This is a genomic window from Rhodobacter sp. 4.3.4 (assembly GCF_058724655.1).
Map to the genome: position 1 here is coordinate 3,345,001 of NZ_CM178967.1, position 109,184 is coordinate 3,454,184.

Here is a 109,184-nt window from a genome sequence, read left to right on the forward strand (position 1 = left end):
CCTGACAAGATCTTGGCGCTGATGGGCCAGTTCCGCGCCGATCCGCGGACGGACAAGATCGACCTTGGCGTCGGGGTCTACAAGGACGCCGAAGGCCGGACCCCGGTGATGCGGGCGATCAAATCGGCCGAAAAGCAGCTTTGGGAAACGGAAACCAGCAAGACCTATACCGCGCTGGCGGGCGAGCCTGCCTTCCATGCCGCGATGGCGGAAATGGTGCTGGGCGCGGGCTATCCGGCAGAGCGTCTGTCCTGTCTGGCGACCGTGGGCGGCACCGGCGCTTGCCGTCAGGCGTTTGAGCTGGCGCGTCTGGCCAATCCGGGCTGCACTGTCTGGGTGTCGGACCCGACCTGGCCGAACCACCTGTCGATCCTCGCCTTCATGAAGCAGGACTATAAGCTTTATCGCTATTTCGACAGCGCCGCCCGTGCGGTGGCTTTCGACGCGATGATGGAAGACCTGGCACAGATCAAGGCGGGCGATGTCGTGCTGCTGCACGGCTGCTGCCACAACCCGACCGGGGCGAACCTGACGCTGGATCAATGGGCCGCCGTCGCGGACCTTCTGGAAGCCAAGGGCGCCGTGCCGATGATCGACCTCGCCTATCAGGGCTTTGGCGATGGTCTTGAGGAAGACGCCGCAGGCACCCGGCTGATCGCCTCGCGCCTGCCCGAGGTGATGATTGCCGCCTCCTGCTCGAAGAACTTCGGCATCTACCGCGAGCGCACCGGCTGCCTGCTGGTGCTGTCCGATGCGGCGTCCAAGGACGTGACGCAGGGCACGCTCGCCTATCTGAACCGGCAGAACTATTCCTTCTCGCCCGATCACGGCGCGCGGCTGGTGACGATGGTGCTGACCGACCCGACCCTGCGGGCGGAATGGATGACCGAGCTTGAAGAAGTCCGCAAAGGCATGCTGGGCCTGCGCGAGCAGCTGGCGGCGGAACTGCGGCAGCTGTCGAATTCGGACCGCTTCGATTTCGTCGCCCTCCATCGCGGCATGTTCTCGCGGCTGGGCGCCTCGCCCGAGCAGGTCGAAAAGATGCGCGTCGACAATGCGATCTACATGGTCGGCGATTCGCGGCTGAACATCGCCGGGCTGAATGCGAAGACCGTGCCGATCCTCGCCCGCGCGATCATCTCTGCCGGCGTGTGATTTCGCACAAAGACTGTGCAAGGGCGGCCCCCCGGGGTCGCCCTTTTGCTTGTCCTGTCACTTGATATCATAAGCACGCTTATAATATACCGGCTCATCTTCGAGGGATGGATGATGAGCGCGTGTGAAATTCCCCGCGAAAGCCTTGGCTTTCTGATGCAGGACGCGGCGCGGCTTTTGCGCCGGCGCTTCGAGATTCGGGCCTCCGAGCTAGGCCTGACCTCGGCGCAGTGGCGTCTGCTGGTCAATCTGATGCGGCACGGCCCGCTGCCGCAGGCGCGGCTGGCGGAGCTTTTGGAAATCGAGCCGATCTCGCTGTCGCGTCTGGTCGACCGGATGGCCGAGGCGGGCTGGGTGGAACGCCGCCCCGATCCGAATGACCGCCGCATCCGCATCGTTCATGCCACCGACCAGACCCGCGCCCAGATCGGCGCTGCCCGCCACATCGCCGACGGCATCTATGCCGAGGCCTTGGCGGGCCTGCCGCCCGACGCCTCCGACACGATGATGGCGATGCTGCGCCAGATCATCTGCAACCTTTCGCAACCGACCGAGACCGATCATGACCGCTGAGACGCAAGCCCAAAAGAAATCGCCGAAGAAACTGCTGATGGCCACGCTGCCGCTCGCGCTGGTGCTGGCGGGCGGCTGGGTCTGGCTGGATTCGGGTCGCTACGAATCGACCGAGAATGCCGCGGTGCAACAGGCGCGGATTTCCGTCGCCTCGGATATCTCGGGCCGGGTGACCGAGGTCTTCGTGCGCGACAACGACCGGGTGACGGCGGGCCAGCCACTCTTTCGCGTCGATCCCGAGCCTTACCGGATCGCGCTGGCCCAGGCCGACGCGGCGCTGGCCCAGGCGCGGCTGCAGGTCGCGCAGCTGCGCGCCGCCTATAATCTGGCGCGGGCGCAGGAACAGGTGGCGCAGGACACCGCCGATTATCTGGCGTCCGAGCTGAAGCGGCAGGAGGCGATCACCGGCCGCGGCGCTGGCACGGAATCGGCGCTGGATGCGGCCCGGCATGATGCGAGTTCGGCGCAGGAAAGTCTGGCCGCGGCCCGGCAGAGTGTCGCGGCGGCGCTCGCCGCGCTGGGGGGCGATCCGCAGGTGGCGACCGACGCCCATCCGATGGTGCTGGCGGCACTGACCGCGCGCGACAAGGCCGCCTACAATCTGGGCCTGACCGAGGTGAAAGCCCCCGCCGATGGCGTGATCTACAAGGCCGACAGCTTCAAGCCCGGTCAGTTCGTCGCCGCGGGCGCGGCGCTGTTTTCGCTGGTGGAAACCGGCGACACCTGGATCGAGGCGAATTTCAAGGAAACCCAGATCGGCAAGATGGCCCCGGGCCAAAGGGCCGAAGTCGAATTCGACACCTTCCCGGGCCAGGAGTTCGAGGCGGTGGTCGAAGCCGTCGGCGCGGGAACCGGGGCGGAATTTTCGTTGCTGCCGGCGCAGAACGCCACCGGCAACTGGGTCAAGGTCACCCAGCGCGTGCCGGTCACCCTGCGCCTGACCGCAACGGACGGGCTTCCCGCGCTGCGCACCGGGCTTTCGGTCGCGGTCACCGTCGACACCAAGGCGAAGACCAACCTTGACGCGCTGGTACTGCGGGCCGAGGGCCAGCCCGCGACGGTCGGGAACTGATCCATGCAGGGCCCCGTTCCGGTCAGGCATCACGGGCTGATCACGGCGTCCTTGATGCTGGCCACGATCATGCAGGTGCTGGACACAACCATCGCCAATGTCGCCCTGCCCTCGATGCGGGCCGACCTTGGCGCCTCGGCCGATACGATCAACTGGGTGCTGACCTCCTATATCGTCGCCTCGGCGATCGTCACGCCGTTGTCAGGCTGGATGTCCGAACGCTTCGGCCGCAAAGAGGTCTTCATCGCCTCGGTGGCCGGGTTCGTCGTGACCTCGATGCTTTGCGGTATCGCCTGGAGCCTTGAATCCATGGTGTTCTTCCGCATGGCGCAGGGCGTCTTCGGCGCCGCCATCGTGCCCTTGTCGCAAACCTTCCTGCTCGACATCAACCCGCGCGAAAAGCACGGTCAGGCGATGGCGATCTGGGGCGCGGGGATCATGGTCGGGCCGATCATCGGGCCGACCTTGGGCGGCTATCTGACCGAGACGCTGAACTGGCGCTGGGTGTTTTTCATCAACCTGCCCTTGGGCATCATCGCGCTGGCGGGGCTTGCCGCCTATCTGCCGCAGATGCCGCGGCGGGTCCGGCTGTTCGACTTCGTCGGCTTTGCCGCGCTGGGGCTGGGGGTCGGCGCGCTGCAGCTGATGCTCGACCGCGGCGGCGAGGTGGACTGGTTCAACTCGGTCGAGATCTGGATCGAGCTGGCGATCTCGCTTTGCGGCTTCTGGGTCTTCGTGATCTGGATCATGGGGGTGGAGCACCCGTTCCTGGACCCGAAGATGTTCGCCGACCGCAATTTCACCACCGGGCTGGTGCTGATCTTCATCGTCGGCATCGTGCTTCTGGCCTCGCTGGCGCTGTTGCCGCCGATGCTCTCGGCGCTCTTTGGCTATCCGGTGATCACCACGGGGATGGTGATGGCGCCGCGCGGCGTCGGCACGATGATCATGATGATCGCGGCGGGGAAACTTCTGCGCGTCATCGATGCCCGCAAGCTGGTGATCACCGGGCTTCTGTTCACCTCCTGGTCGCTTTACATCATGACGGGCTTCGGGCCGCAGATGAACGCGGTGCCGATCATCGTCTCGGGCTTCATTCAGGGGCTGGGGCTGGGGCTGGTCTTCGTGCCGCTCTCGACCGTGGCCTTTGCCACCATCGCGCCGCAGTTCCGCGGCGATGCGACGGCGCTGTTCAGTCTGGTGCGCAACATCGGCTCGTCGATCGGGATTTCCGTCGTCACCCTGCTTTTGACCCGCAACACCCAGATCAGCCACACAGAACTGGTCGCCAATATCTCGCTTTACGATCCGAATTTCAGCGGGATGATGAGCGGCGCCGGGGGGGCGATGGCTCAGTCGATGACCGCGCAATATGGCGAGGGCGCGTTCTGGGCGGTGGTGAACCAGATCGTCACCGCGCAGGCAGCGATGGTGGCCTATGTCGATGATTTCGAGGCGCTGATGTGGATCACGCTGGCGGCCCTGCCGCTGGCCCTGCTTTTGCGCCGCCCGGTCGCCGCGTCGCCCGGGGTCAGCGCGCCCCCCGCGGCCCATGCGGATTGAGATGGGAAAAGGCCCGGGGAAAACCCCGGGCCTTTCGATCTTGCGGACCTTTCTCTTACGAGTGGTAGGCGCTTTCGCCATGGGTGGTCAGGTCAAGGCCCTGACGCTCGTCATCGGTGGCCACACGCAGGCCGGTGACGGCCTTGACGATGTAGAGCAGCACAAGCGATCCGATGCCCGCCCAGGCGATGGTCACGACGACCGCCTTGATCTGGGTGATCACCTGCGACACGATCGAGAAATCGTCGCCGCCGGTGCCACCGAAGCCGGGCGCCATCAGCACGCCGGTCATCACCGCGCCGACGATCCCGCCGATGCCATGCACGCCGAAAACGTCAAGGCTGTCGTCGTATTTGAACATCGCCTTCACCTTGGTGACGAAGAAGTAGCACACCGGCGAGACGATCAGGCCAAGCAGGATCGCACCGACCGGACCCGAGGTGCCGCAGGCCGGGGTGATCGCCACCAGACCGGCGACCATGCCCGAGGCCGCGCCGAGCCCCGAGGCCTTGCCCCGCAGCAGCGCCTCGGTGGCCGACCAGCTGACGACGGCAGCGGCGGTGGCAACAAAGGTGTTGAGCATCGCCAGCGTCGCGCCCGAGGTGGCCTCAAGGTTGGACCCGGCGTTGAAGCCGAACCAGCCGACCCAAAGCATCATCGCGCCCACCATGGTCAGCGTCATCGAATGCGGGGCCATGTTCTCGCGGCCGAAGCCGACGCGCGGACCCAGAACGATCGCCGCCATCAGACCGGTGATCCCGGCGTTGATATGCACCACGGTACCGCCCGCAAAGTCGATGGCGCCCCAGTTGAAGATCAGACCCGAGGCATCCCAGACCATGTGGGCGATCGGGAAATAGACCACGGTGACCCAAAGCACGGTGAACAGGATCACCGCCGAGAATTTCATCCGCTCGGCGAAGGCACCGACATAAAGCGCGGGCGTGATCGCGGCGAAGGTCATCTGGAAGGCGATGAACACATATTCGGGGATCATCACGCCATCGGTGAAGGTGGCCGCCAGGCTGTCGCCGGTCACACCGGCCAGGAAGACCTTGCCCAGACCGCCCCAGAACGGGTTGGTGCCGCCGCCGAAGGTGAAGGAATAGCCCCAGAGCACCCAGATGATCATCACCACCGAGGTGATCATCGTGGTCTGCATCAGCACGGAAAGCATGTTCTTGCTGCGCACCAGACCGCCGTAGAACAGCGCAAGGCCCGGAATGATCATGAACAGCACGAGCAGCGTCGAGGTCATCATCCAGGCGACATCGCCCTTGTCGACGACCGGCGCCGCGGCTTCGGTGACGGCGGCAGCGGCTTGCGCCACCGGAGCGGCCGCGTCCTGCGCAAAGGCAGGCAGGGCCGCCACGGCCAGCGCCGTCGCAAGACCCGCATATTTGGTAAGCTTGTTCATTGTCCCTGTTTCCCCTGTGGTTCTTACAGCGCGTCGTCGCCAGCTTCGCCGGTGCGCACCCGCACGGCCTGATTGACGTCGAGCACGAAGATCTTGCCGTCGCCGATCTTGTCGGTCTTCGCCGCTTTCAGGATCGTCTCGACCACCTCGTCGGCCAGCGTGTCGGCCACGACGATTTCAAGCTTCACCTTCGGCACGAAATTCACCGCATATTCGGCGCCGCGATAAATTTCAGTATGCCCCGACTGCGCGCCGAAGCCCTTGATTTCCGTCACCATCATTCCGCGCACGCCGATCGCGGTCAGCGCTTCGCGGACCTCCTCGAGCTTGAACGGTTTGATCGCTGCAATGATGAGTTTCACGTTATGTCCCTTCCTATTGTCAGCCGCTCCGATGCCCGGTGCACCCTTATGAGCGTATCAAGCCGCGGGCGACGCGCTTCACACAAGGAAAGCTGCTTGCCCCCGCGACGGGCAAAACCGATTGCGGGCCGATAACGCACAAATTGTGCGCAGAGCCTTATATTTAAGCTTTCGAAAAACCGAATCGTGACGCGAGGCGTCTCCACATCCGGTTTCCGGCGGTGTAAGTTGCACGCCACAACAGGCACCGGGGCGGAAATGGCAGGAACAGGCGGGCGGCAAAGGCCGCTGGTGGCAGACAGGCGCTACACAGCACGGCAGGTGACGCAGTCCGGGGCGAAGACGCCGCCGTCCGGCCAGACGAAGACGCCGCGCAAGCCCCGCAGCCCGCGTCCGCCGCGGCGGGGCGGCGGGGGCGGCCTGTCCGGGCTGGTGCGGGGACTGTTCAGCTTCCTGTTCGCGGTGATCTGGGGCGCGGTCTGGCGCACGACCGCCGTGGTCGGCATCATCCTTGGCCTTGCGACATTCTATTTCTACAGCCAGCTGCCCGATTACACCGCGCTGCTGGACGGCCGCAACCGCGGCTCGGTCACGCTGATCGACAATGCCGGTCAGGTCTTCGCCTGGCGCGGCGAGACCTTCGGCGGCCAGACCACCGCGGAAAATGTCTCGCCCTTCCTGAAGAATGCGATCATCGCCACCGAGGACAAACGTTTCTATCGCCATTTCGGCGTCAGCCCGCGCGGCATCGCCTCGGCGATCGCGATCAACCTCTCCGAGGGCCGCGGCCCGCTGGAGGGCAACGGCGGCTCGACGATCACCCAGCAGGTGGCGAAGCTTCTGTGCCTGGGCGTTCCCTATGATCCGAAGCGCTGGAAGACCGAGGCCGACTACGAGACCGACTGCCGCTCGGGCGGGATCAAGCGCAAGATCAAGGAAATTCCCTATGCGCTGGCGATGGAGGCCAAGTATTCCAAGAACGAGATCCTGACGATCTATTTCAACCGCGCCTATCTGGGCGCGGGGGCGCGCGGTTTTGAGGCCGCGGCGCAGCGCTATTTCGGGATTTCGGCGACGAATGTGAACCCGCAGCAGGCGGCGATGCTGGCAGGGCTGCTCAAGGCGCCCTCGACCTATGCGCCGACGACCAACCTGAAACGCTCGCAGGAGCGCGCGGGGATGGTTCTGGCGCTGATGCATGAGCAGGGCTATCTGACCGATGCGCAGTGGCAGGACGCCCGCGCCCATCCGGCCACGCTGTCCGAGGCGGCGCAGGCCCGGGCGGGGGGGTATTTTGCCGATTGGGTGATGGACAGCATCCCCGATTATTTCGGCAAGAACGCCACCGCCGATGTGGTGATCCGCACGACGCTGGATCAGCGCATCCAGACCGCGGCGGAAGAGGCGCTGAAATCGATCTTCGACACCCGGGTGAAGGACGGGTCCACCGCCGAGGCGGCGATCGTGGTGATGTCCTCCGATGGCGCCGTGCGGGCGATGGTGGGCGGGCGCAAGACCAAGGTCTCGGGGGCGTTCAACCGCGCGACCCAGGCGAAGCGGCAGACCGGCTCGACCTTCAAGCCCTTCGTCTATGCGGCGGCGCTGGATCTGGGCTGGACGCCGGATTCGATCGTCGAGGATGCGCCGCTGACGATCAACGTGCGCGGCTCGGGGCCGTGGTCGCCGAAGAACTACGGCAAGGACTTTCTCGGGCCGATCCCGATCTGGCAGGCGCTGGCGAAATCGATCAACACCGCGACGGTGCGGGTCAGCCAGTCGGTCGGGCTGGATGCGGTGCGCAAGGTCGCATCGGATTTCGGCTTCGCCTCGGATCTGGCCGAGGGGCCGGCGGTGGCGCTTGGCGTGTCGGAATCGACGCTGATCGAGATGACCGGTGCCTATGCGGGGATCCTGAACGGCGGCTCCTCGGTGCGGCCCTACGGTCTGACCGACCTGCGGCTGAAGGGCGAGGACGAGCCGCTGTTCGGTGCCGAGACCGGCATCGGCGAGCGGGTGATTTCCGAAAAGGCCGCGCGCGAGCTGATCTGGATGATGCATCAGGGCGTCGAGCAGGGCACCGGGATGCGGGCGCGGCTGGACGGGCGGCAGGTGGCGGGCAAGACCGGCACCACCCAGGCCGCCCGCGATGCCTGGTTCATCGGCTTCACCGCCGATTATGTGGCGGGCGTCTGGATGGGCTATGACGACAACCGGCCGCTGACGGGCGTCACGGGCGGCGGTCTGCCCGCACAGATCTGGCGCGAGGTGATGGTCCGGGTCGAGGAAGGCCAGCCGGTGACGCCCCTGCCGATGGCCCTGCCCGAGGAATGGCGCGGCCAGCCCGATCCGAACAATGTCTATCCCGGTCAGGCCTGGTCCTCGGGCGATCCGATCCCCGAAGGCGGCGTGCCGGTGGTCGATGGCCAGCTTGTGACCTCGGGCCGGCCGGTGCCGCAGGCGCCCCAGCAGCCGCCCGCGCCCGCGCCCGCGCAGCAGGGGCCCGGCCAGCAGGGGCCGCAATCCTTCGGCGAGGCGATCGATTCGATGCTGCGTCAGCTTTACTGATCAAAAAACGCGGCCCCGGGGGAGCCGCGTTTTTCTTTTCCCGCTGCCGCCCGGCGGTTTACTGGGCGGTTTTCAGATCGGCGATCAGTTGGTCGAGATTGCCGCGCCGGGCGTCGAGCATCGCGCCGATCTCGGTGCGCTCGGCCGCCAGCATGTTGACGCCTTCGACGATCATGTTGAAGAACAGGTTCTTGCCCGACTTGTCCGAGACATGCCAGAGCACCTCGAAGGGGGCCTCGCCCGGCATGTAGGCGATCGACTTCACCTCGATGAAAGTCTTCACCTTGCGGGCGCCGACGACTTCGAAGCGGGTGGCGCTGAATTCGCGGAAGCGCTTGCCGTATTTGCGCGCGACATAGCCGCGGAAGGCGAGGGTAAAGGCCTGCATCTGCGCCGGGCTTGCCGTGCGCGACGCCGTGCCCAGAACCGAACGCGCGATCGTCGGCACGTCGGCATAGCGCATGTAGAGGTCTTCGAACATCGCGTAAAGCGCGGGACCGGTCCGGCCCGAGGCGATGGCTGTGTTCACATCGGTCACGGCCTTGTCGATCAGCGCCTTGGCCTGATCCTCGGTCAGCGCCAGAGCGGCCCCCGGGCGCAGCGCGACGGCCGCGAAAAGGGCCGCAGCCCCGCCCAGCAGCAGATGGCGGCGATCACTGCGCATAGGGGTCGTCATAGGGGTCCCAGGCCTGTGCATCGTCATTCTCCTTGCCTGCAAGCTGGTGGCGGCGCATCTGCAGATAGAGCAGCCGCGATTGCGCATAGCTGTCGGCACTGTCGTAAAGCACCGATTCGATCACGCCCCCGAAGCGTTTGCGGTCGGCGACCTTGCCCGCGACCCGGGTGGCAGCGGCGGCCGTGGCATCGGCGCCTTCCAGCACCTGCCCGACCGGATTCATCGCGATGTCAACGACCCGACCCACCGCATCCCGCGCGGTCGAGGGACCATAGACCGGCAGCTCCACATAGGCGCCCTCGCCCACGCCCCAGACCGCCAGCGTCTCGCCGAAATCGGTGTCCTGTTCGGGCAGGGCAAAGCTGGTGCCCGCCGGATCGAACAGCCCGGCCAGACCGATGGTCGAGTTGATCGCAAAGCGGAACGTGTTCTTCACCGCGGGCTCGGGACGGCCCTGCAGCAGCGCATTGACCACCTTGCCGGGCAGCGACAGGTTCGCGCCTGCACGCGACACCGCCCGGGTGAAGCCGTTGTCGATGCTGCGCGGCTGACCGGGCCGGGCCTTGAACAGCAGCGTATCAACGCCCTTGTTGAAGCCATGCACCTTGCGGTTGACCCCTTCCATCGGGTCGTTCACCCTGCCCGGCTCGGCCGTCTGCGGCCCTCCGGCGCAACCGGCAAGCGCAAGACCTGCGATCAGGACGAGGCCAAATCTCTGTTCCATCAACCCCTCTCGTCTTCTCGGTTGCGGCCGGGGCTCGTCTTCGGCGCGCTGCGTCAAGACAGGTGACATCCGTCTCGATTTCGGTAAAACCCCAAAAAGCAATAAGGAGACAGAGGCGCAGAAACAAGGCGCCCTGAACGATTTTATCACCTCGATGCGTTAACGTTTATGCGTTCAGACAGGATTTGGGCCGCAAACCCTTTCCCGCGACAAAGAGGGCGGAATGAAACGAGATGAACTGGCAGCCGGCAAGGCGGAATTGCGCGCCGCAAGATCGGCCAGCACACGTCTGTTCCTGAGCGTGGGCCTGTTTTCGGCTTTCGTGAACCTGCTGATGCTGACCGGGCCGATCTTCATGTTGCAGGTCTATGACCGCGTGCTGGGCGCGCGTTCGGTCGAGACGCTGACAGCGCTGTTCCTGCTGGTCGTCTTCCTGTTCACCGCGATGGGCCTGCTGGATCTGGCGCGCGCGCGGCTGATGGCGCGGGTGGGGGCACGGTTTCAGGCCGATCTCGAATCGCGCGTCTTCGAGGCGGCGCTGCGCCGCAACGGCATGGTGCCGAACGATCCGGTGGCGATGACCGGGCTGCGCGATCTTGATGCGGTCAACAAGCTGATGGCCTCGCCGGTGTTTCTGGCGCTGTTCGACATTCCCTGGGTGCCGGTCTTCCTGTCCGCGATCTTCCTCTTCCACCCCTATCTCGGGTTCCTGTCGATCGCGGGCGGGGCGCTTCTGATCGGGGTGACGCTGCTCAACCAGTCGATGACGGCGAAGCCGCTGCAGACCGCGACCGGGGCGCAGATCGCCTCGGACCGGCTGGCCGACCAGCTGCGCGACGAGGCGGAGCTGGTGCAGGCGCTCGGCATGCGCGGGGCCTCGTTCCTGCGCTGGCGCAAATCGCGCGAGCGGGCGGTCGAGGCGATGCTGAGCGCCACCGATCTGGGCGGCAGCTTTTCCACCTTCACCAAGACCTTCCGCGCCTTCCTGCAATCGGCGATCCTGGCCATGGGCGCCTATGTCGTGCTGCGGGGCGAGATGACCGCGGGCGCGATGGTGGCGGGCTCGATCCTGATGGGGCGGGCGCTCGCGCCGGTCGAACAGGCGGTGGGCGGCTGGGCGCTGGTCGCCCGCGCCAGCGAGGGCTGGGGGCGGCTGTCGCTGCTGCTCTCCGCGATCCCGCGCGAGACGCCGCGCACCCCGCTGCCGCGCCCGCGCGCGCTGATCGAGGCGCAGGCGCTGACCGTGGTGCCGCCGGGCGCGCAAAGCGCCACCCTGCGCGCGGTGTCCTTTCGCGTCGAGCCCGGACAGGCGCTCGGCATCATCGGCCCCTCGGGGGCGGGAAAATCGACGCTGGCGCGGGCGATCTGCGGCGTCTGGCGCCCGGCGAACGGGGCGATCCGGCTGGATGGGGCGGCGCTGGATCACTACGACCCCGACGTGCTGGGCGGGCTGATCGGCTATCTGCCGCAGCGGGTGACGCTGTTCGACGGCACGATCGCGGAAAATATCGCCCGGCTGTCGCCGACGCCCGACCCCGAGATGATCGTCGATGCCGCGCGGCGGGCGGCGGCGCATCAGCTCATCCTCGATCTGCCCGAGGGCTATGACACAAGGGTGTCGCAGGCGGGCGGGCGGCTGTCGGGCGGGCAGATCCAGCGCGTCGGCCTTGCCCGGGCGCTTTACGGCAACCCGGTGCTGCTGGTGCTGGATGAACCGAATGCCAATCTCGACAACGAGGGGTCGATGGCGCTCAACACGGCGGTGCGGGGGATGAAGGCGGCGGGCGGCGCGGTGCTGATCATGGCGCACCGGCCCGCGGCGATTGCCGAATGCGACACGCTTCTGGTGCTTGACGCGGGGATGCGGCGGGCTTTCGGCCCGCGCGAGGAGGTGTTGAAAGCGATGGTGCAGAATGCGGCCGATCTGAGCCGCGGCGCCGGACCGGGAGGCGTGGCATGACCCGCAAGCCAAATTCCGAGGCCGAGACTTCCGAGGCGGCGGCGGCGCTGCGCCGGGCGATCCCGAGCCGCAAGCCCCCCGCCCCCGCCGGGGCGACCGCACCGCAGCTGGCGCAGACCGGCCTTCCCGCCCCGCCCCGACGGAGCGAACCGGCAGCCACCCCCCCGGCCGAGGCGCGGATCTCGCCCCGGGGCGCGCTGCTGATCGGCTATGTGACGCTGGCGGTTCTGGTCGGCGGCTTCGGGCTCTGGTCGGTGGTGTCCTCGATCGCCGGGGCGGTCATCGCCTCGGGGCAGATCGAGGTCGATCAGCACCGGCAGGTGGTGCAGCATCCCGATGGCGGCGTGGTCGCCGAAATCCATGTGCACGAGGGCGATAGCGTCAGCGCCGGGCAGCTGTTGATCCGGCTTGACGGCGATCTGGTGCGGTCGGAACGCGCCATCGTCGAGGGGCAGTTCTTCGAGCTGCTGGCCCGGCGCGGGCGGCTGGAGGCGGAACGGGCGGATGCGCCCGAGATCCGGTTCCATCCCGAACTGCTCGAGGCGGCCCGGACCCGTCCCGATGTGGCCGAGCTGGTCGAGGGGCAGCGGCGGCTGTTCGAGGCGCGGGCGCAAACCCTGCGCAAGGCGCTTGATCAGGTGACCAAGCGCGCCGAGCAGACCCAGGCGCAGATCGGCGGCATCGAGGCGCAGCGCAGTGCCACCGAGGAGCAGGAGGCACTGATCGCGCGGGAACTGGCCGATCAGCAGCAATTGCTGGACAAGGGGCTGGCGCAGGCCAGCCGGGTGCTGGCGCTGCAGCGCGAGGCGGCCAGTCTGGCCGGCGAAGTCGGCGCGCTGGTGGCGCAAAAGGCCCAGGCCGAGGGCAAGGTGACCGAACTGGATCTGGAGGCGCTGCGTCTGACCTCGCAGCGGCGCGAGGATGCCGAAACCGAGCTGCGCGACATCGGCTATCGCGAACTTGAACTGGCGGAACGGCGCCGGTCGCTGACCGAACAGATCGAGCGGCTGGACATGCGCGCGCCGGTGGGCGGGATCGTCTATGCGATGACGGTGACGACGCCGCGCGCGGTGATCCGGGCCGCGGAGCCCGTGCTTTACATCGTGCCGCAGGACCGGCCGCTGCTGGTGGCGGCGCAGATCTCGCCGATCAACATCGACGAGGTGCGAATCGGTCAGCCGGTGGCGCTGCGCTTCCCCGCCTTTGCCAGCCGCACGACGCCCGAGCTGTTCGGCCAGGTGACGCAGATTTCGGCCGATGCGCTGGTCGACGAAGCCTCGCGCATGTCCTATTTCCGCGCCGAGGTGATGCTGGACCCGGGCGAGGCGGAAAAGCTGGGCGCGTTGCAGCTGCTGCCCGGCATGCCCGCCGAGGTCTATATCCGCACCGGGGACCGCAGCCCGCTGGCCTATCTGACCAAGCCCTTCACCGATTACTTCACCCGCGCCTTCCGCGAGGACTGATCAGAGCCGGTCCAGCAGCGCAGGCGTCGGCCAGGCATCGGCGGGCAGGCCCAGTCGGCCCTGTTCGATCTGCACGGCTTCGCGGGTCTTTTCGCCCAGAATGCCGTCGATCGGCCCGACATCATGGCCGCGCACCTGCAGCTGCTGTTGCAGCGCCTTCATCTGCGCGGGGGCCAGACCGGGTTCGGCCGCGCGCGGATCGACCCGGGGGGCGCCCTCCAGCCGCGTCGCGAAATAGGCGGCGGTGGTGACATAGACGAAGCTCTTGTTCCACTCAAACAGCACGCGGAAATTCGGATAGGCGATGAAGGCCGGGCCCTTGCGCCCCATCGGCAAGAGCACCGACCCCTGCGGCCCCGCAAACCGACCCGAGCGCGGCACCACCCCCATCCGCGCCCAATCGGCGGTGGACAGGCTGCGGTCAAGCCCGGTCTGTGCCCAGTCCATGTCCGCAGGCACGATGATTTCCTGCAACCACGGCTCGCCCGGACGCCAGCCCATCGAGGCGATCATCTTCGCCCCCGACATCAGCGCATCGGCGCTGGAGCCCTTGAGGTTCACATGCCCGTCGCCATCGCCGTCGACGCCGTTGCGCAGGATGTCGGCGGGCAGCATCTGCACCTGCCCGATCTCGCCCGCCCAGGCGCCACGGCTGCGCTCCGGGTCGAAATCGCCGCGCGCGTAAAGCTCGGCCGCGGCCAGAACCTGCGGCCGGAACAGATCCGGGCGGCGGCAATCATGCGCCAGTGTCACCAGCGCGTCGCGGGTGTTGAAATCGCCCTGCACTTTGCCGAAATCGGTCTCCAGCGCCCAGAACGCCAAAAGCACCCCGCGCGAGACGCCGTATTGCCGTTCCGCCGCATCGAAGATGCCCGCATATTTCTGCGCCATCGCCGCGCCTATCTGCAGCCGGTTCTTCGAAATCACCGAGGCCTGAAAATCAAGGAAGCTTTTCCGGAACACGCCCTGCGCCCGGTCGGCTTTCAGCACCCGTTCCTCCTGCCGCACACCCGCGAAAAACGAATCAGCCGTCGCGGCGGACAGGCCATTGCGCTGCATCTCGGCCTTCAGCCCCGCGACGAAGCCGGAAAAATTTCCGCCGCATTCGGCATGGGCGGCAAGAGGCAGGCAGAGGCTGAACAGCAACGGCGCAAGGGGGGATCGCATCGGTTTCTCCGGAAAGGATCTTTCCGCAGGGTAATCGGCGCCGGGCCGCGGGGCAACCGGGCGTTGCGTTTACGGAACGTCAGCGCGGCGTCATCAGGTATTCACTTGATTTTTACGTCTCACATCACACACTTGGCACATGGGTTGCCCGGGGAGGGGTGACCCGCTGGAGGGTAAGATGGAGTTCTTGTCGAAGGAAATTCTGGCCGGCCTGCGCGAGGCGACCCGGCGCGACAGCAAACGCCCGGCGCGGCTGAGCGTGCATGCCGGGGGTCGTGTCTGGCCGATCCTGAAACGCTGGTCGGGCGGCTTTTCGCTGGATGCGGCGCAGGTCACCAATCTGCGCGGCCATGTCCAGATCTTCGACGGCGAACGCCCCATTGCCACCGCCCTGATCGTCGCCGCCGAGGTCGATGGCTTCGAGCTGATCTGTTCGACCAAGCGCGAAACCCCGGTGCGCCATGGCCCCGCGCTCGATTTCGAACGTGAAGACCGCACGCCGCCGCTGGGCTTCATGCCCCCGGCGTAAAGTTACAGCCGCGCGGGCAGCGCCAGACCTTTGAGAATTTCCGCGGAGGGCATCGGTTTCTTGCCCTCCCTTTGCGCTTCCAGCACCCGAAGCGCCCCCGTGCCGCAGGCAATGTCGAAGCCCTGCAGCACCGTTCCCGGTTCCCCGGCCCCGGCGACCAGATCGGCGCGCAGCAGTTTCACCCGCTCGCCCGCCACCTCGCACCAGGCCCCCGGAAAGGGCGACAACCCGTTCACCAGCCGCACCAGCTCCGCCGCCGGACGGGTCCAGTCGATCTTCGCCTCGGCCTTGTCGATCTTGGCGGCATAGGTCACGCCCGCTTCGGGCTGCGCCTCGGGGGTCAGGCTGTCGAGCCGGTCGAGCGTTTCGCAGATCATCCGCGCGCCCATCCCGCTCAGCCGGTCATGCAATTCGCCGGTCGTCTCGGTCGCGCCGATCGCCAGCTTTTCGCGCAACAGCACCGGGCCGGTATCCAGCCCCGCCTCCATCTGCATGATGCAGATCCCGGTTTCCGCATCGCCCGACAGGATCGCCCGGTGAATCGGCGCCGCCCCCCGCCAGCGCGGCAACAGCGAGGCGTGAATGTTCAGGCACCCGCGTTTCGGCGCATCCAGAATCGCCTGCGGCAGGATCAGCCCATAGGCGACGACAACGGCGATATCGGCGTTCAGATCGGCAAAGGCTTCGCGATCCTCGGGGGCCTTGAAATTCAGCGGATGGCGGACCGGCAGACCCAGGGCCTCGGCGCGGGCCTGCACGGGCGAGGGCCGCAGCGCCTTTCCACGCCCGGCGGGCCGGGGCGGCTGGCTGTAGACAGCGACAACCTCGTGCCGGGCGGCCAGCGCCTCCAGCACCGGCACCGAAAATTCGGGCGTTCCCATGAAGATGACGCGCATCAGGCTTTCTTCGCGAATTTGGCCGATTTCGCCACCAGCATCTTGCGCTTCAACATGCTGAGGTGATCGACATAGGTCTTGCCGTTCAGATGGTCGATCTGGTGCTGCACCGAGGTCGCCCAAAGGTGCACGAAATCGCGCTCTTCGACCGCGCCCGCCGCATTCAGGAACCGCACCGTCACCGCACGCGGCCGCGAGATCGTCGCCCAGACGCCGGGCAGGTTCGGGCTGGCCTCGTCATGGTCCCGCATCTGGCCCGAGGCATGCAGCACCTCGGGATTGGCCATCAGGATCGCCTGCCCCCGCGCTTCGGAAGCATCGACGACGGCAAGCCGCAGCATCACGCCGATCTGCGGCGCCGCCAGCCCAACGCCCTGCCCGGGCATCGCCTCCATCGTGTCGACCATATCGGCCCAGATCGTGCGGATCTCGTCGGTGATTTCGGTCACCGGCTCCGCGGCGGTATGCAACCGCTTGTCGTCAAAGCGGATGAAGGGACGGACGGCCACTTAGCCCCGCCCCTCGCGCGCCCATTCCCGCTTCAGCTTTTCCAGCTTGCGGGTGACCATCTGCCGCTTCAGCGGACCCAGATGATCAATGAAAAGCTTGCCGTTCAGGTGGTCGAGTTCATGCTGCGCGCAGGTCGCCCAAAGGCCGTCGAACTGTTCCTCGTGCATCTGGCCGTCAAGGCCAAGCCAGCGCATCCGCACCTCTTTCGGGCGGGTCACATCGGCATATTGCTCGGGCAGCGAGAGGCAGCCTTCCTCGTGCACGTTCTTTTCTTCGGAGACCCAGGTGATTTCCGGGTTGATCAGCACCATGGCCTCGGGGAAGCCGGTCTTTTCCTTCGCGCAATCCATCACGAAGATGCGCGACATGACGCCGATCTGCGGCGCGGCCAGGCCAACACCGGGGGCGTCATACATGGTTTCCAGCATGTCATCGGCCAGTTGGCGAATCGTGTCGTCCAGCGCTGCGACGGGGTCGCAAAGCTTCTTGAGCCGGGGATCGGGATGGATCAGGATGGGGCGCGTTGTCATGCGCATTTTTTATTGGATGCGGGCCGGTCGTGCAATGGCGACCTTTGCGCGCAGGGTCGTTCTGCAAAATGGCAAAATTTCAGGACAACGTTCCAATTATTTCATCTTCACTGGAACATTGGACCGGAATATCACTCTCATCCAGAACGACACCCCGAGACGCCACGACCAGGAGCCTGCCATGACCGCCCTTCCCGACTTCGACGAAGTCATCGACCGCATCGGCACCCATTCGGTGAAATGGGACTGCATGGAGAGCCTTTATGGCGTTTCCCCGCAGGAGGGAATCGCGATGTGGGTGGCGGATATGGACTTCCGCCCGCCGCAGGCGGTGCAAGACGCGCTGCAAGGGCTGCTGAACCAGGGCGTCTATGGCTACTGGGGCGACGAAAGCGCCTATCAGGCCGCGATTCAGTGGTGGATGGCCAATCGGCACGGCTGGAAGATCCAGCCCGAGTGGATTTTCACCACGCATGGGCTGGTGAACGGCACGGCGCTGTGCCTGCAGGCCTTCACCGAACCGGGCGATGGCGTCGTTCTGATGACGCCGGTCTATCATGCCTTCGCCCGGGTCATCCGCGCCGCGGGGCGCAAGGTGGTCGAATGCCCGCTGAAGATGGTCGGGGGCCGCTATGAAATGGATTTCGACGCCTGGGAGGCGCGGATGGACGGGACGGCGAAGATGCTGATCCTGTGCTCGCCGCACAATCCGGGCGGGCGGGTCTGGACCGAGGCCGAGCTGAAGGCAACGGCCGATTTTGCGCGGCGCCACAACCTGATCCTTGTCTCGGACGAAATCCACCATGATCTGGTGATGCCCGGGCACCGTCATAGCCCGATGGCCGTCGCCGCGCCCGATCAGCCGGTGGTGATGATGACGGCGACGACCAAGACCTTCAACATCGCGGGCGGCCATTCCGGCAATGTGATCATCGCCGATCCGGCGCTGAGGGGGCGGTTTGCCGCGACGATGGCGGCGCTGGGGATTTCGGCAAACAGCTTCGGCATCGCCATGGCCACCGCCGCCTATTCCCCCGAAGGCGCGGCTTGGGTCGATGCGCTGAACCGCTATCTGGATGGCAACCGGCAGGCCTTCGACGCGATCGTGAACACGATCCCGGGTGTCAGATCGATGCCGCTCGAGGCCACCTATCTGGCCTGGGTCGATTTCTCGGGAACCGGCATGGACACGACCGAATTCATCGCGCGGGTAGAAAAAACCGCGAAGATCGCCGCCAATCACGGCGCCACCTTCGGCCTTGGCGGCAACGGCTTCCTGCGCTTCAACCTGGCCACGCCACGGGCGCGGGTGATCGAGGCGGCCACCCGGCTGCAACAGGCCTTCGCCGATCTGCAATAACCGCGACCGCATGCCTGACGGGGGGGCCTTTCCAACCCTCCCGCCTGCCCCCATATTCGGCAGGCGCGAACGGGAGGCCCCCATGCCCATCCTCACTTTCCTGATCATCGGCACTGCCGCCGGCTATCTGGCGACGCGGCTGATGAAGGTGAACACCGACATTCCGACGACCATCGCCCTTGGCATCTTCGGCGCGCTGATCGGCGGCCTTGTTCTGCGCCTGCTGAGTTCGATCATGGGGCTGATGGCGGGCTTCGTCGGCGCCGTCCTCGGTGCCATGGCGCTGATCTGGGCCTGGCAGCGCTGGGGCCGCCGCTAGATGTGGGGCCCCTTCCTCGGCTTTGCGGGCACCGCCTCCTTGCGGCTGATCTGGGCGGCGCTCGCCCTCGGCATCTGGCTGATGAGCCGCCCGGGCGGCTGGGCCGTCGTCGTCGTCGCGATCCTTGTCGGGCTGAAACTGGTTCCCGAGCCATGACCCCTTTCGCCACCCGCGACCTGCCCCCATATTGAGGGCAGTTTCACACGGGAGGTTCCTTTGGACCCGATCACTCCATCCGATTTCATCGGCGGCAATGCGATCATGCTGGCCGTCGCCCTGTTCCTGATCCTTTGCGTTTTCCTGGGCGTGCGGATCGTGCCGCAATCCGAAAAACATGTGGTCGAGCGTTTCGGCCGGTTGCGCGCCGTGCTTGGCCCCGGCATCAACTTCATCGTCCCCTTCCTCGACCGCGTCGCGCACAAGGTCTCGGTGCTGGAACGGCAGCTGCCCACCACGCGGCAGGATGCGATCACCGCCGACAACGTGCTGGTGCAGGTCGATACCTCGGTCTTTTATCGCGTCATCGAGCCGGAAAAGACCGTCTACCGGATTCGCGATATCGATGCCGCCATCGCCACCACCGTTGCCGGGATCGTGCGCTCGCAGATCGGGCAGATGGAGCTGGACACCGTGCAGTCGAACCGGTCGCAGCTGATCACCCATATCCGCGACAACGTGGCGAATGTCGTCGATGACTGGGGGATTGAAGTCACCCGGACCGAGATTCTCGACGTGAATCTGGACGAGGCGACCCGGGCGGCGATGTTGCAGCAGCTGAACGCCGAACGGGCGCGGCGCGCGCAAGTGATGGAGGCCGAGGGTCGCAAGCGGGCGGTCGAACTGGCCGCCGATGCCGATCTTTACGCCGCCGAACAAGCCGCCAAGGCGATCCGCGTCACCGCCGAGGCCGAGGCTTTCGCGACCTCGGTGATTGCCGAGGCGATCGCGAAGAACGGTATCGAGGCGGCGCAATATCAGGTGGCGCTGAAACAGGTCGACGCCGTGGCCAAGGTTGCCGCGGGCGCGGGCAAGCAGACGGTGCTGCTGCCGACCTCGGCGCTTGAAGCCTTTGGCGAAGCCTTCAAGATGTGGAAGAAATGATTATGTGGTGGCAAGAACCCTGGGTCTGGGTGGTGGCAGCGGCGGTGCTGGGCGGCGCCGAGATGCTGCTGCCGGTCTTCGTCCTGCTTGGTTTTGCCGTCGGGGCGCTTCTGGTGGCAGGGCTGCTTTGGCTTGGGCTTCTGGGTGGCAGCTGGCCCGCGCTGATTCTGGTGATGACGGTTGCGGCGATCGCGGTCTGGCTGATCGCCCGCAAACTGGCCGGGGTCCGGGCGGGGCAGACCCGGATCTGGGATCACGACATCAACGAGAACTGAAAATCGTCACATTCAGAAACTGGAATTGATCTAGGTTCTGGACGACTCGCGGGCTGCGGCGTAGAGACGCAGGTGGCAAATCAGGAGAGAAGACATGTATGATGATTTCCCGCAAGAAGCGAAAAGCTTCAAGTACTTCCTTGTGAGCGTAAGTGTTTGTCTGGTGGGCCTTGTGGCCTGGCTGTCCTTCGCCCAGCCGATGGGTCTTGGACATGGGGCCGGGGCGGCGGAAGCCTCCACCCATCAGTGACGCCCGTCACATCATGCACGAAAACGGCGGCCCGGTCGGAGCCGCCGTTTTCGTTTTCAGCGCGGGAGGTCAGGCCCCGGCCATCTCGCGCAGGATCGCCTGGGCGGCGGCCTGCGGGTCCTCGGCCTGCCAGATCGGACGGCCGACGACCAGATGATCGGCCCCGGCGGCCAGCGCCGAAGCGGGCGTCTCGACCCGTTTCTGGTCGCCCAAAGCCGCCCCCGCGGGGCGCACGCCCGGGGTGACGATCAACTTGCCCGCCGCCTCGGGCAGGGCGCGGATCAGTGCCGCTTCCTGCGGCGAGGCGATGACGCCATCGGCCCCTGCCAGGAAAGCCCGCCCGGCCCGTTCGACCACCAGATCGGCCACGGCGCCATCGCGCAGCAGCGCGGCATCCAGATCGGCGCGGTCGAGCGAGGTCAGGATCGTCACCGCAAGGATCTTCAGATCCTTGCCCGAAGCCCCCTGTTTCGCCGCCCGCACCACATGGGGGTCGCCATGCACGGTCAGAAAATCGAGATCGAACTGCGCAATGCCACGCACCGCGGCTTCGACGGTCGCGCCGATGTCGAAAAGCTTCATGTCGAGGAAGATCTTCTTGCCCTGCTCGCCCTTCAGCTCATTCGCAAGCGCAAGCCCGCCGCCGGTCAGCATGCCAAGGCCGATCTTGTAGAAACTGACGCTGTCGCCCAGCTTTTGCGCCAGTTCCAGCCCCGCAAGGGCATTCGGCACATCCATCGCGACGATCAGGCGATCATCGGCGGGAAGAAGATCGGTCATGGCAGCCCTCCTGCGGTGCAAACGCCGGGGTTTTGCCCCTGATGCCGCAGGCGGTCAAGCGAATTGGCTCAGACGATGCCACCGCGCCGCCGGGCTTCATGGGTCAGCACCCGGACCAGACGGCGATGCCCGATGTCGGGGGCTGCAGGAACCCGCACCGGCACCCGCATCGGCGCCGGCAGGCCGGGAGAGAAGAATTCCACCACCGCCTCGAACTGACGAAGCGCGGCGTTGTAGATCAGGTGCGCAATGCGAATGGCGACATGGTGCATCGGGTGACCTCGCGTTTGGAACCCTCAGGATGAAGGTGAAGTCTTGGCGAATGGTTTCCAAGATCGCCTTTGCGCATTTTTTTCATCGCCCCGGCCGTTTCGGGCCTGGTCCCCCCCTTGAACGGGGAAATCTGCCCAACCACCTTTGCAACAAGACCCGGGCGCGGCGTGCCATGGTGGGCGCCAGAACCCCGGGGGCTTAACCAAGGAGACAGCCGATGAACATGGAGAAGTTCACGGAACGGTCGCGCGGCTTTTTGCAGGCGGCGCAGACCATCGCGATGCGCGAGGGGCACCAGCGTGTGGTCCCCGAACATCTGCTCAAGGCGCTGATGGATGACGATCAGGGGCTCTCGGCCAATCTGATCAAACGCGCCGGGGGCGAGCCCGCCCGGGTGCAGGAAAGCGTCGATCTGTTCGTCTCGAAACTGCCGAAAGTGTCGGGCGGTGACGGACAGGTCTATGTCGAACAGGCGCTGGTGCGCGTGCTCGACGAGGCCGAGAAACTGGCGACGAAGGCGGGCGACAGCTTCGTTCCGGTGGAGCGGATGCTGATGGCTTTGGCGATGGTGAACACCCGCGCCAAGGATGCGCTTGATGCCGGGGCGGTGACGGCGCAAAAGCTGAACGCCGCGATCAACGACATCCGCAAGGGCCGCACCGCCGACAGCGCCAATGCCGAGCAAGGCTATGATGCGCTGAAGAAATATGCCCGTGACCTGACCGCGGCGGCAGAAGAAGGCAAGATCGACCCGATCATCGGCCGCGACGATGAAATCCGCCGCACCATGCAGGTGCTGTCGCGCCGCACCAAGAACAACCCGGTGCTGATCGGCGAACCCGGCGTGGGGAAAACCGCCATCGCCGAGGGGCTGGCGCTTCGCATCATCAACGGCGACGTGCCCGAGTCCTTGCGCAACAAGAAGCTTCTGGCGCTCGACATGGGCGCCTTGATCGCCGGGGCGAAATACCGCGGCGAATTCGAGGAACGGCTGAAGGCGATCCTGAAGGAAATCGAAGCCGCGGCGGGGGAAATCATCCTTTTCATCGACGAGATGCACACGCTTGTCGGCGCGGGCAAATCCGAAGGCGCGATGGATGCGGCGAACCTGATCAAACCGGCGCTGGCGCGGGGCGAATTGCATTGCGTCGGCGCCACCACGCTCGATGAATACCGCAAATATGTCGAGAAAGACGCGGCCCTGGCGCGGCGGTTCCAGCCGGTGATGGTGAATGAGCCGACGGTCGAGGACACGATCTCGATCCTGCGCGGCATCAAGGAGAAATACGAACTGCACCACGGGGTGCGGATCTCCGATTCGGCGCTCGTCGCGGCGGCGACGCTGTCGCATCGCTACATCACCGACCGTTTCCTGCCCGACAAGGCGATTGACCTTGTCGACGAGGCGGCCTCGCGGCTGCGGATGGAAGTGGACAGCAAGCCCGAGGAACTTGATGCGCTGGATCGGCAGATCCTGCAGATGCAGATCGAGGCCGAGGCGCTCAAACGCGAGGATGACAGCGCCTCGAAGGATCGTCTCGAGAAACTCGAGAAGGATCTGGCCGACGTGCAGCAGCGCTCTGCCGAGATGACGGCGAAATGGCAGGCCGAGCGGGACATGCTTGAGGCCTCGCGTTCGGTCAAGGAGCAGCTCGATCAGGCCCGGGCGGCGCTGGAACAGGCCAAGCGCGAGGGCAATTTCGCCAAGGCGGGCGAGCTGCAATACGGCCGCATCCCGGAGCTGGAAAAGGTGCTGGCTGAGGCCGAGACGATGGCCGAGAGCAAGATGGTCGAAGAGGCCGTCCGCCCCGAGCAGATCGCCGAGGTGGTGGAACGCTGGACCGGCATTCCGACCTCGAAGATGCTCGAGGGCGAGCGCGAGAAGCTCTTGAAGATGGAGGAGGAACTGCACAAGCGGGTGATCGGGCAGGATGCGGCGATCACCGCGGTGGCCAATGCCGTGCGCCGTGCCCGCGCCGGGCTGAACGACGAGAACCGGCCCTTGGGCTCGTTCCTGTTCCTCGGGCCGACCGGGGTGGGGAAGACCGAACTGACGAAAGCGGTCGCGAATTATCTGTTCGACGACGACGCGGCGATGGTGCGGATCGACATGTCGGAATTCATGGAGAAACACTCCGTGTCCCGGCTGATCGGCGCCCCGCCCGGCTATGTCGGCTATGACGAAGGCGGCGTGCTGACCGAGGCGGTGCGGCGCCGCCCCTATCAGGTCGTGCTCTTCGACGAGGTGGAAAAGGCGCATCCCGATGTCTTCAATGTGCTGTTGCAGGTGCTCGACGACGGCATGCTGACCGATGGTCAGGGCCGCACCGTCGATTTCAAGCAGACGCTGATCGTGCTGACCTCGAACCTCGGGTCGCAGGCGCTCAGCCGTCTGCCCGAAGGCACGGACGGCTCCGAGGCCAAGGCCGAGGTTATGGAGGCGGTGCGGATGCATTTCCGCCCTGAATTCCTGAACCGTCTGGACGAGATGGTGATCTTCGACCGGCTGACGCGCGAGAACATGGACGGCATCGTGACGGTCCAGCTCAAGCGGCTGGAAGCGCGGCTGGCGCAGCGCAAGATCGCGCTGGTGCTGGACGAAGCGGCGCTGAAATGGCTCGCCGACGAGGGCTACGACCCGGTCTTTGGCGCCCGGCCGCTGAAACGGGTGATCCAGCGCGCGCTGCAGGACCCGCTGGCCGAGCTGATCCTGGCCGGGACGGTGAAGGACGGCGAGACGCTTCCGGTGACCGCCGGTCCCGACGGGCTGGTGGTCGGCGGCAAGGTCTCGGCCAGCCAGCGCGTCCAGACCGAACCGCGCGTGCTGAACTGATACGGGAGTGGGGGGCTCTGCCCCCCGCTTCGCTCCCCCCGGGATATTTGGGGCAAGGTAAAAGCATTGCCCTTTATCTTGCCTCAAATATCCCGGGGGTGAATTTTGGCGCAGCCAAAAGAGGGGGCAGCGCCCCCTCCCCCACGGCCGGGTCCTGCGTTAGGATCGATCACCATGCCCGCGCTTTGCCGTGATTGCCTTGCCACCTTCGACACCGCCCCCGCACGCTGTCCGCGCTGCGGGCGGCCGCGTCTGCTGCGCCATCCCGAGCTGTTCACCCTCTCCGTCGCCCATGTCGACTGCGACAGCTTCTATGCCTCGGTCGAGAAGCTCGATGACCCGAGCCTGGCCGACAAGCCGCTGATCGTCGGCGGCGGCACCCGCGGCGTCGTCACCACCTGCTGCTACATCGCCCGCATCGCCGGGGTCCGCTCGGCTATGCCGATGTTTCAGGCGATGAAGCTCTGCCCAGAGGCCGTCGTGCTGCGCCCGCGCAAGGACCGCTATGCCGATGTCTCCGCCCTGATCCGGGCGAAATTCGCCGCGCTGACGCCGCTTGTCGAACCGCTGTCGCTCGACGAGGCGTTTCTGGACCTGACCGGCACCGCCCGGCTGCATCATGCGGCCCCCGCCGTCAGCCTGGCCCGGGTGATCCGCGAGATCGAGACCGAAATCGGCGTCACCGCCTCGGTCGGGCTGTCGCACAACAAGTTTCTGGCCAAGATCGCCTCGGATCTCGACAAGCCGCGCGGCTTTTCGGTGATCGGGCGGGCCGAGACCGAGGCTTTCCTGCGCGACAAGCCCGCCTCGATCCTCTGGGGGGTGGGCGAGGCGACGCGGGCGGCGCTGGCGCGCGCGGGGCTGCGCAGCCTGGCCGAGATCCGCCGCGCCGGTCCCGAGACCCTGCAAAGCCGGTTCGGCGCCACCGGGCTGCGGCTTTACGAACTGGCGCAGGGCATCGACCGGCGCCGGGTCATCCCCGATGCCGAGATCAAGTCGGTCTCGCACGAGACCACGTTTGACAGCGACATGTCCGACCGCGACCGGCTGGCCGACATCCTGTGGACGATGTGCGAAAAGGCCGCCGCGCGGATGAAGGCGAAGGGGCTTGAAGGCCGCACCGCGACATTGAAGCTGCGGCGGGCGGATTTTTCCGCGCTCAGCCGTCAGGTGAAGCTCGAGGAACCTTCGCAGCTGGCCGACACGCTGTTTCGCGCGACCGAGGCGCTGCTGCGGACCCTGCCCGAGCCGGGGCCGTTCCGGCTGATCGGCGCGGGCTATTCCGACCTGTCCCCGGCGGGCGGCCGCGATCCGATCGGTGATCTGCTCGATCCGCAGGCAACGGCGCGGGCGGCGGCGGAACGGGCGGCGGATGCGATCCGGGCGAAATTCGGCGCCGATGCGATCCGGCTGGGCCGCGGCCTGACCAAAGGCTGATCACTCTGCCGCCAGCCGCGCCTCGCCGCGGATCAGATCGGCCAGTTCGACGAAGACCGCGCCGATGGCCTGGGCGAAACGGTCGAAGGCGGGCAGCGGTTCGATCCGTTCCTCGTTCATGTAAAGCGCCCGGGCGATCTCGATCTGCACCACCTCGACCCCCTCGGCGGGGCGGCCATAGCGCTGCGCCACATAGGCGCCGGCGAAGGGGCTGTTGCGCGCCACCCGCAGCCCGGCGCGGCGAAAGGCCTGTTCGACGGCGAGACTGGTTTCGGCCCGGGCCGAGGCGCCGAAGCGGTCACCCAGCACGATATCCGGTCCGGGACTGCCGCCGCTGGCGGCCTCGCTCGGCATCGAATGGACATCGAACAGCAGCACCCGGCCGAATCGGGCATGGCGGTCGCGCAACAGCTCGGAGAGCTGGCGGTGATAGGGGCGCCAGATTCGGGCCAGCCGGTCCTCGGCCTCGGCGCGCGGGATCTTGCCGCGGAAAATCTCGCGGCCACCGGCGACGACGCGCGGAATCACCCCCAGCCCGGTCAGCACCCGCGCCCCGCCCGAGCCCCGGGCCACCCCCTCGATCAGCGCCGGGTCCAGCTCGTCCTCGGCCCGGTTGAGATCGACGAAAGCGCGCGGATAGACCGCCTCGATCAGCGTTGCCCCGGCCTGTGGCACCTGCGTCAGAAGCCTGTCGACAAAGGCATCTTCCGAGGAGCGCAGCCGCAAAAGGTCAAGCTGGGCGCGGCGGGTGAAATCGGCCGGGTAGAAGCGGCCCGAATGCGGCGAGGCAAAAACGACCCCGGAGCTCAGCCTCTCGGGCAGGTGCAGACGATAGGGCTGGATCGATGCGGAAACCTCGGCCATGGGCCCTCCTTCGAAAGAAAGACTACACTGATTTCTTTTCCTGCCAAAAGGCCCTTGAAAGCCGGAACGACTCCTTTTATAGACCCCCAGACCGACGCGGTTGCAGTCAGGTTCCTTGCTTCGGACGGGAACGCGGCAGCAAACGGCGAAAGTTTCCGGGCGGTTAGCTCAGCGGTAGAGCACTACGTTGACATCGTAGGGGTCACTGGTTCGATCCCAGTACCGCCCACCATTCACCGCCCCTTCGGGGGCATTCGTTTTCAAGGCGCACGTCGCCGCGAACAGGAGAAGACCGATGAAGGTCCGCAACTCGCTCCGCTCGCTCAAGCAGCGTCATCGCGATTGCCAGATCGTGCGCCGTAAAGGCCGCGTCTACGTGATCAACAAGACGCAAAAGCGCTTCAAGGCCCGTCAGGGCTGAGGCCGCCTTCGAGCAGTTCAAAAGGCCGCTGGGGAAACCCGGCGGTCTTTTTCTTTGCGCTGGCCCGATTCTTTGCGCCGTTTTCAGGCGCCACCCCGATCGGCCTCAGGCAAGGCCGATCAGCTGCGGAATGTCCTTCAGATCGGCGATGATTTCTGCCCCGGCGGCGATCAGGCCCTCGGCATGGCCCTGCGGCGCATAGCCAAGGCAGCGCATCCCGGCCGCCTGCGCCGCCATCGCGCCGGGGCCGCTGTCCTCGATCACCACGCAGTCCGCGGGCGCGACGCCCAGAAAGGCCGCGGCCCGCAGGTAAAGATCGGGGGCGGGTTTCGGGCAGCCCAGATCCTGGCCGGAAAACAGCCGATCCTGCAGCCGCGCCCAAAGCGCCGGATGACGGCCAAGGCTCGCCTGCATCTTCGCGCGCCGCCCGTTCGAGCCGACGGCATAGGCGATCCCCGCCGCATCCAGCCGGTCAAGAAGCGATTCGACGCCCGGCATCAGCTCTGCCCGGTCGCGCAGCAGCGCATAAAGCCGGTCGTGGAAATCCTCGCACCAATCGGGGCCCAGCCCCGCGCCCATGCCATTGGCCACCGTCCGCACCCGCTCCAGCGTGCCGCCCAGAAACAGCGCCTCCATCTGGGGCAGGGTCAGATCCAGACCATGCGCCGCCAGATCTTGCTGCAGCGCGAGGAAGGTCATCGGCTCGCTGTCGACCAGCACCCCGTCGCAGTCGAACAGAACGGCTTTCACGCTCATGCTTGCATCCGGGCCAAGGTCACGACGGTGTCGCCATAGCGGCGCTGGTCGATCTGGCTCAGCGGTTCCGGCACCACGGGGGCGGTGTTTTCCTCCCACACGACCATCGCGCCGGGGGCGATCCAGCCGTTCGACAGGCAAGATGCGAGGGCCTTTTCCCCCAGCCCCATGCCATAGGGCGGATCGAGAAAGACCAGCCCGTAACCGGCACCGCGGCACGGCCCCATGTTCGTCGCATCGCGCCGCCAGATGTCGGTCACGCCCATCGCCCGCATCAGCTCCACATTCTTGCGAAGCAACACCCGCGCCGCCGTGCCCTCATCGACAAAGGCCACCCGGGCGGCCCCGCGCGAGAGCGCCTCGAGCCCCAAAGCGCCGGTGCCCGCGAACAGATCCAGCACCCGTGCCCCCGGGATCGGATTGCCATGGGTGCCGTTGATCAGAAGGTTGAAGATGCTTTCGCGCACGCGGTCGGTGGTCGGGCGCAGATGCGCGGCCATGTCGCCCTCGCCCACCTCGGCCAGTTTCAGGCCCCGCTTCTCTCCGCCGATGATTCTCATGCCATCAGCGCCTTCAGATCCGCGGCCCCGGCCACCTGTTCGGGCGTCACCGCCTTGCCCGCCTCGATCAGCCGCTTGCCGATCATATAGGCGCGCGGCGCATCCAGCGCATCGACGGCAATCAGACGGCCTTCGCGGAAATACCAGAACGATTGTCCCTCCGCGGTGCGGGTCACCACCCGGTCATGGCCGGTGCAAAGCCCCGCGATCTGCAGCTTCGAGGAAAACTGATCCGACCAGAACCACGGCTTCGGCCGATAGACCTTGCCCGCGCCCAGCATGTTTTCCGCCACCAGCTCGCCCATGTCGATGGCATTGCCGACCGATTCGATCCGCATCCGCCCCTCCGGCCCCGGCAACGCGGCGCAATCGCCCGCCGCCCAGATGGAGGGGTCCGAGGTGCGGCCCTGCGCATCGACCGCGATCCCCTCGTCAATCGCCAGCCCCGCCGCTTCGGCCAGATCGGTGCGCGGATCGACCCCGATACCGACGACGATGAAATCGGCAGGCAGGATGCGGCCATCGGCCAGTTCGACGCCGCGCACCCGGCCCTCGCCCAGAATGCGGGTGATGCCGATATCTTCGAGGATCTCGACCCCATGCGCCCGGTGCATCTCGCGGATCGCAGCGGCCGTCTCGACGCCCGCCACCCGGCGCAGGATGCGGGCGCGGGTGTGGACAAGCTTCGCCGTCAGACCGCGCTTGCAGGCCACCGCCGCCGCCTCAAGCCCGATATAGCCGCCGCCCACCACCACCAGATTGCGCCCGGGCACGAATTCATCCGCCATCGCCTGGGTGTCGGCCAGATCGCGCAGGGTGTAGATGCCCGAAAGCCCCCCGGCCCCCATCCCGGGGGGAAGGCGGCGCGGCACCGCCCCGGTGCACAGCGCCAGATGGTCATAGCTCAGCCGCTCGTCGCCGATCAGCACGGCTTTCGCGGCGCGGTCGATGCCGGTGACCCGGGTGCCCACCCGCAAAGTCACCCGGTTCGCCGCATACCAGTCGTCACCGCGCAAAGTCAGCCGTTCGAGCGGCATCTCGCCCAGAAGATAGGCCTTCGACAGCGGCGGGCGCTGATAGGGGGCCACCGGCTCCTCGCCCAGAATGGTCACGTCGCCCGCGTATCCCAAAGCCCGGGCCTTCGCCGCCAGAGAGGCCGCCGCCTGCCCGCCGCCCACAATCACGATGCCGCTCATGCTCTTCCTCTGGTCATGTCCCTTCCCGCCCCTATATCCCTGATGCACAGCCCGTGCCAAGCGAAGGGAGAACGCAATGACACTGACGGTTGGAGAGAAACTTCCCGCGGCAACGCTTCTGAAGATCGGCGCCAATGGCCCCGAGGCGGTCGATCTGGCGGCGCTGACCGCGGGCCGCAAGGTGGTGATCTTTGCCGTGCCGGGCGCCTATACCGGGGTCTGCACCACCGCCCATGTGCCCAGCTTCATCCGCACGAAACCGCAATTCGACGCGAAGGGCGTGGACGAGATCCTCTGCGTCTCGGTCAACGACCCCTTCGTGATGGCCGCCTGGGGCGAGGCGACGGGGGCCACCGCCGCCGGGATCACCCTGCTCGCCGATGCCGAGGCCGCCTTCACCAAGGCGATCGGCATGGCCTTTTCGGCGCCGCCGGTCGGGCTGATCGACCGCTCGGCCCGCTATGCGATGCTGGTGGAAGACGGCGTGGTGAAAGTGCTGCACCGCGAGGAAAGCCCGGGCGTCTGCGAGCTGTCGGCGGGCGAAGGCCTGCTCGCGGCACTCTGACCCAAGGCCGCAAGGGCGTATTTGGACCAGGAAAAGCCCGCTGCCTTTTTCCTGGACTAAATACGCTCTTCTTCCCGATAAGGGCCAAGCTCCGCCAGCGCATCGGCTTCCTCGGCCACCGCCGCACGCTCCTGTTCCAGATACTCCGCCACGGCCTGACGAAAGCCGGGATGCGGGATGTGATGCGCCGAATGCGTCAGCACGGGCAGGTAGCCGCGCGCCAGCTTGTGGTCGCCCTGCGCCCCCGCTTCGACCCGGGCAAAGCCCTGCGCGATCGCCCAGTCGACCGCCTGATGGTAACACAGCTCGAAATGCAGGAAAGCGTGGTCCTCAAGGCAGCCCCAATAGCGGCCATATAATGTATCGCGCCCGATGAAATTGAGCGCCCCGGCCACGGCGCGGCCATTCTTTTCCGCGATGATCAGAAGAACCTCGTCGCGCAGCGCGGGCAGCGCGTCAAAGAAGGCGCGGGTCAGATAGGGGCGGCCCCATTTCCGCGCCCCGGTGTCGAGGTAAAACGCCCACATCGCCTCCCAGTGGCGGTCCTCGATCGCCGCGCCACTCAGCGCCCGGATCGTGCCGCCAAAATCCTGCGCCCGCGCGCGTTCCTTGCGCAGCGCCTTGCGCTTGCGCGAGGCCAGTGTGGCAAGGAAATCCTCGTATCCGCCATAGCCGCGATTTTCCCAATGAAACTGCACGCCGGTGCGATGCAGCCAGCCTGCCGAGGCGGCCGCCTCGGCCTCCTCCCGGGTGCAGAAGGTCAGATGCGCCGAGGAATGGCCGCCCCGCCGCGTCAGTTCCGCCATCGCCTGCAAAAGCGCGGCCTGCCCGATCTCCTCCTGCCCCGGTCGGCACAAAAGCCGCCGCCCGGTGACGGGGGTGAAGGGCACGGCGCCCTGCAGTTTCGGGTAGTAGCTGCCGCCCGCGCGATGCCAGGCCTCGGCCCAGGCATGATCGAAGACATATTCGCCCTGCGAATGGCTTTTGCGGTAAAAGGGCGCGACGGCGATCACCGCCCCCGCATGCCGGGCCAGCAGATGATGCGGCGTCCAGCCCGTGCCCGGACCGACCGAGCCCGAGGCCTCGAGCGCCGCAAGGAAGCGATGCGTGGTGAAAGGATCGCGGGGGCGGCCGCCATCCGCGGCCTCGGGGCAGGCGCAGGCATCCCACTCCGCCGCCGGAACCGAGGAAATCCCTGCCAGAACGTTGACTTCGACGCTGTCCAAGAGATCCCCCCGCCTTTTCCCAAAAGTGGGGCGCGGGGGGAAAGGGTCAAGCGTCGTAGCCCTCGAAGGTGATATTTTGCGCGATCTTGCGCGCCTCTGCCTCGGCCTTTGGCGTGCGGATCGTCCAGCACAGGATCGCCGCGCCCTGCGCCTTCAGCGCCGCCACCCGCGGCGCGCCCAGATCGGCGGCCTCATGCGAAATGAAGGAGGCCTCCACCCGTTCGAAATCGGGAATGCCCGCCAGATGCGCGCGTACCTTTGCGGGCAGAAGCGGCCAGTCGGCGGCGGCATAGGCCGAAGTCGTCAGCCCCACCGGCACGCCGGGCAGATGCCGGTGAAAGGCCGCCACCGCATGCGGGTTGAAGGACATCACCGCCACCGGCCCGGCATAGCCCGCCAGAACCTGCGCCGTGGCGGCCTCGAGCGGGCCGACATCTGGCCCCATCGCGCCATCCTGATCCTTGATCTCGATGAGCAGCGGCACCCGGCCATCGACGATTTTCAGCACCTCGGCCAGCGTCGGAATGCCCTCGTCCCCGCCCGAAAGCGGGATCTCGGCCAGCTGCGCCGCGGTCAGCCCGCGCAGCCGGCCCGGAACCCCGGTCAGACGGCGCAGGTCGTAATCGTGAAACACCATCGGCACGCCATCGGCCGAGGGCTGCAGATCAATCTCGATGCCGTAGCCCGCAGCCACCGCCGCCCGCACCGCGGCGCGGCTGTTTTCCGGCCGCCCGGCGGCACGGTCATGCAACGCGCGATGCGCGATCGGACGGGTCAGGAAAGCCGCGGGCAGGGGCTGCATCATTCCACCTCGAAGATCGCCTCGATCTCGACCGCGACGCCGAAGGGCAGCGAGGCCGCCGAAACGGCGGAACGGGCATGACGACCGGCCTCGCCGAAGACCTCGACCATCAGATCGGAACAGCCATTCACCACCTTGGGCTGGTCGGTGAAATCGGCAGTCGAATTGACGAAGCCCACCAGCTTCACCACCCGCTTGATCTTGTCCAGATCGCCCACCGCGGCCCGCGCCTGCGCGATCAGCGCCAGGCCACAACGACGGGCGGCGGCGGCGCCCTCTTCCACGCTCATGTCGGCGCCCAGCTTGCCCTTGATGAAGCCGTCGGGACCCGCGGAGACCTGCCCCGAGACGAAGATCTGAGTGCCGCTGCGCACAAAGGGCACGTAATTCGCCGCCGGGGCCGGGGCGTCGGGAAGCGTGAGGTTGAGCGCGCTCAGACGCGCTTCGATTGCGGAGGCCATGGAATCCCCTTACCAGTTGATATGCGTGCGAAAGTCATCCAGCAAGCTGCGCCAGATGTCGATGGTGTCGGTGAAATTCTTGCCCCCCACCCCATCCTTGTCGAGGTTGACATCATATTCGATCACCGCCGTGCCATCGCCCTCCAGATAGGCGCGGCCAAAGCGGGCCTTCCGGTTCCAGCTGTTCACCATGGCATATTTCAGCGGTTCCGGGGGCAGGAACGCCGCCGAAAACGCCACCGAGGTGCAGTCCCGCGCCCGCGTGCAGCCATAGAAATAAACGTCGAATTTCGTGTCATCGACAGAGCTTGAGAGCATCGGATCGCCCTGATCGTCGGTGCCGGGCTGCGCGGTCAGCCCGTAGTCCTGCAGGAAGGCCGCCACCACATCCGGGTCGGCCATGACCTGCGCCTGCGCGGGCAGCGCGGCCAGCAGGGCAATGACAGCAGGGACGAGCGGACGGATCATCGGGGCCTCCTGCCCGCAAGGATTGTCCGATTGTCCCCTCCGCATCAAGCCCCGTCAGGCCACCAGCTGCTCGGCCTTCTTCAGATCGACCGAGACCAGCTGGCTGACCCCCTGTTCCTGCATCGTCACGCCGAACAGCCGGTCCATCCGGCTCATCGTCACCGCATGGTGGGTGATGATCAGGAAGCGGGTGTCTGTGCGCCGGGTCATCTCATCGAGCAGATCGCAGAACCGGGTGACGTTCGCGTCATCAAGCGGCGCATCGACCTCGTCGAGCACGCAGATCGGCGCCGGATTGGCCAGGAAGACGGCAAAGATCAGCGCCATCGCGGTCAGGGTCTGCTCGCCCCCCGACAGCAGGCTGAGGGTGGACAGCTTCTTGCCCGGCGGCTGGCACATGATTTCAAGCCCCGCCTCCAGCGGATCATCGCTTTCCACAAGTTGCAGACTGGCCGAGCCGCCGCCGAAAAGATGGGTGAAGAGCGTGCGGAAGCTTTCGTTGACCTGTTCGAACGCGGTCAAAAGCCGCTCGCGCCCCTCGCGGTTCAGCCCGGCAATGCCCGAACGCAGCTTGCGGATCGCCTCCTCCAGATCGGTCTTTTCCTTGGCCAGCCCGTCATGTTCGCCCTGCACCTCGCGCAGGTCTTCCTCGGCGCGCAGGTTGACCGCGCCCAAAGCCTCGCGGGCGCGTTTCAGCCGCGCGACCTCGATTTCCAGCGCCTCGGCAGCGGGCATCTTGCCCGGGTCGGCGCCCAGCGTGTCGAACAAAGCCTGCGGCGTCAGATCCATCGCCTCCGCGATCCGCTCGGCGGCATGGGCCTGGGTTTCGCGGGCGGCATCCAGCCGCGCCTCGGCCCGGGCCTTGCCCTCGCGCGCCTCGCCAGCGGCGCGTTCGGCATCGCGTTCCGCCATCTGCACCTGGCGCAGCGCCGCCTCCGCCTCGGCCAAACGGTCCGAAGCCGTTGCCCGCCGCTCCTCGGCGGTCTCGATCGCCGCATTCAGCTCGTCGCGCTTCGCCGCCAGCTCCTCGGGCGCGGCGGCGGCATCTTCCAGCTCGCCCACCGCCTCCTCGCGCCGCGACGCAAGTTCGGCCGAGCGTTTCTCGGCCGTTTCCAGCCGGTGCCGCCAGCCCGAGATTTCCTTGGTGATCTCCTGCCGCCGCCGCAGCCGGGCCTCGCCCTCGCGGCGAATCTCGTCATGGCTCGCTCGGCGGGTCAGCATCGTCACCCGCGCGGCCTCCACCGTCAGCTTGATCGCCTCGACCTCGCTGCGCGCGGCGTCAAGATCGGGCAGCGCCGCCAGCTGCGCCTCGGCCTCGGCCAGCGCAAGCCGCGCCGATCCGGCCTCGTCGCCGTAGCGTTTCACCGCCATCCGCGCCGATTCAAGCTTGCCCGCGGAAATCGAGCGATCGGCTTCGGCGCGCGACAGCGCCCGCCCCGCCTCGGCCAGCCGCGTATCCGCCGCCCGGCGGGCCTCGCGGGCGCGGGCATCGGCCGCCGTCGCCTCGGCCAGGGTCCGGCTCAGCGCCTCATGCGCCTGCCGCGCCCCCTCGGCCCGGGCCGCGACCTCTTCCAGATCGCGCTTGAGTTCCACCAGACGGTTGAGCTGGCGCAGCCGCAGCGCCGCCGCCGTCGGCGCATCCTCGGCCCCGGCGCGGAAGCCGTCCCAGCGCCACAGATCACCGGCAAGCGACACCAGCCGCTGCCCGGGCGCGAGCATCGGTTGCAGCCGCGCGCCCTCGGCGGCATCGGCCACCAGCCCGATCTGCGCGATGCGACGGCGCAGCACCGCGGGCACCTCGACATGGGCGGACAGCGGCTCGACGCCCGCGGGCAAGAGCTGCACCGCCTCGTAATCGGGCAGCACGCCCCAGCCGGACCGCGCCCCCGCCTCGACCTCCGGCGCGCGCAGATCATCGGCCAAAGCCGCGCCCAAGGCCGCCTCGTAACCGCTTTTCACCCGCACCCGGTCCAGCAGCTGATGCCCGCTCGCCGCCTCGCGCTCCACCAGCCGGGCCAGCGCCGCCACTTCGGCCCGCAGCGCCCCGGCCTCGCCCTCGGCCTCGGAGCGCACGGCCCGCGCGGTGCTTTCCCGCGCCTGCACCAGACCGCGCGCCTCATCCGCCGCGATCAGTGCCTCCTCGGCGGCCTCGGCCTGATCCTGCGCCTCTTCCTGCGCAGTCTGCGCGGCCTCAAACGCCTCCTCGGCCCGCTCCAGCGCTTCGGCCGCGGTCTCGGCGGCATCGGAGGCCCGCGCCGCCTCGACCTCGGCCTTGGCCACCGTCGCGCGATTGTCCGACACGAGCCGCGTCACCGAGCCATGCCGCGCCGCCAGCCGCGCCACATCCTCGGTGCCCTCGCTCAGCAGCGCCTCGCGCTCGGCCAGAACCGCCGCCGCCTCGGCCGAGGCTTCGGCCGCCGCGCCCAGCTTCTCCTCCTGCCCCTCGGCCGCTTTCAGCAACTGGCCCATTTCCCAATCCAGCCGGGCAATGGTTTCGCCCGCATCGCGGTTCAGCCCGGCCTCGCGCTCCATGTCGCGGTCCAGCTGCGCGATGCGCGATTTCAGACTGTCGATCCGCGCCGCCGCCTGCGCCTCGGCATCTGACAGCGCATCGCGTTGCAGCATCAGCCGTTGCAGGATCGCCCCGGCAATCGATTCCTCCTCGCGCAAGGGCGGCAGGGCGTCTTCCTGCGCCACCCGCGCCTTGGCCGCCGCGCGCGAGGCCAGTTCCGCCTGCGCCGCCCCCATCATCGCCGAGCGCAGCGCGTTTTCCGCCTCGGCCCGGGCCAGATCGGCCTCGCGCCAGCGGCGATACAAAAGCATCCCCTCAGCCCGGCGCAGATCATTGCCGATCTCGCGATAGCGCACCGCCTGCCGCACCTGCCGCGACAGCGCGGCCAGCTGCGTGCCCAGCTGTTCGAGCACATCATCGACCCGGGCCAGGTTCTGCTCTGCGCCCGAGAGCTTCAGTTCCGCCTCGTGCCGCCGCTGATAAAGCCCGGAAATCCCCGCGGCCTCTTCCAGAATCCGGCGGCGGGCTTTCGGCTTGGCATTGATCAGCTCGGAAATCTGCCCCTGCCGCACCAGCGCCGGGCTGTGCGCCCCGGTCGAGGCATCGGCAAACAGCATCTGCACGTCGCGGGCGCGGACATCCTTGGTGTTGACCTTGTAGGCCGAGCCCGCATCGCGGGTGATCCGGCGCACGATTTCCAGCACATCGCTGTCGTTGAAGCCCGAGGGCGCCAGCCGCTCGCTGTTGTCGATCGACAGAGAGACTTCCGCGAAATGCCGCGCACCGCGGGTGGCGGCCCCGGCAAAGATCACGTCTTCCATGCCGCCGCCGCGCATCGCGCTGGCGCGGGTCTCGCCCATCACCCAGCGCAGCGCCTCAAGCAGGTTCGACTTGCCACAGCCGTTCGGCCCCACGACGCCGGTCAGGCCGTCGTGGATCACAAGGTCGGTCGGGTCGACAAAGCTCTTGAAGCCGTTCAGTCGCAGGCGGGTGAAACGCAAGGGGCACCGATTCCAGATTGAGGGTCCGCCAGTTTCGGTTTTGCCACCGGCCAAGTCAACGCCACCCCCCTCACCTTCCGGCGAGGCGGCGGGCTTATCCACAGAAACAGGGGTTTTCGCTTGCATGGCCGGGCGACAGGCTTAAACTGGTTCTAAATTATGACCAATATCGGGAAATACCCCATGGTGGCGGCTCTGGCGATCCTTCTGGCGTTCCAACTTGCGGGCGAGGTGCTGTCGCGCGCGGGGCATTTGCCGCTGCCGGGGCCGGTTCTGGGGATGCTGGGCATGGTCGCGGCGCTTTCGGCCAGCGCGCGGCTGCGGGCGATGATCCAGCCGGTGGCGCAGGGGGTGCTTGGCCATCTGTCGCTGTTGTTCGTGCCAGCGGGCGTGGGGGTGGTGGCACATCTGCCGGTGCTGGCCGCGCAGGGTCCAGCGCTGGCGGTGGCGCTTGTCGCCTCGACGCTGCTGGCCATCGTCGTCGGCGCGCTGACCTTTACCCTTGTCGCGAAACTGGTGCGGAGCCTGCCCGATGACTGATGCGGCGCTGATCTGGTCCTATCTTGCCTCGCAGCCGCTTTTGTGGCTGACGGCGACGCTGTTTGCCTATTGGGCGGGCGACAGTCTCTATCGGCTGGCGCGGCGCAATCCGGCGGCCAATCCGGTGCTGCTGGCGGTGATGTTTCTGGCGGTGCTGCTCGGCGTCACCGGCACGCCCTACAGCGACTATTTCGAGGGCGCGCAATTCGTTCATTTCATGCTGGGTCCGGCGACGGTCTGTCTGGCCGTGCCCTTGCAGGCGAACCTGAAGGCGATCCGCAAGGCGGCTCTGCCGATCATCGCGGCGTTGCTGGCGGGGTCGTTCACCGCCATCGTCTCGGCCTTGGCGATTGCGAAGATGTTCGGGGCCGAGGCCGGGCTTCTGGCGACGCTCGCGCCGAAATCGGCGACGGCGCCGGTGGCGATCGGGATTTCCGAGGCTTTGGGCGGGCAGCCGACGCTGACCGCGGTTCTGGTGCTGTTGACCGGCATGATCGGGGCGATTTTCGTGACGCCGATGCTGAACGGGCTGGGGCTGCGGGACTGGCGCGCGCGCGGCTTTGCGACCGGGGTGGCGGCGCATGGGATCGGCACGGCGCGGGCCTTTCAGGTGCATGACACGGCAGGGGCTTTCGCCTCGATCGGGATGGGGCTGAATGCGGTGCTGACGGCGTTTCTGGCACCGCTGGTGCTGCCGTGGTTCCTTTAGCCCTTTGCAGGCTTGTAGGGCGCCATGCCCGCCCGGGCCAGCTCATCGGCGCGTTCGTTTTCCGCATGCCCGGCGTGGCCCTTGATCCATTTCCAGACCACCTGATGACGGGCCTGCGCCGCATCCAGCCTTTGCCACAGATCGACATTCTTCACCGGCTTCTTGTCCGCCGTCTTCCAGCCGTTGCGCTTCCAGCCGTGCATCCAGCTTTCGATGCCGTTCTTCACATAGGCCGAGTCGGTGGTGATCGTCAGCGCGGTGGGCCGCGTCAGCGCCTCAAGCGCCGAAATCGCCGCCATCAGCTCCATGCGGTTGTTGGTCGTATCGGCCTCGCCGCCGGAAAGCTCTTTTTGCTTCAGGATCTTGCCATCGGCCATCGCGCGCATCAGCACGCCCCAACCCCCCGGCCCCGGGTTGCCGCTGCAGGCCCCGTCCGTCCATGCGTAAAGATCGGCCATCACGCGCGCTCAAACGCCAGGCGGACGCCCAGCGCCGCGAAAGAGGCCGCGAAGGCCCGCCGCATCCAGGCCATCACCGCCGGGCGGCTCAGGATCGCCTGACGGCCAGAGGCCGCCAGCGCGGTATAGAACAGGAAGGTCAGGAAGGTGAGGACGGCAAAAACGACGCCCAGTTCCGCCATCACGAAAGGACCGTCATTCACCGCCATGAATTGCGGCAGGAAGGCCACGAAAAAGAGCGGCAGCTTCGGATTGAGCAGGTTGAGCACGATCCCCCGCCAGACCAGCTGCGCCACCGATTGCGGCGCGGCGGCCTCAAGCGCCAGCCCGCCGGTGCCCTTCAGCGTGCCCCAGGCCATGTAAAGCAGATAGGCCACGCCCGCATATTTGATCGTCTGAAACAGCAGCGCCGAGGTGTGCAGCACCGCCGCAAGCCCCCCCAGCGCCACCGCCAGATGCACCAGCGTCGCGATGGTGCAGCCGAGCGAGGCCCAAAGCCCGGCCCGGAACCCCTGCCCCAGCGTCGAAGAGAGCGTGTAGACAACCCCGATCCCCGGAACCAGACAGACGATGAAAGCCGTGAACAGGAACTCGGGGGACATGATGCCTCAATTGTCGTGGCGGAAGATCCGCGGTGTCTTGAACTCTATCCGCTCTTTCGCGGTTTCGACAAGCTCTACCGTCAGATCATAGCGCTCGCGGAAGGCCGCGATCACCTCGTCGACCAGCACCTCGGGGGCCGAGGCACCCGCGGTCAGGCCCACTTTCGTCAGCCCCTCGAGCGCCTCCCATTGGATCTCGGAGGCGCGTTCGACCAGATGCGAAACGGCGCAACCGGCGTTCCGCCCCACCTCGACCAGACGTTTCGAGTTCGAGGAATTCGGTGCCCCGATCACCAGCAGCGCCTCGATCTTCTCGGCCAGCACCTTCACCGCCGCCTGACGGTTCGTCGTGGCGTAGCAGATGTCATCCTTGCCCGGACCGACGAGCGCGGGGAACCGCGCCTGCAGCGCCGCCACCACCTCGGCGGTATCATCGACCGAAAGCGTCGTCTGGGTGATCCAGGCGAGTTTTTCCGGGTCGCGCACCTCAAGCTTGGCCACATCGGCGGCGGTTTCGATCAACAGCACCTCGCCCTCGGGCAGCTGGCCCATGGTGCCGATCACCTCGGGGTGGCCGGCATGGCCGATCATCACGATCTGCAGACCTTCCTCGGCATGGCGTTCAGCTTCCAGATGCACCTTGGAGACCAGCGGGCAGGTCGCATCGACATAGATCATGTTGCGCCGCTCGGCCTCGGCGGGGACCGTCTTCGGCACGCCATGCGCCGAAAAGATCACCGGCCGGTCAACCGGACATTCGTCCAGCTCCTCGACAAAAACCGCCCCTTTCGCCGCCAGCGTGTCGACCACGAATTTGTTGTGGACGATCTCGTGGCGCACATAGACCGGCGCCCCCCATTTCTCGAGCGACATCTCGACGATCTTCACGGCCCGGTCGACGCCCGCGCAAAAGCCACGGGGGGCGGCAAGGTAAAGGGTAAGGGCAGGTTTCATGATGCGCTCCGTATTCACGGGTCCAGAGGTAATGCCGCGCAGCCCCGCCGTAAAGTGCGACCCGTTTACGCCCAGCGCACCTCGCCCAGAAAGATGTAGCCCGCGCCGTAGATCGTCTTGATCAGCCGCGGGTTCTTCGGGTCTTCGCCCAGCTTCGTGCGCAGCCGCGAGATCCGCACATCCATCGCCCGGTCGAAACTTTCTCCCGCCGCGCCGCCCAGGCTTTCCTGCATTTGCGCCCGCGAAATCAGCCGGTTCGGGCTTTCCAGGAACAGCCGCAAGACCTCTCCCTCGGCATGGGAAAACGGCGTCTCGACGCCACGCGCGTCGATCAGCACATAGCGGTCGAAGGCCGCCTTCCAGCCCGCGAAGACCGCCACCTGCGCCGCCGGTGCGGCTTCGGAGCGCGGACGGCGCAGACGGGCGCGGATGCGGGCCACCACCTCGGCCGGATCGAAGGGCTTGATGATGTAGTCATCGGCGCCCAGTTCCAGCCCCGTCACCCGGTCCTGCACCTGCGCGCGGCCCGAGATGATGATGATCGCCGCCCCCGATTCGAGCGCCAGCCGATGCACCAGCGCCAGACCGTCGCGGTCGGGCAGGCCCAGATCGACCAGACAGACATCGGGCTGGCTGCGCTTCAGCCCGGCCTCGAATTCCGTCGCCCGGGCATAGGCGCTGGTGCGAAACCCGGCTTCTTCCAGCGCATCAACCAGCATGCGGCGGATCTCGGGTTCGTCGTCCAGAACGGCGACAAGCGGGGCTTGCGAATGGGTCATCGGCGCACTCCGGCGATCAGCGCGGCCAGTTCCGCCGCGACGAAGGGTTTTTGCAGCACCGGACAGGGCGCGGCGGCGCGCAGCCGACTGCCCGGCGGCAGCGAGGTCATCAAAAGCATCGGCACCCGGCCCGACAGATGATGCGCAAGGTCGATCCCGGTGCCCGTTCCCGCCAGCTGGATGTCCGACAGCACCAGCCCGATTTCCGGCAGCGCAGAGAGCGCCTCGGCCTCGTCAACGCTGCCCGCCTCCAGCACCGAATGGCCAAGGCCGCGCAGCATCTCGCGCACCGAAAGCCGGATGTCGGGGTCATCCTCGACCAACAGAACCAGCATCGGCGTCGCATCGGTTTCCGCCAGACGCAAGGGCAGGCGCAGGGTCACGCAGGCGCCCGGCTCGCAATTCTCGATCCGCACCGTGCCGCCCGCCAGTTTCGTCTGGTCATAGACCATCGACAGCCCAAGGCCAGAGCCCTGCCCGCCCTTGGTGGTGAAGAACGGATCAAGCCCATGGGCCAGGGCCTCGGGGGAGAAACCGGGGCCGGTGTCGGTGACATGGATCTCGACCCAGGTGTCGCGCACCGGATGGGCGGCAATGCGGATTGCCCCGCCCTTCGGCCCCATCGCATCGCGGGCGTTCAAAAGCAGATTGAGCAGGCTGTCCTGCAGCGGTCCGGGGTCCAGCACGATCGGCGCGGCCAGACCCTCGATATCAAGATCGACCAGCACCGCAGGGCCCAGCGTCGGCGCCGCCATCGTCACCAGATCGGCGATCAGCGCGGGCAGGTTCACCGCCTGCGGCCGCAACTCGCGCTTGCCGGAAATCGCCGCGATCCGGTCCAAGAGCGTTCCCCCCCGCCGCGCCGCCGACAGCGTCGCGCGCACCGCATCGCGGCCCTCGGGCGGCAGGCCCTCAAGGCGCATCAGCCGCCCCTGCAGCCCGAGGATGATCGTCAGCAGATTGGCGAAATCATGCGCCATCCCCGAGGTGATCTGCGCCGCCAATTCACGTTTGCTGGCCTGTGCCAGCGCCGCCCGGGCCTGGGTTTCCGCGGTCACATCGGTCGACAGGATATAGACCCCCTGCACCCCGTTGCCTGCCCCCCGATCGGGCGTCAGCGCGATGCGGATGCGCCGCCCCGAGGGGTCATGGGTGATCTCGATCACATTCGCCTCGCCCGCGAAGGCGCGCTCGAACCCGGGCAGGATGCGGCGGAAGGTGTCCTCGCCCAGAACCTCGGCGGCGGTATGGCCGACCGGATCATCCCGCGAGCCGGGCATCACCGAGGTCACGCGCCGGTTCGAAAACGTATAGACGAAATCCGCCCCCATATGCGCGATATGGGCGGGCATCATTTCGGTGACCTGCCGGATCCGCGCGGCGGTGCGGCGCAATTCGCGCTGCGCCTCCTCCAGCGCGGCATTCGTCGCCGCCAGCTCCCGGTTCGCCGCCGCCAGCTGCGCGGCATGGGTCAGAACCTGTTCCGACAATTCCTCGGAGCGGGCATGCAGCAGCGCCTCCTGCCGCTTCGTCTCGGTGATGTCGGTATAGACGGTGATCCAGCCGCCCTCGGCCAAGGGGGCGCCCTCGACCGCGATGGTCCGGCCATTGGCGCGCTGCCGCTCCATGTAATGCGGGGTGAAGGTCCGCGCCTGCTCGACCCGTGTCGCCACCCAGGCGTCGATCTCGCCCACGGCGCCGTAATCGCCGCGCTCGGCCAGCCAGCGGATCGTGTCGGCAAAACTGGTGCCCGGCTCGGTCAGATGCGGGGGCAGGTCGAACATCAGCTGATACTGCCGGTTCGAGACCGCCAGCCGCAGATCGCTGTCAAAGATCGACAGCGCCTGCCCGATCAGATTGAGCCCCGCCTGCGTCAGCCGTGCCCGCGCATCCTCGGTCATCTCCCGTCCTCCCCGCCCCATCGCTAGCACCTTCTGCGCGCTTCGCAAGCACCGGATTCAACCGGAAAGGATTCGCAAGATTTGGGTAAAAGTCCGGAAACTATTCACCGCAACCTTCCAACCCGGAGGCCGCGCCGGGAGAGAGTCGCGGCCTGCGAGCCCGGAAAGCCGGTGCAGGGGGGAAGAATGGCAGATCAGGATCAGGGGGCGACGGCGCAGTCGATCCCGGCGCTTCTGGCGCTGAACGTCGAAAGGTATGGCAGCCGTCCCGCCTATCGCGAAAAGGAATTCGGCATCTGGCAGGTCTGGACCTGGGCCGAAGCCGCCGAGGAAATCCGCGCGATGGCGATGGGGTTTCTCAGCCTTGGGGTGGAACGGGGCGATCACGTCGCCATCATCGGGCGCAACCGTCCGGCGCATTACTGGGCGATGGTGGCGGCGCAGATGTGCGGCGCAGTGCCGGTGCCGCTGTACCAGGACGCCGTGGCCGAGGAGATGGCCTATGTGCTCGATCACTGCGGCGCCCGCTTCGTGGTCTGCGGCGATCAGGAACAGGTCGACAAGGTCGTCGAGGTCGAAGATCGCATCCACCACATCCAGCATGTCATGTATACCGACAAGCGTGGCATGCGGAAATACGACCATTCCCGGATGAACCATCTGGCCGATATCATCGCCGAGGGGAAGGCCGGGCATTTCCGCTATGAAGGCGAGCTGGACAAGCGCATCGCCGAGCTGACCGCGGACAGCACTTGCGTGATGCTGTACACCTCGGGCACGACCGGCAAGCCCAAGGGCGTGGTGCTGTCGAACCGCAACATCATCGAGACTGCCCGCGCCTCGGTCGCCTTTGACCATCTGGGCTGCGACGAGGATGTGCTGGCCTATCTGCCGATGGCCTGGGTGGGCGATTTCATCTTTTCCATCGGTCAGGCGATGGTGGCGGGGTTCTGCGTGAACTGCCCCGAAAGCCCGGCGACGATGATGACCGACCTGCGCGAGATCGGCCCGACCTATTTCTTTGCGCCGCCGCGGATCTTTGAGACCATGCTGACGAACGTGATGATCCGGATGGAGGACGCGGGCGATCTGAAGCATGGGTTGTTCAAGCATTTCATGGACTTCGCCAAGACCACCGGGGAAACCTACGGGATGCCGCGGTATCAGGTGAAACGCTCGAAACCGACCCTGCGGCGGCGCTGGCGCTGGGCCTGGCGCTATGCGATGGGGATCGGCTTTTCGATCGAGACGATGGTGGAAAATGCCGTGCGGCTGGCGCTGGTGCGGCTGCGCCACCCGCTGGAGCACCGCAAGCATTTCCATGCCCGGGGTCCGCTGCTGAACCTCTATCCGCAGCCTTTGCGCGATTACTTCAACTACCGCACCGGCGAGGTGACGATCTTTTCGCCGCTGAAGAACACGCTCGGGCTGTCGCGGATCCGCGTCGCCTATACCGCGGGCGAGGCGATCGGCCCCGAGATCTTCGAATTCTACCGCTCGATGGGCATCAACCTGAAACAGCTTTACGGCCAGACCGAGGCCTCGGTCTTCATCACCCAGCAGCCGGACGGACAGGTGCGCGCCGATACGGTGGGCGTGCCCAGCCCCGGCGTCGAGGTGAAGATCGGCGAGAATGGCGAGGTCTTCTACCGCTCGCCCGGAACCTTTGTCGAATATTTCAAGAATCCCGAAAGCACGGCTTCGACAAAGGATGCCGAGGGCTGGGTGGCCACGGGCGACGCCGGTTTCTTTGAACCGGACACCGGGCATCTGCGCATCATCGACCGCGCGAAAGACGTGGGGAAAATGGCGGACGGGCGGCTTTTTGCGCCGAAATACGTTGAAAACAAGCTGAAATTCTATCCCTCGATCCTGGAAGCCGTGGTCTTCGGCAAGGATCGCGACCGCTGCACCGCCTTCATCAACATCGACCTGACCGCGGTCGGCAACTGGGCGGAACGCAACAACATCGCCTATGCCAGCTATCAGGAACTGGCCGGTCACAGCCAGGTCTATGGCATGATCCGCGAGCATATCGACGCGGTGAACCGCTCGGTCGCGCAGGACCCGATGCTCTCGGGCTGCCAGATCCACCGCTTCCTGATCCTGCACAAGGAACTGGATGCCGATGACGGCGAGATGACCCGCACCCGCAAGGTCCGCCGCAATGTCGTCGCCGAGAAATACGCCGATCTGATCGCCGCGCTTTATGACGGGCGGGACAGGATCACCACCGAAACCGAAGTGACCTACGAGGACGGGCGCAAGGGGGCGATCAGGGCCACGCTCCGCATCGAGGATGCCACCGTCGCGCCCGAGGCGCATCTGCAGAAAGAGGCCGCGGAATGAAGGACATGGGCGAAGGCTATACCACCCCCGACGGCCGCCGGATCGGCCCGGTGCTGATGGAGCTGCGCAACATCACGCTGCGCTTTGGCGGCGTGGTGGCGATCAAGGACATCAGCTTCGACATCCGCGAAGGCGAGATCCGCGCGATCATCGGTCCGAACGGCGCCGGCAAAAGCTCGATGCTGAACGTGATCTCGGGCTTTTATGTGCCGACCGAGGGCGAGGTCTGGTTCCGCGGCGAAAGGCGCGGCCCGATGAAACCCTATCAGGTGGCGCGGCTGGGGATTGCCCGCACCTTCCAGAACATCGCGCTGTTTGACGGCATGTCGGTTCTCGACAACATCATGACCGGGCGGCTGACGCTGATGCAGTCGGGGCTGTTCAGCCAGGCGCTTTGGTGGGGCAAGGCCGCCGCCGAGGAAGACGAGCATCGCGAAAAAGTCGAAAAGATCATCGACTTCCTTGAAATCCAGAATATTCGGAAAACTCCGGTCGGGCGTCTGCCCTATGGGTTGAAGAAGCGGGTGGAGCTGGCCCGGGCGCTGGCGGCGGAGCCGAAGATCCTGCTTCTGGACGAGCCGATGGCCGGGATGAACGTCGAGGAAAAAGAGGACATGTGCCGCTTCATCCTCGATGTGAACGACGAATTCGGCACGACCACGGTCTTGATCGAACATGACATGGGCGTGGTGATGGATCTGTCCGACCGGGTGGTGGTGATGGATTACGGCCGCAAGATCGGCGACGGCCCGCCCGAGGAAGTCCGCAACAATCAGGACGTGATCGACGCCTATCTGGGGGTGGCCCATGCTTGAGCAACTGACCTATGCCTCGGAAGCGGCGCTGAACGGGCTGATGGCCGGGGTGATGTATTCGCTTGTCGCCCTTGGCTTCGTGCTGATCTACAAATCCTCGGGCGTGTTCAACTATGCGCAGGGCGTGATGGCGCTGTTTGCGGCGCTGACGCTGGTCGGCATCCAGAACGGTCAGGTGCCCTTCGCGCATCTGATCAATGCCGTCACCGGCGGCCATCTGGAAAGCTTCGGCTGGCAGGTGCCCGCGGTGCTGGCGATCCTTTTGACCATCGGCGTGATGGTCGGCATGGCGATCGCGATCGAGAAACTGGTGCTCAAGCATCTGGTCAACCAGCCTGCGATCATCCTGTTCATGGCGACGATCGGGCTGGCCTATTTCCTCGAGGGCTTTGGCGATGTGATGTGGGGCGCCGATATCAAGACGCTCGATGTCGGCCTGCCGCAGGGCATCAACGAGACCGTCGAAAGCGTGACAAACGCCTGGTTCGGCTATGGCTTCTTCATCGACAATCTCGACATCGTCGCCGCCGTCGTTTCGGTGGCGCTGGTGGCGGCGCTGACCGTGTTCAGCCAGTATTCGAAACAGGGCCGCGCGCTGCGCGCCGTCGCCGACGACCATCAGGCGGCGCTCTCGGTCGGCATCTCGCTGCGCTTCATCTGGATCCTGGTCTGGTCGATCGCGGGCTTCGTGGCGCTGGTGGCCGGGATCATGTGGGGCTCGAAATCCGGGGTGCAGTTCTCGTTGTCGCTGATCGCGCTCAAGGCGCTGCCGGTCCTGATGCTGGGCGGCTTCACCTCGATCCCCGGCGCCATCGTCGGTGGGCTGATCATCGGCATGGGCGAGAAGCTGTTCGAGTTCTTCATCGGTCCGATGATCGGCGGCGCCACCGAAAACTGGTTCGCCTATGTGCTGGCGCTGATCTTCCTCGTGTTCCGGCCGCAGGGCCTGTTCGGCGAGCGGATCATCGAGAGGGTGTAAACTAAAATGGACACTTTGACGCAGATTAGGGTTGAATGGAGGGGCAAGGTGCGACATTCTGTCAGCGATCCGGCGCGCTGGGATGATTCCTGCCGGGGACACGCACTGCATCACGCGCCCCTTGCGGTTGAGGAGGCGCCCGGGGACGGGGGGCCCCATATCGATGACCAGAAAAGCCTGTTCCGTCGCCTTCACCATCGGCTGGGCCTCGGCCCTGACCTTCGGCTGGATCGCGCTGGCCGCGCCGCCGGAGGAGCCGGCCTCCACCCGCACCATCAACATGATCCTCGCGGCCTTCGGGGCCGGGGCCGGTCTCTGGTCCTGGATGCGCGTGCGCCGCGACATCTGACGGGGGCAGACAGCAGCCTTCCCCGCACCATCACCGGGGGGAGGCTCTGATGTTCTACCGCGAAGCAGGCGATTTCAAGACAAGCTACCGCGCCGACAGCCAGACATTCCCGATCCGTCTGGACCGGATGGGCTATTTCGCAGCCCTTGCCGTGGCTTACGGCGTCGTGCCCTTCGTCATCGACGATTACTGGGCAAATGCGGTCTTCGTGCCCTTCCTGATCTATGCGATCGCCGCCATCGGGCTCAACATCCTGGTCGGCTATGCCGGACAGGTCAGCCTTGGCACCGGCGGCTTCATGGCGGTGGGCGCCTATGCGGTCTACAAGCTGATGACCGCCTTCCCCGAGGTGCCGATCTTCCTGCATGTCATCCTTGCGGGGGGCATCACCGCCTGCGTTGGCGTGCTGTTCGGCCTGCCCTCCTTGCGGATCAAGGGCTTCTATCTGGCCGTGGCGACGCTGGCCGCCCAGTTCTTTTTGGTCTGGCTGTTCAACAAGGTGCCGTGGTTTTACAACTATTCCGCGTCCGGCCAGATCACCGCGCCCGACCGGACCATGTTCGGCATCTTCATCACCGGGGCGCAGACGACGGCGGCGGCAAAATACCTGTTCTGTCTCGTCATCCTGACACTTGTCGCCCTGATCGCGCGCAATCTGACCCGCGGCACGGTCGGGCGCAAATGGATGGCCATTCGCGACATGGACATCGCCGCCGAGATCATCGGGGTCAACCCGCTCTCGGCCAAGGTCACCGCCTTTGCCGTCTCGTCCTTCTTCATCGGCATCGCCGGGGCGCTTTTGTTCTCGGTCTACCTTGGCGCGGCCGAGGTGGGCGAGGCCTTCGGGATCAACAAATCGTTCCTGATCCTGTTCATGGTGATCATCGGCGGGCTCGGCTCGATCTTCGGCTCCTTTGCCGGGGCGGCCTTCCTGGTACTGCTGCCGGTGTTCCTGAAGAACGTGCTGGTCGGCGGCCTGGGCTGGCCCACCGATGTCGCCGCGCATCTGGAGCTGATGATCGTCGGCGCGCTGATCGTGGTCTTCCTGATCGTCGAGCCGCACGGGCTGGCGCAGCTGTGGCGCATTGCGAAAGAAAAACTGAGACTTTGGCCCTTCCCGCATTGAGGGGCCGGGAAAGACCCGGGCAACCGGCCAAGAAAAATCAATACGTTACTGGGAGGAACGACGTATGAAAAAGAGCTTTGCAGCCCTTGCGGCGGCGGCCATGCTGGCCACCACCGGTCCCGCACTGGCGGATCTGTCGGTGCCGAACCTGAGCTATCGCACCGGCTCCTATGCCGCGAACGGCATCCCCTATGCCGATGGTTTCGCCGATTACTTCACGCTTCTGAACGAGCGCGACGGCGGCATCGGCGGCGAAAAGGTCGCCGTGCCGGAATGCGAGACCGCCTATAACACCGAAAAGGGCGTCGAGTGCTACGAAAGCACCAAGGGACAGGCGGCGCTGGCCTATAACCCGCTCTCGACCGGGATCACCTATCAGCTGATCCCGAAGGTCACGGCCGACAAGCACGTGCTGTATACCCCGGGCTATGGCCGCACCTCGGCCGCCAATGGCGCGGTGTTCGAATGGGTGTTCAACTATCCGGCCAACTACTGGGACGGCGCCTCGGTCGCGGTGAAATACATGCTGGCGGAGCAGGGCGGCGATCTGACCGGCAAGAAGATCACGCTGCTCTATCACAACTCGGCCTATGGCAAGGAGCCGATCCGCACGCTGGAAGAGCTGGCGAAGAAGCACGGCTTCACCCTGTCGCTGCTGCCGGTCGATCCGCCCGGGCAGGAGCAGAAATCGCAATGGCTGCAGATCCGCCGCGACAAGCCCGATTATGTCATCATGTATGGCTGGGGCGTGATGAACCAGGTCGCGATCCAGGAGGCGGTGAACATCAAGTTCCCGATGGATCACATGATGGGGATCTGGTGGTCCGGTTCTGAAAACGATGTCGGTCCGGCGGGCGCGGGGGCGAACGGCTATAAGTCGATCAGCTTCCACGGCGTCGGCGCCGACTATCCGATCTATGCCGATCTGAAGAAATATGTCTTCGACGCGGGCAAGGCGGCGGGGGCGGGCGATCAGCTCGGCACCGTGCTGTATTCGCGCGGGATGTATGCGGCGATGATCATCTCCGAGGCGATCCGCACCGCGCAGGAAAAGACCGGCAAGGCATCGGTGACGCCCGAGGAAGTGCGTGACGGGTTTGAGAACCTGAACCTGACCGAGGCGCGTCTGACCGAGCTTGGTCTGCCCGGCTTTGCCCAGCCGATCGCCGCCAGCTGCGCCGATCACGGCGGCCCGGGCACGGCGATGATCCTGCAATGGGATGCGGGCGCGAAGAAATGGTCGCCGGTCTCGGACTGGATCGAGGCCGATGCCGAAGTGCTCGATCCGCTGATCGCCGAGGATTCGGCGGCCTTCGCCAAGGAAGCCGGCATCGCCGAGCGTTGCAAGTAAGCCCCGCCCCCGGCCTTCGGGCCGGGGGATTTCGCCCCGGAGGATGACCATGTTCGATGCCCCCAAGACCGAGACACTCCTTGAAGTGAACAATATCGAGGTGATCTACAACCACGTCATCCTTGTGCTGAAAGGCGTCAGCCTGTCGGTGCCGAAGGGCGGGATCACCGCGCTTCTGGGCGGCAATGGCGCGGGCAAGACGACAACGCTGAAAGCGATTTCCAACCTGCTGCACTCCGAACGCGGCGAGGTGACGAAGGGCGCGATCCTGTATCGCGGCGAGCGGGTGCAGGACATGTCCCCTGCCGATCTGGTGCGCAAGGGCGTCATCCAGGTGATGGAGGGGCGGCATTGCTTCGAGCACCTGACGGTCGAGGAAAACCTGCTCACCGGCGCCTATACCCGCAAGGATGGACGCGCCGCGATCGCACGCGATCTGGAGATGGTCTACACCTATTTTCCCCGCCTGAAGGAGCGGCGGAAATCGCAGGCCGGCTATACCTCGGGCGGCGAACAGCAGATGGTGGCGATGGGCCGGGCACTGATGTCGCGCCCCGAGACGATCCTTCTGGACGAACCCTCGATGGGGCTGGCGCCGCAGCTGGTCGAGCAGATCTTCGAGATCGTGAAAGCGGTGAACGAGGGCGAGGGCGTGACCTTCCTTCTGGCCGAGCAGAACACCAATGTCGCGCTGCGCTATGCGCATTACGGCTATATCCTGGAAAGCGGCCGGGTGGTGATGGACGGCCCCGCTGCGCAGCTGCGCGAAAACCCGGATGTGAAGGAATTCTATCTGGGCATGTCGGATGACGGCCGCAAAAGCTTCCGCGACGTGCGGTCCTACCGCCGCCGCAAGCGCTGGCTGGCCTGACAAACTCCTGATTTGCAACATTTGCTGCGCAGCATTCTGCATTGCAGCATTCTTCGGACAAGCCGCAGAAAGGCGCCGCGATGAGCCGCTATTATGACGTTCTGGAAACCCGCTCCGCCGACGAGCGCGCGGCCGCGCTGGCGCGGGATCTGCCGCGGGCGGTGGCACGGGCGCTCTCCGCGCCGGGGCTGGCGGCGCATCTGGGGGGCGTTGATGCGGCCATGATCACCTCGCGCGAGGCGCTGGCGAAACTGCCGGTGCTGCGCAAATCCGACCTGAGCAGCGCGCAGAAGAAATCCCCCCCGTTCGGCGGCATGACGCCGCGCACGGCGCGCGGCTTTGCGCATATCTTCCAAAGCCCCGGCCCGATCTATGAACCCGGGGAAACCTCGGCCGACTGGTGGCGGATGGGGCGCTTCCTGCATGCGGCGGGCGTCGGCCCGGGCGACATCGTGCAGAACTGCTTTGGCTACCACCTGACCCCCGCCGGGATGATCTTTGAATCCGGCGCACGCGCGGTGGGCGCCGCCGTCCTGCCCGCGGGCACCGGCCAGACCGAATTGCAGGTCCGCGCCGCCGTCGATATCGGCACGACGGTTTACGCAGGCACGCCCGATTACCTCAAGGTCATCCTCGACAAGGCGGCCGAGATGAACGAGGCGCTGACGATCAGCCGCGCCGTCGTTGGCGGGGGCGCGTTGTTCCCGAGCCTGCGCAAGGACTATGCCGAGCGCGGCATCGCCTGCCTGCAATGCTATGCCACCGCCGATCTGGGCAACATCGCCTATGAAACCCCGGCGTTGGAGGGGATGATCGTCGACGAGGGCGTGATCGTCGAAATCGTCCGCCCCGGCACTGGCGATCCTGTCCCCGAAGGCGAGGTGGGCGAGGTCGTCGTGACCACGCTCAACCCCGATTACCCGCTGATCCGCTTCGCCACCGGCGATCTCAGCGCCGTCCTGCCCGGGGTCTCGCCCTGCGGGCGCAGCAACCTGCGCATCAAGGGCTGGATGGGCCGCGCCGATCAGACGACGAAGATCAAGGGCATGTTCGTCCGCCCCGAACAGGTCGCGGCCTTTGTCGCCGCACATCCCGAGGTCAAGCGCGCCCGCGTCGTCGCGACGCGCGACGGCGAAATGGATGCGATGACGGTGCAGATCGAAACCGAGGCCTGCGACCCGGAGCGCTACGCCACCGGCATCGTCGCGGCGCTGAAACTCAAGGGCAGGATCGAGCTTGTCGCCCCGGGCAGCCTGCCCAATGACGGCAAGGTGATCGAGGATCTGCGCAAATACGACTGACGGGCCCCGCTTTCGGCCCCGTCTCACCCCCAGGTGGGGTGGAACCGGTTCGCAGGGCTGAGGGTAAAGATCTCGCAGCCATCGGCGGTGACACCCACCGAATGTTCGAACTGCGCCGACAGCGATTTGTCGCGGGTGACCGCGGTCCAGTCATCCGACAGCACCTTGGTTTCCGGGCGGCCCAGATTCACCATCGGCTCGATGGTGAAGAGCATGCCTTCCTCCAGCACCGCCCCCGCGCCCTTGCGCCCGTAATGCAGCACGTTCGGCGGCGCGTGGAACACCCGGCCCAGCCCATGGCCGCAGAAATCGCGCACGACACTCATCCGTTGCGCCTCGACATAGGCCTGAATCGCATGGCCGATATCGCCAAAGGTATTGCCGGGCCTGACCTGCTCGATCCCCAGCATCAGCGCATCATGGGTGACCTGAATCAGCCGCTCGGCCTTGCGGGTCAAGGTGCCCGCCACATACATCCGCGAGGTGTCGCCATACCAGCCATCCAGAATCACCGTCACGTCGATGTTCAGGATATCGCCATCGGTCAGCACCTTGGTTCCCGGGATGCCATGGCACACCACATGGTTCACCGAAATGCACGAGGCATGCTTGTAACCGCGATAGCCGATCGTCGCCGAGACCGCGCCCAGTTCCGTCACCCGGTTGCGGATGAAATCATCCAGCGCCCCGGTCGTCACCCCCGGCACCACCAGCGGCGCGACCTCGTCCAGGATCTGCGACGCAATCTTCCCCGCCGCCTGCATCCCCGCGAAATCGGCACGGTCGTAAATGCGGATGCCATCCTTGGTCAGGCGGGGTCTTGCGTCGTTCACGGGCACTCTCCTGTTCGCTGGCCCCTAGATAGTCACAAATCCGCCGCTTGGCCAGACCCGGGCTTTTCCGCAACGCCGCAGCCCCTTATACCGTGGCCAAGGAGGAGCCCCATGCCCAATCCCAGCTGCGCGATCCTGATCATTGGCGACGAAATCCTGACCGGCCGCACCCGCGAGGGGAACGCGCATCATCTGGCAGGCGAACTGGTCAAGGCGGGCTTCGATCTGCGGCAGATCCGGGTGATTTCGGACGATCACCCGACCATCGTTGCCGCGGTGCGCGAACTTTCCGCGGCGCATGACCATCTGTTCACCAGCGGAGGCATCGGGCCGACGCATGACGACATCACCGCCGATGCCGTGGCCGAAGCCTTCGGGCGCAGCATCGGCGTGCGGGAAGATGCCCGGGCGATCCTCGCCGCCCATTACGCCGCCCGCGGCGTGGAATTCACCGAGGCCCGGCTGCGCATGGCCCGCATTCCCGAAGGCGCGCGCCTGATCGACAACCCGGTCTCGGGCGCGCCGGGGTTCAGCGTCGAGAATTGCCATGTCATGGCGGGCGTGCCGAACATCTTTCAGGCGATGGTGGCGGGGCTGTTGCCGCGACTTGCGGGGGGCCAGCCGCTTTTGTCGCGCAACTGGCAGATGATGGTGGCCGAAGCGGCCATCGCCGATGCGCTGCGCGCGCTGGCCGAAGCGCATCCCGACGTGTCCTTCGGCTCCTATCCCTTCGTCACCGAGGGGCAATATGGCACCAACCTTGTCGCCCGTTCGACCGAGCCCGCGGCGCTCGACGCCGCCTTCGCCGCGCTGCAGGCGGCCTTCCCGGAGGGTCGATGAGCGATCCGCTGTTCGAGGTGATCGACGCCACCTGGCCCGCCGCCTCGGTTCGGGATCTGGGCGGGTTCCGCATCCGCGACGGCCGGGGCGGCGGATCGCGGGTCAGCGCGGCCAGCCTTCTGGGCAGCCTCGAAAATGCCGATATCGACGCCGCCATCGCTGCGCAGCGAAGTCTTGGGCAGGAGCCGACATTCCTGCTGCGCCCCGGCGAGGACGCCCTTGACGCGGCGCTGGCAAAGCGCGGTTTCGAGACCTTCGATCCGGTGGTGATCCTGATGGCCGATCTGGCCGCCCTGCCCCGCGAGGTGCCGCCCGTCACCGCCTTTGCGCATTGGCCGCCGCTCGCCATCGCGCGCGAGATCTGGGCGGAAAACGGCATCGGCCCGGCACGGCAGGCGATCCTCGACCGTGCGGGCACGCCAAAAGCCGCCGTCCTTGGCCGCAGCCGCGACCGCGCCGCCGGGGCGGCCTTCGTCGCCATCCATGACCGCATCGCGATGCTGCATGCCCTTGTTGTCGCACCGGAATTTCGCCGCCTGGGCCTTGCCCGCGCGATCATGGCCGAGGCCTGCCGCTGGGCCGCGACCGAGGGGGCAACCCGCCTGAGCCTGGTCGTCACCAAGGCGAACACCGCTGCGCTGGCGCTTTATCGTGACCTCGGACTGCAGCCCGCCTGCGCCTATCATTATCGCCGCGAGGCCCGGAAATGAGACGATTTTTCTGCGCAGCATTTTTTCTGGCCGCCCTGCCCGCGCAGGCCGATCCGCTGGCCCTGAGCCTGCCGCAAGGCGCCGCGATTTCGGCCGAGCGGACCCAGGCCGCCACCTCCTACGGGTTGCCGATCGGGCCCTGGCGCAATGACACGATGGCGCGCAGCGCGCTGGAAGGGGCGCGGTCCGACACCGCCTGGCGGCTGCGCGGCAATCAGCAGACGACGCTGCAGATCCTGGCGCCGCTGCGCGACCAGATCGCGGCGGCGGGCTACATCCTGATGTATCAATGCGAAACCGATGCCTGCGGCGGTTTCGATTTCCGCTATGCGCTCGATCTGATCCCGGAACCCGAGATGCATGTCGATCTGGGCGACTTCCGCTATCTGGCGGCGCAGAACGGCAATGACTGGATCGCGCTGACGGTCTCGCGCTCGTCGGAATCGGGCTTCGTGCATCTGACGACGATGACGGCGCAAGATGCCACCCCCGCCGCACCCGACAATGACCTGGCCGCGCCGAAGCCCAGCCCGGAACCCGAGAGCCCCGCCGCCGATCTGGCCAAGGCGCTGGAGCGCGCGGGCAAGGTGGCGCTGGACGATCTGGTCTTTGCCAGCGGCGCCTCGCAACTGGCCGAGGGCGATTTCGCCTCGCTTTCGGCGCTGGCCGATTATCTGGCGACCCGGCCCGAGGCGCGGATCGCGCTTGTGGGTCACACCGACAATTTGGGTCCGCTGGCCGCGAATGTGACGCTGTCGCGCGATCGCGCCGCGGCGGTGCGCAAGCGGCTGATCGAGAAGCTGGGCGTTCCGGCCGGGCAGCTGAGCGCCGAGGGCGCAGGCTGGCTGTCGCCGCGCAGCTCGAACCTGACGCCCGAGGGGCGCGAGAAGAACAGAAGGGTCGAAGCGGTGCTCGCCTCGACCCCAAGGTGACGGCGCCGGACGGAAAAGGCACCGTGGGAGGCGTCAGCTCACCAGTTGTCGGGACCCTTTTCGGCAAAGGTCTCGGCCAGAAAATCGATGAAGGCGCGCACCTTGGGCTGGGTGAAACGGCCCGGCGGATAGACGGCGTAGATGCCGAGCGTCTCCATCGGCAGATCGGGCATCGCCTCCTCGACCTGGCCTTTTTTCATCGCATCGGCGTAAAGGAAGGAGGGCAGATAGGCGATGCCAAGCCCGGCGATGGCGGCATGTAGCAGCGACTGGCCATCGTTCACCGTCAGCCAGCCGGCCGAGCGCACCTGCCGCCGCTCGCCCGAAGGCGCGGTGATCTTCCAGACATTGCCGTTCGACTGGTTCGAATAATGCAGCAGCTTGTGATCGTTCAGATCGTCGATCTTCGTCGGGCGGCCGTATTTCTCGAAATAGCGCGGCGAGGCGATCATCCGCTTCGCCGTCTCGGTCAGCTTGCGCGCCTTGAGCGTGCTGTCCTCCAGCTCGCCGACCCGGATCGCCATGTCGAACCCTTCCGAGATCAGCTCGACATAGCGGTTATTGAGCACCATATTGACAGTAACTTCAGGATATTCCTGCAGAAAATCTCCCAGAACCGGGGACAGCAGATTGACCCCGAAATCGGTGGCGACCGAAATCCGCAAAAGCCCCGAGGGCGCCACCTGCATCGAGGTGACCAGCGCATCGGCCTCTCCGGCATCGTTCAGCACCCGCCGGGCGCGGTCGTAATAGGCGAGCCCGATTTCCGTGGGCGAAACCCGCCGCGTCGTGCGGTTGAGCAGCCTTGCCCCCAGCCGCGCCTCCAGCGCCGAGACATGTTTCGACACCGCCGATTTGGAAATTCCCATCTTCTTGGCGGCATCGGTGAAGCCACCTTGATCCACCACGGTGGCAAAGGCTTCCATTTCGGTCAGACGGTCCATCGGTCACCCATGGGGAATGTTTCGCAGCTCCCGGAATGATCGGATGGAATTCGGGCACAATTTGGACGCTTGCGGGACAATACGGGGGAAATTGCACGGTTCGGACAGGAGGGAGAAACGATTGTTGCCCGTTCTGGCGGGAAACCGGCCCCGCCCCCGCCCTTGCGGGCTCCGCCCGGGGTATTTCGGGCAAGACGACGACAATGACGTTGCGTTTGCCGTGACAGGGGGGGCGGCGCTTGTAAGCTGGCCGAAAATGAGAGCCAAAACGCGAGGACGTGATGAGCCATTATCCGCATCTGCTGGCGCCGCTTGATCTGGGCCATGTGGTGCTGCCCAACCGCGTGCTGATGGGTTCGATGCACACCAATCTTGAGGAGACGGGCGACTGGAACCGGGTCGCCGAGTTCTACGCGACGCGGGCGCGCGGCGGGGTCGGGCTGATGGTGACGGGCGGCATGGCGCCGAACCGCGAAGGCGGGGTGTTTCCGGGCGCTGCGGGTTTGTTCACCGCCGCGGACATCGCCAACCACCGGCTGGTGACGGAGCGGGTGCATGACGCGGGCGGGCGGATCGCCATGCAGATCCTGCATGCGGGCCGCTATGCCTATGGGGCGGAATGTGTTTCGGCCTCGGCGGTGAAATCGCCGATCTCGCCCTTTGTGCCGCGGGAGCTGGACGCGGAGGGCATCGAAAAGCAGATCAGCGACATCGCCACCGCAGCCGCCCGCGCCCGCGAGGCGGGTTATGACGGCGTCGAGGTGATGGGCTCGGAGGGCTATTTCCTCAACCAGTTTCTTGTCCGCCATGTGAACCGCAGGACCGACGATTGGGGCGGGTGTTACGAAAACCGGATGCGCCTGCCGGTCGAGGTGATGAAGCGCGTGCGCGCCGCGGTCGGGGCGGATTTCATCGTGATCTTCCGCATCTCGCTGATCGATCTGGTCCCCGAGGGCTCGACCTGGGACGAGGTGGTGATGCTGGCCAAGGCCATCGAAGCCGCCGGGGCCACGATGCTGAATACCGGCATCGGCTGGCACGAGGCGCGGGTGCCGACCATCGCCACTTCGGTGCCGCGGGCGGCGTTTTCCTGGCTGACGGCGCGGTTGCGCCCCGAAGTGGGCATCCCCGTCATCACCTCGAACCGGATCAACACGCCCGAGGTGGCGGAGGGGATTCTGGCCGCGGGAGAGGCCGACATGATCTCGATGGCGCGGCCGTTCCTGGCCGATCCCGATTTCGTCGCCAAGGCCGCCAGCGGCCGCGCGGCGGAAATCGCGCCCTGCATCGGCTGCAATCAGGCCTGCCTTGACCACACCTTCTCGGGCAAGATTTCGTCCTGCCTTGTCAATCCGCGCGCAGGCCATGAAACGGAGCTGGTGCTGACGCCCACCGAAAGCCCGAAACGCATCGCCGTCGTCGGCGCGGGACCGGCGGGCATGGCCTGCGCCATCGCCGCGGCCGAGCGCGGCCATGCGGTGAAGCTGTTCGAGAAGGACGCGGAAATCGGCGGACAGTTGCGGCTGGCCCGCACCATCCCGGGCAAGGAAGAATTCCACGGCCTGACCGACTGGTTCGCCACCATGCTGGCGCGTGCGGGGGTCAGCCTGCGGCTCAATACCGAGGCCACGGTGGCGTCGCTGGGCGGCTTTGACGAGGTGGTGATCGCCACCGGCGTCACCCCGCGCCGCCCCGGCATTCCGGGCGAGGAGCTGGCCGTCAGCTACGCCGATCTGCTTTCGGGCAAGGCCGTGGCCGGGCCGCGCGTCGCGGTGGTGGGCGCGGGCGGCATCGGCTTTGACGTGGCCGAATTCCTGACGGTGACGGAAAGTCCGACGCTGAACCCCGAGGACTGGAGGCGTGAATGGGGCGTCGGCGATCCGGCGCAAAGTCCGGGCGGGCTGGCCGAACCCGCCCCCGCCCCGCCCGCGCGGAGGGTGACGCTGCTGCAACGGAAACCGGAAAAACCCGGCCGCCATCTTGGGAAAACGACGGGCTGGATCCACCGCGCCGCGCTTTCGGCCAAGGGCGTGAAGATGCTCGGCGGGGTGAATTATGACCGCATCACCGCCGAGGGCCTGCACATCAGCTTCGGCCCCGGGCGCGAAAACCCGACGCTGATCGAGGCCGATACGGTGGTGCTGTGTTCGGGACAGGACAGCCAGCGCAGCCTGGCCGAGGCGCTGCGGGCGCAGGGCTTCGCCCCCCATGTCATCGGCGGCGCCGATGTCGCGGGCGAGCTGGATGCGAAACGGGCGATCGATCAGGGCACAAGGCTTGGCGCCCGGCTCTGATCCAGCTTTCATCTTGCGCCAGAGGCCCCGGGGGGGGGGCCGAGGCAGGCCCCCCAGCCTCAGGCTCCGACCTCAGGCTTCAGCCTCAGGCGCCGGTCTCGACGCAATGGCGCCGGAACGCCCGCTTCAGCAGATCCAGTTCCGCCCGCAGCAGATCAAGTTCGGCGCGCAGATCCGCCTCGAGCGGCTGGCCCGCAACAACGGTAAAATGCCCCACCGTGTCGTCGCCCGCGCGCAAGACGAAGGTCTGCACCCCATCCGAGAGCAGCTCCACCGGGATCGGCAGGCTCAGCCGCCAGCGCCCCCCCTCCAGCGCCTCGCAGGCAAGATCGGGCAGCTCCCGCTCCTGATGCGTGACCTTGAGGTTCGGCTCCGCCGCGCCGGTCCACAGACCTTCCCAGCGCCCCGCCGCAATCCGCGATCCTTCCAGCATCCCGCCCTCTCAGATATTGGCGCGCGGATGCCGCGCCACGGACAGATCCCGCAGCAGGATCTGGTTCATCTGCGGCCCCTCGAAGATCAGATCGACCCAGGCCTTTTCGACCCGCTTTTCGTTCATCTTCGTATAGGCCAGATCGAATTCGACGAAATCCGCCCCGCCGCCCAGCGGCATTTCCCGCACCAGCTGATCGGTGTTCGGCCCGTGCTTGACGTTCAGACGACAGAAAATCTCGAGCGGACGTTCCAGCTCGACCGACATCGCCAGCCGGATCAGATGATTGCGCTTCAGCCCCGCCACGCCCGTCTCGGGCAGATCAAGCACCAGCGACAGAAACGAGCCGTCGAAGCGGAACACATCCAGCCGCAGCCCGAACGGCGCGGCATCCTGCGGCGCGCGGTTGCGGATCTGCCGCAGCGTGATCTCGCTGTCGTGGCAATCGTGAAACAGCGTCGCATCGGCGCCGATCCCGGTCCGGCTTTCAATCCCGACACGCCCCGCCGGCACCACCGGACCGCGCCAAAGATCCGGCCGCCAGATCCAGTCGCAGCCAAGCGGGCGCTCGATCCCGTCACCGCCAGCGACCGACAGGGCCAGATGCTCCTCGGCCCGAAACAGCACCCGGTCCAGCGTGCGCCGCAGCGACTGCGCATCGTCGCGCAGCTGCGCAAGCTCTGCCGGGCCAAGCCGGGACACCTTGCGCCCGGCCCGTTCCCAGCGCGCCAGCATCCTGCCTTGCGCCAGACGGTCAAGGAGTGAATTGGACTTTCCGGACATGTTCACCTTGGCGATCCGAGGACGCCACCATCATACCAGAGGCTGGTTATGCAGAGGTTGTTTTGCACCGGCTCCGGGCAGAAATGAAGCTTAAAATCGGGATGAAACACCGCATTTCGAACGCGCCGCAACCCTGTCGCGAAACACATTTCAGGCACTCTCCAAATGGGATCAATTCAGATCATGAATGGTCTCGTCGAAAGCCGCAAGCAATTCCAGCTGAGTCGCGTCATCCAGCGCGCTGCCCGCCAGCGGCAGCACCGACAGCGCCGCGACATGGCCGCCCAGACCGATGATCTCGCGCCAGTAGACCGGGTCCACCGGAGCGGTGTCCGGGGCGGAGCGATCGGCGATTTTCAAAAGCAACCGCCGCTCCTCGCGCTTCACCGCCAGGATCCGCACATCCCGCGCCTTGCCCGACCGCGCCAGCGCCGCCCGCCCGGCCCGGCTTTTGAAAAACGCCTCGTAGCTGTCGAAGGCGGTCTCGACCGGATCCGCGCTGAGCGGTCCGATCGTGGCGCTGAGCAGCGCCTTTTGCGCCGGTCGCGGCGCGCGCGGATCGCCGCCGATCGCGGCACAGCTGCCCCAGAGCACGAAGCTGCCCTCCGGCCCGTCGCGGGTCGAGCCGGGATCGACACAGAACCCGTCCGGCGCCAGCAGGGTCATCTCGCCCTGTTGCAGGGTGACCCGGCCGGTGACCGGCTTGTGCTTCGGCAAGGGCAGCTCGAGTTTGAACGGCAGCGCCGTGACGCAGCCCGACAGGACAAGGCTCAGACACAGAGTGATCAAGATCCGTCGCATCATCCCCCCCTGCTCGCGCGGCTCTTCCTATCAAGGCGCGCGACCCGGCGACAAGCGCCGAGTTGCCCCCCGGGCGGGTTTCGCCTTGCCGCTTCCGTCGGGTCACGGCATCTTGGCCCGAACGGAGGCGAATATGGTCTATCTTGCGATTGATGGCGGCGGCAGCGGCTGCCGGGCGGTTCTGTGCGATGCCGAAGGCCGCGCGCTGGACCGGGCCGAGGGCGGGCCCGCGAATATCGCCACCGATTTCGAAGCGGCACTGGACAGCCTGCGCGGGCTGGCGCTGCGGGTGATCGCGGACCGGCCGCTCGATCAGGTGCGGGCGGTGCTGGGCGTCGCCGGGGCGAATCTCTCGGGCGCGGCGCTGCGGCTTGAGGCGGCGCTGCCGTTCCGGGCCAAGGTGGTGCAGGATGTGACCACCTCGCTGCGCGGCGCGCTGGGAACGGGCGACGGGATCATGGCGGCAATCGGCACCGGCTCGGTCTTTGCGCGGCAGTTGGGCGGGCAGGTCACGGCGATCGGCGGCTGGGGGTTCCGGCTGGGCGACGAGGCCTCGGGCGCCTGGATGGGGCGGCTGATGCTGAACCGGATCACCCGGATGCTGGATGGCTATGCGCCGCTCTCGCCGCTGGCGCGGGCGATCCTTGCGGATCTGGGCGGCGGTCCGGGGCTGGTCGCCTTCACGCTGCAAAAGACGCCTGCCGATCACGCGCTGCTGGTGCATCGCATGGCGAGCGCCTTCGACGATCCGCTGTCGCGCCATGTGCTGGCCGAGACCCGGGCCGAGCTGCGCGCGGCGATCGGGCTGTTGCAGACCGACCCGCCGCTGCCGGTGGTCTGGCTGGGCGGGCTCGGTCCGACGCTGGCGCTGACCGACTGGCCGCGGGCCGAGCCTTTGGGCACGGCGCTTGACGGCGCGATGGCGATGGCGCGGGACCCGGCAACATGGGCCGCGTGATCCTGACCGGGGCACGGCTGTTCGACGGGACCCGGTGTCACGACGGACAGGCGGTGGTGATCGAGGGCGACCGGATCGCGGCGATCCTGCCCATGGAGGACACGTCCGAAGCCGAGCGGATCATGCTGGACGGCGGCCTGCTTGCGCCCGGGCTGATCGACCTGCAGGTGAATGGCGGCGGCGGGGTGATGCTTTCGGGCGATGATCCGCTGGCCGAGATCGCCACGATCTGTTCCGCCCATGCGCGCCTTGGCACGACCGGGCTTTTGCCCACGCTGATCACCACCTCGGCCCGGCAGACCCGCGCGGTTCTGGCCGCCGGTGTGGCGGCAGTGGGCCGGGTGCCGGGGTTCCTTGGCCTGCATCTCGAAGGGCCGCATCTCGACCCGAAACGGCCCGGCTGCCATCCGGCCGCGCACATCCGGCCGATGACCGAGGACGACCTTCTGACGCTGTGCGAGGCCCGCGCCGGTCTGCCCGCACTGCTGCTGACCGTGGCCCCCGCTGCGGTGTCGCCCGATCAGATCGCCCGGCTGACCGAGGCGGGGGTGGTGGTGGCGCTGGGTCATTCCGATTGCAGCATGGCGCAGGCGCAAGCCGCCTTCGCGGCGGGCGCGCGGGCGGTGACGCATCTTTACAATGCGATGAGTCCGCTTGGGTCGCGCGAGCCGGGGCTGGTCGGCGCCGCCCTGTCGCTGCCCTTCGCCTGCGGCCTGATCGCCGATGGCCTGCATGTCTGCGCCGACTCGGCCCGGCTGGCCCTACGGCTGGCGGGGGAGCGGATCTTCCTTGTCACCGATGCGATGGCGGTCGCGGGCACCGATCTGACCGGATTCGATCTGGCGGGGCAACGCATCCATCGTGCCAACCGCAGCCTGAGGACGGAAAACGACACGCTGGCCGGGGCGGATCTGAGCCTGCCCGACGCGATGCGATTCTGTGTCGGGATCCTGGGGCTGTCGCCCGAACAGGCGCTGACCATGGCCACCGCGCGCCCGGCGGCGCTGATCGGGTCAAACCGCGGGCGGATCGCCCCCGGCCTGCCCGCCGATCTGGTGCATCTGACCGACGACTGGGCACTGACCCGCGTCTGGCAGGGCGGTCAGCTTCAGGCGAACTCGCCCACCGCATAGCCCTGAATATAAAGCAGCGCCGAAAGATCGCCGTGGTTGATGCGGATATCGCATTGCGCCGCGACCGAGGGCTTGGCGTGCAGCGCCACCCCCGCCCCGGCCAGCTGCAGCATGCCCAGATCATTGGCGCCGTCGCCCACCGCCATCACCTCGGAATGCGCCAGTTTCAGTCTTTCCGAAATTTCCAGAAACGCCTGAACCTTGGCTTCGCGCCCCAGGATGGGCCACACCGGAACCCCGGTCAGCTTTCCGTCCTCGATGCCCAGAACATTCGCCCGGTTCTCGTCAAAGCCAAGCGTTTCAGCGACATAGCCGGTGAAGGCGGTAAATCCGCCCGACACCAGCGCACAATAGGCGCCGTTCGCCTTCATCGTCCGCAACAGGTCATGACCGCCCGGCATGAAGGTAATGCGCTCGGCAATCACCCGGCCGATGACGCTTTCGGACAGACCGCGCAAAAGCCCCAGCCGCTCGGTCAGCGCGCCTTCGAAATCCAGTTCCCCATTCATCGCGCGGGCGGTGATCGCACTCACCTGCGCGCCGACGCCTGCCACATCGGCCAGCTCGTCGATGCATTCCTGCTGGATCATCGTGCTGTCCATATCGGCCAGCAGCATCTTTTTCTTCCGCCCCTCGGCCCCCTGCACCACAAGGTCGAACCCCAGCTTCTGCAGATCGTCCCAGACCTGCCAGCGGTTCTCGGGCATCCTGTCGATCGGGAATTCGGCGGCGATGCCGGGGGCCAGCCAGCGGACCTCTCCGCCCCCCCAGGCATTGCGCAGCGAGGTGACCGTGACCGCCTCCAGATTGGCGGCTTTCGGGTCGGCGAGAAGCGTGGCGATGAACATGGATCAGGGGTCCCGGGGCTGGAGGGATGTCGCTTTTGAAATCCGATGCGGCGCTTTAGCGTGATTTTCCATCTTGTGCCAGAGGGGCAAAACCTGTAGCAGCGACGGCGGGACACCCTTCCCCAACGAAGGGCGTTTATCTGGAAGGATAGCGACATGACGAATACTGCCCCGGCCACCCGTCCGGCGAATGCACGTTTCTCTTCGGGCCCCTGCGCGAAGATCCCCGGTTTCTCCCTCGACATGCTCTCGGATGCGCCGCTTGGCCGGTCGCACCGTGCCGCCATCGGCAAGAACAAGCTGAAAGAAGCCATCGACCTGACCCGCGAAATTCTGGGCGTTCCGGCGGATTACCGCATCGGCATCGTGCCCGCCTCTGACACCGGCGCCGTCGAAATGGCGCTCTGGTCGCTTCTGGGCGCCCGCAAGGTGACGATGTGCGCCTGGGAAAGCTTCGGCTCCGGCTGGGTCACCGATGTCGTCAAGCAGCTGAAACTTGACGCCGAAGTGAAAGAGGCTGGCTACGGCGACATCGTCGATTTCGCCACGGTCGATTTCAACACCGATGTCGTCTTCACCTGGAACGGCACCACCTCTGGTGTGCGCGTGCCGAATGGCGACAAGATCCCGGCCGACCGCGAAGGCCTGACCATCTGCGACGCCACCTCGGCGGCCTTTGCGATGGACCTGCCCTGGGACAAGCTCGATGTCACCACCTTCTCCTGGCAGAAGGTGCTGGGCGGCGAAGGCGGCCATGGCGTGCTGATCCTGTCGCCCCGCGCGGTGGAACGGCTGGAAAGCTACACCCCGGCCTGGCCGCTGCCGAAGATCTTCCGCCTGACCTCCAAGGGCAAGCTGATCGAAGGCATCTTTGTTGGCGAAACCATCAACACCCCCTCGATGCTCTGCGTCGAAGATTATCTGGTGGCGATGAAATGGGCGAAGAGCATCGGCGGGCTGAAAGGCCTGGTCGACCGTGCCGCCGCGAACGCCAAAGTGGTCTGGGACTTCTGCGCCGCCAATCCGTGGATTGCCAATCTGGCGAACGATCCGGCGACGGCCTCCACGACCTCGGTCTGCCTCAAGTTCAACGACGCCCGCATCAAGGACGGCGCCGCCTTTGCCAAGGCTGTTGCCAAACGCCTTGAAAAAGAAGGGGTTGCGCTGGATATCGGCGCCTATCGCGATGCCCCTGCCGGTCTGCGGATCTGGTGCGGCTCGACCATCGAAAAAGCCGATGTCGAGGCCCTGATGCCCTGGCTCGCCTATGCCTTCGAGGCGGAAATCGCGGCGCAAGCCTGATTTCAGAACTGCGATGGGCGCAGGCCGCGCCCATCCTTTCCCACATTTCCGAAATTTCAGGAGCCCATGAAATGGCCCCCAAGGTTCTGATCTCTGACGAACTCTCCGATGCTGCCGTGCAGATCTTCCGCGATCGCGGCATCGAGGTGGATTTCCAGCCCAAGCTCGGCAAGGACAAGGAAAAACTGGCCGAGATCATCGGCAATTATGATGGCCTGGCCATCCGCTCGGCGACCAAGGTCACCGCGGCGCTTCTGGAAAAGGCGACCAATCTGAAGGTCGTCGGCCGCGCCGGGATCGGTGTCGACAACGTCGACAAGGAAGCGGCGTCGAAAAAAGGCGTGATCGTGATGAACACGCCCTTTGGCAACATGATCACCACTGCCGAACATGCGATCGCGATGATGTTCGCCGTGGCGCGGCAAATCCCCGAGGCCTCGGCCTCGACCCATGCTGGCAAATGGGAAAAGTCGAAATTCATGGGCGTCGAGCTGACGGCCAAGACGCTGGGCGTGATCGGCGCGGGCAATATCGGCGGGATCGTCTGCGATCGCGCCAAGGGCCTGAAGATGAAAGTGATCGCTTACGATCCCTTCCTGTCGGAAGAAAAGGCCGAGAAGATGGGCGTCGATAAGGTTGAGCTGGAAGAGCTGCTCCGCCGCGCCGATTTCATCACGCTTCACGTGCCGCTGACCGACAGCACCCGCAACATCCTGAGCCGCGAAAACCTCGCCAAGACCAAGCCCGGCGTGCGCATCATCAACTGCGCCCGCGGCGGTCTGGTGGACGAAGAGGCACTGGCCGACATGCTGAAATCGGGCCATGTCGCGGGCGCCGCCTTTGACGTGTTCTCGGTCGAACCGGCGGAAACCAACCCGCTCTTCAACCTGCCGAATGTCGTCTGCACGCCGCATCTGGGCGCCTCGACCTCGGAAGCGCAGGAAAACGTCGCCCTGCAGGTGGCCGAGCAGATGGCGAATTACCTGCTGGATGGCGCCGTCGAAAACGCGCTCAACATGCCCTCGATGACCGCCGACGAAGCCCGCGTCATGGGGCCGTGGGTGAAGCTCGCCGAATATCTGGGCGCCTTCATCGGCCAGATGACCGACGAGCCGATCACCGCGATCAACGTCACCTATGACGGCACCGCCTCGACGATGAACCTGCGTGCGCTCGAATGCGCCGTCATCGCCGGGATCATGAGCCGGGTGAACCCGGACGTGAACATGGTCTCGGCCCCGGTGATCGCCAAAGAACGCGGCATCCAGCTTTCGACCACGACGCAAGACAAGTCGGGCGTGTTCGACGGCTACATCAAGATCACCGTCGTCACCGACAAGCGCGAGCGGTCGATTGCGGGCACCTGCTTCTCGGATGGCAAGCCGCGCTTCATCCAGATCAAGGGCATCAATGTCGATGCCGAGGTCGGCCGCCACATGCTTTACACGACCAACAAGGACGTGCCCGGCATCATCGGCAAGCTTGGCACGCTCTTGGGCGAACACAAGGTCAACCTGGCGAACTTCACCCTGGGCCGCGCGGCCGCAGGCGGTGAGGCCATCGCCATCGCCTATCTCGACGAGGCGCTCGATGCCAAGGTTGTGTCCGAACTTGAAGCCACCGGCCTCTTCCAACAGGTGAAACCGCTGGAATTCAACATCGCCTGATCCTAGATTCAAGGCGTTACCAGGCCCTCCGCGACCGCGGGGGGCCTTTTCGTTGGAGAGACCATGCAGACCTATGCAATCGGCGACATCCACGGCCAATATGACCTGATGATGCGCGCCTTCGACCGGATCGAAACCGACCGCGCCCGGGAAGGCGCCCCCGACAGCCCCGTGGTGGTGCTGGGCGATCTCGTCGACCGCGGCCCGAATGCGGCGGGGGTGATCGCCCATCTGTTCGAGCGGCAGCAAACCGACGACACTCTGATCGTGCTCAAGGGCAATCACGACCGGATGTTCTCGATTTTCCTCGAAGATCCCTTCGGCCGCGACCCGCGGCTGCGCGCCGAATACACCTGGATGCATCCGCGGCTGGGCGGGCCCGAGACGCTGGCTTCCTACGGCATCCGCGAACCGGCGAACCGGCCCACGGGGCAGGTCCATGCCGAGGCGCTTGCCGCCGTGCCGCCCACGCATCGCCGCTGGCTGGCCGGTCTGCCGCTCTTTCATCAGCGCGACGAAGCGATCTTCGTGCATGCGGGCATTCGCCCCGGCGTGCCGCTGACCGCGCAGACCGAGGATGACCTGCTCTGGATCCGCGCCCCGTTTCTGGAAGACCCCCGCGATCACGGCGCGCTGATCGTGCATGGCCATACCGCGCTTGACGCTCCCAGCCATTACGGCAACCGGCTGAACCTTGACAGCTCGGCCGGCTATGGCGGGCCGCTCTCCGCCGCGGTGATCGAGGGGCGGCAGGCCTGGCTGCTGACCGACCGGGGCCGGGTGGCCCTGGGCTGAGAACGCCACATTAACCAATTCGGCGCATGATTCCGGAAACAGCACCCCGGAGGCTCCGATGCGGACAAGATCGACACCACGCCTGCGCACCCATTGGATCGTCACCCATCCCGACGGGGCAGAGGGGCGCACGGAACTGCGGTTGGTCTGGGCCTTCGGCTTCTGAGAAAGTGACGTTCCGTCACGCCGGGCCAAAGCCCTGTTCCCCGCCCCCGGGGCAGAGATAACCTTTCCGCATTGCAGCGGAGGGGAGCTCATGACCGGCATTGTCATTCTTTCGGGCGCACGGACCGCCATCGGCGGCTTTGGCGGCAGCCTTGCGGGCCTTGCGCCCGTCGATCTGGCCACAATCGCCACGCGGGCGGCGCTGGCGCGCTCGGGCGTCGCGCCCGAACAGATCAATCAGGTGGTGATGGGCCATATCCTGAACACCGAACCGCGCGACATGTATGTCGGCCGCGTCGCGGCCTTGCAGGCGGGCGTGCCGGTCGAAACGCCCGCGATGAACGTGAACCGGCTTTGCGGCTCGGGGGTGCAGGCCATTGTCTCGGCCGCACAGGCGCTGATGCTGGGCGAGGGCGATTTCGCGCTGGCGGGCGGTGTCGACGTGATGAGCCGCGCACCCTATATCCTGCCCGCCGCGCGGTTCGGGCAAAAGATGGGCGATGCCAGCGTGATCGACATGATGCTGGGGGCGCTGTCCTGCCCCTTCGGCACCGGCCATATGGGGGTGACGGCGGAAAACGTCGCCACCGAATGCGGCATCACGCGCGAGGATCAGGACGCTTTCGCGCTGCAAAGCCAGATCCGGGCCGCGGCGGCGATTGCGGCGGGGGCCTTCAAGGAGGAAATCGTGCCCGTCGAGATCGCCACGCGCAAGGGCACGGTGATTTTCGACACCGACGAACACCCGAAGACCACCACGCTGGAAAAACTGGCCGCGCTGAAACCCGCCTTCCTCAAGGGCGGCTCGGTGACGGCGGGCAATGCCTCGGGCATCAATGACGGTGCCGCGGCGCTGGTGATCGCGCGCGAGGAGGCCGCGATGGCGACCGGCTTGAAACCCTTGGCGCGCATCCGCGGTTTCGCCGTCGCGGGCGTGCGCCCCGAGGTGATGGGCCTTGGCCCGATCCCGGCGGTGCGGCTTTTGTGCGAAAGGACCGGGCTGAGGGTCACGGATTTCGACGTGATCGAAAGCAACGAGGCTTTCGCAGCGCAGGCGCTTGCTGTTTCACGTGCGCTTGACCTCGATCCGGCCAAGGTCAACCCGAACGGCGGCGCCATCGCGATGGGCCATCCGGTCGGTGCCACCGGGGCAATCCTGACGGTGAAGACGCTTTATCACCTGCACCGGACTGGCGGTCGGCTTGGCCTGATCACCATGTGCATCGGGGGCGGTCAGGGGATTGCACTGGCGATCGAGCGCCTCTGACCCCCGTCGCAAGGGCGTATTTGGACCAAGAAAAAGCAGCTGTTTTTTCTTGGCAAAAATACGCCCTTCTCACGGTTTGAGCACGATCTGCCGGTGGTCGCTGCGCCCCTGCGCATCCAGCACGGTCAGCGACACGAAGCCCGGGCCGGTCAGGTCGAGCACGGTTTCCCGCGTCCGGCTGCCCACCAGCAGCGGCGCGCCATTCGCCAACCAGGTGAAGGGCGGCGCGCCGCCGCGCAGCTTCACCGTCAGCCCCTGCCCCGCCATCTCGATCTCGGCGTCCTCGGGCGGGAAGGTCACTTCCGGGGCGCCCGCGACCACCGTCGCAAAGGCCGCGTCGCGGGGGCGGAAGCGCTGCAGCGGCTGCGGCAGCCGGGCATTGGGCAGGATCAGCGTCGCGGGCGGCGGCGGCGGCAGGGGGGCGCGGGCGGCGCCGATACGGTCGAACAGTTCGAACAGCACCGGCGCCGCCAGCTCGCCGCCAAAGGCGCCCGGAACCGGCGTGCCATCGGCGCGGCCCATCCAGACACCCGCGACATGGGCGCCGTCAAAGCCCAGCGCCAGCGCGTCGCGATGGCCATAGGAGGTGCCGGTCTTGAAGGCGATCCGGTTTGGCGCCGCCCCGGGCGGCGGCGGGATGCGCGACAGGATTTCCACCACCTGCCAGGCCGCGACCGGGCCGAAAAGCGCGCCATCGCGCGGACCGGCCTTGCCCGCCTCGGCCGAAAGCCGCAAGGGGCGGCCCAGCCGGGCCAGCGCCGCATAGGCCTGAACCAGATCCTGCAAGCTCATCCCCACCCCGCCCAGACTGACCGCCAGACCGGGCGGCGCATCGCTTGGCAACAGCACCTTCGCCCCGGCCTTGCGCAAGCTGGAGAGCAGCCGCTCAGGCCCCAAAGCCTCGGTCAGGCTGACGACCGAGATGTTGAGCGAGAGCGACAGCGCCTGCCGCACCGGCACGGTGCCGCGAAAACTGCGGTCGAAATTTTGCGGCCGCCACGGGCCGAAGGCCACCGGGCGGTCCTCGATCAGGGTTTCGGGATGGGCCAGACCGTCATCGAAGGCCAGCGCATAGACGAAGGGTTTCAGCGTCGATCCGGGCGAGCGCGGCGCCTGGGTCAGGTCCAGAAACCCCGCCCGTTTCGCATCGGTCCAGGCGGCGCCGCCGACCGAGGCGAGGATCTCGCCGGTCCGGTGATCGGCCACCAGAAGCGCCACCGAGACCTGCCCGGCCTGCCCCGCCACCGCCCGGCCTGCCAGCGCCTCGGCCGCGCGTTGCAGCCCCGGCGCGATCGTCGTCTCGATCCGCGCCCCGCGCGGCGCGGCGGCGGCAAGCCGTTCGGTCAGATGCGGGGCGAGCGCGGGAAAATCGCGCCGCCGCGTCGGGATCGGTTCGGCCTTGGCCGCCGCCGCCGCATCGGGGGCCAGAACGGCTTCGGCGGCCAGACGATCCAGAACCCGGTCGCGGGCGATCTTGGCGGCCTTTGGAAAGCGGTCCGGGCGGCGGGTCTCGGGCGATTGCGGCAGGGCGATCAGCAGCGCCGCCTCGGCCGGGGACAGCCGCCGCGGCTCCTTGCCAAACCAGGCCAGCGACGCCGCCCGGACGCCTTCGACATTGCCGCCAAAGGGCGCCAGTCGCAGATAGAGATCAAGGAGTTGCGCCTTGCTCAGATGCCGCTCCAGCGCCAGCGCCAGCCGCGCCTGCCGCAGCTTGCCATCCAGTCGGCCGGTCGAGCCTTCCTCCAGCAGTCGCGCCACCTGCATCGTCAGCGTCGAAGCGCCCGAGACCACCTGCCCGTTCCACAGCATCTGCGCCCCGGCCCGCAGCACGGCGATGGGGTCGACGCCGGAATGGTGGTAAAACCGGCCGTCTTCATAGGCGACCAGCGCCGTCAGATAGGCCGGATCGACCGGACCGGGGGCCAGCCGCCAGCGGCCATCAGCGACCGGAAAGGCGCGCAGGATCGTGCCGTCACGGGCCAGAACCTCGGTGCCGACATCCACCCCCAGGGGCGGCAGCGGCGCGGTGGCGACCCAGCGTTCCAGCCCGTCGCGCAGGCCCGCCACCGACAGCAGAACAAGGGCGGCGGTGAAAACCCCCGCCGCCCGCAGGTGCAGTGTCATTCCACCGTCACCACCCCGGTCTCGCCATGCGCCCGCATCTCGGGGCGATACATGTCTTCGACCGAGGCCGCCGGATGGACGAAGGTCCCGGGGCTGACCGCGCGCACGACATAGGCCAGCCGGAACGGCTGATCGCTTTGCCAATCCAGCGCGGCCAGGAACCGATCCTGCCGGAACTCGGTCGTGAGCGGATTTTCCTCGACCGAAAGCCAGTCAAGCGCCGCCAGATCGCCCGCGCGGATCAGGTTCGGGTTGTCGATCTCGAAGCCCGCGGGCAGCGGATCATTGACCATCAGCCGCGCTTCCTGACGGCCAAGCGGCTTGATTTCCAGCACCGTCACCAGCCGCGTGCCTTGGGCAACCTTGGTGGCATCAACCTCTTCGCCCTCCAGCGTGTAATAGCTGCGCACAATCGCCCAGCCCTTGCCCCCGGCCTTTTCCGCCACCTCGGGCACGCCGACCGTGGTCAGGGTCAGCGTCTGCGGGGCGTCGCCGGTGTTCGCAATCGCCAGCGCGCGACCAGCCGTCTCGGCGTCGATCACCTTGACGAGCGGCCCGGTCACCGGAGCGCCATCCACCGTCAGCCCCTCTGCCCCGGGCCGGTCGATCAGCGCGTGGGCGGCCAGCAGCGTCCAACTCGCCTCCTGCGTCGACAAGGGCGTGCTGCCCAGACGCGCGATCACCGATTGGCCCACCGTCTCGGGATTGACCGCAGTCGAACCCGCTTCCGACGCCAGCGCCAGCACCGCCGCGGCATCGCGCAGATAGGTGCCATAATCGTCGCGCCAGACCGGCTTTTCATCGCCCAAAGCCGAGACCGACTTGGCCGCCCGGGCAAACATCGCATCGGCCCGGGTCTGATCGCCATAGGAGGCCAGCGCCGCCCCCAGTTGCGCCATCGCGAGCGGCGTCGCGAAATCATCGCCCTTCACATCGGCGAAATAACGCAGATCGCCAATCGAGGCCGCGCCTTCGCGCGCCAGAACCATCAGCTGATAGGCCAGAACCCGGCCGCCGCCATTGCTGGTCCGGTCGAAATCGGGCGCGTAATTCACCTGATTGCGCAGGTTGTCCAGCGCGTTGCGGAAGGCCATGTCCGGCACCGCATGACCGGCCTTGCGGGCGCGGCTAAGGAAATCGGTGACATAGGCATCGAGCCAGCCATCGCCCGACATCGGCCCCCAAAGCCCGAAGGCGCCCGAGGCATCCTGATGGGTCAGCACCTTGGAAATCGCCACTTCGATGCGCGCGTCGATATCCTTGGGCGTGCCCAGCTCCATCGCCTCGGCCACCGAGGAGAGATAGAGCAGCGGCATCGCCGTCGAGGTGATCTGCTCGGTGCAGCCATAGGGGTAATGGTCCAGCGCCTGCAACAGCGCGGGCGTGTCGAAACGGGCGATCGGCCCCGCCGCCAAGGTCGCGCGGGCGGAACCGGGCAGGAAGCCCGCGAAAACATTGGCGTCAAAGGTGAAGCTCTTGCCCGCGGCAAGATCGAAGCGCGATTGCCGCGCCACCTCGGGGCTGTTGTCCTGAACGGGGATTTTCAGCACCTTTTCCAGAAGCTTGCCATCGGGCGTCGTCAGCGCCACCCGGATTTCCTGCACCCCTTCGGCCTTGGGCGCTGTCACCGGCACGGCGATTTCCGCCTTGCCCAGATCGGCCAGATCGACGCCCGAAGGACGCTCCCCAAGGCTCAGCCCGGCCGAGGTCACATCAAGCCCCATCCGCCCCGAAGGCCCGGTGGCATGGACGATCTCCAAAAGCAGCCGCGAGCTGTCGCCCGGCGCCAGGAACCGCGGCACCGAGGCTGTCACCACCACCGGATCGCGGACCAGAACATCGGACGACGCCTGCCCAACGCCGGTCTTCGACCAGACCACGGCCGAAAGCCGCACCGTGCCGTTGAAGGCGGGCAGGTCGAAACTGGTGCGGATCACACCATCCTCATCCGCGGTCAGCGCGCCCGAGAAATAGGCCACCAGTTCCTCTGTGGGCGGCGGCGCCTGCAGCGTCATGTCCCGCCCGGCATCGCCCCCGGCGCGGATCACCCCCATCTCGCCGCTGCGACCATCGATCAGCCGCCCGTAGACATCGCGCAGCCCGACGCCCAGACGGCGCTGGCCAAAGTAATGCGCCGAAGGGTCGGGCGCCTTGAACCCGGTCAGGTTCAGAATGCCCAGATCCACCGCCGCAATCGTCGCGTAAACGGTCTCGCCTTTCTTGATCCCGTCGACCTTCAGCGCCACCGGCAAAGCCGCGCGCGGATCGGAGGCGGCGGGCACCTCGAAGGCCGCCTTCAGCGCCCGTTCGCCCGGATCGACCGTGGCATAGGCCAGACCCATCGCCCGGTTCGGGGCCCGGCTTGGCGCCTCTTCGGCCAAGGGCCGCAGCACGGAGGCCGTCACATAGGCCCCCGCCCCCCATTCCTGCGTCACCGGCAGGTCGATGCTGTTTTCACCGGCCTCGACCTCGACCGATTTCAGCGCCACCACCCGGTTCGACAGGACCGAGACCAGCGCCACCCCCCGGGCCGGGGCGACGATGCGCAGATGCGCCGTGTCGCCCAGCGCATAGGCGGGCTTGTCGAGCGCCAGTTGCAGCCGGTCGGGGCTGGCCAGAACATCGGCGGGGGCATACCAACCCGCGTCAAAGGCCATGCTGGCGGCCACCGCGCCGCTTTCGTCCTCGACGACAAGCTCGTATTGGCCCCAATCGACCTTGGCCGCGATCTGCAGCGGCCCGGCCGCGGTCAGATCGCCCTTGCCCTCGGCCACGCGGGTCCGGCGGGTGATCGGCTCCCAGTTCCAATAGCCACTGACCGCATACCACTGGTAGCTGGTCTCGACCTTGTTCACCACCCAATGTAGCGCCATCGGCACCGGCTGCAGATCCGGGCCGAGGGTCGTGACCTCGAAGCCCGCCTGCGATCCCTCGGGCACGGCGCCCTCGGCGAATTGCGGCTTGATCCCCAGAACCGGCGCCGCGGGCATCACCAGACGCTTGATCTCGCGGCTGATCGGACGGCCCGAGCCTTCGCGCACTTCCACCGCAAAGGTCGCCTCCAGCGGGCGGTCGGCACTCAGCGCCGCCTCGGGCAGCGAGACGGCAATCTCGGCCGCGCCGGTCTCGTCGGTCTCGCCCGCCTCCAGACTATCAAAAAACGTCTCGAAGGTCGTGTCGTGACGCCCAAAGACATATCCCGCGAAGCCCGGAACCTCGGCCGCGGTGCGCAACGCGAAGCTGCCCTCGGTGCCCAGCCCGGCCCCCGGCGCGCCGAACAGATAGCGCGCCGAAACCCCGATCAGCGGCATGTCATCCCCGGCCAGAACGCCTTCGGGCAGGGTCAGGGTGGCGTCGATCCGTTCGGGCAGGAAGTCTTCCACGAGGACCTTGGCCGAGGCGAGCGGTTCGCCCTTGGGATCGGCAAAGATATCCAGCCGCCAGGTGCCGCGCGGCGCCTGCGCCCCAATCGGCAGGGCGATGGTATGCCCGCCCGCGCCCGCATCCTCGGTCAGGGCGCGGGAATATTCGACGCCATCGGGCCGCAGCAGCACGGCGGTCAGCGGCAGGCCATCAATCGCCTGCGTGCTGGCATCGCGGGCCAGAACCGTCGCATGCACCGTCTCGCCCGCACGATAGGCGCCGCGGTCGGTGGTCAGGAAAACGTCGATCGCGGGCGCGGGGGGCATCCCCTCGACACCGCGATCAGACAGGTCGAATTCCGCATCGGTCAGCGACAGATAGGCCAGATCCTCGCCGCGGCTGACCGCGATCAGCGCCGGGGCGGCATTGTCCTTGCCCGCGGCCTGTTCGGGGGCGAAATGCACCACGCCCTCCGCATCGGTCGTGGCCGTCGCGATCACCGCATTGGCCTTGGACACCAGTTGCACCTCGGCGCCCTCGACCGCGCCCGCATCCGAGAGCCCGCGCACCGCGACGGTCAGCCCATCCGCGCCCGAATAGCTGGTCAGCCCCAGATCCGAGATCATGAACCACTGCGCCGCGGGCGGCTTTTCATAGGGGTCCGCCCCCGGCACCGCCGCGGTCAGCACATAGATGCCCGCCCCGAGCGGCCCGGTCACCTCCTGCACCGGCAGACGGGTGGTCATGTCGCGGTTGACCTCCATCTTCACCTCGGCGCTGCCGTGCCAGACCTCCTCGGCATATTGGCTCTTGAAGTAATCGACCGACCAGCCGTCCATCGAACGGGCAAAGTAATCCTCGCGCATCGCGGCCACCAGATTGCGGTCCGACACCCGCAGGATCTTCAGATCCAGCCCCTTGAGGTTCACCGTCTGCACCGGCACGCCACTGTCAGCCCCGCGCGGCAGGATATAGGCGCGGCCGGGGAAGCTGACCGCAGGCGCCCGGTCGCGCACATAGGCGGTGATCGTGACATCCTTGCCCAGCGTTTCCCCCGTCGCCGCGGGCAGGCCCTTGCGGAAGGTCAGCGCATAGCGTTGGCCGTGTTTCACCCCGCCGACACAAATCTGGTTCGCCTCGGCCTCGACCGAAAGCCCGGTTTCGGGCAGCTGCACGAAAGGCACGTAATCGACCCCGGTCTTCACCAGATCGGCGTTGAAATTGGCACAGATCCGGGGACTTGCGCTATCGGCCTCGACGCTGTTGTCCTGAATGCGGAAACCGTATTTGCCCTCGGCCTCAGTCAGCGCGGCGGCGATATCCTCGCGCGCCGACAGCGTCGTGGCCAGTCGCAGCGTCGAAAGCGCCTCGCGGGTGCGATCGGCCTTTTCCAGCGCCTGCGCCAGAACGAAGAGCGCCTCGGCCTGACCGGCGGGCTTTGCCGCGCGCAGATAACCGTTCACCGCCGCCGAAACCGAGCGGCCGACCGCCTCGGAATCCTCCAGCCGCAGGCCCAGCGCCGCATAATCCGTCCATTGATCGGCGGCATCGGAGAGCACGATCATCGCCCCCTCCAAAGCCTGCGCCCGCGCCCAGTCCGCCTGCGCCCGGGCCTGTTTCAGCCCCGCGGCCAGCTCTTCGGGGCTGGTGAAATTCGTCAGATGCAACCGCCCCATCGAGGCCGCCAGCGCCGTCGCCTCGGTCAGACTGCCCTCGGCCAGAAAATCCAGATCGGCGGCCCGGGTTCTGGCCCGCGCCTCGGCGCCCTTGTTCGCCGCCACCACCACGCCCGAAAACGCGCCCTGATACGGCGTCATCGCCGTCACCCCGGCCTTCGGGAAACAGGAATTGCTGCGCGCGTTGAAGGTCACCGCCTCACAGGCCGAATCGGACAGGCAGGCGGCTTCGCAAGCCTCAAGCGTGGTGTCGAAAATCTGCCTCAGATCCCGGCCCGCAAGATCCATCCCCTCGGCAATCGACAGCCGTCGCTCAGGGACAAGCGGGATATCCTGCGCCATCGCAGGGCCGATACTGCCAATCACTGCACAGAAGGAAAGAAAGACCGAGGACAGACGCATGGAAACCTCCGGGCTGAATGCGCGGATGCTCTCATGCGGTCGGGTTTCGTTCAACCGCGAAGCGGCCGGGTTAAGAGCGTTAAGCAGATTTTCACCGAAGGCTGGGATGGTGCGACAGGATTTTCGACAGGTGCCGGGAATGGACGCCATCTTGGCAGAGAAATTGGCGCAGGAGCGACGGGCTCGGCTGGCGGCGGAACGGCTGCTGGAGCAGAAGAAGCGCGAGCTGTTTGCGGCGAACCAGAAACTGGCCCTGCATGCGCGGGCGCTTTCGGAACAGATCGTGCAGCAGCGGCACGGGCTGCAGCAGGCCCTGACCGAGGCCGCCTCGCTCAAGGGCGAGAATTCGCGCGTGCGCGGCGATCTGCAGCGGGCGGAATCGGTGGCGATGATCGCGCAGCGGCGGCTGTGGGACGCGCTGGAAACCATCCGCGACGGCTTTGCGGTTTATGACGGCGATCTGCGGCTGGTGGTGGCGAACCGGGCCTATCTGTCCTTCTTTCATGGCGAGGTGGCGATCACCGCGGGCGTCACTTATGATGCCGTGCTGAAACTTGTCGCGAAGCACGAAATGGTGGACATGGCGGGCCGCGATCCGCTGGACTGGCACCACGAGATGATCGCCCGGATCCGGCGCGAACATATCGAACCGATCGTGCTGCGCACCCGCGAGGGGCGTCACATCAAGCTGATCGACCGCTGGGGCGAGGATGGCGATCTGGTCTGTCTGGCGCAGGACATCACCCATATCATCGAGCGCGAACAACAGCTTGAGGAGGCCCGCAACAAGGCCGAAGCGGCGAACCGGGCGAAATCCGCCTTCCTCGCGAACATGAGCCATGAGATCCGCACGCCGATGAATGGCGTCGTCGGCATGGCGGAACTGCTGGGCGAGACCGAGCTGAACGAGGAACAGCAGCTTTACGTCGAGACCATCCGCTCCTCGGGCGAGGCGCTGTTGACGATCATCAACGACGTTCTGGATTACTCGAAGATCGAGGCCGAGCGGCTGAAGCTTTACCCCGAAGTCTTTGATCTGGAACGCTGCCTGCATGAGATCATGGTGCTCTTGCAGCCCTCGGCCAAGGACAAGGGCGTCAAGCTGCTGGTCGATTACGACCTGTTCCTGCCCACCCGCTTCGTCGCCGATCCGGGGCGGATGCGGCAGATCCTGACCAACCTGATCGGCAATGCGGTCAAGTTCACCCATTCCGGCCATGTGCTGGCCCGCGTCGTCGGGTTTGAGCGTGACGCCGAAGATTACGAATTGCATGTCACCGTCGAGGATACCGGCATCGGCATCTCGCCCGAAAATCTCGATCATGTCTTCGGCGAGTTCAATCAGGTCGAGGCGACCTCGAACCGCCGCTTCGAGGGCACCGGGCTTGGTCTCGCCATCACCCGGCAGCTGGTGCATCTGATGGGCGGCTCGGTCTGGGTCGACAGCCAGCTGGGCGAGGGCTCGTGCTTTGGCTTCCGCGTCACCCTGCCCCGCGCGGAACCGGTGGCGCCGCTTGACCGGCCGACGCCGCCCGTCACGCTGCGCGCGGCGCTCGTCGTGGATGATCTGCTGGTGAACCGGGTGATTCTGGAACGGCAGCTGCAGACCTACGGGCTGGACGTGACGCTCTGCCGCTCCGGGACCGAGGCGCTGAAGGTGCTGGATGAGGGCACCCGCTTCGATCTGGTGCTGACCGATCACCACATGCCCGATCTGGACGGGCTGGAGCTGACCCGGCGGCTGCGGGCGATGGGCCATGACACGCCGATCCTGCTTCTGACCTCGGACAGCGCGGCGCTGGACGCGGCGCAGGACAATTGCGATCTGTTCGGCTGTCTGGAAAAGCCGGTGTTGCGCTCGGACCTGTTCCGCATGCTGCAGAAATTGTCGCTGCCGGCCGAACCGAAGGCCGCAGAGCCCGCCCCGCCGCCGCCGCCCGCGCTGCCGCCGCAGAAGCGGCAGATGCGGATTCTGGCGGCCGAGGACAACCGGACCAACCAGCTTGTCTTCGGCAAGATGGTGAAGGATTTCGACATCGAGCTGCGTTTTGCCGCGAATGGTCTCGAAGCGGTCGAGGAATGGCGCCGCTTTCAGCCCGATCTGATCTTCATGGACATTTCCATGCCCGAGATGGACGGGCGCGAAGCCACCCGGACGATCCGCCTGCACGAGCAGGACAAGGGCACAAGGGTGCCGATCTGCGCCCTGACCGCCCATGCGATGGAAGGCGACAGCGAGTCGATCTTTGCCGCGGGGCTCGATTTCTATCTGACGAAACCGCTGCGCAAGGCCTCGATCGTGGAACGGATTCAGGCGCATCAGCCCGCGGATGCGCGCCCGGCGCTGCCGGAGGGGCTGGAGAGCTGATCAGCCGTGTTCGGCGATCAGCGCAAGGAAAGTGTCGGCGAACCGGTCCAGCTTCGCTTCGCCCATTCCGGCGATCCGCTCCAGATCGGCGCGGCTGCGCGGCTTTGTCTCGGCGATCCGGCGCAGCATCGTTGCGGTGCAGCACAAGAACCGGTCATGCCCGTCCTCGCCCCGTGCCAACGCCCGCTGCGCGCTGTCGAGCGCATCATAAAGGCTTGCCGCCGCGGTCCCGGCGAGCTTCCGCCGCGCCGGATGCACCGGCCCGGCCGCCCCCGCCCCCGCGATCACTTCGAGGAAGGCGCGGCCATAGCTTTCCAGCTTCTTCGCCCCCACCCCGCTCACCTGCGCGACCTGATCGAGCGTCCGCGGCCGCAGTTCCGCCATCTCGATCAGGGTGCGGTCGGGAAAGATCATGTAGGCGGGCAGACCCGCCGCCTCGGCCAGCGCGCGCCGTTTCGCCTTCAGCGCCGACAAGAGCGGCGCGTCTTCGTCGGAAACAAGCGCCTTCGGCACAGGCTTGACCCTGGCCTTGCGCACCAGATCACGGCGCAGCGTGATGCGTTCCTCGCCGCGCAGGATCGGCCGGGCGCGCTCGGTCATCACCAGCGCACCATGTCGCGCCGCATCGGGGCGGATCAGGTCATGGCCCTGCATCTGCCGGAACACCGCCTGCCATTCGGTGCGGCTCAGATCCCGGCCGACGCCAAAGGTCGGCAGCCGGTCATGGCCGCGCGCGGTGATCCGGTCGTTCGTTTGCCCCAGCAGCACCTCGATCAGATGCCCGGCGCCGTAACTTTCCTCGGTGCGGAGCGCGGCGGAAAGCGCCTTGCGCACCGCCTCGGTGCCGTCGAACAGCTCGGGCGGCGTCTCGCACAGATCGCAGTTGCCGCAAGGGCCCGAGTCTTCCCCGAAATAGGCCAGCAGCCTTTGCCGCCGGCAGCCCGTCGCCTCGGCCAGACCCAGAAGCGCATTCAGCCGCCCGTGATCGGCGGCCTTGCGCTCGGGGGGCGCCAGGCCCTCGTCGATCTGCTGGCGGCGAAACCGCACGTCATCGGCGCCATAAAGCGTCAGCGTCTCGGCAGGCGCCCCGTCGCGCCCGGCGCGACCGATTTCCTGATAATAGCTCTCGATCGATTTCGGCAGATCGGCATGGGCAACCCAACGGATGTCGGGCTTGTCGATCCCCATGCCGAAAGCCACCGTCGCCACCACGATCAGCCCGTCCTCGCGCTGAAACCGCATCTCGACGCGGCGCCGGTCTTCGGCCTCCATGCCGCCGTGATAGTGACAAGCCGGATGACCCGCCGCGATCAGCGCCGCGGCCAGTTGCTCGGTCTTCGCCCGCGAGGCGCAATAGACGATCCCCGATTGCCCCCGCCGCGCCGCGACATAGTCAAGGATCTGCTTGCGCGGCTGGTCCTTGGGCTCAAACGCCAGCGAAATGTTCGGCCGGTCAAAGCCGCGCAGGAAGGTCGCGGGCGGGATGCCGTCGAACAGCCGGGTGACGATCTCGGCCCGGGTTTCCTCGTCCGCCGTCGCGGTAAAGGCCGCCAGCGGCACATCCAGCGCCCGGCGCAGATCGCCGATGCGCAGATAATCGGGGCGGAAATCATGGCCCCACTGGCTGACGCAATGCGCCTCATCGACCGCGATCAGCCCGGTCTTCGCGCGCCGCAGCAGGGCGAGCGTCCCCGCTCCGGCCAGCCGCTCGGGCGCGATGTAAAGCAGTTTCAGCCGCCCGGCGTCGATCGCCGCGAAGACCGCCTCGGTCTCCTCCTCGGTATTGCCCGAGGTCAGCGCCCCGGCCTCGACCCCGGCTTCGCGCAAAGACCGCACCTGATCGCGCATCAGCGCAATGAGCGGCGAGATGACCACCGTCAGCCCCGGCAGGCATAGCGCAGGCAACTGGAAACACAAGGATTTCCCGCCACCCGTCGGCATGATCGCCAAGGTGTTGCGCCCTGCCAGAACCGCCCGCACGATTTCCTCCTGCCCCGGTCGGAAGGCATGGAATCCGAAAACCGAGGCAAGCATTGCCTCGGGGCTGGGGTCGGGCAGGCTCATGCGGTCAGAGGCCAAGCAACCGTTGCAGGAAGATCATCGCGATGATCACCACCATCGGCGTGAAATCGACGCCCTGAAACGACGGCAGGACCTTGCGGATGGGGGCGTAGATCGGCTCCAGAATCCGGTTCAGCAGATCCCACAGCTTGTAGACCATCGGCTGACGCAGGTTCAGCACGTTGAAATTGACCAGCCAGCTCATGATCACCTGCGCAAGGATCACCAGCCACAGGATCTGGAACACGAGGGCAAGGGCCACATGGACCCCGTCGAGCAGCATGTTAGGGTTCATTCGGACCTCCGTCGGATGCGCCTCACAGGTAAGCCACGCCGGGCGGGGTTGCAACTGCCCGCCGTGGCGATTTGGGGCCGATGTTGCCGGGCATTTGCCGCAAGGTCGTTGTTGACGCAACCGCTGCAGCGCGGCACCACGGGGGCGGCAACGGGGAGCAGACATGTATCCGATCATCCGCATGGGCAAGGCACTCCTGTCATCGCGCGGCGACAGGATCGACATCCTTGATCCGGTTTCCACCTTTCACCGCGCCTGGCCTTGGGACATCGACCCCTGGAAGGATCTGAACAACGGCCGCATCGTGACGCTGTTCGATCTGGGCCGGATCGCGCTGGCGCAGCGGACGGGGCTGAACGCCTGCCTGATCCGCAACCGCTGGGGCATCGTCGTCGCGGGCAACACGACGCGCTATCGCAAGCGCATCACCATGATGCAGCGTTTCGAAATGCGCACCCGCTGTCTGGGCTGGGATGCGCGCTTCTTTTACATGGAACAGGGGATGTGGCGCGGGGAGGAGTGCTGCAACCACATCCTGATCCGTGGGGCCGTCACCTCGAAAGCGGGCATCGTGCCGCCGCAAAAGGTGGTCGCGGACATGGGCCACGGTGCGGAAAGCCCCGCCCTGCCCGACTGGGTGCAGGCCTGGATCGCCGCGGATCATGCCCGCCCCTGGCCCCCCGAGCTGCCGCCCGGCAGGTAAATGTTGCGCTCCCCCCCGGTTTCGGGCTTGATCCGCGCAAACACGGGGGGCGAGATGATCAGCGAACGCAAGCGCATCTGGGGCTGGTGGTTCTTCGACTGGGCCAGCCAGCCCTACAGCACGCTTCTGCTGACCTTCATCTTCGCCCCCTTCATGAAACGGCTGCTGGACGACGGCACCACGGCGCAGGCGGTCTGGGGCTTCGGCATCGGCTTTTCCGGCCTGATCATCGCGGTGGCCTCGCCCTTTCTGGGCGCCATCGCCGACCGCTCGGGCCGTCGCATGCCCTTCATCTGGTTGTTTTCACTGATGTATGTGGTGGGCGCCGCAGTCCTGTGGACGGCCGAGCCGGGCCATTACAACCTCTGGCTGGTGATGATCGCCTTTTCGATCGGCATGATCGGCATGGAATTCGCCACCTCCTTCACCAATGCCATGCTGCCCGACCTGACCGGACGGGACAACCTTGGCAAGGTCTCCGGCTCGGGCTGGGCCTTCGGCTATCTGGGCGGGATGGTGTCGCTGATCCTGATGCTGACGCTTTTGCAGGCCAGCCCCGCCACCGGCAAGACGCTGATCGGGCTGACACCGCTGTTTGGCCTCGATCCGGCCAGGGGCGAGGATACCCGCATCGTCGGCCCGCTGACGGCGCTCTGGTATGTCGTCTTCATGATCCCGTTTTTTCTTTGGGTGCGCGAGCCGCAGACGCCCGGCGCCGTGTCGGTGGCACAGGCCAGCCGCGAAGCCTGGCCCGAATTGCGCAGCACCCTGAAATCGCTGCCGAAACGGCCCAGCCTTTTCGCCTATCTCGTGTCCTCGATGTTCTTTCGCGATGCGCTCAATGGCATCTTCACCTTCGGCGGGCTTTACGCGGCGGGGGTGCTGAACTGGTAGATCCTGCAGATCGGGCTTTTCGGCATTCTGGGCACGATCACCGGGGCGACCTTTGCCTGGCTCGGCGGCAAGGCTGATGACCGCTTCGGTCCGAAAGCGGTCATCGTCTTCACCCTGATCGCGCTGTCGCTGCTGACGCTGGGCGTCGTCTTCGTCTCGCGCGAGAGCGTCTTCGGCTTCGCCGTCGCCCCGGAAGGCCCCCTGCCCGACATCGCCTTCTACATCCTGGGCGGGCTGATCGGCGCGGCGGGCGGGGCGCTGCAATCGGCGTCGCGCACGATGATGGTGCGCCAGTCCGACCCGGAAAAGATCACCGAATGCTTCGGCCTTTACGCGCTGACCGGCAAGGCCACCGCCTTTCTGGCGCCGCTCTCGATCGGGGCGGTCACCGCGGCGACGCAAAGCCAGACCCTGGGCATCACTCCCGTCATCGTGCTTTTCGTTCTGGGGTTGATCCTGCTAGCCTTCGTCAAATCCGAGGGAGACCACGCCCCGGCGTGAACAAAGGAAAGCGCATGACGCCGATCCGCCTTGTCCTTGCCGCCGCTTTGGTGGCGCTTGCCCCGCTCTCCGCCGGGGCCGAACCGCTGGCGCGGCAGCTCTTCGGAGCGCAGCCCCGCCCGACGCAAGGCGCGTCCGAGCCGGTCGGCGCCTATTCCCGGGGCTGTGCCGCCGGGCTGGTGGCGCTGCCGGAAACCGGCCCGACCTGGCAGGCGATGCGGCTCAAGCGCAACCGGTTTTGGGGCCAGCCGGAACTCGTCGCCTATCTGCAGGATCTGTCGGCCTTTGCCGCCACCCTGCCGGGCTGGCAGGGGCTTTACATCGGCGATCTGAGCCAGCCGCGCGGCGGTCCGATGACCGGGGGGCACGCCAGCCATCAGATCGGGCTGGATGCCGATATCTGGATGCTGCCCGCGACACGGCTCAATCTGTCGGTCCGGCAACGCGAGAAGATCTCCTCGATCTCGATCCGCACCGAGGATCAGACCCGGGTGAACCGGAACTGGACGCCGCAGCATGCGGCGCTGTTGCGCGCGGCGGCCTCGGACCCGCGGGTGGACCGGGTCTTTGTCGCGGCCGCGGCGAAGCTCGCCATGTGCGCAACGGCGACGCGCGCCGACACCGCCTGGCTGCAAAAGATCCGGCCGATCTACGGCCATAACGAACATTTCCACGTCCGGCTGAAATGCCCGCCCGGCGCGGCGCTGTGCGAGGTGCAAAAACCCACCGTGGCCGAGCTGTCAAAGGGCGGCAACGGCTGCGACGAGACCCTGACCTGGTGGGTCACGACCTATCTGGAGGAGCTGCGCCACCCGCCGAAACGGCCCAAACCCTCGGGCCCGGCGCCGAAAACCGCGAAGACCTATGTGATGTCGGATCTGCCTGTCCAATGCCGAAACGTCCTTTCCGCGCCGTGATCGCCGGCCTTGCGCTGGCCGCGGTGCTGGGGGCGCTGCCACTTTTGCCATTGGCGCCGGCACGGGCCGGGCAGGACCGGGCCGAATTCCTGCAAACCTTCCCCTGGAGCCAACCCGATCCCGCTTTCGGCGGCTTCTCGGCGATCGATTTCGCCGATGACGGCACAAGCTTCGTCACCGTCTCGGACCGCACCACGATCTGGCGCGGCCAGCTGACGCGCGATGCAGCGGGGCGAATCGTTGCGGCGACCGCCACCGGCCCGGTGCGGCTGCACGACAGCAAGGGCAAGGTGCTGGGCCGGTTCAGCGGCGATTCCGAAGGCGTGGCCCTGGCGCCTGACGGCAGCGTCTTCGTCTCCTTCGAGGGGGTGGCGCGGGTGGTGCGCTATCCGCAAGACGGCGGCCCGGCCAAGCCGCTGCCCCGCCCCGCCGCCTTCAAGCAGTTTCAACTCAACGGCGCGCTGGAATCGCTCGCCATCGCCGCCGACGGCACACTTTACACGATGCCCGAACGCTCGGGCAGCCGCAGCGCGCCGTTTCCGGTCTGGCGCTTTCGCAACGGGGAATGGTCGCAACCCTTTTCCATCCCGCGCCAGGACGACTGGCTGCCGGTCGGCGCCGATTTCGGCCCCGACGGCCGCTTTTATCTGCTCGAACGCGATTTCTGGGGCCTTCTGGGCTTTCGCAGCCGGGTGCAGGTCTTCGAGATCAAAGGCGACCGCATCGGCCCCGGCACCGAACTTCTGCGCACAACGGCGGGGCGGCATGACAATCTCGAGGGGCTCGCGGTCTGGCGCGACGCGCAGGGGGCGATCCGCCTGACGATGATCGCCGACGACAATTTCAACGCCTTCCAGAGCACCCAGATCGTCGAATACCGCCTGAACCGCTGAGGTTTTCCTTGACCCGAAGGGGCCGGGGGCGTAAGGCCGCCGCGTCCGCATGCCGCGGGCCATGTCTCCGCGACCATGTAAAAACGGTGATCCAGAATGCGCTACCTGCCCGGCATCCTTGCCATGGCCGCGATTGTCGTGGCCTCGAACATCCTCGTGCAATTCCTTTACGGCCAATGGCTGACGCTCGGGGCCTTCACCTATCCTTTCGCCTTCCTCGTCACCGATCTGACGAACCGGCTGCAAGGCCCCCGGGCCGCCCGGATCGTCGTCGTCTCGGGCTTCGTCGTCGGCGTGATCTGTTCGCTGATCGGTTCGCAGATCATCGGCGAGTTCGGCCCGCTGGTCAGCTTCCGCGTCGCTTTGGCCTCGGGCCTCGCCTTCCTTACCGCGCAGCTGACCGACGTGACCATCTTCAACCGGCTGCGCCATCGCGGCGGCTGGTGGCGGGCGCCGCTGGTCTCGACCCTGATCAGCGCCAGCCTGGACACGATGGTCTTCTTCACCGTCGCCTTTGCCGCCGCCCTGAGCTTCCTCGAACCCGGCAATGACGTGACCTGGGCGAATGAAACCCTGCCGCTTCTGGGCTTCGGCCCCGCCGTGCCGCTCTGGATCTCGCTGGGCGCAGCCGATTGGTGCGTAAAAATTGCGCTTGCGATTGTTGCACTGCTACCTTTCAGGGCGATCGTCTGGCGGTATTCGCCACGTATTGCGTAATTTAACTTGCCATACACCAAATCTGTGCCACCCTCCCTTTATCGGCAACACGCATGAAAGGAGGTGGTCCAGTGTCTAGAGTGATATTGGAGAGAGGTGTCGGGACAGTCAGGGGGGCCGAGGCCTGAGGGCAACCCCAAGGGTCGCAGACCCTGGCTGGGACGGAGGCTCTGATCCAGACCCTAACCGGACCATCTCCGTAGATCTCGGGGGTCGCAGGCCAAGCCCGCGACCCTTTTACTTTGCGACTTTTCGACCGCGGCGGGCCATTCGGCCCGCTTTTTCGTTGCGGGGGCTGGAATTGCGGGGCCACCCGTGGCAATCCGGGACCGGCATCCAAGGGGCGGAGGGCGCGATGGACGACAGCGACATTTCCGGCATGACATTCGAGCAGGCGATGGCGGCGCTCGAACAGGTGGTCAATCAGCTGGAACGCGGCGAGGTGGCGCTGGACCAGTCCGTCCGGCTCTCTGAGCGCGGGGCGAAGCTGAAAGAGCGCTGCGCGATGCTGCTCAAGGAAGCCGAGGAGCGGGTCGAAAAGATCCTGCTGGGCGAAGGCGGGGTGCCCGCGGGCACCGTTGCGGTGGAAGGACTCTGATGTTTTCCGAACGTTTGAAAGAGATTCAGAACGCCGTGGAAACGGCGATGGCGGCGGCGATCGGGCGGCTGCCCGCGGGCGATCTGCGCGATGCGATGGCTTATGCGGCGCAGGGCGGCAAGCGGCTGCGCGCCTTCCTTGCCATCGAATCCGCCGCGATCCACGGGATTTCGATGGCGCAGGCGATGCCCGCGGCCCTGGCGGTCGAGGCGCTGCATGCCTACAGCCTTGTCCATGACGACATGCCCTGCATGGACAATGACGACCTGCGCCGCGGCCTGCCGACCGTGCACCGCAAATGGGACGAGGCGACGGCCGTTCTGGCGGGCGATGCGCTGCAGACCCTTGCGTTTGAGCTTTGCACCGATCCGGTGCTGGGATCGGCGGAAAACCGCGTCGCGCTGGTCGCCGCTTTGGCGCAGGCCTCGGGGGCCGAGGGGATGGTTTATGGGCAGGCCCTTGATATTGCCGCCGAAACCGCCGCGGTACCGCTGACGCTTGAGGAAATCATTCGGCTTCAGGCGGGCAAGACCGGCGCGCTGATCTCCTTTGCCGCGCAGGCCGGCGCGATCATCGCGGGCGCCGACCGCGGGCCGCTGGCCGCTTATGCCACGGCGCTGGGCCTCGCCTTCCAGATCGCCGATGACATTCTGGATGTCGAGGGTGACGAGGAAGCGGCGGGCAAGCGGCTGGGCAAGGATGCCGAGGCGCACAAGGCCACTTTCGTCTCGCTTCTGGGTCTGGCCGGGGCGAAATCCCGCGCCGCGGGTCTTGTGGCCGAGGCCGAAGCCGCCCTTGCGCCCTATGGCGAAGCCGCCTCTACCCTTCGCGCCTGCGCGCGCTATGTGATCGAACGCGACAAGTGAAGCGAGCCAAATGAGCCAGCCCCCAGTGACCCCGATCCTCGACCGCGTGCGTCTGCCCTCCGACATGAAGGGGCTGAGCGACCGCGACCTGCACCGCCTGGCCGATGAATTGCGCGCCGAGACGATCTCGGCCGTATCGGTGACGGGCGGGCATCTGGGCGCCGGGCTGGGGGTGGTCGAACTGACCGTGGCGCTGCATGCGGTCTTCGACTGCCCGCGCGACAAGATCATCTGGGATGTGGGGCATCAGTGCTACCCGCACAAGATCCTGACCGGACGGCGTGACCGCATCCGCACCCTGCGCACCAAGGGCGGGCTGTCGGGCTTCACCAAACGCTCCGAAAGCCCCTATGACGCCTTCGGGGCCGGGCATTCCTCGACCTCGATTTCCGCGGCGGTGGGTTTCACCATGGCGCGCGAGCTGGGGTCCGAATGCGGCGATGCGATCGCGGTGATCGGCGACGGCGCGATGACCGGCGGCATGGCGTTTGAGGCGCTGAACCACGGCGGCCATCTGGGCAAGCGGATGTTCGTCATCCTGAACGACAATGAAATGTCGATCTCGCCGCCGGTGGGCGCGCTCTCGTCCTATCTGACGCGGCTTTACGCCGAGGCGCCGATGCAGGATCTGAAGGCGATGGCCAAGGGCGCCGTCAGCCTTTTGCCGGAACCCTTCCAGGAAGGCGCGCGGCGGGCCAAGGAAATGCTCAAGGGCATGGCGATTGGCGGCACGCTCTTCGAGGAACTGGGCTTTGACTATGTCGGCCCGGTCGACGGCCATGATCTTGAGACGCTTTTGCATCTCTTCCGCACGCTGAAGGCGCGGGCGACGGGGCCGGTGCTGATCCATGCGCTGACGAAAAAGGGCAAGGGCTATGCCCCCGCCGAGAACCGCCCCGACCGCGGCCATGCCACGGCCCGCTTCGACGTGCAGACCGGCGCGCAGGTCAAGGCCGCCTCGAACGCGCCCAGCTATACCAAGGTCTTTGCCGAAAGCCTGATCGATCAGGCCACGCGCGATGAAAAGATCGTCGCTGTGACGGCGGCGATGCCCGAGGGCACCGGGCTGAACCTTTTCGCCGAGCGGTTTCCGCGGCGCTGCTTCGATGTCGGCATCGCCGAACAGCATGGCGTGACCTTCTCGGCCGGGCTGGCGGCGGGGGGGATGAAACCTTTCTGCGCGATCTATTCGACCTTCCTGCAACGCGGCTACGACCAGATCGTGCATGACGTGGCGATCCAGCGCCTGCCGGTGCGCTTCGCCATCGACCGCGCCGGGCTGGTGGGGGCCGATGGCGCCACCCACGCGGGGGCCTTCGATATCGGCTTCATGGCGAACCTGCCCGGCATGGTGGTGATGGCCGCCGCCGACGAGGCCGATCTGGTGCATATGGTCGCCACCGCCGTCGCCCATGACGAAGGCCCGATCGCCTTCCGCTATCCCCGCGGCGAGGGGATGGGGGTGGACATGCCCGCCCGGGGCGTGCCGCTCGAAATCGGCAAGGGCCGGATCATTTCCGAAGGGGCGCGGGTGGCGATCCTGTCCTTCGGCACCCGTCTGGCCGAGGTGCTGAAGGCGCGCGAAGCTTTGGCCGCCCGCGGCCTGGCGCCGACCGTGGCCGATGCCCGCTTTGCGAAACCGCTCGACAAGGATCTGATCCTGCGGCTGGTGGCCGGGCACGAGGCGCTCATTTGCATCGAGGAAGGCGCGGTGGGCGGCTTTGGCAGCCATGTGGCGCAATTCCTGTCAGAGGAGGGCGTGTTCGACCGCGGCTACAAGTTCCGCTCGATGGTGCTGCCCGACACGTTCATCGACCACGCCAATCCCGAAGACATGTATGCCGCGGCAAAAATGAACGCGGCCGATATCGAGGCGAAGGTGCTCGATCTGCTGGGCGTCGCGGTGGCGAAACGCGCCTGAGGCGCGGTTTTCACACGCCGAGAAGAGCGTATTTGAGCCAAGAAAAAGCAGGTGTTTTTCCTGGTGCAAATACGCATCCTTCCTTGCGGCAGGGCGCGGCGGTCATGCGGCCTCTCCTTCGGTCAGGAAGCCTTCGGAAACAAGGCGTTCGGCCCAGCCTTGCGGCGTCGTGAACAGATGCGTCTTCCACCCCCGCGCGGCGGCGGCTTCGATGTTTTCCGGCCGATCATCGGCAAAAAGCAGATCGGCGCCGAAGTAGCCCGTGCCCGCCTCCAGCGCCGCATAGAACCGCGGATCGGGCTTGATCAGGCCCAGATAGCCTGAGACGAAAAGCCGGTCGAAATTGGTCAGGAACGGGTAAGCGCGGCAGGCGATTTCAAAGGTGCCGACGCCGAAATTCGACAGCGCGAAAACCGGCACCCCCTTGGCGCGCAGGGCCGAAAGCAGCCGGACGGAATGGGGAATGGCCGGGGTACACATGTCAAGCCAGTGGTCGTGCCAGGCCATCACCTCGGCCCGCCAGTTGGGGTGCAGATCGGCATGGGCGCGGACGGTCTCGGCAAAGGGCGCGCCCAGATCGATGCGCTCGTTCATCGCGTCGATGCCGGTTTCGGCCCAGAAGGCGCGGCGGCGCTCGGGGCCGATCAGACGGTCGTAAAACGCCTCGGGATGCCATTCGACCAGCACCCTTCCGATGTCGAAAACCACGGCTCGTGTCATGTGTGCACCCATGCGATGACGGCGGGAATGGACAGGATGGAGACCGCGGTCGAAATCAGGATCGCGGTCGAGACGCGCTGCGGCGCGATGCCGAAATGCGCCGCAAGGATATAGACATTGCCCGCCACCGGCAGCGCGGCGGCGGCGACCATGACGCCGGCGGCGAAGGGCTCGACCGGGAAGATCAGGAAGGCGGCAATGGCCACGGCCAGCGGATGCAGCACGAGCTTCGCCGCCGAGAGCCAGAGCGCGGGGCCAAGCCTCTCGGCCGAGCGCCCGGCAAGCGAGGCGCCGATGGCGAAAAGCGCCCCGGGCGTGGCGGCGCCGCCGAGGATCGTCAAGAAATCTGCAAGCGGGCGGGGCATCGGCAGATGCAACAACGCCCAGGCGAGCCCCGCCAGCATGGAAACGATCATCGGGTTCTTCGCCAGCCCCAACGCCAGCGGCGCCAGCGCCACGCGGCCATGCCGGGCAGAGGTGACAATGAGCGTGATCAGCGTCGAAAACACGATCATGTCGGCGGCCAGAACCATCAGCACCGGCCCCGCCGCCTTCGGCCCCAAAAGCACGACCAGCATCGGCACGCCCAGAAACCCTGTGTTGCCGGTCATCGCGGTATGGGCCTCCATCGCGGCTTCCGGCAGCGGCCGGGCGCGGAGTTTCGCCACCGCAAAGCCCAGGACCCAGACCGCGCTCGAAGCCGCCAGATAGGCGGCGAAAAAGGCGGGATCGAAGAGGTCTTCGATGGGCAGCGTCGCGGTGAAGCGAAACAGCATCGCCGAAAGCGCGAAGTAGAAGACGAATTTCGTCAGCCAGGCCGTCGCCTCGGGCGGGAAGACCCGCAGCCGCCCCGCCGCCCAGCCCAGCCCGATCAGCGCGAAGAACGGCAGTGTCTTCAGGAAGATCTCGATCATGATGCAGGGCTAACATGGCGCGGCAATCGGCACCAGCGACGCGATTTGCGTATTTGCCCCAAGAAGAAACCTAATGCTTTTTCTTGGTCCAAATACGCCCTTTCAACCGCCGCCAATCAGCGCCCCGGCGGCAAAGACCAGGGCACCGCCCACCACCACCTGCAGCACGGCGCGGAAGAAGGGCGTTTCCATGTAGCGGTTCTGGATCCAGGCGATCGCCCACAATTCGACGAAGACGATGCCCATGGCGATCCCCGTCGCGGTCCAGAAATCCGGGATCAGATAGGGCAAAGCATGACCCAGCCCCCCCAGCGTCGTCATCACCCCCGAGGCCAGCCCGCGCTTGAGCGGGCTGCCGCGGCCCGAAATCACCCCGTCGTCATGCGCGGCCTCGGTGAAACCCATCGAGATCCCGGCGCCGACCGAGGCCGCCAGACCCACGAGCAGCGTCGTATGGGGGTCCTGCGTCGCGAAAGCGGTGGCGAAGATCGGCGCCAGCGTCGAGACCGAGCCGTCCATCAGCCCCGCCAGCCCCGGCTGCACCCAGGTGAGCACGAATTGCCGATGCGCAGAGGCGTCTTCCTCGGTTTTCGCGTCCCTGCCCAGATTGTCCTCGGTCAGGTTTTCCGCATGCCGTTCGTGCCGGGCCTCGGCCGCCGCCAGATCGCCCAGAAGCTTGCGCGTCGCCGCATCCGTCGTGTGTTTCGCGGCCTGAACATAAAAGGCCCCGGCGGTGCGTTCCATCGCCTCGGCCTCGGCGCGGATCGTGGCCAGCGAGAGGTTCGCCGAAAGCCACATCGGCTTGCGGGCATAGAACCCCGCCACATGTTCGCGGCGAATGAGCGGGATCACCTCGCCGAACCGGGCCCGATGCCGCTCGATCAGGGCCTTGCGGTGGCCGTCTTCCTCCTCGGCCATGCCGTCGAAGACCGCCGCCGTGGCGGGATAATCGGCGCGCAGACGTTCGGCGAAGCTGCGGTAGATCCGGGCATCGTCCTCCTCGGAGGAGATGGCAAGGGCCAGAACCTCGCGTTCGGAGAGGTCGGAAAAGCGGCGGCGGTTGGCGAGTGCGGAGAACATGGCGGCCTCATTTTAGAATGATTCCAACATAGACGCTGTGTCGCATCATGCAACCGCGCAATGTGAACCGTCCAGTTCAATTCGACCTTGAAAATCTGAACGACTCGGTTCATATAACGCCATGTAAACCGATTGGTTCAGATTGGAGACCATGATGAAACGCTTCTTCCTTGGCCTTGCGCTTGTCACGATGACCGCGTCTGCCGCCGCGGCCGGAGGCATGAGCTTCGATTTGCCGCGCCTCGACTTTGCGGGGGCTGGCGCCGAGGCGACGCAGACCTGCAACCTGCTGACGCAGACCTGCAGCCAGTAAGCCCCGCGCAGGCGCCCGGCCCGAAGGCTTGCCACGAATGGTTGACCCTGCTGCCCCCGCACCCTACGCATGGGGGGACAGGGTCACCGAACGGGGGAAGCCATGGCCGGACCGCACCACGCGCTGATCGTCATCGACGTTCAGAACGACTTCTGCCCGGGTGGCGCGCTTGCGGTGGCGGGGGGCGACGAGATCATCCCCCGCATCAACGCGATGATGAGCGACTTCGCGGTGACCGTGCTGACGCAGGACTGGCACCCCGCGGATCACAGCTCTTTCGCGGAAAACCACCCGGGCGCGGTCCCGTTTTCGCAAATCGACATGCCCTATGGCGTGCAGACGCTTTGGCCCGCGCATTGCGTGCAGGGCACGAGCGGCGCCGATTTTCACCCCGCCTTGCGCACCGAGGCCGATCTGATCCTGCGCAAGGGGTTTCGGCGCGGCATCGACAGCTATTCCGCCTTCTTCGAGAATGACCGCAGCACCCCCACCGGCCTTGCGGGCTATCTGCGCGAACGCGGCATCACCGAGCTGACCTTCGTCGGCCTGGCGCTGGATTTCTGCGTCGGCTGGTCGGCGATCGATGCGGCGACGCTGGGGTTCCGCACCCGGGTTCTGCAAGGCGCCTGCCGGGCCATCGACCTGAACGGCTCGCTTGATGCCGCGCGGGGCCAGATGCTGGCGGCGGGCGTTGGGCTGGAGCCCTGAGATGATCGATATCGCCACCCGCGTCTACAATCACCGCTGGCAGATCGACCCGATCGTCCGCTCGCTGATCGATACCGATTTCTACAAGCTTCTGATGTGCCAGTCGGTGTTCCGCCACCGGCCGGCGACGCAGGTCACCTTCAGCCTGATCAACCGCACGAAATCCATCCGTCTGGCCGATCTGATCGACGAGGGCGAGCTGCGCGAGCAGCTCGATTACGCCCGCGGCCTGCGGCTGACGCGCGGCGAAAGCACCTGGCTGCGCGGCAACACCTTTTACGGCAAGCGGCAGATGTTCCGCCCCGATTTCATGGAGTGGTTCGAGACCTTCCGCCTGCCGCCCTATCACCTGGAAAAGCGCGATGGCCAGTATGAGCTGACCTTTGAAGGCGCCTGGCCCGAGGTGATGCTGTGGGAAATTCCGGCGCTGGCGATTCTGATGGAGCTGCGCTCGCGCGCCGTGCTGCGGGGGATGAAGCGATTTGAGCTGCAGGTGCTTTATGCCCGGGCGATGACCCGGGTCTGGGAAAAGATCGAGCGGCTGAAACGGATCGAGGGGCTGAAGATCGCCGATTTCGGCACGCGCAGGCGGCATGGCTTCCTGTGGCAGGACTGGTGCGTGCAGGCGATGGTGGAAGGTCTGGGGGATGCCGCGCAGGGCGGCTCTTTCACCGGCACCTCGAATTGTCTGATCGCGATGCGCCGCGATCTGGAGGCGGTCGGCACCAATGCGCATGAGCTGCCGATGGTGATGGCGGCGCTGTCGGACACCGACGAGGAATTGCGGCAGGCGCCCTATCGCGTGCTGGAGGATTGGCACGAGGAACACGACGGCAATCTGCGCATCATCCTGCCCGACACCTATGGCACCAGGGGTTTTCTAGAACGCGCCCCGGACTGGCTGGCGGCCTGGACCGGGATTCGCGTCGATTCCGGCAACCCCTTCGAGAATGCCGAGACGGCGATCTCCTGGTGGCAATCGCGGGGCGAGGACCCGACGAAGAAGCTGGTAATCTTTTCCGACGGGCTTGATGTGGCGCAGATCGAGGCGCTGCACGCCCATTTCCGCGGCCGGGTCAAGGTCAGCTTCGGCTGGGGCACGCTTTTGACCAACGATTTCCGCGGTCTGGTCGAGGAGGACGAGCTGTCCCCCTTCAGCCTTGTCTGCAAGGCGGTGGCGGCAAACGGGCGCCCGACGGTGAAACTGTCGGACAACCCGGAAAAGGCCACCGGCCCCGCCGCCGAAATCGCCCGCTACCGGCAGGTGTTCGACACCGGCGTCCAGGCCTCGACGCCGGTTGTCGTTTAACCGTCCAGCGCGTTCATCAGCCAGTAAAGCCCGGCCGAGAGCACCGCAGAGGCCGGCACGGTGATGACCCAGGCGGCGACGACCGTGGTGATATGCGAACGCCGCACCAGAAGTCGGCGCGAGCGTTCCTCGGGCGGCACGATCTTGCCCTTTTGCAGACCCAAAAGCCGCGCCCGGCGCTCGGCGTGCCATTCGCGGTAAAAGCCGACGCCAAAGACGCCGCCCACCGCGATATGGGTCGAAGACACTGGCAGCCCCAGCCAGGAGGCGACGATGACGGTGATCGCCGCCGAAAGCGCGACGCAATAGGCCCGCATCGCATTGAGCTTGGTGATCTCGGAGCCCACCAGCTTGATCAGCCGCGGCCCGAACAGCGTCAGCCCGACCGAAATCCCGAAGGCGCCGACCGCCATGATCCAGAACGGCACCTCGACCTTGTCGCTCAGCGTGCCGTCCTGCACCGCATGCACGATGGCGGCCAGCGGCCCCACCGCATTGGCCACGTCATTCGCCCCATGCGCAAAGGACAAAAGCGCCGCCGAGACGATCAGCGGAATGGTGAACAGCTTCTTCAGCGTCTTCTTGCGGTTTTCCTGGCCCTCGGATTGCGCCCGCACCAGCGGCACCGACACGCCCCAGGCCACCAGCCCGACCAAAACCCCGATCAGCAGCGAGGCCCCCAGCGAGATGTGAAGGATCTTCGTCAGCCCCTTGAGCGCCAGATAGGCGGCAAAGGTGCCCGACATGAAGCCGATCAGCATCGGCACCCATTTGCGGGCGGCGGTGATCTTGTCCTCTACATAGATGATCTTCGCCTTGATGAAAGCCAGGAAAAGCGCGGCAAAGATCCCGCCCATGATCGGCGAAATCACCCAGCTGGCGGAAATCGTCGCGATGGCGGGCCAGTTCACCGCGCCAAAGCCCGCGGCGGCCACGCCCGCGCCGACGACGCCGCCGACGATCGAGTGGGTGGTGGAGACCGGCGCCCCCATCCAGGTCGCCACATTCAGCCACAGCGCCGAAGCCAGCAGCGCCGCCATCATCGCCCAGATGAAATGCGCCGCATCCGTGACCGCATCGGGCGCCAGAATCCCGGTCGAGACGGTCTTGACGACGTCGCCCCCGGCAATCAGCGAACCCGAGACCTCGAAGATCGCGGCGATGATCAGCGCCCCCCCCAGCGTCAGCGCATTCGCGCCAACCGCCGGGCCCATGTTGTTGGCAACGTCATTGGCGCCGATGTTCAGCGCCATATAGGCGCCGATCGCGGCGGCAAAGACCACGATCAGCCCGCCCGGCTGCGCCCCCATCAGGATCGCGGCGAAAATCCCGGCCAGCACGATGAAGGCCAGACCGATCCCCGGCGCCACCAGCGGCCGGGCGACGAATTGCGTCGCCTCTTCCAGAAGACCGATCCGGCTCAGATCCTTGTCGAGCGTCTTCCATTGGTTGATCGGCGGTGTAGCCACGGTCTTTCCCCTGCACGACGCCCGTCACAAAACTGACAGCGGTCCGTTACGTTCGCGCGTGGGTTAGACCTGATGCCGGCTCAAGGCAATGCGATCTTCACGAAAACGTGCGCAGGATCTGCTTCAATTCCCGCTCTTGCACCCGTTTCGCCGCCGCCTTGGGTGTGACGAATTGTCGCGCCCTGCGCCCGACCTCGGGATAGTCGTCATCCAGCCCTTCGACCTCGACGACGAAGCACAGCACCTTGCAGCGCTGCTCAAGCCCGTTCTTGCGCCGCTTCGTGTAGTGAAAGGCGCCAATCGGATCGGCCTGCACGTGACCGCGCACCCCCGCCTCTTCCCAGGCTTCGCGCAGCGCCGCCTCGGCCAGGGTCTTGCCGCGCATCGGCCAGCCCTTCGGCACGATGCAGCGCTTGGTGTCGAGCGAGGAGACCAGCAGCACCTCGGTCTCCTTGCCGCGGCCGCGCCGACAGATCGCCGCCACCTGCAGCGCCTCGGGGCGGTGGCCCAGCAGATTGCGCAGAAACGGGGGCAGGCCGATCATCCGATCTCTCCCCAGGGGCTGGCGCCCGCCAGCAGCATCCGTGCCAGCGCCACGGCGCGATAGGCATAGGCGCGCTGACGGCGCCTGTCTTCGGGGGCGCGGGTGACGACCCAGGCGGCCGAGACGAAGGCCCGCACCGCAAGAAACAGCGGCAAAAGCGCCAGCTGATCCGCGGGCAGGTCGCGGCGGCGGCGATAGCCCGCTACCAGCCGCCGGGCATGCTCGGGCAGAAGCGGGTCGCCCCAGCTTTGCACCAGCGCCGAGGCGAGGTCGTAAAGCCGCCAGCCCGGGCCGCAATCGTCGAAATCGATCAGCCGCAGCCCGCCGCGGGTCATCATCACATTCGAGCGCAGCGTATCGGCATGGATCGGCCCGAAATCCGTGGCCCGCGGCAGAAGCGCCAGCGCCTTGTCGCGCGCCGCCCGCAGGATCGCGCTTTCCTCGGCACTCAGCATCGGCGCTTCCCAGAACCGGCCCAGCCGCGGCGTCTCGCCCAGAAGCGCCGGGCCGTCCCAGCCCGCGCGCGGAAAAGCCTCGGGGCAGGCGCCCGCGTCGGTGGCATTGTGCAGATCGGCGATCAGCGCGCCGAAATCCTCGGCCCGGGCCAGAACGGCGGAATTTTCCAACGGCGCCACTGCCTCGCCCAGCGGCTGCCCCTCGATCCAGCGCAGGCAGGAGACCACCAGCCCGTCCACCATCGCCACCCAGGCGCCATTCGCCGCGGGCAGGGGCTCGGCCACGGCGACACCGGCATCGCACAGCCGCGCCGACCAGGCCAGCTCGGCGGCGATCGCGGGGGCGTCCTGATAGCCGGGCCGGTGCAGCCGCAGCACCGCCTTGGTGCCGCTGGGCAGGAGGGTGCCGAAGACGATGTTTTCCGACCGCCAGATCAGCTGCAAAGGCGCGCCCCTGCACAGCCAGGCGCGTTGCGCCTCGGCGGCGATCTCGTAGGCGGCGGCATCCTCCATCATGCGGGCATCTTTCGCAAAATCGTGTCGAGCGTCTCGACCAGCTGCGCGGCATTCGGGCGCGAAAACGGCATCGGCGGCCGCATCTTGAGGATATGCTGACCGCGCCCGACCCGGCCCAGAAGGATGCCCGCGTCCTTGGCGGCCTCGACCACCCGGCCGCAGAACTCGGTTTCGGGCTGGCCGTCGCGGGCGAATTCGATGCCGAAGAACAGGCCGAAGCCGCGGCTGTCGGCGATCAGCGGATGGCGCAACTCGCGCAAAAGACCCAGGGCGTAGGCGCCGACCTCGCGGGCGTTGTCAACAAGCCCCTCCTCCTCGATCACGTCGAGCACGGCACTGGCCGCGGCACAGGAGACCGGATTGCCCGCGAAAGTGTTGAAATAGCCAAAGGCATTGCGAAAGGCCGCCATCACCTCGGGCCGCGCGATCACCGCGGCGACCGGATGGCCATTGCCCATCGGCTTGCCCAGCGTCACCACATCGGGGGCAAAGCCGAGGAAGTCATGCCCCCACCACTGCGACCCCACCCGGCCAAAGCCCGGTTGCACCTCGTCGCACAGGATCAGACCGCCCGCCTTGCGCACCACCGCGACGGTCGGGTCCAGAAAGCCGGGGGCGATGCCGGGCGTTCCCTCATTGGCGAAGATCGGGCAAAGCATGAGGCCCGCGAACCCATGGCCCGAGGCCTCCAGCTCGGCAATCGCCCGGGCCACGCCCTCTGCGAAGGCCTGCGGCTGCGCGGCAAGTGATCCGCCCAGCGGCGCCAGACTGTCGGGCGCGGGCACGCGGCGGATATGGGGCGGGTAGCCGCCAATCGGCGGACGGCGCGTGGAGAGATGCGCGACCGCCGTGGTGTTGCCGTGATAGGTGTTGTCAGTGGCAATCAGCCCGGTCTTGCCGGTCATCGCCTGTGCCATCCGCAGCGCGACATCATTCGCCTCCGACCCGGTGCAGGTCATCAGCATCTGGCTGAGATCATGCGAAAATTTCGCCACCAGACGCTCGCCGTAATTCAGGATGCCGTCATGCAGATAGCGCGTGTGGGTGTTCAGAACCGAGGCCTGCGCCGTAATCGCTTCGACCACGCGCGGATGACAATGGCCGACATGCGCGACGTTGTTGTAGCAATCCAGATAGCGCCGCCCGGTGTCATCGAACAGCCAGACGCCCTCGCCCCGGACAATCTGCAAGGGGCGCTCATAAAAGGTCGGCACATTCGGCCCCAAAAGCCGCCTGCGACGGGCCAGCAGGTCACTCATCCTCGCCCACCCTGCCCCGCAGCGCCTTGACCTCGCCGCGCACCGTCTTCGCCGCCAGCCGCCGCCGCTGACTGCCCAAGGTCGGCTTCGTCGCCACCCGGCGCTTTGGCGCCACCAGCGCGGCACGGATCATCTCGGCCAGCCGTTCCCGCGCCAATTCGCGGTTGCGCAGCTGGCTGCGCGTCTCCTCGGCCCGGATCACGATGGCGCCATCCAGCGTCCATTTCCGCCCCGCCAGCCGCTTCAACCGCGCCTTCACCGGGGGCGTCAGATGCGGGCTGCGCTCGGCCTCGAAGCGCAGTTCCACCGCGGTCGAGACCTTGTTGACATTCTGCCCCCCCGGCCCCTGCGAGCGCGTGAAGCTTTCCGACAGTTCCCAGTCGGCAATCGCCAATGTGTCATCGATCCACAGCATGGGCCCAACCTAACCACCGATCCGAAAAACAAAAGCCCCCGGCCCTTTATCTGGCCGAAAATATCCAAGGGCGCGCAGGGCAGCGCCCCGCTCTCAGGCCAGCAGACGGGCGCCGTCGTGACCGGAAATGCGCAAGGACATCACCGTGCCCTCGGGCATATCACGGTCAAACGACACTTCGGTGAAATATTCGGTCCGCCCCAGCCGCGGCCCTTCGGTCAGCACCTGCCGCTGCTGACCGACCTCGGCCGCCAGATGCCGCGCCAGCGCCGCATCCCCCGCCGCGCGCAGCCGTGCCGCGCGCTCCTTGATCACCGGCCCCGCCACCCGCGGCATCCGCGCGGCAGGCGTGCCCTTGCGGGCCGAATAGGGGAAGACATGCAGGAAGGTCAGGCCGCAATCTTCCACCAGCCGCAGAGAGTTTTGAAACATCTCCTCGGTCTCGGTCGGAAAGCCCGCGATGATGTCGGCGCCAAAGACGATGCCGGGGCGCAGCCGCCGCGCCTCCTCGCAAAAGGTGATCGCATCGTCGCGCAGATGCCGCCGCTTCATCCGCTTCAGGATCATGTCATCGCCATGCTGGAGCGACAGATGCAGATGCGGCATCAGCCGGGGTTCGGTGGCAATCGCCTGCATCAGGTTCTCGTCCGCCTCGATGCTGTCGATCGAGGAAATCCGCAGCCGCGCCAGATCCGGCACCAGCCGCAAGATCCGCATCACCAGATCGCCCAGCCGCGGGGCGCCCGGCAGATCCGCCCCCCAGGAGGTCAGATCAACCCCGGTCAGCACCACTTCGGCAAAGCCACGATCGACCAGCCGCTTGATCTGCTCGACCACCACCCCGGCGGGGACAGACCGCGAATTGCCCCGCCCGAACGGGATGATGCAGAAGGTGCAGCGATGATCGCAGCCGTTTTGCACCTGCACATAGGCGCGATGCCGCCCGAAACCGTCGATCAGATGACCGGCGGTTTCCTTGACCGAGAGGATGTCATCGACCATCACCCGTTCGGTTTCGCCAATGAAATCCGCCCCTTTCGGCGTCAGCGCCGCCCAGGTTTCGGGCTGCATCTTTTCATGGTTGCCGACGACGCGGGTCACCTCGGTCATCGCGGCGAAGGTCTCGGGCTCGGTCTGCGCGGCGCAGCCGGTGACGATGATCGCCGCACCGGGGTTTTCGCGGGCGAGCTTGCGGATCTCCTGCTTGGCCTTGCGCACGGCCTCGGCGGTCACGGCGCAGGTGTTCACCACGACCGCGCCGGAAAGACCGGCCTGCGCGGCCAGTTCCTTCATCGCCTCGGTCTCATAGGCGTTCAGCCGACAGCCCAGCGTCGAGAAAACCGGCGGTTTCATGGCGCGGCAAGGAAGGCGGGGGAAAGTTCCGCCTCGAAGACCAGCGCGGTCGGGCCGGTCATCCAGACGCCATCCTCGCGCCAGTCGATTTCCAGCCGCCCGCCATCGACATCGACGATCACCTGCCGCCCGGTCAGACCGCGCAGATGCGCCGCCACCGCCGTCGCACAAGTGCCCGAGCCGCAGGCCAGCGTGATTCCCGCACCGCGTTCCCAGACCCGCATCCGCAGATGATCGGGGCCGACCAGCGCGGCGAATTCGACATTGGTGCGTTCGGGAAACAGCGGATGATGCTCGATCTTCGGGCCAAGCCCCGCGACATCGGCGGCTTCGGCATCCTCGACAAAAAAGATGCAATGCGGATTGCCCATGCCGACGGCAACGGGATCGCCCGCCAGCGGCAGCGCCAGCGGATCGGCGGCCACGGGAATCGCCGCGGCCTCCAGAATCGGGGCGCCCATGTTGACCGACACCAGCCCGTCCGCGCGCCGTTCCGCCGCAAGACGGCCGCGCGCCGTGGTCAGCGTCACGCGGTCCTTGCCCAGATCGCGCATCATCAGATCCGAGACGCAGCGCGAGGCATTGCCGCAAGCCCCCGCCTTCGATCCGTCAGCGTTCCAGAATTCCAGCGTGAAATCCGCGCTTTCGGCGGGCAGGATCACCGCCAGCTGGTCGAAGCCGACACCGCGATGCCGGTCGCCCAGCGCCCGCGCCAGCGCAGGCGTCACCGGGTTTTCACCGCTGCGCGCGTCGATCACGACGAAGTCGTTGCCAAGGCCGTGCATCTTCAGAAAGCGCAGGCCGGTTTCGGAGAGGGGTCTGTTGTCCATGCGCGCCCTCTACACCCCGTCTGCAGTTTTTTCCAGTGCCGCGATTTTTTTCGCGTTTTGGCCCTTGACCCCCCCGGCGCAGGCCTTTAGAGAGCGCCGCAGTGATGGGCCGTTAGCTCAGTTGGTAGAGCAGCTGACTTTTAATCAGCGGGTCGCAGGTTCGAATCCTGCACGGCTCACCATCACTCTCTCCGCGGATCGCGAAAAGAAACAACCCCTTCGGGGGCTGGACTTTTCGTGCCCCCGGACCATCTGGGCCGCAGGAGGCCGAAAGATGGACAAGAAATATCGCAAGACCCCAGAGGCGCTGGCCCGGCTGACGCCGGAGCAATTCCACGTCACACAGGAAAGCGGCACCGAGCGCGCCTTCACCGGGGCATTCTGGAACACCACCGAACCCGGGCTTTATGTCGATGTGGTCTCGGGCGAGCCGCTGTTTTCCTCGCGCGACAAATTCGAGAGCGGCTGCGGTTGGCCCTCGTTCACCCGGCCAGTCGTGCCCGCGCATGTGACCGAGCATCGCGATCTCAGCCACGGCATGATCCGCACCGAGGTGCGCTCGATGCATGGCGACAGCCATCTGGGCCATGTCTTCCCCGACGGGCCGCGCGACCGCGGCGGGCTGCGCTATTGCATCAACTCGGCCAGCTTGCGGTTCATTCCGAAAGATCGCATGGAAGCCGAGGGTTACGGCGACTGGCTGGCGGAACTGGAGGGCTGAGACGATGGCAAAGGCGATACTGGCGGGCGGCTGCTTCTGGGGGATGCAGGATCTGATCCGCAAGCTGCCCGGGGTGATCTCGACCCGGGTCGGCTATTCCGGCGGCGATGTGGCGAATGCCACCTACCGTAATCACGGCACCCATGCCGAGGCGATCGAGATCATCTTTGACCCGGCGCAGATCAGCTTCCGGCGGCTGCTGGAGTTCTTTTTCCAGATCCATGACCCGACGACGCCGAACCGGCAGGGCAATGACATCGGTCTGTCCTATCGTTCGGCGATCTTTTTCCTTGATGCCGAGCAGGAACGCATCGCCCGCGACACCATCGCCGATGTCGATGCCTCCGGCCTCTGGCCGGGCAAGGTGGTGACCGAGGTTGCCCCGGCCGGGCCATTCTGGCAGGCCGAGCCGGAGCATCAGGATTATCTGGAGCGGTTCCCGAACGGCTATACCTGCCACCGGATCCGCCCGAACTGGGTGCTGCCCCGGCGTCAGGAATAACTGCGCACCAGCGCGCCCGAAAGCAGAACCCAGCCGTTCGCCACCACGAAGAAGGCCAGCTTGAACGGCAGGGCCACGACGGCGGGCGGCACCATCATCATCCCCATCGACATCAGGATCGCCGAGACGACCAGATCGATGATCAGGAACGGCAGGAAGACCAGAAAGCCGATCTCGAAGGCCCGGGTGATCTCCGACAGCATGAAGGAGGGCACCAGGATCGACAGCGGCGCCTCGCGCGCGGTGCCGGTGTAGGTGGCGCCTTCGCGGATCGCGGCCAGCTGGGTGAAGGTCTCGGGATCGGTGCGGCCCGCCATGAACAGGCGGAACGGCTCGATGCCGCGTTCGAAGGCGGTGACGATGTCGATCTGCTGTGCGACCAGCGGCTTGATCCCGGCCTCATAGCTGGCCATGAAGGTCGGTTCCATCACGAACCAGGTCAGAAACAGCGCCAGGCTGATGATCAGCATGTTCGGCGGCGATTGCTGCAGCCCCAGCGCCTGGCGCAGGATCGAGAGCACGGTGACGATGAAGGGAAAGCAGGTCACCATGATCGCCAGACCCGGCGCCAGGCTCAGCAGCGTGATCCCCGCGATCAGAATCAGCGAGGAATTCGTCAGGCTGCCGTTCCCGCCCATGTCGAGCGTGATCTCCTGCGCGCCCGCAGGCGCCGCAAGGATCATTAACGTTAATGCAAGGGCAAGAACGCGCATGTCAGAGCCCGTTCTGCAGATCGACGACTTCGGTCAGGCGCACGGCAAGCTGGCCGTTCGATTCGCCTTCCATCTCGGTCAGCTCGCCGCGGGCAATCAGCTTGTCGCCGACATAAAGCTCGACCGGATCTTCGACCCGACGATCCAGCGGCAGGATCGAATCGCGCTTCATCCGCAGCAGATCGCGCACCAGCGGCCGGGCCTTGCCCACCGAAATGGTGATCTCGATCGGAACTTGCGAAAACGGGTTGTTGGACGGGGCAGTGTCATCCATGAGCGGCCTCCTGCTGGCTGGCGCTGAAATAGGTGTCGATCGCGTCGGCGATCAGCCGGATCACCCCGTCAAGGTCGATCCGGGTCTCGGTTTCGGCGAATTTGAGATAGACCTGACCCTCGCCAAGGGTCTGATCGGCCACGAAGACAAGCGGCAGACCGGAGCTTTTGCCCAGAACCTCCTCGATCACCGGCAGGCTGACCGGGTTGGCCAGAATGGTGATCGGCACCGAGGTCGCGGATTCGGCCAGCGGCTGCAGCTGTTCGGCCACCATCTGCGCCAGCGTCTGCCGCGCCATCGCGGGCAGCAGCTTGGCGGCGATATCGACCAGAAGCGGGCGCAGCGCCATCAGGATCTCCTGCCGCGCCTCGTGATAGGTGAAGGACAGCTCCTGCAGGTTCTGCCCCAGATCGGCGCGCAGCTTGGTGCCTTCAGCCTCCTGCGCCGCGATCGCATCGTCCCAACCGGCGGCGTAGCCCTTTTCAAAGGCCGCCAGACGTTCCTCTTCGAAGGCGCCGGGATCGATCTCGATCTGCGGCTGCGGCGGCGGGGCGGGCTCCGCCTCGAAGGATTCCAGCCGAACCCGGTTCCGGATCATGCCCGTTCCTCCGCCTCATCCATCCAGCTGCGCAGGATTTCGACCGATTCGGCCTGACGTTCCTCGATCAGCTTCTTCAGACGCGCCACCGGATCGCCGGACTGACCCGACTCGCCGCCGATGCCGCCCATGTCCCCGAAGTTGCCGGTGCCCATCGCCATCGGCATGTCGCCCAGATCGAAGTCCGAGACCACGTTCATCGACCCGATCGGCATGTCGCCATCGGCGATCTCGCCGGTCAGCGCCCGGCCGGTGCCCTCGTCCGAACCGATCATGCCGCCGGGCAGGTTCATCGCCCGCTCCGCCTCGGCCGCCGCCGCGCGTTGCGCCAGGATCGGACGCATCACGAAGAGACCGAGAATCAGCGCCACGATCGCCAGGATCGCAATCTTGATCAGCTGCATCGTATCGAGGGGCGCCGAGGCAAAGAGGCTGCTGGTCGCCTCGGTGCCGGTCTCGGCCAGCGGCTCGAAGGCCATCGAGCGGATGGTGATGACATCGCCGCGCTTCTCGTCGAAGCCCACGGCCGAGGCCACCAGCTCCTTCAGCGCCGCCAGTTCCTCCTCGGTGCGCGGCGTGATCGCCGTCACCCCGCTCGCATCCTTGCCTTCGACGCCATCGACCAGAACCGCGACGGTCAGGCGCTTGATATCACCCGGATTGCGCAGCACTTCGCGAGTCGTCTCGGAGACTTCGAAATTCACCTGTTCGCGGGTTTCCGAGGCCTGGCTTTGCGATTTTCCGCCATTCGCGGCATCGCCCTGCGGCAGGTTCGAGGCCACCGTCACCGGCGCGGGCTTGGTATCGTCGGATTTCTCGGAGCGCTCCTGCGTCTCGGTCGAAATCGCCACCCGGCTGTCGGGCTCGATCCGCTTTTCGGTGATCGCCTCGCGTTCGGTCACGGTCTGCACCGACACCTCGACCACCGCATTGCCATAGCCCACCCGCGCTTCGAGCAGCCGCTCGACATTGCGGCGCAGCTCCTCGGCGCGATCGTTCGCGGCCGGATTGAAAGCCTCATCCCCGGTCGAAATCAGCCCCGCCACCGAATCGATGATCGAAACGTCATCGGGGCTCATCCCCTGCACCGCAGAAGACACAAGAAATTTCAACGCCTTGGCATGGGTGGGCGAGAGCCCGCCCGAAGCCGTCGTCACGGTGACGGAAGCGGTCGGATGGTTTTCCTTGCGGAAGGACTGCCCCGAGGGCGCCGCAATATGCACCCGCGCCGCGCGGATCATCGGATTGGCGACGATCGTGCGGGCCAGTTCGCCCTCTTTCGCGCGCCAATAGGCGGCGTCGAACATCTGCGAGGTGGTGCCAAAGCCCGACAGGCCGTCAAGCAGTTCATAGCCCGCCCCGCCCGTCGCCGGCAGGCCCTCGCCCGCCAGTGCCATCCGCAATTCGTCGCGCCGTGCGGCATCGACATAGATCGAATCGCCGCGCACCTCATAGGGAACGCCGCGCGCTTCCAGCGCCGTCACCACTTCCCCGGCCCGCGCGCCCTCAAGACCCGCGTAAAGCAGCGCCTTGTCGGACCGCGACGCAAAGCTCGACAGCGTCAAGATCGCCGCGAACATCAGAATCGTCGCCCCGGCCACAAGCACGCGTCGCGTCGTGTCCAACCCCTGCCAAACGGCCATCAATTGCTGCAAGACGCACCTCCTTCGAGCGGACTTCTGCCCCGTCGTCCTGCGCATCTTTCTCCGATCGCCCTTAACAATCGGTTAGTGGGTGCAGGGGTATAGCAGGATGGATCGAAGAAATCGGGGACCGCCATGGCAGAGCCAGAAGCAGAAGGCGAAGAAGCGCCAAAGAAGAAATCGAAGCTGCCGATTCTGATCGGGCTGGTGCTGATGCTCCTGCTCGGCGGGGGGGCATTCTATGCCGTCTATTCCGGCATGATTCTTGCCCCGGCGCATCAGGACGGTGCCGAGGCCGCCGCCGAGGAAGAGCATCCGGAAGCAACCGAGCCGCAGATCGCCTTTGTCGCGCTCGATCCGATGGTGATTTCCCTGACCGAGGGCAAGGCCCGGCATCTGCGATTCTCGGCACAGCTGGAAGTGCCGGTGCTGAAGCAAAAAGAGGTCGAGCTGCTGAAGCCGCGCGTGATGGATGTTCTGAACGGCTTCCTGCGCGCGGTCGAAGTGTCCGATCTGGAAGACCCCGCCGCGCTGTTGCGGCTGCGCGCACAGATGCTGCGCCGGGTCCAGATCGTGGTCGGCGAGGGCATGGTCAACGACCTGCTCGTGATCGAATTCGTGATGAACTAGGGAGAGAAAAATGCAGCTGATCGCAGATATTCTCATGGGTTTGGGCGCCTTGGGGGCCAGCGCCTACTGCATGGTTCTGGCCCGCAGGCTGAAGCGGTTCAACCAGCTGGAAAGCGGCATGGGCGGCGCCATCGCCGTGCTCTCGGCGCAGGTTGACGACATGACCAAGGCGCTCAACCGGGCCCAGGCGACGGCGGCCACCTCGGCCGAGCAATTGCGCAGCCTGACCGAACGCGCCGAGCAGAGCGCGCAGCGGCTGGAACTGCTCATGGCGATGTCGCAGGCCGCGGCGACGCCGGCGGCGGCCCCGGCCCAGGCCGCGCCCGCAGCGCCCATGCCGGAACCGGAACCGCAACGCCAGCGCGTGTTGCGCCGCCGGGTGCGTCCGTCCGATCTGGAGGCCGCGGAATGAAAGCGCCCCGCCCGGCCCCCGTGCCCACGCCGAAACCGGCTGCGAAGAAACTGCGCAGAAGGATCGGCCGCGGCTCTCTCGTGCTGATCGCGGCGCTGTTCGCCGCCTCGGCGCTGGTGCGATTCGGCTCGGGCTTCGCGCTGGCGCTCGACAGCGCCGAGGCCACGCCCGCCGCCCCCGGTTCCGCGACCGGATCCGCGGAATGCGTCACCGAACCCGGCGTGATGCAGCTTTACGCCGAGGTCCAGACCCGGGAACGCAAGCTGGCCGAGCGCGAGAAGGTGCTGTCGGACCGCTCGCAGGCGATCAGCCTCGCGGAAAAGCGCATCGAGGAGCGACTCGCCTCGCTGGTTCAGGCGGAACAGAATCTGGCGCAGACCGTGACCATTGCGGACAAGGCGGCTGACGAAGATGTGACCCGGCTGGTGACCGTCTACGAGAACATGAAACCGAAGGATGCGGCGCCGCTGTTTTCGGCGATGTCACCCGATTTTGCGGCCGGATTCCTGTCGCGGATGCGGCCGGAGACGTCTGCGGCGGTGATGGCGGCGCTTGATCCGAAGGTCGCCTACACGATCAGCGTCATCATGGCCGGCCGCAACGCCGGGGCGCCGCAAAACTAATTTCGAAGAGCATTTGTTAAGCGAACTCTGCCAAGGTTCCGGCAAGAGCATGGAGAACTGCAATGATAGGCATCGTCGGGATCGTCATCATCTTCGCAATGGTGTTCGGCGGCTACGTCGCCGCAGGCGGCAAGATGGGGATCATCCTCAAGGCCCTGCCGTTCGAGATGATCATGATCGGCGGGGCGGCGGTCGGCGCCTTCGTCCTGTCCAACGACCTGCCCTCGATCAAGCACACGGTCAAGGACATCGGCAAGGTCTTCAAGGGCGCGAAGTGGAAGCCCTCCGATTACCGCGACCTGCTGTGCCTGCTGTTCGAGCTGATCCGGCTGGCGCGGCAGAACCCGGTCGCCATCGAGGAACATATCGAAGCGCCCGAGAATTCGTCGATCTTCGGGAAATATCCGAAAATCCTGCATGATCACGAAGCGGTGGAGATGATCTGCGACACGATGCGCTCGGCCTCGATGAACTATGACGACCCCCATCAGGTCGAGGAAGTGCTCGAAAAGCAGCTCGAGGCGAATTATCATCACGCCATGCATTCGAGCCACGCGATGCAGTCGATCGCCGATGCCATGCCCGCGCTCGGCATCGTCGCCGCCGTGCTGGGCGTGATCAAGACCATGGCCTCGATCGACCAGCCGCCGGAAATCCTTGGCAAGATGATCGGCGGGGCGCTGGTGGGCACCTTCCTCGGCGTGTTCCTGGCCTATGGTTTCATCGGCCCCTTCGCCACCCGCATCAAGGCGGTGGTCGACGAGGATGCGCATTTCTACAAATTGATCCGCGAAGTGCTGGTGGCCAACCTGCACAATCATGCCACCAACATCTGCATCGAAGTCGGGCGTCAGAACACCCCGCATCACATCCGCCCCAGTTTCTCGGAACTCGAAGAGGCGCTCAAGGCGGTGAAATCGGAGGCGGCATGACCCGGTTCATCCTTGCGCTCGGGGTGATCCTGCTCGTGGGCGCCCCGGCGGCGGCGCAGCAGATCGCCGTCCGTTCGGGCGAGCACGAGACCTTCTCCCGTCTGGTCTTCATGTTGCCGCCGGGAACCGTCTGGACCACCGAACGCGTGGCGGGCGGTTACCGCTTCACCACCCCGGGGCAGGAAACCCGTTTCGACCTCTCCCGGGTCTTCGATCTGATTCCGAAAACGCGCATCCTCTCGGTCACGCCCGATGTCGATGCGCGCTCGGTCTTCATCGAGACGCCGCCCTCGGTGCGTCTTGAATCCTTCCCGCTGCCGATCGGGGCGGCGGTGATCGACATCGTCGATGGCCCTGAACCGGACACGCCGGTCCCTCCGGTCCCGGTCACGCCCGCGGCGCAAAGCTTCCGGCCGCTCCCCGATCGCGCCTATCTTGATCTTTACTGGTCGAAACCGGCGCCGCAGCAGCCCCCGGCGGCGGATCCCGCGCCCGCCGCCCCGCCCCCGGCGCGGGTCGTCTCTCCGCTCGCCTTGCCGGATGCGCGGGTCAGGACGGCGGAACGCGATCTCGTCGAGCAACTGGGACGCGCGGCCTCGCAAGGGCTGATCACGGTGGAATTGCCCCGGCAGGCCCAGAAGGCGGCCCCCGAAGCCGCGGCAGAGCCCGCCCCCGCGGCTTCGCCAGACGCGGCCGCGCCGGAGCTGGCGCTGCAATCGGAAACGGTGATCGATCGCGACACCGCATCGGCCGTTGCCCGGCATCAGCTTTCCAGGTCGGGTCACAGCTGCCCGCCAGATGAGGATTTCGACATTCTGGCGTGGCAGACCGACAAACCGGCGCATGAACAATTCACCGAGGCGCGACAGGATCTGGTCGGGGAATTCGACCGTCCCCGGCCCGAGGCGGTGCTGAAACTGGCCCGGGTCTATGTCGCCTTCGGCTTCGGCGCCGAAGCCAAGGCAAGCCTGCGCAGCTTTGGCATCAGCCCCGAAGAGGCGGGACCGCTGCCGATCCTGGCCGATATCATCGAGGGAAATCCGCCTGCGATGGCGAAAAGCCTGCCGGGCCTGACCGCATGCGACGGCAAGGTGGCGCTGTGGGCGGTGCTGGCAGCGGACGAGCCCCCGCGCAAGGCAGAGGTGAATTTCGGCGCCGTTTTGCGCGCCTATTCCGCCCTGCCCCCGAATATCCGGGCCCTTGTCGGCCCAGCGCTCAGCGCGCGGCTGATCGACATGGGGGCGCCGGATGTGGCGGCGACCGTCCGCTCGATGCTGGCCCGCGCGCCGAAATCCGATCAGGGGGCGCTCGCCGAAATCGATGCCCGGATCGATCTGAGTGCCGGGCGCAAGGAAGAGGCGGCACGACTGCTGGACGGGTTGGCGCTCTCGGGCAGCCCGGCCGCGGCAGAGGCGCTTTACACGTCGATCGAAACCAAGCTGTCGCTGGGCGCGGCGATTCCCGCCACCGATGTCGACAATGCGGGGGCTTTGGGGCGGCAGCTGCGTGGCTCTGAAACCGGTGCGCGGCTGATTCGCGCC

The 109,184-nt window shown here is 66.4% G+C and carries 104 protein-coding genes, 2 tRNA genes and 1 pseudogene (2 of these 107 only partly in view); 59 read left to right on the forward strand and 48 right to left on the reverse strand.

The genetic code is table 11. The features are described 5' to 3' along the window. The 4 genes from AC4PTB_RS16590 to AC4PTB_RS16605 all read left to right on the forward strand — a co-directional run. Nucleotides 1-1,155: the 3' portion of an amino acid aminotransferase gene (locus AC4PTB_RS16590; protein ID WP_492190957.1), read on the forward strand. 27 nt of this gene lie to the left of the window's left edge; 1,155 of the gene's 1,182 nt are visible here — the last part of the coding sequence; the start codon falls outside the window, past its left edge; the stop codon is at nucleotides 1,153-1,155. Between the two features lie 111 nt (nucleotides 1,156-1,266). Then, nucleotides 1,267-1,728, forward strand: coding sequence for a MarR family winged helix-turn-helix transcriptional regulator (locus AC4PTB_RS16595; protein ID WP_492190958.1), 462 nt, complete (start codon nucleotides 1,267-1,269; stop codon nucleotides 1,726-1,728). Then, nucleotides 1,718-2,800, forward strand: a complete 1,083-nt coding sequence (locus AC4PTB_RS16600; RefSeq protein WP_492190959.1) for an HlyD family secretion protein — start codon at nucleotides 1,718-1,720, stop codon at nucleotides 2,798-2,800. Before AC4PTB_RS16595 ends, AC4PTB_RS16600 begins: the two co-directional genes overlap by 11 nt. 3 nt (nucleotides 2,801-2,803) lie before the next feature. Next, the gene (locus AC4PTB_RS16605; protein WP_492190960.1) at nucleotides 2,804-4,363 is read left to right on the forward strand and encodes a DHA2 family efflux MFS transporter permease subunit; all 1,560 of its coding nucleotides are present in this window, start codon (nucleotides 2,804-2,806) and stop codon (nucleotides 4,361-4,363) included. Nucleotides 4,364-4,418: 55 nt separating this feature from the next. On the opposite strand, the gene AC4PTB_RS16610 is transcribed toward AC4PTB_RS16605, so the two are convergent. Together AC4PTB_RS16610 and AC4PTB_RS16615 are read right to left on the reverse strand one after the other, a co-directional pair. After that, complete coding sequence (locus tag AC4PTB_RS16610; RefSeq protein WP_492190961.1) at nucleotides 4,419-5,780, reverse strand: ammonium transporter; 1,362 nt, start codon at nucleotides 5,778-5,780, stop codon at nucleotides 4,419-4,421. Between the two features lie 23 nt (nucleotides 5,781-5,803). After that, on the reverse strand, nucleotides 5,804-6,142 hold the full coding sequence (locus AC4PTB_RS16615; RefSeq protein WP_492190962.1) for a P-II family nitrogen regulator: 339 nt from the start codon (nucleotides 6,140-6,142) through the stop codon (nucleotides 5,804-5,806). A 258-nt stretch (nucleotides 6,143-6,400) separates the two neighbouring features. Here AC4PTB_RS16615 and AC4PTB_RS16620 point away from each other — a divergent pair, with 258 nt between their 5' ends. Then, nucleotides 6,401-8,707, forward strand: a complete 2,307-nt coding sequence (locus AC4PTB_RS16620) for a transglycosylase domain-containing protein (protein WP_492190963.1) — start codon at nucleotides 6,401-6,403, stop codon at nucleotides 8,705-8,707. A gap of 58 nt (nucleotides 8,708-8,765) precedes the next feature. Here the strand turns inward: AC4PTB_RS16620 and AC4PTB_RS16625 are convergent, their stop codons facing one another. Together AC4PTB_RS16625 and AC4PTB_RS16630 are read right to left on the reverse strand one after the other, a co-directional pair. Next, on the reverse strand, nucleotides 8,766-9,371 hold the full coding sequence (locus tag AC4PTB_RS16625) for an MlaC/ttg2D family ABC transporter substrate-binding protein (RefSeq protein ID WP_492190964.1): 606 nt from the start codon (nucleotides 9,369-9,371) through the stop codon (nucleotides 8,766-8,768). Then, nucleotides 9,361-10,107, reverse strand: a complete 747-nt coding sequence (locus AC4PTB_RS16630; RefSeq protein WP_492190965.1) for an MlaA family lipoprotein — start codon at nucleotides 10,105-10,107, stop codon at nucleotides 9,361-9,363. Before AC4PTB_RS16630 ends, AC4PTB_RS16625 begins: the two co-directional genes overlap by 11 nt. Nucleotides 10,108-10,330: 223 nt before the next feature. On the opposite strand from AC4PTB_RS16630, the gene AC4PTB_RS16635 reads away from it, so the two are divergent. Together AC4PTB_RS16635 and AC4PTB_RS16640 are read left to right on the forward strand one after the other, a co-directional pair. Then, the gene (locus AC4PTB_RS16635) at nucleotides 10,331-12,067 is read left to right on the forward strand and encodes a type I secretion system permease/ATPase (RefSeq protein ID WP_492190966.1); all 1,737 of its coding nucleotides are present in this window, start codon (nucleotides 10,331-10,333) and stop codon (nucleotides 12,065-12,067) included. After that, on the forward strand, nucleotides 12,064-13,530 hold the full coding sequence (locus AC4PTB_RS16640; RefSeq protein WP_492190967.1) for an HlyD family type I secretion periplasmic adaptor subunit: 1,467 nt from the start codon (nucleotides 12,064-12,066) through the stop codon (nucleotides 13,528-13,530). Before AC4PTB_RS16635 ends, AC4PTB_RS16640 begins: the two co-directional genes overlap by 4 nt. Here the strand turns inward: AC4PTB_RS16640 and AC4PTB_RS16645 are convergent, their stop codons facing one another. Beyond that, nucleotides 13,531-14,697, reverse strand: coding sequence for a lytic murein transglycosylase (locus AC4PTB_RS16645; protein WP_492190968.1), 1,167 nt, complete (start codon nucleotides 14,695-14,697; stop codon nucleotides 13,531-13,533). A gap of 178 nt (nucleotides 14,698-14,875) precedes the next feature. On the opposite strand from AC4PTB_RS16645, the gene AC4PTB_RS16650 reads away from it, so the two are divergent. Then, entirely contained in the window at nucleotides 14,876-15,226 is a 351-nt protein-coding gene (locus AC4PTB_RS16650) for a hypothetical protein (protein ID WP_492190969.1), read from the forward strand. A gap of 2 nt (nucleotides 15,227-15,228) precedes the next feature. Here AC4PTB_RS16650 and fmt read toward each other — a convergent pair whose 3' ends face one another. From fmt to def (AC4PTB_RS16665), 3 genes are read right to left on the reverse strand one after another with little or no spacing between them, the layout of a single operon-like run. After that, a complete protein-coding gene (gene fmt, locus AC4PTB_RS16655; RefSeq protein WP_492190970.1) occupies nucleotides 15,229-16,122 on the reverse strand; it encodes a methionyl-tRNA formyltransferase in 894 nt (297 codons plus the stop codon). Beyond that, nucleotides 16,122-16,631, reverse strand: coding sequence for a peptide deformylase (gene def, locus AC4PTB_RS16660; protein WP_492190971.1), 510 nt, complete (start codon nucleotides 16,629-16,631; stop codon nucleotides 16,122-16,124). Before def (AC4PTB_RS16660) ends, fmt begins: the two co-directional genes overlap by 1 nt. After that, the gene (def, locus tag AC4PTB_RS16665) at nucleotides 16,632-17,162 is read right to left on the reverse strand and encodes a peptide deformylase (protein WP_492190972.1); all 531 of its coding nucleotides are present in this window, start codon (nucleotides 17,160-17,162) and stop codon (nucleotides 16,632-16,634) included. Between the two features lie 181 nt (nucleotides 17,163-17,343). On the opposite strand from def (AC4PTB_RS16665), the gene AC4PTB_RS16670 reads away from it, so the two are divergent. The 6 genes from AC4PTB_RS16670 (at nucleotide 17,344) to AC4PTB_RS16695 (ending at nucleotide 20,467) form a co-directional block, all read left to right on the forward strand. Continuing rightward, nucleotides 17,344-18,522, forward strand: a complete 1,179-nt coding sequence (locus AC4PTB_RS16670) for a MalY/PatB family protein (protein ID WP_492190973.1) — start codon at nucleotides 17,344-17,346, stop codon at nucleotides 18,520-18,522. Nucleotides 18,523-18,604: 82 nt separating this feature from the next. Next, the gene (locus AC4PTB_RS16675; RefSeq protein ID WP_492190974.1) at nucleotides 18,605-18,841 is read left to right on the forward strand and encodes a GlsB/YeaQ/YmgE family stress response membrane protein; all 237 of its coding nucleotides are present in this window, start codon (nucleotides 18,605-18,607) and stop codon (nucleotides 18,839-18,841) included. Next, nucleotides 18,842-18,997 carry a hypothetical protein gene (locus AC4PTB_RS16680; protein WP_492190975.1) on the forward strand — a complete coding sequence of 52 codons (156 nt, stop codon included), beginning with the start codon at nucleotides 18,842-18,844 and terminating at the stop codon, nucleotides 18,995-18,997. It abuts the gene before it with no gap. Between the two features lie 69 nt (nucleotides 18,998-19,066). Further along, nucleotides 19,067-19,942, forward strand: a complete 876-nt coding sequence (locus tag AC4PTB_RS16685; protein ID WP_492192652.1) for an SPFH domain-containing protein — start codon at nucleotides 19,067-19,069, stop codon at nucleotides 19,940-19,942. Nucleotides 19,943-19,944: 2 nt separating this feature from the next. Next, complete coding sequence (locus tag AC4PTB_RS16690; RefSeq protein WP_492190976.1) at nucleotides 19,945-20,217, forward strand: NfeD family protein; 273 nt, start codon at nucleotides 19,945-19,947, stop codon at nucleotides 20,215-20,217. A gap of 94 nt (nucleotides 20,218-20,311) precedes the next feature. Next, nucleotides 20,312-20,467: a hypothetical protein gene (locus AC4PTB_RS16695; RefSeq protein ID WP_492190977.1), complete on the forward strand. Its 156-nt coding sequence runs from the start codon at nucleotides 20,312-20,314 to the stop codon at nucleotides 20,465-20,467. A gap of 69 nt (nucleotides 20,468-20,536) precedes the next feature. Here AC4PTB_RS16695 and pyrF read toward each other — a convergent pair whose 3' ends face one another. Beyond that, nucleotides 20,537-21,247, reverse strand: a complete 711-nt coding sequence (pyrF, locus tag AC4PTB_RS16700; protein ID WP_492190978.1) for an orotidine-5'-phosphate decarboxylase — start codon at nucleotides 21,245-21,247, stop codon at nucleotides 20,537-20,539. A 68-nt stretch (nucleotides 21,248-21,315) separates the two neighbouring features. After that, complete coding sequence (locus tag AC4PTB_RS16705) at nucleotides 21,316-21,519, reverse strand: hypothetical protein (RefSeq protein WP_492190979.1); 204 nt, start codon at nucleotides 21,517-21,519, stop codon at nucleotides 21,316-21,318. Between the two features lie 218 nt (nucleotides 21,520-21,737). On the opposite strand from AC4PTB_RS16705, the gene clpB reads away from it, so the two are divergent. Together clpB and AC4PTB_RS16715 are read left to right on the forward strand one after the other, a co-directional pair. After that, nucleotides 21,738-24,353 carry an ATP-dependent chaperone ClpB gene (gene clpB, locus AC4PTB_RS16710; RefSeq protein WP_492190980.1) on the forward strand — a complete coding sequence of 872 codons (2,616 nt, stop codon included), beginning with the start codon at nucleotides 21,738-21,740 and terminating at the stop codon, nucleotides 24,351-24,353. Between the two features lie 174 nt (nucleotides 24,354-24,527). Then, on the forward strand, nucleotides 24,528-25,790 hold the full coding sequence (locus tag AC4PTB_RS16715; RefSeq protein WP_492190981.1) for a DNA polymerase IV: 1,263 nt from the start codon (nucleotides 24,528-24,530) through the stop codon (nucleotides 25,788-25,790). On the opposite strand, the gene AC4PTB_RS16720 is transcribed toward AC4PTB_RS16715, so the two are convergent. Next, entirely contained in the window at nucleotides 25,791-26,654 is an 864-nt protein-coding gene (locus AC4PTB_RS16720; protein ID WP_492190982.1) for an N-formylglutamate amidohydrolase, read from the reverse strand. A 157-nt stretch (nucleotides 26,655-26,811) separates the two neighbouring features. Here AC4PTB_RS16720 and AC4PTB_RS16725 point away from each other — a divergent pair. Together AC4PTB_RS16725 and ykgO are read left to right on the forward strand one after the other, a co-directional pair. Next, nucleotides 26,812-26,886 (forward strand) — tRNA-Val (locus tag AC4PTB_RS16725). Between the two features lie 63 nt (nucleotides 26,887-26,949). After that, complete coding sequence (gene ykgO / locus AC4PTB_RS16730; RefSeq protein ID WP_013069105.1) at nucleotides 26,950-27,075, forward strand: type B 50S ribosomal protein L36; 126 nt, start codon at nucleotides 26,950-26,952, stop codon at nucleotides 27,073-27,075. Nucleotides 27,076-27,180: 105 nt separating this feature from the next. Here the strand turns inward: ykgO and AC4PTB_RS16735 are convergent, their stop codons facing one another. From AC4PTB_RS16735 to AC4PTB_RS16745, 3 genes are read right to left on the reverse strand one after another with little or no spacing between them, the layout of a single operon-like run. Then, nucleotides 27,181-27,831 (reverse strand): HAD family hydrolase, encoded by a 651-nt coding sequence (locus tag AC4PTB_RS16735; RefSeq protein ID WP_492190983.1) that lies wholly within the window; start codon nucleotides 27,829-27,831, stop codon nucleotides 27,181-27,183. After that, nucleotides 27,828-28,391, reverse strand: coding sequence for a 16S rRNA (guanine(966)-N(2))-methyltransferase RsmD (gene rsmD / locus AC4PTB_RS16740; RefSeq protein ID WP_492190984.1), 564 nt, complete (start codon nucleotides 28,389-28,391; stop codon nucleotides 27,828-27,830). Before rsmD ends, AC4PTB_RS16735 begins: the two co-directional genes overlap by 4 nt. Next, nucleotides 28,388-29,587 carry an NAD(P)/FAD-dependent oxidoreductase gene (locus tag AC4PTB_RS16745; protein WP_492190985.1) on the reverse strand — a complete coding sequence of 400 codons (1,200 nt, stop codon included), beginning with the start codon at nucleotides 29,585-29,587 and terminating at the stop codon, nucleotides 28,388-28,390. The genes rsmD and AC4PTB_RS16745 overlap by 4 nt, the downstream gene beginning before the upstream one ends. Before the next feature lie 76 nt (nucleotides 29,588-29,663). Between AC4PTB_RS16745 and AC4PTB_RS16750 the strand changes: the two genes are divergently transcribed. Continuing rightward, nucleotides 29,664-30,152 carry a peroxiredoxin gene (locus tag AC4PTB_RS16750; RefSeq protein ID WP_492190986.1) on the forward strand — a complete coding sequence of 163 codons (489 nt, stop codon included), beginning with the start codon at nucleotides 29,664-29,666 and terminating at the stop codon, nucleotides 30,150-30,152. A gap of 56 nt (nucleotides 30,153-30,208) precedes the next feature. Here the strand turns inward: AC4PTB_RS16750 and AC4PTB_RS16755 are convergent, their stop codons facing one another. Genes AC4PTB_RS16755 through smc form a run of 5 tightly spaced genes read right to left on the reverse strand, consistent with a single transcriptional unit; the run spans nucleotide 30,209 to nucleotide 36,622 of the window. Next, nucleotides 30,209-31,378: a GNAT family N-acetyltransferase gene (locus tag AC4PTB_RS16755; RefSeq protein WP_492190987.1), complete on the reverse strand. Its 1,170-nt coding sequence runs from the start codon at nucleotides 31,376-31,378 to the stop codon at nucleotides 30,209-30,211. Between the two features lie 46 nt (nucleotides 31,379-31,424). Continuing rightward, a complete protein-coding gene (locus AC4PTB_RS16760) occupies nucleotides 31,425-32,183 on the reverse strand; it encodes a glycerophosphodiester phosphodiesterase family protein (protein ID WP_492190988.1) in 759 nt (252 codons plus the stop codon). Further along, nucleotides 32,180-32,641, reverse strand: a complete 462-nt coding sequence (locus AC4PTB_RS16765; protein ID WP_492190989.1) for a RidA family protein — start codon at nucleotides 32,639-32,641, stop codon at nucleotides 32,180-32,182. Before AC4PTB_RS16765 ends, AC4PTB_RS16760 begins: the two co-directional genes overlap by 4 nt. Before the next feature lie 9 nt (nucleotides 32,642-32,650). Then, nucleotides 32,651-33,109 (reverse strand): YbjN domain-containing protein, encoded by a 459-nt coding sequence (locus tag AC4PTB_RS16770; protein WP_492190990.1) that lies wholly within the window; start codon nucleotides 33,107-33,109, stop codon nucleotides 32,651-32,653. A gap of 54 nt (nucleotides 33,110-33,163) precedes the next feature. Next, nucleotides 33,164-36,622 carry a chromosome segregation protein SMC gene (gene smc, locus AC4PTB_RS16775; protein ID WP_492190991.1) on the reverse strand — a complete coding sequence of 1,153 codons (3,459 nt, stop codon included), beginning with the start codon at nucleotides 36,620-36,622 and terminating at the stop codon, nucleotides 33,164-33,166. 159 nt (nucleotides 36,623-36,781) lie between these two features. On the opposite strand from smc, the gene AC4PTB_RS16780 reads away from it, so the two are divergent. Both AC4PTB_RS16780 and AC4PTB_RS16785 read left to right on the forward strand, forming a co-directional pair. Further along, the gene (locus AC4PTB_RS16780; protein WP_492190992.1) at nucleotides 36,782-37,162 is read left to right on the forward strand and encodes a CidA/LrgA family protein; all 381 of its coding nucleotides are present in this window, start codon (nucleotides 36,782-36,784) and stop codon (nucleotides 37,160-37,162) included. Next, complete coding sequence (locus tag AC4PTB_RS16785; RefSeq protein WP_492190993.1) at nucleotides 37,155-37,871, forward strand: LrgB family protein; 717 nt, start codon at nucleotides 37,155-37,157, stop codon at nucleotides 37,869-37,871. Before AC4PTB_RS16780 ends, AC4PTB_RS16785 begins: the two co-directional genes overlap by 8 nt. Here the strand turns inward: AC4PTB_RS16785 and rnhA are convergent. The 5 genes from rnhA to AC4PTB_RS16810 all read right to left on the reverse strand — a co-directional run bounded on the left by rnhA (nucleotide 37,868) and on the right by AC4PTB_RS16810 (nucleotide 42,565). Then, nucleotides 37,868-38,329 (reverse strand): ribonuclease HI, encoded by a 462-nt coding sequence (gene rnhA, locus AC4PTB_RS16790; RefSeq protein ID WP_492190994.1) that lies wholly within the window; start codon nucleotides 38,327-38,329, stop codon nucleotides 37,868-37,870. The genes AC4PTB_RS16785 and rnhA overlap by 4 nt on opposite strands. Then, the gene (locus AC4PTB_RS16795; protein ID WP_492190995.1) at nucleotides 38,329-38,931 is read right to left on the reverse strand and encodes a LysE family translocator; all 603 of its coding nucleotides are present in this window, start codon (nucleotides 38,929-38,931) and stop codon (nucleotides 38,329-38,331) included. Before AC4PTB_RS16795 ends, rnhA begins: the two co-directional genes overlap by 1 nt. A gap of 6 nt (nucleotides 38,932-38,937) precedes the next feature. Continuing rightward, the gene (gene ispH / locus AC4PTB_RS16800; protein WP_492192653.1) at nucleotides 38,938-39,888 is read right to left on the reverse strand and encodes a 4-hydroxy-3-methylbut-2-enyl diphosphate reductase; all 951 of its coding nucleotides are present in this window, start codon (nucleotides 39,886-39,888) and stop codon (nucleotides 38,938-38,940) included. 62 nt (nucleotides 39,889-39,950) lie between these two features. Further along, complete coding sequence (locus AC4PTB_RS16805; RefSeq protein ID WP_492190996.1) at nucleotides 39,951-40,664, reverse strand: response regulator transcription factor; 714 nt, start codon at nucleotides 40,662-40,664, stop codon at nucleotides 39,951-39,953. Then, the gene (locus AC4PTB_RS16810; protein ID WP_492190997.1) at nucleotides 40,661-42,565 is read right to left on the reverse strand and encodes a PAS-domain containing protein; all 1,905 of its coding nucleotides are present in this window, start codon (nucleotides 42,563-42,565) and stop codon (nucleotides 40,661-40,663) included. Before AC4PTB_RS16810 ends, AC4PTB_RS16805 begins: the two co-directional genes overlap by 4 nt. Before the next feature lie 186 nt (nucleotides 42,566-42,751). On the opposite strand from AC4PTB_RS16810, the gene AC4PTB_RS16815 reads away from it, so the two are divergent. The 8 genes from AC4PTB_RS16815 (at nucleotide 42,752) to AC4PTB_RS16850 (ending at nucleotide 51,706) form a co-directional block, all read left to right on the forward strand. After that, nucleotides 42,752-44,914, forward strand: a complete 2,163-nt coding sequence (locus AC4PTB_RS16815) for an AMP-binding protein (RefSeq protein ID WP_492190998.1) — start codon at nucleotides 42,752-42,754, stop codon at nucleotides 44,912-44,914. Further along, the gene (locus AC4PTB_RS16820; RefSeq protein WP_492190999.1) at nucleotides 44,911-45,729 is read left to right on the forward strand and encodes an ABC transporter ATP-binding protein; all 819 of its coding nucleotides are present in this window, start codon (nucleotides 44,911-44,913) and stop codon (nucleotides 45,727-45,729) included. The genes AC4PTB_RS16815 and AC4PTB_RS16820 overlap by 4 nt, the downstream gene beginning before the upstream one ends. Continuing rightward, nucleotides 45,722-46,708, forward strand: coding sequence for a branched-chain amino acid ABC transporter permease (locus AC4PTB_RS16825; protein WP_492191000.1), 987 nt, complete (start codon nucleotides 45,722-45,724; stop codon nucleotides 46,706-46,708). Before AC4PTB_RS16820 ends, AC4PTB_RS16825 begins: the two co-directional genes overlap by 8 nt. Nucleotides 46,709-46,871: 163 nt before the next feature. Further along, a complete protein-coding gene (locus AC4PTB_RS16830) occupies nucleotides 46,872-47,057 on the forward strand; it encodes a hypothetical protein (RefSeq protein WP_492191001.1) in 186 nt (61 codons plus the stop codon). A gap of 49 nt (nucleotides 47,058-47,106) precedes the next feature. After that, nucleotides 47,107-48,183 (forward strand): branched-chain amino acid ABC transporter permease, encoded by a 1,077-nt coding sequence (locus AC4PTB_RS16835; RefSeq protein WP_492191002.1) that lies wholly within the window; start codon nucleotides 47,107-47,109, stop codon nucleotides 48,181-48,183. A gap of 64 nt (nucleotides 48,184-48,247) precedes the next feature. Then, entirely contained in the window at nucleotides 48,248-49,534 is a 1,287-nt protein-coding gene (locus AC4PTB_RS16840) for an ABC transporter substrate-binding protein (RefSeq protein WP_492191003.1), read from the forward strand. A gap of 49 nt (nucleotides 49,535-49,583) precedes the next feature. Then, nucleotides 49,584-50,405: an ABC transporter ATP-binding protein gene (locus tag AC4PTB_RS16845; protein WP_492191004.1), complete on the forward strand. Its 822-nt coding sequence runs from the start codon at nucleotides 49,584-49,586 to the stop codon at nucleotides 50,403-50,405. 80 nt (nucleotides 50,406-50,485) lie between these two features. Next, the gene (locus tag AC4PTB_RS16850; protein WP_492191005.1) at nucleotides 50,486-51,706 is read left to right on the forward strand and encodes a phenylacetate--CoA ligase family protein; all 1,221 of its coding nucleotides are present in this window, start codon (nucleotides 50,486-50,488) and stop codon (nucleotides 51,704-51,706) included. Between the two features lie 23 nt (nucleotides 51,707-51,729). Here the strand turns inward: AC4PTB_RS16850 and map are convergent, their stop codons facing one another. Then, complete coding sequence (gene map / locus AC4PTB_RS16855; RefSeq protein WP_492191006.1) at nucleotides 51,730-52,539, reverse strand: type I methionyl aminopeptidase; 810 nt, start codon at nucleotides 52,537-52,539, stop codon at nucleotides 51,730-51,732. 111 nt (nucleotides 52,540-52,650) lie between these two features. On the opposite strand from map, the gene AC4PTB_RS16860 reads away from it, so the two are divergent. Genes AC4PTB_RS16860 through AC4PTB_RS16870 form a run of 3 tightly spaced genes read left to right on the forward strand, consistent with a single transcriptional unit; the run spans nucleotide 52,651 to nucleotide 55,021 of the window. Further along, the gene (locus tag AC4PTB_RS16860; protein ID WP_492191007.1) at nucleotides 52,651-53,379 is read left to right on the forward strand and encodes a competence/damage-inducible protein A; all 729 of its coding nucleotides are present in this window, start codon (nucleotides 52,651-52,653) and stop codon (nucleotides 53,377-53,379) included. Continuing rightward, nucleotides 53,376-54,089, forward strand: a complete 714-nt coding sequence (locus AC4PTB_RS16865) for a GNAT family N-acetyltransferase (protein WP_492191008.1) — start codon at nucleotides 53,376-53,378, stop codon at nucleotides 54,087-54,089. The genes AC4PTB_RS16860 and AC4PTB_RS16865 overlap by 4 nt, the downstream gene beginning before the upstream one ends. Further along, on the forward strand, nucleotides 54,086-55,021 hold the full coding sequence (locus AC4PTB_RS16870) for an OmpA family protein (protein ID WP_492191009.1): 936 nt from the start codon (nucleotides 54,086-54,088) through the stop codon (nucleotides 55,019-55,021). The genes AC4PTB_RS16865 and AC4PTB_RS16870 overlap by 4 nt, the downstream gene beginning before the upstream one ends. Nucleotides 55,022-55,059: 38 nt before the next feature. On the opposite strand, the gene AC4PTB_RS16875 is transcribed toward AC4PTB_RS16870, so the two are convergent. Then, nucleotides 55,060-55,965, reverse strand: coding sequence for a LysR family transcriptional regulator (locus tag AC4PTB_RS16875; RefSeq protein WP_492191010.1), 906 nt, complete (start codon nucleotides 55,963-55,965; stop codon nucleotides 55,060-55,062). A 281-nt stretch (nucleotides 55,966-56,246) separates the two neighbouring features. Between AC4PTB_RS16875 and AC4PTB_RS16880 the strand changes: the two genes are divergently transcribed. Then, nucleotides 56,247-58,259 carry an oxidoreductase gene (locus tag AC4PTB_RS16880; RefSeq protein WP_492191011.1) on the forward strand — a complete coding sequence of 671 codons (2,013 nt, stop codon included), beginning with the start codon at nucleotides 56,247-56,249 and terminating at the stop codon, nucleotides 58,257-58,259. Nucleotides 58,260-58,344: 85 nt separating this feature from the next. Here the strand turns inward: AC4PTB_RS16880 and AC4PTB_RS16885 are convergent, their stop codons facing one another. From AC4PTB_RS16885 to AC4PTB_RS16895, 3 genes are all read right to left on the reverse strand, one after another. After that, nucleotides 58,345-58,692 carry a hypothetical protein gene (locus tag AC4PTB_RS16885; protein ID WP_492191012.1) on the reverse strand — a complete coding sequence of 116 codons (348 nt, stop codon included), beginning with the start codon at nucleotides 58,690-58,692 and terminating at the stop codon, nucleotides 58,345-58,347. 9 nt (nucleotides 58,693-58,701) lie between these two features. Next, a complete protein-coding gene (locus tag AC4PTB_RS16890; protein WP_492191013.1) occupies nucleotides 58,702-59,475 on the reverse strand; it encodes a DUF6478 family protein in 774 nt (257 codons plus the stop codon). 171 nt (nucleotides 59,476-59,646) lie between these two features. After that, entirely contained in the window at nucleotides 59,647-60,276 is a 630-nt protein-coding gene (locus AC4PTB_RS16895; RefSeq protein WP_492191014.1) for a hypothetical protein, read from the reverse strand. 133 nt (nucleotides 60,277-60,409) lie between these two features. On the opposite strand from AC4PTB_RS16895, the gene AC4PTB_RS16900 reads away from it, so the two are divergent. Both AC4PTB_RS16900 and nagA read left to right on the forward strand, forming a co-directional pair. Next, nucleotides 60,410-61,234 (forward strand): glucosamine kinase nucleotide-binding domain-containing protein, encoded by an 825-nt coding sequence (locus AC4PTB_RS16900; protein ID WP_492191015.1) that lies wholly within the window; start codon nucleotides 60,410-60,412, stop codon nucleotides 61,232-61,234. After that, nucleotides 61,222-62,367: an N-acetylglucosamine-6-phosphate deacetylase gene (nagA, locus tag AC4PTB_RS16905; RefSeq protein WP_492191016.1), complete on the forward strand. Its 1,146-nt coding sequence runs from the start codon at nucleotides 61,222-61,224 to the stop codon at nucleotides 62,365-62,367. The genes AC4PTB_RS16900 and nagA overlap by 13 nt, the downstream gene beginning before the upstream one ends. Here nagA and serB read toward each other — a convergent pair. Continuing rightward, entirely contained in the window at nucleotides 62,343-63,215 is an 873-nt protein-coding gene (serB, locus tag AC4PTB_RS16910) for a phosphoserine phosphatase SerB (protein WP_492191017.1), read from the reverse strand. The genes nagA and serB overlap by 25 nt on opposite strands. Before the next feature lie 156 nt (nucleotides 63,216-63,371). Between serB and AC4PTB_RS16915 the strand changes: the two genes are divergently transcribed. The 4 genes from AC4PTB_RS16915 to AC4PTB_RS16930 all read left to right on the forward strand — a co-directional run bounded on the left by AC4PTB_RS16915 (nucleotide 63,372) and on the right by AC4PTB_RS16930 (nucleotide 68,411). Then, nucleotides 63,372-64,517, forward strand: coding sequence for a phosphoserine transaminase (locus tag AC4PTB_RS16915; RefSeq protein WP_492191018.1), 1,146 nt, complete (start codon nucleotides 63,372-63,374; stop codon nucleotides 64,515-64,517). Between the two features lie 71 nt (nucleotides 64,518-64,588). After that, entirely contained in the window at nucleotides 64,589-66,184 is a 1,596-nt protein-coding gene (gene serA, locus AC4PTB_RS16920; RefSeq protein WP_492191019.1) for a phosphoglycerate dehydrogenase, read from the forward strand. 63 nt (nucleotides 66,185-66,247) lie between these two features. Then, entirely contained in the window at nucleotides 66,248-66,979 is a 732-nt protein-coding gene (locus AC4PTB_RS16925) for a metallophosphoesterase family protein (protein ID WP_492191020.1), read from the forward strand. A gap of 256 nt (nucleotides 66,980-67,235) precedes the next feature. Continuing rightward, the gene (locus AC4PTB_RS16930; RefSeq protein ID WP_492191021.1) at nucleotides 67,236-68,411 is read left to right on the forward strand and encodes an acetyl-CoA C-acyltransferase family protein; all 1,176 of its coding nucleotides are present in this window, start codon (nucleotides 67,236-67,238) and stop codon (nucleotides 68,409-68,411) included. Nucleotides 68,412-68,480: 69 nt separating this feature from the next. On the opposite strand, the gene pbpC is transcribed toward AC4PTB_RS16930, so the two are convergent. Continuing rightward, complete coding sequence (gene pbpC, locus AC4PTB_RS16935) at nucleotides 68,481-70,535, reverse strand: penicillin-binding protein 1C (protein ID WP_492191022.1); 2,055 nt, start codon at nucleotides 70,533-70,535, stop codon at nucleotides 68,481-68,483. Then, complete coding sequence (locus AC4PTB_RS16940; protein ID WP_492191023.1) at nucleotides 70,532-75,976, reverse strand: alpha-2-macroglobulin family protein; 5,445 nt, start codon at nucleotides 75,974-75,976, stop codon at nucleotides 70,532-70,534. The genes pbpC and AC4PTB_RS16940 overlap by 4 nt, the downstream gene beginning before the upstream one ends. A gap of 139 nt (nucleotides 75,977-76,115) precedes the next feature. Between AC4PTB_RS16940 and AC4PTB_RS16945 the strand changes: the two genes are divergently transcribed. Then, complete coding sequence (locus AC4PTB_RS16945; protein ID WP_492191024.1) at nucleotides 76,116-78,344, forward strand: response regulator; 2,229 nt, start codon at nucleotides 76,116-76,118, stop codon at nucleotides 78,342-78,344. Here AC4PTB_RS16945 and recQ read toward each other — a convergent pair whose 3' ends face one another. Then, nucleotides 78,345-80,408, reverse strand: a complete 2,064-nt coding sequence (gene recQ, locus AC4PTB_RS16950) for a DNA helicase RecQ (protein ID WP_492191025.1) — start codon at nucleotides 80,406-80,408, stop codon at nucleotides 78,345-78,347. Nucleotides 80,409-80,412: 4 nt separating this feature from the next. Further along, nucleotides 80,413-80,700, reverse strand: a complete 288-nt coding sequence (locus AC4PTB_RS16955) for a YggT family protein (protein ID WP_492191026.1) — start codon at nucleotides 80,698-80,700, stop codon at nucleotides 80,413-80,415. Nucleotides 80,701-80,863: 163 nt separating this feature from the next. Here AC4PTB_RS16955 and AC4PTB_RS16960 point away from each other — a divergent pair, with 163 nt between their 5' ends. The 8 genes and pseudogenes from AC4PTB_RS16960 to dxs all read left to right on the forward strand — a co-directional run bounded on the left by AC4PTB_RS16960 (nucleotide 80,864) and on the right by dxs (nucleotide 88,710). Continuing rightward, a complete protein-coding gene (locus AC4PTB_RS16960) occupies nucleotides 80,864-81,403 on the forward strand; it encodes an acyl-CoA thioesterase (protein ID WP_492191027.1) in 540 nt (179 codons plus the stop codon). A 54-nt stretch (nucleotides 81,404-81,457) separates the two neighbouring features. Then, nucleotides 81,458-82,798, forward strand: a pseudogene (locus AC4PTB_RS16965) (MFS transporter). Nucleotides 82,799-82,812: 14 nt separating this feature from the next. Further along, complete coding sequence (mepA, locus tag AC4PTB_RS16970; RefSeq protein ID WP_492191028.1) at nucleotides 82,813-83,715, forward strand: penicillin-insensitive murein endopeptidase; 903 nt, start codon at nucleotides 82,813-82,815, stop codon at nucleotides 83,713-83,715. Then, complete coding sequence (locus AC4PTB_RS16975; RefSeq protein ID WP_492191029.1) at nucleotides 83,688-84,608, forward strand: esterase-like activity of phytase family protein; 921 nt, start codon at nucleotides 83,688-83,690, stop codon at nucleotides 84,606-84,608. The genes mepA and AC4PTB_RS16975 overlap by 28 nt, the downstream gene beginning before the upstream one ends. A 96-nt stretch (nucleotides 84,609-84,704) precedes the next feature. Then, nucleotides 84,705-85,325: a queuosine precursor transporter gene (locus AC4PTB_RS16980; protein WP_492191030.1), complete on the forward strand. Its 621-nt coding sequence runs from the start codon at nucleotides 84,705-84,707 to the stop codon at nucleotides 85,323-85,325. A 355-nt stretch (nucleotides 85,326-85,680) separates the two neighbouring features. After that, the gene (locus AC4PTB_RS16985; protein WP_013069156.1) at nucleotides 85,681-85,923 is read left to right on the forward strand and encodes an exodeoxyribonuclease VII small subunit; all 243 of its coding nucleotides are present in this window, start codon (nucleotides 85,681-85,683) and stop codon (nucleotides 85,921-85,923) included. A 47-nt stretch (nucleotides 85,924-85,970) separates the two neighbouring features. After that, nucleotides 85,971-86,789, forward strand: a complete 819-nt coding sequence (locus AC4PTB_RS16990) for a polyprenyl synthetase family protein (protein WP_492192654.1) — start codon at nucleotides 85,971-85,973, stop codon at nucleotides 86,787-86,789. A 10-nt stretch (nucleotides 86,790-86,799) separates the two neighbouring features. Then, the gene (gene dxs, locus AC4PTB_RS16995) at nucleotides 86,800-88,710 is read left to right on the forward strand and encodes a 1-deoxy-D-xylulose-5-phosphate synthase (protein ID WP_492191031.1); all 1,911 of its coding nucleotides are present in this window, start codon (nucleotides 86,800-86,802) and stop codon (nucleotides 88,708-88,710) included. 102 nt (nucleotides 88,711-88,812) lie between these two features. On the opposite strand, the gene AC4PTB_RS17000 is transcribed toward dxs, so the two are convergent. The 3 genes from AC4PTB_RS17000 to mbfA form a co-directional block, all read right to left on the reverse strand. Further along, a complete protein-coding gene (locus tag AC4PTB_RS17000) occupies nucleotides 88,813-89,430 on the reverse strand; it encodes an HAD-IA family hydrolase (RefSeq protein ID WP_492191032.1) in 618 nt (205 codons plus the stop codon). Next, a complete protein-coding gene (locus AC4PTB_RS17005; RefSeq protein ID WP_492191033.1) occupies nucleotides 89,427-90,344 on the reverse strand; it encodes an AEC family transporter in 918 nt (305 codons plus the stop codon). Before AC4PTB_RS17005 ends, AC4PTB_RS17000 begins: the two co-directional genes overlap by 4 nt. A gap of 102 nt (nucleotides 90,345-90,446) precedes the next feature. Continuing rightward, on the reverse strand, nucleotides 90,447-91,424 hold the full coding sequence (gene mbfA / locus AC4PTB_RS17010) for an iron exporter MbfA (RefSeq protein ID WP_492191034.1): 978 nt from the start codon (nucleotides 91,422-91,424) through the stop codon (nucleotides 90,447-90,449). A 154-nt stretch (nucleotides 91,425-91,578) separates the two neighbouring features. Between mbfA and AC4PTB_RS17015 the strand changes: the two genes are divergently transcribed. The 3 genes from AC4PTB_RS17015 (at nucleotide 91,579) to pncB (ending at nucleotide 93,754) form a co-directional block, all read left to right on the forward strand. Beyond that, nucleotides 91,579-91,737 (forward strand): hypothetical protein, encoded by a 159-nt coding sequence (locus AC4PTB_RS17015; protein ID WP_492191035.1) that lies wholly within the window; start codon nucleotides 91,579-91,581, stop codon nucleotides 91,735-91,737. 102 nt (nucleotides 91,738-91,839) lie between these two features. Beyond that, nucleotides 91,840-92,445, forward strand: coding sequence for a bifunctional nicotinamidase/pyrazinamidase (gene pncA / locus AC4PTB_RS17020; RefSeq protein WP_492191036.1), 606 nt, complete (start codon nucleotides 91,840-91,842; stop codon nucleotides 92,443-92,445). 1 nt (nucleotide 92,446) lies between these two features. After that, nucleotides 92,447-93,754 carry a nicotinate phosphoribosyltransferase gene (gene pncB, locus AC4PTB_RS17025; protein ID WP_492191037.1) on the forward strand — a complete coding sequence of 436 codons (1,308 nt, stop codon included), beginning with the start codon at nucleotides 92,447-92,449 and terminating at the stop codon, nucleotides 93,752-93,754. On the opposite strand, the gene AC4PTB_RS17030 is transcribed toward pncB, so the two are convergent. The 7 genes from AC4PTB_RS17030 to dapF all read right to left on the reverse strand — a co-directional run bounded on the left by AC4PTB_RS17030 (nucleotide 93,751) and on the right by dapF (nucleotide 100,595). Then, a complete protein-coding gene (locus AC4PTB_RS17030; RefSeq protein WP_492191038.1) occupies nucleotides 93,751-95,223 on the reverse strand; it encodes an inorganic phosphate transporter in 1,473 nt (490 codons plus the stop codon). The two genes, pncB and AC4PTB_RS17030, sit on opposite strands and share 4 nt — an antisense overlap. 97 nt (nucleotides 95,224-95,320) lie before the next feature. Further along, nucleotides 95,321-95,767 (reverse strand): NUDIX hydrolase, encoded by a 447-nt coding sequence (locus tag AC4PTB_RS17035; protein ID WP_492191039.1) that lies wholly within the window; start codon nucleotides 95,765-95,767, stop codon nucleotides 95,321-95,323. Continuing rightward, nucleotides 95,764-96,738: a phosphotransferase enzyme family protein gene (locus tag AC4PTB_RS17040; protein ID WP_492191040.1), complete on the reverse strand. Its 975-nt coding sequence runs from the start codon at nucleotides 96,736-96,738 to the stop codon at nucleotides 95,764-95,766. The genes AC4PTB_RS17035 and AC4PTB_RS17040 overlap by 4 nt, the downstream gene beginning before the upstream one ends. Continuing rightward, on the reverse strand, nucleotides 96,735-97,997 hold the full coding sequence (locus tag AC4PTB_RS17045; protein WP_492191041.1) for an aminotransferase class III-fold pyridoxal phosphate-dependent enzyme: 1,263 nt from the start codon (nucleotides 97,995-97,997) through the stop codon (nucleotides 96,735-96,737). The genes AC4PTB_RS17040 and AC4PTB_RS17045 overlap by 4 nt, the downstream gene beginning before the upstream one ends. Then, nucleotides 97,990-98,412 carry an alternative ribosome rescue aminoacyl-tRNA hydrolase ArfB gene (gene arfB, locus AC4PTB_RS17050; RefSeq protein WP_023914427.1) on the reverse strand — a complete coding sequence of 141 codons (423 nt, stop codon included), beginning with the start codon at nucleotides 98,410-98,412 and terminating at the stop codon, nucleotides 97,990-97,992. Before arfB ends, AC4PTB_RS17045 begins: the two co-directional genes overlap by 8 nt. Before the next feature lie 93 nt (nucleotides 98,413-98,505). Beyond that, a complete protein-coding gene (gene mtaB / locus AC4PTB_RS17055) occupies nucleotides 98,506-99,765 on the reverse strand; it encodes a tRNA (N(6)-L-threonylcarbamoyladenosine(37)-C(2))-methylthiotransferase MtaB (protein WP_492191042.1) in 1,260 nt (419 codons plus the stop codon). After that, nucleotides 99,762-100,595, reverse strand: coding sequence for a diaminopimelate epimerase (gene dapF / locus AC4PTB_RS17060; protein ID WP_492191043.1), 834 nt, complete (start codon nucleotides 100,593-100,595; stop codon nucleotides 99,762-99,764). The genes mtaB and dapF overlap by 4 nt, the downstream gene beginning before the upstream one ends. 106 nt (nucleotides 100,596-100,701) lie before the next feature. Here dapF and AC4PTB_RS17065 point away from each other — a divergent pair. The 3 genes from AC4PTB_RS17065 (at nucleotide 100,702) to msrA (ending at nucleotide 101,818) form a co-directional block, all read left to right on the forward strand. Beyond that, a tRNA-Lys gene (locus tag AC4PTB_RS17065) sits at nucleotides 100,702-100,777 on the forward strand. Nucleotides 100,778-100,869: 92 nt separating this feature from the next. After that, complete coding sequence (msrB, locus tag AC4PTB_RS17070; protein WP_492191044.1) at nucleotides 100,870-101,316, forward strand: peptide-methionine (R)-S-oxide reductase MsrB; 447 nt, start codon at nucleotides 100,870-100,872, stop codon at nucleotides 101,314-101,316. 4 nt (nucleotides 101,317-101,320) lie between these two features. Further along, nucleotides 101,321-101,818 (forward strand): peptide-methionine (S)-S-oxide reductase MsrA, encoded by a 498-nt coding sequence (gene msrA / locus AC4PTB_RS17075; RefSeq protein WP_492191045.1) that lies wholly within the window; start codon nucleotides 101,321-101,323, stop codon nucleotides 101,816-101,818. Here msrA and fliP read toward each other — a convergent pair. From fliP to fliF, 4 genes are read right to left on the reverse strand one after another with little or no spacing between them, the layout of a single operon-like run. After that, on the reverse strand, nucleotides 101,809-102,531 hold the full coding sequence (gene fliP, locus AC4PTB_RS17080; RefSeq protein WP_492191046.1) for a flagellar type III secretion system pore protein FliP: 723 nt from the start codon (nucleotides 102,529-102,531) through the stop codon (nucleotides 101,809-101,811). The two genes, msrA and fliP, sit on opposite strands and share 10 nt — an antisense overlap. Nucleotide 102,532: 1 nt before the next feature. Beyond that, nucleotides 102,533-102,805, reverse strand: coding sequence for a FliM/FliN family flagellar motor switch protein (locus tag AC4PTB_RS17085; RefSeq protein ID WP_492191047.1), 273 nt, complete (start codon nucleotides 102,803-102,805; stop codon nucleotides 102,533-102,535). After that, on the reverse strand, nucleotides 102,798-103,403 hold the full coding sequence (locus AC4PTB_RS17090; protein WP_492191048.1) for a FliH/SctL family protein: 606 nt from the start codon (nucleotides 103,401-103,403) through the stop codon (nucleotides 102,798-102,800). The genes AC4PTB_RS17085 and AC4PTB_RS17090 overlap by 8 nt, the downstream gene beginning before the upstream one ends. Then, on the reverse strand, nucleotides 103,400-105,046 hold the full coding sequence (fliF, locus tag AC4PTB_RS17095; protein WP_492191049.1) for a flagellar basal-body MS-ring/collar protein FliF: 1,647 nt from the start codon (nucleotides 105,044-105,046) through the stop codon (nucleotides 103,400-103,402). Before fliF ends, AC4PTB_RS17090 begins: the two co-directional genes overlap by 4 nt. Nucleotides 105,047-105,181: 135 nt before the next feature. On the opposite strand from fliF, the gene AC4PTB_RS17100 reads away from it, so the two are divergent. The 5 genes from AC4PTB_RS17100 to AC4PTB_RS17120 form a co-directional block, all read left to right on the forward strand. After that, the gene (locus AC4PTB_RS17100) at nucleotides 105,182-105,676 is read left to right on the forward strand and encodes a flagellar basal body-associated FliL family protein (protein ID WP_492191050.1); all 495 of its coding nucleotides are present in this window, start codon (nucleotides 105,182-105,184) and stop codon (nucleotides 105,674-105,676) included. 10 nt (nucleotides 105,677-105,686) lie between these two features. Continuing rightward, complete coding sequence (locus AC4PTB_RS17105) at nucleotides 105,687-106,088, forward strand: hypothetical protein (RefSeq protein WP_492191051.1); 402 nt, start codon at nucleotides 105,687-105,689, stop codon at nucleotides 106,086-106,088. Further along, nucleotides 106,085-106,711, forward strand: a complete 627-nt coding sequence (locus AC4PTB_RS17110; protein ID WP_492191052.1) for a MotE family protein — start codon at nucleotides 106,085-106,087, stop codon at nucleotides 106,709-106,711. The genes AC4PTB_RS17105 and AC4PTB_RS17110 overlap by 4 nt, the downstream gene beginning before the upstream one ends. Before the next feature lie 62 nt (nucleotides 106,712-106,773). Next, nucleotides 106,774-107,643, forward strand: a complete 870-nt coding sequence (gene motA / locus AC4PTB_RS17115; protein ID WP_013069182.1) for a flagellar motor stator protein MotA — start codon at nucleotides 106,774-106,776, stop codon at nucleotides 107,641-107,643. After that, nucleotides 107,640-109,184, forward strand: the 5' portion of a protein-coding gene (locus AC4PTB_RS17120; protein WP_492191053.1) for a hypothetical protein. 705 nt of this gene lie beyond the right edge of the window; only the first 1,545 of its 2,250 coding nucleotides appear in the window; it begins with the start codon at nucleotides 107,640-107,642; its stop codon lies beyond the right edge, outside the window. The genes motA and AC4PTB_RS17120 overlap by 4 nt, the downstream gene beginning before the upstream one ends.

What these genes read in the sequence shown, in the direction of transcription:
- AC4PTB_RS16595 (WP_492190958.1), top strand. Translation starts at nt 1,267, where the DNA reads ATGATGAGCGCGTGTGAAATTCCCCGCGAAAGCCTTGGCTTTCTGATG.
- AC4PTB_RS16600 (WP_492190959.1), top strand. Translation starts at nt 1,718, where the DNA reads ATGACCGCTGAGACGCAAGCCCAAAAGAAATCGCCGAAGAAACTGCTG.
- AC4PTB_RS16605 (WP_492190960.1), top strand. Translation starts at nt 2,804, where the DNA reads ATGCAGGGCCCCGTTCCGGTCAGGCATCACGGGCTGATCACGGCGTCC.
- AC4PTB_RS16610 (WP_492190961.1), bottom strand. Translation starts at nt 5,780, where the DNA reads ATGAACAAGCTTACCAAATATGCGGGTCTTGCGACGGCGCTGGCCGTG.
- AC4PTB_RS16620 (WP_492190963.1), top strand. Translation starts at nt 6,401, where the DNA reads ATGGCAGGAACAGGCGGGCGGCAAAGGCCGCTGGTGGCAGACAGGCGC.
- AC4PTB_RS16625 (WP_492190964.1), bottom strand. Translation starts at nt 9,371, where the DNA reads ATGCGCAGTGATCGCCGCCATCTGCTGCTGGGCGGGGCTGCGGCCCTT.
- AC4PTB_RS16630 (WP_492190965.1), bottom strand. Translation starts at nt 10,107, where the DNA reads ATGGAACAGAGATTTGGCCTCGTCCTGATCGCAGGTCTTGCGCTTGCC.
- AC4PTB_RS16635 (WP_492190966.1), top strand. Translation starts at nt 10,331, where the DNA reads ATGAAACGAGATGAACTGGCAGCCGGCAAGGCGGAATTGCGCGCCGCA.
- AC4PTB_RS16640 (WP_492190967.1), top strand. Translation starts at nt 12,064, where the DNA reads ATGACCCGCAAGCCAAATTCCGAGGCCGAGACTTCCGAGGCGGCGGCG.
- AC4PTB_RS16645 (WP_492190968.1), bottom strand. Translation starts at nt 14,697, where the DNA reads ATGCGATCCCCCCTTGCGCCGTTGCTGTTCAGCCTCTGCCTGCCTCTT.
- AC4PTB_RS16650 (WP_492190969.1), top strand. Translation starts at nt 14,876, where the DNA reads ATGGAGTTCTTGTCGAAGGAAATTCTGGCCGGCCTGCGCGAGGCGACC.
- fmt (WP_492190970.1), bottom strand. Translation starts at nt 16,122, where the DNA reads ATGCGCGTCATCTTCATGGGAACGCCCGAATTTTCGGTGCCGGTGCTG.
- def (WP_492190972.1), bottom strand. Translation starts at nt 17,162, where the DNA reads ATGACAACGCGCCCCATCCTGATCCATCCCGATCCCCGGCTCAAGAAG.
- AC4PTB_RS16670 (WP_492190973.1), top strand. Translation starts at nt 17,344, where the DNA reads ATGACCGCCCTTCCCGACTTCGACGAAGTCATCGACCGCATCGGCACC.
- AC4PTB_RS16675 (WP_492190974.1), top strand. Translation starts at nt 18,605, where the DNA reads ATGCCCATCCTCACTTTCCTGATCATCGGCACTGCCGCCGGCTATCTG.
- AC4PTB_RS16680 (WP_492190975.1), top strand. Translation starts at nt 18,842, where the DNA reads ATGTGGGGCCCCTTCCTCGGCTTTGCGGGCACCGCCTCCTTGCGGCTG.
- AC4PTB_RS16690 (WP_492190976.1), top strand. Translation starts at nt 19,945, where the DNA reads ATGTGGTGGCAAGAACCCTGGGTCTGGGTGGTGGCAGCGGCGGTGCTG.
- AC4PTB_RS16695 (WP_492190977.1), top strand. Translation starts at nt 20,312, where the DNA reads ATGTATGATGATTTCCCGCAAGAAGCGAAAAGCTTCAAGTACTTCCTT.
- pyrF (WP_492190978.1), bottom strand. Translation starts at nt 21,247, where the DNA reads ATGACCGATCTTCTTCCCGCCGATGATCGCCTGATCGTCGCGATGGAT.
- AC4PTB_RS16705 (WP_492190979.1), bottom strand. Translation starts at nt 21,519, where the DNA reads ATGCACCATGTCGCCATTCGCATTGCGCACCTGATCTACAACGCCGCG.
- clpB (WP_492190980.1), top strand. Translation starts at nt 21,738, where the DNA reads ATGAACATGGAGAAGTTCACGGAACGGTCGCGCGGCTTTTTGCAGGCG.
- AC4PTB_RS16715 (WP_492190981.1), top strand. Translation starts at nt 24,528, where the DNA reads ATGCCCGCGCTTTGCCGTGATTGCCTTGCCACCTTCGACACCGCCCCC.
- AC4PTB_RS16720 (WP_492190982.1), bottom strand. Translation starts at nt 26,654, where the DNA reads ATGGCCGAGGTTTCCGCATCGATCCAGCCCTATCGTCTGCACCTGCCC.
- ykgO (WP_013069105.1), top strand. Translation starts at nt 26,950, where the DNA reads ATGAAGGTCCGCAACTCGCTCCGCTCGCTCAAGCAGCGTCATCGCGAT.
- AC4PTB_RS16735 (WP_492190983.1), bottom strand. Translation starts at nt 27,831, where the DNA reads ATGAGCGTGAAAGCCGTTCTGTTCGACTGCGACGGGGTGCTGGTCGAC.
- rsmD (WP_492190984.1), bottom strand. Translation starts at nt 28,391, where the DNA reads ATGAGAATCATCGGCGGAGAGAAGCGGGGCCTGAAACTGGCCGAGGTG.
- AC4PTB_RS16745 (WP_492190985.1), bottom strand. Translation starts at nt 29,587, where the DNA reads ATGAGCGGCATCGTGATTGTGGGCGGCGGGCAGGCGGCGGCCTCTCTG.
- AC4PTB_RS16750 (WP_492190986.1), top strand. Translation starts at nt 29,664, where the DNA reads ATGACACTGACGGTTGGAGAGAAACTTCCCGCGGCAACGCTTCTGAAG.
- AC4PTB_RS16760 (WP_492190988.1), bottom strand. Translation starts at nt 32,183, where the DNA reads ATGATGCAGCCCCTGCCCGCGGCTTTCCTGACCCGTCCGATCGCGCAT.
- AC4PTB_RS16765 (WP_492190989.1), bottom strand. Translation starts at nt 32,641, where the DNA reads ATGGCCTCCGCAATCGAAGCGCGTCTGAGCGCGCTCAACCTCACGCTT.
- AC4PTB_RS16770 (WP_492190990.1), bottom strand. Translation starts at nt 33,109, where the DNA reads ATGATCCGTCCGCTCGTCCCTGCTGTCATTGCCCTGCTGGCCGCGCTG.
- AC4PTB_RS16780 (WP_492190992.1), top strand. Translation starts at nt 36,782, where the DNA reads ATGACCAATATCGGGAAATACCCCATGGTGGCGGCTCTGGCGATCCTT.
- AC4PTB_RS16785 (WP_492190993.1), top strand. Translation starts at nt 37,155, where the DNA reads ATGACTGATGCGGCGCTGATCTGGTCCTATCTTGCCTCGCAGCCGCTT.
- rnhA (WP_492190994.1), bottom strand. Translation starts at nt 38,329, where the DNA reads ATGGCCGATCTTTACGCATGGACGGACGGGGCCTGCAGCGGCAACCCG.
- AC4PTB_RS16795 (WP_492190995.1), bottom strand. Translation starts at nt 38,931, where the DNA reads ATGTCCCCCGAGTTCCTGTTCACGGCTTTCATCGTCTGTCTGGTTCCG.
- AC4PTB_RS16805 (WP_492190996.1), bottom strand. Translation starts at nt 40,664, where the DNA reads ATGACCCATTCGCAAGCCCCGCTTGTCGCCGTTCTGGACGACGAACCC.
- AC4PTB_RS16810 (WP_492190997.1), bottom strand. Translation starts at nt 42,565, where the DNA reads ATGACCGAGGATGCGCGGGCACGGCTGACGCAGGCGGGGCTCAATCTG.
- AC4PTB_RS16815 (WP_492190998.1), top strand. Translation starts at nt 42,752, where the DNA reads ATGGCAGATCAGGATCAGGGGGCGACGGCGCAGTCGATCCCGGCGCTT.
- AC4PTB_RS16820 (WP_492190999.1), top strand. Translation starts at nt 44,911, where the DNA reads ATGAAGGACATGGGCGAAGGCTATACCACCCCCGACGGCCGCCGGATC.
- AC4PTB_RS16825 (WP_492191000.1), top strand. Translation starts at nt 45,722, where the DNA reads ATGCTTGAGCAACTGACCTATGCCTCGGAAGCGGCGCTGAACGGGCTG.
- AC4PTB_RS16830 (WP_492191001.1), top strand. Translation starts at nt 46,872, where the DNA reads ATGACCAGAAAAGCCTGTTCCGTCGCCTTCACCATCGGCTGGGCCTCG.
- AC4PTB_RS16835 (WP_492191002.1), top strand. Translation starts at nt 47,107, where the DNA reads ATGTTCTACCGCGAAGCAGGCGATTTCAAGACAAGCTACCGCGCCGAC.
- AC4PTB_RS16840 (WP_492191003.1), top strand. Translation starts at nt 48,248, where the DNA reads ATGAAAAAGAGCTTTGCAGCCCTTGCGGCGGCGGCCATGCTGGCCACC.
- AC4PTB_RS16845 (WP_492191004.1), top strand. Translation starts at nt 49,584, where the DNA reads ATGTTCGATGCCCCCAAGACCGAGACACTCCTTGAAGTGAACAATATC.
- AC4PTB_RS16850 (WP_492191005.1), top strand. Translation starts at nt 50,486, where the DNA reads ATGAGCCGCTATTATGACGTTCTGGAAACCCGCTCCGCCGACGAGCGC.
- AC4PTB_RS16860 (WP_492191007.1), top strand. Translation starts at nt 52,651, where the DNA reads ATGCCCAATCCCAGCTGCGCGATCCTGATCATTGGCGACGAAATCCTG.
- AC4PTB_RS16865 (WP_492191008.1), top strand. Translation starts at nt 53,376, where the DNA reads ATGAGCGATCCGCTGTTCGAGGTGATCGACGCCACCTGGCCCGCCGCC.
- AC4PTB_RS16870 (WP_492191009.1), top strand. Translation starts at nt 54,086, where the DNA reads ATGAGACGATTTTTCTGCGCAGCATTTTTTCTGGCCGCCCTGCCCGCG.
- AC4PTB_RS16875 (WP_492191010.1), bottom strand. Translation starts at nt 55,965, where the DNA reads ATGGACCGTCTGACCGAAATGGAAGCCTTTGCCACCGTGGTGGATCAA.
- AC4PTB_RS16880 (WP_492191011.1), top strand. Translation starts at nt 56,247, where the DNA reads ATGAGCCATTATCCGCATCTGCTGGCGCCGCTTGATCTGGGCCATGTG.
- AC4PTB_RS16885 (WP_492191012.1), bottom strand. Translation starts at nt 58,692, where the DNA reads ATGCTGGAAGGATCGCGGATTGCGGCGGGGCGCTGGGAAGGTCTGTGG.
- AC4PTB_RS16890 (WP_492191013.1), bottom strand. Translation starts at nt 59,475, where the DNA reads ATGTCCGGAAAGTCCAATTCACTCCTTGACCGTCTGGCGCAAGGCAGG.
- AC4PTB_RS16895 (WP_492191014.1), bottom strand. Translation starts at nt 60,276, where the DNA reads ATGCGACGGATCTTGATCACTCTGTGTCTGAGCCTTGTCCTGTCGGGC.
- AC4PTB_RS16900 (WP_492191015.1), top strand. Translation starts at nt 60,410, where the DNA reads ATGGTCTATCTTGCGATTGATGGCGGCGGCAGCGGCTGCCGGGCGGTT.
- nagA (WP_492191016.1), top strand. Translation starts at nt 61,222, where the DNA reads ATGGGCCGCGTGATCCTGACCGGGGCACGGCTGTTCGACGGGACCCGG.
- serB (WP_492191017.1), bottom strand. Translation starts at nt 63,215, where the DNA reads ATGTTCATCGCCACGCTTCTCGCCGACCCGAAAGCCGCCAATCTGGAG.
- AC4PTB_RS16915 (WP_492191018.1), top strand. Translation starts at nt 63,372, where the DNA reads ATGACGAATACTGCCCCGGCCACCCGTCCGGCGAATGCACGTTTCTCT.
- serA (WP_492191019.1), top strand. Translation starts at nt 64,589, where the DNA reads ATGGCCCCCAAGGTTCTGATCTCTGACGAACTCTCCGATGCTGCCGTG.
- AC4PTB_RS16925 (WP_492191020.1), top strand. Translation starts at nt 66,248, where the DNA reads ATGCAGACCTATGCAATCGGCGACATCCACGGCCAATATGACCTGATG.
- AC4PTB_RS16930 (WP_492191021.1), top strand. Translation starts at nt 67,236, where the DNA reads ATGACCGGCATTGTCATTCTTTCGGGCGCACGGACCGCCATCGGCGGC.
- pbpC (WP_492191022.1), bottom strand. Translation starts at nt 70,535, where the DNA reads ATGACACTGCACCTGCGGGCGGCGGGGGTTTTCACCGCCGCCCTTGTT.
- AC4PTB_RS16940 (WP_492191023.1), bottom strand. Translation starts at nt 75,976, where the DNA reads ATGCGTCTGTCCTCGGTCTTTCTTTCCTTCTGTGCAGTGATTGGCAGT.
- AC4PTB_RS16945 (WP_492191024.1), top strand. Translation starts at nt 76,116, where the DNA reads ATGGACGCCATCTTGGCAGAGAAATTGGCGCAGGAGCGACGGGCTCGG.
- recQ (WP_492191025.1), bottom strand. Translation starts at nt 80,408, where the DNA reads ATGAGCCTGCCCGACCCCAGCCCCGAGGCAATGCTTGCCTCGGTTTTC.
- AC4PTB_RS16955 (WP_492191026.1), bottom strand. Translation starts at nt 80,700, where the DNA reads ATGAACCCTAACATGCTGCTCGACGGGGTCCATGTGGCCCTTGCCCTC.
- AC4PTB_RS16960 (WP_492191027.1), top strand. Translation starts at nt 80,864, where the DNA reads ATGTATCCGATCATCCGCATGGGCAAGGCACTCCTGTCATCGCGCGGC.
- mepA (WP_492191028.1), top strand. Translation starts at nt 82,813, where the DNA reads ATGACGCCGATCCGCCTTGTCCTTGCCGCCGCTTTGGTGGCGCTTGCC.
- AC4PTB_RS16975 (WP_492191029.1), top strand. Translation starts at nt 83,688, where the DNA reads ATGCCGAAACGTCCTTTCCGCGCCGTGATCGCCGGCCTTGCGCTGGCC.
- AC4PTB_RS16980 (WP_492191030.1), top strand. Translation starts at nt 84,705, where the DNA reads ATGCGCTACCTGCCCGGCATCCTTGCCATGGCCGCGATTGTCGTGGCC.
- AC4PTB_RS16985 (WP_013069156.1), top strand. Translation starts at nt 85,681, where the DNA reads ATGGACGACAGCGACATTTCCGGCATGACATTCGAGCAGGCGATGGCG.
- AC4PTB_RS16990 (WP_492192654.1), top strand. Translation starts at nt 85,971, where the DNA reads ATGGCGGCGGCGATCGGGCGGCTGCCCGCGGGCGATCTGCGCGATGCG.
- dxs (WP_492191031.1), top strand. Translation starts at nt 86,800, where the DNA reads ATGAGCCAGCCCCCAGTGACCCCGATCCTCGACCGCGTGCGTCTGCCC.
- AC4PTB_RS17000 (WP_492191032.1), bottom strand. Translation starts at nt 89,430, where the DNA reads ATGACACGAGCCGTGGTTTTCGACATCGGAAGGGTGCTGGTCGAATGG.
- AC4PTB_RS17005 (WP_492191033.1), bottom strand. Translation starts at nt 90,344, where the DNA reads ATGATCGAGATCTTCCTGAAGACACTGCCGTTCTTCGCGCTGATCGGG.
- mbfA (WP_492191034.1), bottom strand. Translation starts at nt 91,424, where the DNA reads ATGTTCTCCGCACTCGCCAACCGCCGCCGCTTTTCCGACCTCTCCGAA.
- AC4PTB_RS17015 (WP_492191035.1), top strand. Translation starts at nt 91,579, where the DNA reads ATGAAACGCTTCTTCCTTGGCCTTGCGCTTGTCACGATGACCGCGTCT.
- pncA (WP_492191036.1), top strand. Translation starts at nt 91,840, where the DNA reads ATGGCCGGACCGCACCACGCGCTGATCGTCATCGACGTTCAGAACGAC.
- pncB (WP_492191037.1), top strand. Translation starts at nt 92,447, where the DNA reads ATGATCGATATCGCCACCCGCGTCTACAATCACCGCTGGCAGATCGAC.
- AC4PTB_RS17035 (WP_492191039.1), bottom strand. Translation starts at nt 95,767, where the DNA reads ATGATCGGCCTGCCCCCGTTTCTGCGCAATCTGCTGGGCCACCGCCCC.
- AC4PTB_RS17040 (WP_492191040.1), bottom strand. Translation starts at nt 96,738, where the DNA reads ATGATGGAGGATGCCGCCGCCTACGAGATCGCCGCCGAGGCGCAACGC.
- AC4PTB_RS17045 (WP_492191041.1), bottom strand. Translation starts at nt 97,997, where the DNA reads ATGAGTGACCTGCTGGCCCGTCGCAGGCGGCTTTTGGGGCCGAATGTG.
- arfB (WP_023914427.1), bottom strand. Translation starts at nt 98,412, where the DNA reads ATGCTGTGGATCGATGACACATTGGCGATTGCCGACTGGGAACTGTCG.
- mtaB (WP_492191042.1), bottom strand. Translation starts at nt 99,765, where the DNA reads ATGAAACCGCCGGTTTTCTCGACGCTGGGCTGTCGGCTGAACGCCTAT.
- dapF (WP_492191043.1), bottom strand. Translation starts at nt 100,595, where the DNA reads ATGGACAACAGACCCCTCTCCGAAACCGGCCTGCGCTTTCTGAAGATG.
- msrB (WP_492191044.1), top strand. Translation starts at nt 100,870, where the DNA reads ATGGACAAGAAATATCGCAAGACCCCAGAGGCGCTGGCCCGGCTGACG.
- msrA (WP_492191045.1), top strand. Translation starts at nt 101,321, where the DNA reads ATGGCAAAGGCGATACTGGCGGGCGGCTGCTTCTGGGGGATGCAGGAT.
- fliP (WP_492191046.1), bottom strand. Translation starts at nt 102,531, where the DNA reads ATGCGCGTTCTTGCCCTTGCATTAACGTTAATGATCCTTGCGGCGCCT.
- AC4PTB_RS17085 (WP_492191047.1), bottom strand. Translation starts at nt 102,805, where the DNA reads ATGGATGACACTGCCCCGTCCAACAACCCGTTTTCGCAAGTTCCGATC.
- AC4PTB_RS17090 (WP_492191048.1), bottom strand. Translation starts at nt 103,403, where the DNA reads ATGATCCGGAACCGGGTTCGGCTGGAATCCTTCGAGGCGGAGCCCGCC.
- fliF (WP_492191049.1), bottom strand. Translation starts at nt 105,046, where the DNA reads ATGGCCGTTTGGCAGGGGTTGGACACGACGCGACGCGTGCTTGTGGCC.
- AC4PTB_RS17100 (WP_492191050.1), top strand. Translation starts at nt 105,182, where the DNA reads ATGGCAGAGCCAGAAGCAGAAGGCGAAGAAGCGCCAAAGAAGAAATCG.
- AC4PTB_RS17105 (WP_492191051.1), top strand. Translation starts at nt 105,687, where the DNA reads ATGCAGCTGATCGCAGATATTCTCATGGGTTTGGGCGCCTTGGGGGCC.
- AC4PTB_RS17110 (WP_492191052.1), top strand. Translation starts at nt 106,085, where the DNA reads ATGAAAGCGCCCCGCCCGGCCCCCGTGCCCACGCCGAAACCGGCTGCG.
- motA (WP_013069182.1), top strand. Translation starts at nt 106,774, where the DNA reads ATGATAGGCATCGTCGGGATCGTCATCATCTTCGCAATGGTGTTCGGC.